The 115343-nt window shown below is 68.8% G+C and carries 84 protein-coding genes, 2 pseudogenes and 1 CRISPR repeat array; of the genes and pseudogenes, 43 read left to right on the top strand and 43 right to left on the bottom strand.

What is annotated here, in order from left to right; all coding sequences use genetic code 11:
* Positions 1-98 precede the first annotated feature (98 nt).
* Together ABEA67_RS13595 and ABEA67_RS13590 are read right to left on the bottom strand one after the other, a co-directional pair.
* Positions 99-407: a hypothetical protein gene (locus ABEA67_RS13595; RefSeq protein WP_345466075.1), complete on the bottom strand. Its 309-nt coding sequence runs from the start codon at positions 405-407 to the stop codon at positions 99-101.
* 74 nt (positions 408-481) lie between these two features.
* The gene (locus tag ABEA67_RS13590; RefSeq protein ID WP_345466072.1) at positions 482-997 is read right to left on the bottom strand and encodes a hypothetical protein; all 516 of its coding nucleotides are present in this window, start codon (positions 995-997) and stop codon (positions 482-484) included.
* 213 nt (positions 998-1210) lie between these two features.
* Between ABEA67_RS13590 and ABEA67_RS13585 the strand changes: the two genes are divergently transcribed.
* The gene (locus ABEA67_RS13585) at positions 1211-2161 is read left to right on the top strand and encodes a tyrosine-type recombinase/integrase (protein WP_345466071.1); all 951 of its coding nucleotides are present in this window, start codon (positions 1211-1213) and stop codon (positions 2159-2161) included.
* Between the two features lie 43 nt (positions 2162-2204).
* Here the strand turns inward: ABEA67_RS13585 and ABEA67_RS13580 are convergent, their stop codons facing one another.
* The 9 genes from ABEA67_RS13580 to ABEA67_RS13540 all read right to left on the bottom strand — a co-directional run bounded on the left by ABEA67_RS13580 (position 2205) and on the right by ABEA67_RS13540 (position 11686).
* On the bottom strand, positions 2205-3092 hold the full coding sequence (locus ABEA67_RS13580) for a 3-hydroxyacyl-CoA dehydrogenase (protein ID WP_345466067.1): 888 nt from the start codon (positions 3090-3092) through the stop codon (positions 2205-2207).
* A 405-nt stretch (positions 3093-3497) separates the two neighbouring features.
* Positions 3498-4289, bottom strand: a complete 792-nt coding sequence (locus ABEA67_RS13575; RefSeq protein ID WP_345466064.1) for an ABC transporter ATP-binding protein — start codon at positions 4287-4289, stop codon at positions 3498-3500.
* A gap of 66 nt (positions 4290-4355) precedes the next feature.
* Positions 4356-5372, bottom strand: coding sequence for a FecCD family ABC transporter permease (locus ABEA67_RS13570; protein ID WP_345466062.1), 1017 nt, complete (start codon positions 5370-5372; stop codon positions 4356-4358).
* A gap of 45 nt (positions 5373-5417) precedes the next feature.
* Positions 5418-6341, bottom strand: a complete 924-nt coding sequence (locus ABEA67_RS13565) for an ABC transporter substrate-binding protein (RefSeq protein ID WP_345466060.1) — start codon at positions 6339-6341, stop codon at positions 5418-5420.
* 37 nt (positions 6342-6378) lie between these two features.
* Entirely contained in the window at positions 6379-7356 is a 978-nt protein-coding gene (locus tag ABEA67_RS13560) for a FecCD family ABC transporter permease (protein WP_345466058.1), read from the bottom strand.
* The gene (locus ABEA67_RS13555; RefSeq protein ID WP_345466055.1) at positions 7353-8294 is read right to left on the bottom strand and encodes a sucrase ferredoxin; all 942 of its coding nucleotides are present in this window, start codon (positions 8292-8294) and stop codon (positions 7353-7355) included. Before ABEA67_RS13555 ends, ABEA67_RS13560 begins: the two co-directional genes overlap by 4 nt.
* Positions 8291-9184: an ABC transporter substrate-binding protein gene (locus ABEA67_RS13550; protein WP_345466052.1), complete on the bottom strand. Its 894-nt coding sequence runs from the start codon at positions 9182-9184 to the stop codon at positions 8291-8293. Before ABEA67_RS13550 ends, ABEA67_RS13555 begins: the two co-directional genes overlap by 4 nt.
* A gap of 41 nt (positions 9185-9225) precedes the next feature.
* Entirely contained in the window at positions 9226-10173 is a 948-nt protein-coding gene (locus ABEA67_RS13545) for an ABC transporter substrate-binding protein (RefSeq protein WP_345466050.1), read from the bottom strand.
* A 217-nt stretch (positions 10174-10390) separates the two neighbouring features.
* On the bottom strand, positions 10391-11686 hold the full coding sequence (locus ABEA67_RS13540) for an MFS transporter (protein WP_345466048.1): 1296 nt from the start codon (positions 11684-11686) through the stop codon (positions 10391-10393).
* Between the two features lie 73 nt (positions 11687-11759).
* Here ABEA67_RS13540 and ABEA67_RS13535 point away from each other — a divergent pair, with 73 nt between their 5' ends.
* A complete protein-coding gene (locus ABEA67_RS13535) occupies positions 11760-12386 on the top strand; it encodes a winged helix-turn-helix domain-containing protein (protein ID WP_345466046.1) in 627 nt (208 codons plus the stop codon).
* Between the two features lie 71 nt (positions 12387-12457).
* On the opposite strand, the gene ABEA67_RS13530 is transcribed toward ABEA67_RS13535, so the two are convergent.
* Positions 12458-13084: a CGNR zinc finger domain-containing protein gene (locus tag ABEA67_RS13530; protein WP_345466043.1), complete on the bottom strand. Its 627-nt coding sequence runs from the start codon at positions 13082-13084 to the stop codon at positions 12458-12460.
* A 111-nt stretch (positions 13085-13195) separates the two neighbouring features.
* Between ABEA67_RS13530 and ABEA67_RS13525 the strand changes: the two genes are divergently transcribed.
* Both ABEA67_RS13525 and ABEA67_RS13520 read left to right on the top strand, forming a co-directional pair.
* Positions 13196-13639 (top strand): DinB family protein, encoded by a 444-nt coding sequence (locus ABEA67_RS13525; protein WP_345466040.1) that lies wholly within the window; start codon positions 13196-13198, stop codon positions 13637-13639.
* Positions 13543-14904: pseudogene (locus ABEA67_RS13520) on the top strand (MFS transporter). Before ABEA67_RS13525 ends, ABEA67_RS13520 begins: the two are co-directional and overlap by 97 nt.
* A gap of 276 nt (positions 14905-15180) precedes the next feature.
* Here ABEA67_RS13520 and ABEA67_RS13515 read toward each other — a convergent pair.
* The 3 genes from ABEA67_RS13515 to ABEA67_RS13505 form a co-directional block, all read right to left on the bottom strand.
* Positions 15181-23451: a GAF domain-containing protein gene (locus tag ABEA67_RS13515; protein ID WP_345466037.1), complete on the bottom strand. Its 8271-nt coding sequence runs from the start codon at positions 23449-23451 to the stop codon at positions 15181-15183.
* A gap of 336 nt (positions 23452-23787) precedes the next feature.
* A complete protein-coding gene (locus ABEA67_RS13510) occupies positions 23788-26427 on the bottom strand; it encodes an EAL domain-containing protein (RefSeq protein ID WP_345466035.1) in 2640 nt (879 codons plus the stop codon).
* 307 nt (positions 26428-26734) lie between these two features.
* A complete protein-coding gene (locus ABEA67_RS13505) occupies positions 26735-30055 on the bottom strand; it encodes an EAL domain-containing protein (protein WP_345466033.1) in 3321 nt (1106 codons plus the stop codon).
* Positions 30056-30422: 367 nt separating this feature from the next.
* A CRISPR array of direct repeats spans positions 30423-30746; the repeat unit is 37 nt; unit sequence GTTTCAATCCACAGCCCACCCGAAGGCAGGCTGAAAC.
* A 311-nt stretch (positions 30747-31057) separates the two neighbouring features.
* On the opposite strand from ABEA67_RS13505, the gene ABEA67_RS13500 reads away from it, so the two are divergent.
* The 10 genes and pseudogenes from ABEA67_RS13500 (at position 31058) to cas2 (ending at position 41749) form a co-directional block, all read left to right on the top strand.
* Positions 31058-31183, top strand: a complete 126-nt coding sequence (locus ABEA67_RS13500; protein ID WP_345466031.1) for a hypothetical protein — start codon at positions 31058-31060, stop codon at positions 31181-31183.
* Between the two features lie 16 nt (positions 31184-31199).
* Entirely contained in the window at positions 31200-32774 is a 1575-nt protein-coding gene (locus tag ABEA67_RS13495) for a hypothetical protein (RefSeq protein ID WP_345466029.1), read from the top strand.
* Between the two features lie 104 nt (positions 32775-32878).
* Complete coding sequence (locus ABEA67_RS13490) at positions 32879-36199, top strand: CRISPR-associated endonuclease Cas3'' (RefSeq protein WP_345466026.1); 3321 nt, start codon at positions 32879-32881, stop codon at positions 36197-36199.
* Between the two features lie 36 nt (positions 36200-36235).
* Positions 36236-36970, top strand: coding sequence for a type I-C CRISPR-associated protein Cas5c (gene cas5c, locus ABEA67_RS13485; RefSeq protein WP_345466024.1), 735 nt, complete (start codon positions 36236-36238; stop codon positions 36968-36970).
* Complete coding sequence (gene cas8c / locus ABEA67_RS13480; RefSeq protein WP_345466021.1) at positions 36967-38838, top strand: type I-C CRISPR-associated protein Cas8c/Csd1; 1872 nt, start codon at positions 36967-36969, stop codon at positions 38836-38838. The genes cas5c and cas8c overlap by 4 nt, the downstream gene beginning before the upstream one ends.
* Positions 38835-39740: pseudogene (cas7c, locus tag ABEA67_RS13475) on the top strand (type I-C CRISPR-associated protein Cas7/Csd2). The gene cas8c and the pseudogene cas7c overlap by 4 nt, the downstream one beginning before the upstream one ends.
* A 54-nt stretch (positions 39741-39794) precedes the next feature.
* Positions 39795-40412 carry a CRISPR-associated protein Cas4 gene (cas4, locus tag ABEA67_RS13470; RefSeq protein WP_345466019.1) on the top strand — a complete coding sequence of 206 codons (618 nt, stop codon included), beginning with the start codon at positions 39795-39797 and terminating at the stop codon, positions 40410-40412.
* Positions 40413-40428: 16 nt separating this feature from the next.
* Complete coding sequence (gene cas1, locus ABEA67_RS13465; RefSeq protein WP_345466017.1) at positions 40429-41220, top strand: CRISPR-associated endonuclease Cas1; 792 nt, start codon at positions 40429-40431, stop codon at positions 41218-41220.
* Between the two features lie 18 nt (positions 41221-41238).
* The gene (locus tag ABEA67_RS13460; protein ID WP_345466015.1) at positions 41239-41448 is read left to right on the top strand and encodes a hypothetical protein; all 210 of its coding nucleotides are present in this window, start codon (positions 41239-41241) and stop codon (positions 41446-41448) included.
* A 7-nt stretch (positions 41449-41455) separates the two neighbouring features.
* A complete protein-coding gene (gene cas2, locus ABEA67_RS13455; RefSeq protein ID WP_345466012.1) occupies positions 41456-41749 on the top strand; it encodes a CRISPR-associated endonuclease Cas2 in 294 nt (97 codons plus the stop codon).
* A gap of 655 nt (positions 41750-42404) precedes the next feature.
* On the opposite strand, the gene ABEA67_RS13450 is transcribed toward cas2, so the two are convergent.
* The 3 genes from ABEA67_RS13450 to ABEA67_RS13440 all read right to left on the bottom strand — a co-directional run bounded on the left by ABEA67_RS13450 (position 42405) and on the right by ABEA67_RS13440 (position 45002).
* Complete coding sequence (locus ABEA67_RS13450; RefSeq protein WP_345466009.1) at positions 42405-43976, bottom strand: HD domain-containing phosphohydrolase; 1572 nt, start codon at positions 43974-43976, stop codon at positions 42405-42407.
* Positions 43977-44106: 130 nt separating this feature from the next.
* Positions 44107-44562: an RES family NAD+ phosphorylase gene (locus ABEA67_RS13445; RefSeq protein WP_345466007.1), complete on the bottom strand. Its 456-nt coding sequence runs from the start codon at positions 44560-44562 to the stop codon at positions 44107-44109.
* A complete protein-coding gene (locus ABEA67_RS13440) occupies positions 44559-45002 on the bottom strand; it encodes an antitoxin Xre/MbcA/ParS toxin-binding domain-containing protein (protein ID WP_345466005.1) in 444 nt (147 codons plus the stop codon). The genes ABEA67_RS13445 and ABEA67_RS13440 overlap by 4 nt, the downstream gene beginning before the upstream one ends.
* A 292-nt stretch (positions 45003-45294) precedes the next feature.
* On the opposite strand from ABEA67_RS13440, the gene ABEA67_RS13435 reads away from it, so the two are divergent.
* From ABEA67_RS13435 to ABEA67_RS13425, 3 genes are read left to right on the top strand one after another with little or no spacing between them, the layout of a single operon-like run.
* Positions 45295-45819, top strand: coding sequence for a (2Fe-2S)-binding protein (locus ABEA67_RS13435; protein ID WP_345466003.1), 525 nt, complete (start codon positions 45295-45297; stop codon positions 45817-45819).
* Positions 45806-46786 carry an FAD binding domain-containing protein gene (locus tag ABEA67_RS13430; RefSeq protein WP_345466001.1) on the top strand — a complete coding sequence of 327 codons (981 nt, stop codon included), beginning with the start codon at positions 45806-45808 and terminating at the stop codon, positions 46784-46786. Before ABEA67_RS13435 ends, ABEA67_RS13430 begins: the two co-directional genes overlap by 14 nt.
* Positions 46783-49089, top strand: coding sequence for a xanthine dehydrogenase family protein molybdopterin-binding subunit (locus ABEA67_RS13425; protein WP_345465998.1), 2307 nt, complete (start codon positions 46783-46785; stop codon positions 49087-49089). Before ABEA67_RS13430 ends, ABEA67_RS13425 begins: the two co-directional genes overlap by 4 nt.
* 194 nt (positions 49090-49283) lie before the next feature.
* Here ABEA67_RS13425 and ABEA67_RS13420 read toward each other — a convergent pair whose 3' ends face one another.
* The 7 genes from ABEA67_RS13420 to ABEA67_RS13390 all read right to left on the bottom strand — a co-directional run bounded on the left by ABEA67_RS13420 (position 49284) and on the right by ABEA67_RS13390 (position 57899).
* Entirely contained in the window at positions 49284-51503 is a 2220-nt protein-coding gene (locus tag ABEA67_RS13420) for a HelD family protein (RefSeq protein ID WP_425557200.1), read from the bottom strand.
* 292 nt (positions 51504-51795) lie between these two features.
* Positions 51796-52587, bottom strand: a complete 792-nt coding sequence (locus tag ABEA67_RS13415) for a sulfite exporter TauE/SafE family protein (RefSeq protein ID WP_345465993.1) — start codon at positions 52585-52587, stop codon at positions 51796-51798.
* Positions 52584-53972, bottom strand: coding sequence for an MBL fold metallo-hydrolase (locus tag ABEA67_RS13410; RefSeq protein WP_345465990.1), 1389 nt, complete (start codon positions 53970-53972; stop codon positions 52584-52586). Before ABEA67_RS13410 ends, ABEA67_RS13415 begins: the two co-directional genes overlap by 4 nt.
* Positions 53973-54143: 171 nt before the next feature.
* Positions 54144-55031, bottom strand: coding sequence for a LysR family transcriptional regulator (locus ABEA67_RS13405; protein ID WP_345465988.1), 888 nt, complete (start codon positions 55029-55031; stop codon positions 54144-54146).
* A 55-nt stretch (positions 55032-55086) separates the two neighbouring features.
* Complete coding sequence (locus ABEA67_RS13400; protein ID WP_345465986.1) at positions 55087-55617, bottom strand: hypothetical protein; 531 nt, start codon at positions 55615-55617, stop codon at positions 55087-55089.
* 26 nt (positions 55618-55643) lie between these two features.
* Entirely contained in the window at positions 55644-56726 is a 1083-nt protein-coding gene (locus ABEA67_RS13395; RefSeq protein WP_345465984.1) for a peptidoglycan recognition protein family protein, read from the bottom strand.
* Positions 56727-56891: 165 nt separating this feature from the next.
* Positions 56892-57899: a peptidoglycan-binding domain-containing protein gene (locus tag ABEA67_RS13390; protein ID WP_345465982.1), complete on the bottom strand. Its 1008-nt coding sequence runs from the start codon at positions 57897-57899 to the stop codon at positions 56892-56894.
* Positions 57900-58120: 221 nt separating this feature from the next.
* Between ABEA67_RS13390 and ABEA67_RS13385 the strand changes: the two genes are divergently transcribed.
* The 3 genes from ABEA67_RS13385 (at position 58121) to ABEA67_RS13375 (ending at position 65433) form a co-directional block, all read left to right on the top strand.
* The gene (locus ABEA67_RS13385) at positions 58121-60496 is read left to right on the top strand and encodes a putative bifunctional diguanylate cyclase/phosphodiesterase (protein WP_345465980.1); all 2376 of its coding nucleotides are present in this window, start codon (positions 58121-58123) and stop codon (positions 60494-60496) included.
* Positions 60497-60624: 128 nt separating this feature from the next.
* Positions 60625-63363 (top strand): GAF domain-containing protein, encoded by a 2739-nt coding sequence (locus tag ABEA67_RS13380; protein ID WP_345465978.1) that lies wholly within the window; start codon positions 60625-60627, stop codon positions 63361-63363.
* Between the two features lie 165 nt (positions 63364-63528).
* Positions 63529-65433, top strand: coding sequence for a WD40 repeat domain-containing protein (locus ABEA67_RS13375; RefSeq protein WP_345465975.1), 1905 nt, complete (start codon positions 63529-63531; stop codon positions 65431-65433).
* A gap of 501 nt (positions 65434-65934) precedes the next feature.
* Here ABEA67_RS13375 and ABEA67_RS13370 read toward each other — a convergent pair.
* The gene (locus ABEA67_RS13370) at positions 65935-67668 is read right to left on the bottom strand and encodes a bifunctional metallophosphatase/5'-nucleotidase (protein WP_345465973.1); all 1734 of its coding nucleotides are present in this window, start codon (positions 67666-67668) and stop codon (positions 65935-65937) included.
* Positions 67669-67870: 202 nt separating this feature from the next.
* Between ABEA67_RS13370 and ABEA67_RS13365 the strand changes: the two genes are divergently transcribed.
* The 6 genes from ABEA67_RS13365 (at position 67871) to ABEA67_RS13340 (ending at position 74320) form a co-directional block, all read left to right on the top strand.
* Positions 67871-68665 (top strand): ParA family protein, encoded by a 795-nt coding sequence (locus tag ABEA67_RS13365; protein ID WP_345465971.1) that lies wholly within the window; start codon positions 67871-67873, stop codon positions 68663-68665.
* Positions 68655-69620, top strand: a complete 966-nt coding sequence (locus ABEA67_RS13360; protein WP_345465969.1) for a ParB/RepB/Spo0J family partition protein — start codon at positions 68655-68657, stop codon at positions 69618-69620. Before ABEA67_RS13365 ends, ABEA67_RS13360 begins: the two co-directional genes overlap by 11 nt.
* A 101-nt stretch (positions 69621-69721) precedes the next feature.
* Positions 69722-71128, top strand: a complete 1407-nt coding sequence (locus ABEA67_RS13355) for an argininosuccinate lyase (protein WP_345465966.1) — start codon at positions 69722-69724, stop codon at positions 71126-71128.
* 162 nt (positions 71129-71290) lie between these two features.
* Positions 71291-72544, top strand: coding sequence for an extracellular solute-binding protein (locus ABEA67_RS13350; RefSeq protein WP_345465964.1), 1254 nt, complete (start codon positions 71291-71293; stop codon positions 72542-72544).
* Positions 72528-73472, top strand: coding sequence for a carbohydrate ABC transporter permease (locus tag ABEA67_RS13345; RefSeq protein ID WP_345465962.1), 945 nt, complete (start codon positions 72528-72530; stop codon positions 73470-73472). The genes ABEA67_RS13350 and ABEA67_RS13345 overlap by 17 nt, the downstream gene beginning before the upstream one ends.
* Positions 73469-74320 carry a carbohydrate ABC transporter permease gene (locus ABEA67_RS13340; protein WP_345465959.1) on the top strand — a complete coding sequence of 284 codons (852 nt, stop codon included), beginning with the start codon at positions 73469-73471 and terminating at the stop codon, positions 74318-74320. The genes ABEA67_RS13345 and ABEA67_RS13340 overlap by 4 nt, the downstream gene beginning before the upstream one ends.
* A 202-nt stretch (positions 74321-74522) precedes the next feature.
* Here ABEA67_RS13340 and ABEA67_RS13335 read toward each other — a convergent pair whose 3' ends face one another.
* Both ABEA67_RS13335 and ABEA67_RS13330 read right to left on the bottom strand, forming a co-directional pair.
* Positions 74523-74729: a hypothetical protein gene (locus tag ABEA67_RS13335; RefSeq protein WP_345465956.1), complete on the bottom strand. Its 207-nt coding sequence runs from the start codon at positions 74727-74729 to the stop codon at positions 74523-74525.
* Positions 74689-75903 carry a replication initiator protein A gene (locus tag ABEA67_RS13330; RefSeq protein ID WP_345465954.1) on the bottom strand — a complete coding sequence of 405 codons (1215 nt, stop codon included), beginning with the start codon at positions 75901-75903 and terminating at the stop codon, positions 74689-74691. Before ABEA67_RS13330 ends, ABEA67_RS13335 begins: the two co-directional genes overlap by 41 nt.
* Positions 75904-76447: 544 nt before the next feature.
* Between ABEA67_RS13330 and cax the strand changes: the two genes are divergently transcribed.
* Positions 76448-77620, top strand: a complete 1173-nt coding sequence (gene cax, locus ABEA67_RS13325) for a calcium/proton exchanger (RefSeq protein WP_345465951.1) — start codon at positions 76448-76450, stop codon at positions 77618-77620.
* Between the two features lie 82 nt (positions 77621-77702).
* On the opposite strand, the gene ABEA67_RS13320 is transcribed toward cax, so the two are convergent.
* The gene (locus ABEA67_RS13320; RefSeq protein WP_345465948.1) at positions 77703-78302 is read right to left on the bottom strand and encodes a TetR/AcrR family transcriptional regulator; all 600 of its coding nucleotides are present in this window, start codon (positions 78300-78302) and stop codon (positions 77703-77705) included.
* A gap of 148 nt (positions 78303-78450) precedes the next feature.
* Between ABEA67_RS13320 and ABEA67_RS13315 the strand changes: the two genes are divergently transcribed.
* Positions 78451-81564 (top strand): YhgE/Pip family protein, encoded by a 3114-nt coding sequence (locus tag ABEA67_RS13315; protein ID WP_345465945.1) that lies wholly within the window; start codon positions 78451-78453, stop codon positions 81562-81564.
* Positions 81565-81710: 146 nt separating this feature from the next.
* Here ABEA67_RS13315 and ABEA67_RS13310 read toward each other — a convergent pair whose 3' ends face one another.
* Positions 81711-82835, bottom strand: coding sequence for an aldose epimerase family protein (locus ABEA67_RS13310; protein ID WP_345465942.1), 1125 nt, complete (start codon positions 82833-82835; stop codon positions 81711-81713).
* Positions 82836-82907: 72 nt separating this feature from the next.
* On the bottom strand, positions 82908-83663 hold the full coding sequence (locus ABEA67_RS13305) for an LOG family protein (protein WP_345465940.1): 756 nt from the start codon (positions 83661-83663) through the stop codon (positions 82908-82910).
* A gap of 201 nt (positions 83664-83864) precedes the next feature.
* Between ABEA67_RS13305 and nagA the strand changes: the two genes are divergently transcribed.
* Genes nagA through ABEA67_RS13280 form a run of 5 tightly spaced genes read left to right on the top strand, consistent with a single transcriptional unit; the run spans position 83865 to position 90230 of the window.
* Positions 83865-85019: an N-acetylglucosamine-6-phosphate deacetylase gene (gene nagA / locus ABEA67_RS13300; RefSeq protein WP_345465938.1), complete on the top strand. Its 1155-nt coding sequence runs from the start codon at positions 83865-83867 to the stop codon at positions 85017-85019.
* The gene (locus ABEA67_RS13295; protein WP_345465936.1) at positions 85016-86638 is read left to right on the top strand and encodes an alpha-amylase family protein; all 1623 of its coding nucleotides are present in this window, start codon (positions 85016-85018) and stop codon (positions 86636-86638) included. Before nagA ends, ABEA67_RS13295 begins: the two co-directional genes overlap by 4 nt.
* 44 nt (positions 86639-86682) lie before the next feature.
* A complete protein-coding gene (locus tag ABEA67_RS13290) occupies positions 86683-87159 on the top strand; it encodes a universal stress protein (RefSeq protein WP_345465934.1) in 477 nt (158 codons plus the stop codon).
* 55 nt (positions 87160-87214) lie between these two features.
* Positions 87215-88270 (top strand): branched-chain amino acid aminotransferase, encoded by a 1056-nt coding sequence (locus ABEA67_RS13285; protein ID WP_345466078.1) that lies wholly within the window; start codon positions 87215-87217, stop codon positions 88268-88270.
* Positions 88271-88319: 49 nt separating this feature from the next.
* Entirely contained in the window at positions 88320-90230 is a 1911-nt protein-coding gene (locus tag ABEA67_RS13280) for an FUSC family protein (protein ID WP_345465932.1), read from the top strand.
* 56 nt (positions 90231-90286) lie between these two features.
* On the opposite strand, the gene ABEA67_RS13275 is transcribed toward ABEA67_RS13280, so the two are convergent.
* Together ABEA67_RS13275 and ABEA67_RS13270 are read right to left on the bottom strand one after the other, a co-directional pair.
* Positions 90287-90580 carry a hypothetical protein gene (locus ABEA67_RS13275; RefSeq protein WP_345465930.1) on the bottom strand — a complete coding sequence of 98 codons (294 nt, stop codon included), beginning with the start codon at positions 90578-90580 and terminating at the stop codon, positions 90287-90289.
* Complete coding sequence (locus tag ABEA67_RS13270; RefSeq protein ID WP_345465928.1) at positions 90565-91815, bottom strand: glycosyltransferase family 9 protein; 1251 nt, start codon at positions 91813-91815, stop codon at positions 90565-90567. Before ABEA67_RS13270 ends, ABEA67_RS13275 begins: the two co-directional genes overlap by 16 nt.
* A 386-nt stretch (positions 91816-92201) precedes the next feature.
* Between ABEA67_RS13270 and ABEA67_RS13265 the strand changes: the two genes are divergently transcribed.
* Both ABEA67_RS13265 and ABEA67_RS13260 read left to right on the top strand, forming a co-directional pair.
* Entirely contained in the window at positions 92202-93341 is a 1140-nt protein-coding gene (locus ABEA67_RS13265) for a DUF5009 domain-containing protein (RefSeq protein WP_345465925.1), read from the top strand.
* 23 nt (positions 93342-93364) lie between these two features.
* Entirely contained in the window at positions 93365-94450 is a 1086-nt protein-coding gene (locus ABEA67_RS13260) for a hypothetical protein (protein WP_345465923.1), read from the top strand.
* Positions 94451-94877: 427 nt separating this feature from the next.
* Here ABEA67_RS13260 and ABEA67_RS13255 read toward each other — a convergent pair whose 3' ends face one another.
* The 5 genes from ABEA67_RS13255 to fdhF form a co-directional block, all read right to left on the bottom strand.
* On the bottom strand, positions 94878-95042 hold the full coding sequence (locus tag ABEA67_RS13255; RefSeq protein ID WP_345465921.1) for an MFS transporter small subunit: 165 nt from the start codon (positions 95040-95042) through the stop codon (positions 94878-94880).
* A 3-nt stretch (positions 95043-95045) separates the two neighbouring features.
* Positions 95046-96446, bottom strand: coding sequence for an L-lactate MFS transporter (locus ABEA67_RS13250; protein ID WP_345465919.1), 1401 nt, complete (start codon positions 96444-96446; stop codon positions 95046-95048).
* 183 nt (positions 96447-96629) lie between these two features.
* Positions 96630-97466, bottom strand: coding sequence for a formate dehydrogenase accessory sulfurtransferase FdhD (gene fdhD / locus ABEA67_RS13245; RefSeq protein ID WP_345465917.1), 837 nt, complete (start codon positions 97464-97466; stop codon positions 96630-96632).
* Between the two features lie 3 nt (positions 97467-97469).
* The gene (locus tag ABEA67_RS13240) at positions 97470-97970 is read right to left on the bottom strand and encodes a helical membrane plugin domain-containing protein (RefSeq protein ID WP_345465915.1); all 501 of its coding nucleotides are present in this window, start codon (positions 97968-97970) and stop codon (positions 97470-97472) included.
* Complete coding sequence (gene fdhF / locus ABEA67_RS13235; RefSeq protein WP_345465913.1) at positions 97970-100969, bottom strand: formate dehydrogenase subunit alpha; 3000 nt, start codon at positions 100967-100969, stop codon at positions 97970-97972. The genes ABEA67_RS13240 and fdhF overlap by 1 nt, the downstream gene beginning before the upstream one ends.
* Before the next feature lie 200 nt (positions 100970-101169).
* On the opposite strand from fdhF, the gene ABEA67_RS13230 reads away from it, so the two are divergent.
* On the top strand, positions 101170-101496 hold the full coding sequence (locus ABEA67_RS13230) for a hypothetical protein (protein ID WP_345465911.1): 327 nt from the start codon (positions 101170-101172) through the stop codon (positions 101494-101496).
* Positions 101497-101976: 480 nt separating this feature from the next.
* Here the strand turns inward: ABEA67_RS13230 and ABEA67_RS13225 are convergent, their stop codons facing one another.
* The 3 genes from ABEA67_RS13225 to ABEA67_RS13215 all read right to left on the bottom strand — a co-directional run bounded on the left by ABEA67_RS13225 (position 101977) and on the right by ABEA67_RS13215 (position 103446).
* Complete coding sequence (locus tag ABEA67_RS13225) at positions 101977-102216, bottom strand: hypothetical protein (RefSeq protein ID WP_345465909.1); 240 nt, start codon at positions 102214-102216, stop codon at positions 101977-101979.
* Positions 102217-102258: 42 nt separating this feature from the next.
* On the bottom strand, positions 102259-102774 hold the full coding sequence (locus ABEA67_RS13220) for a HEAT repeat domain-containing protein (RefSeq protein ID WP_345465907.1): 516 nt from the start codon (positions 102772-102774) through the stop codon (positions 102259-102261).
* 144 nt (positions 102775-102918) lie between these two features.
* Complete coding sequence (locus ABEA67_RS13215; RefSeq protein ID WP_345465905.1) at positions 102919-103446, bottom strand: hypothetical protein; 528 nt, start codon at positions 103444-103446, stop codon at positions 102919-102921.
* A gap of 296 nt (positions 103447-103742) precedes the next feature.
* On the opposite strand from ABEA67_RS13215, the gene ABEA67_RS13210 reads away from it, so the two are divergent.
* Both ABEA67_RS13210 and ABEA67_RS13205 read left to right on the top strand, forming a co-directional pair.
* Positions 103743-104255, top strand: coding sequence for a hypothetical protein (locus tag ABEA67_RS13210; protein ID WP_345465902.1), 513 nt, complete (start codon positions 103743-103745; stop codon positions 104253-104255).
* A 40-nt stretch (positions 104256-104295) separates the two neighbouring features.
* Positions 104296-105012, top strand: coding sequence for a hypothetical protein (locus tag ABEA67_RS13205; protein WP_345465900.1), 717 nt, complete (start codon positions 104296-104298; stop codon positions 105010-105012).
* 205 nt (positions 105013-105217) lie between these two features.
* Here the strand turns inward: ABEA67_RS13205 and ABEA67_RS13200 are convergent, their stop codons facing one another.
* Together ABEA67_RS13200 and ABEA67_RS13195 are read right to left on the bottom strand one after the other, a co-directional pair.
* Positions 105218-105835 carry a TetR/AcrR family transcriptional regulator gene (locus tag ABEA67_RS13200; RefSeq protein ID WP_345465898.1) on the bottom strand — a complete coding sequence of 206 codons (618 nt, stop codon included), beginning with the start codon at positions 105833-105835 and terminating at the stop codon, positions 105218-105220.
* A gap of 100 nt (positions 105836-105935) precedes the next feature.
* Entirely contained in the window at positions 105936-107129 is a 1194-nt protein-coding gene (locus ABEA67_RS13195; protein ID WP_345465896.1) for an acyl-CoA dehydrogenase family protein, read from the bottom strand.
* A gap of 137 nt (positions 107130-107266) precedes the next feature.
* Between ABEA67_RS13195 and ABEA67_RS13190 the strand changes: the two genes are divergently transcribed.
* From ABEA67_RS13190 to ABEA67_RS13170, 5 genes are all read left to right on the top strand, one after another.
* On the top strand, positions 107267-108124 hold the full coding sequence (locus ABEA67_RS13190; protein ID WP_345465893.1) for a CoA transferase: 858 nt from the start codon (positions 107267-107269) through the stop codon (positions 108122-108124).
* Between the two features lie 16 nt (positions 108125-108140).
* The gene (locus ABEA67_RS13185; RefSeq protein WP_345465890.1) at positions 108141-109370 is read left to right on the top strand and encodes an acetyl-CoA C-acetyltransferase; all 1230 of its coding nucleotides are present in this window, start codon (positions 108141-108143) and stop codon (positions 109368-109370) included.
* Complete coding sequence (locus ABEA67_RS13180; RefSeq protein WP_345465888.1) at positions 109367-111511, top strand: 3-hydroxyacyl-CoA dehydrogenase NAD-binding domain-containing protein; 2145 nt, start codon at positions 109367-109369, stop codon at positions 111509-111511. The genes ABEA67_RS13185 and ABEA67_RS13180 overlap by 4 nt, the downstream gene beginning before the upstream one ends.
* Before the next feature lie 99 nt (positions 111512-111610).
* On the top strand, positions 111611-113275 hold the full coding sequence (locus tag ABEA67_RS13175; protein ID WP_345465886.1) for a long-chain-fatty-acid--CoA ligase: 1665 nt from the start codon (positions 111611-111613) through the stop codon (positions 113273-113275).
* Between the two features lie 481 nt (positions 113276-113756).
* Positions 113757-114944 carry a 4-hydroxybenzoate 3-monooxygenase gene (locus tag ABEA67_RS13170; RefSeq protein WP_345465883.1) on the top strand — a complete coding sequence of 396 codons (1188 nt, stop codon included), beginning with the start codon at positions 113757-113759 and terminating at the stop codon, positions 114942-114944.
* Positions 114945-115343: the final 399 nt, after the last annotated feature.

The following is a 115343-nucleotide window of genomic DNA, read 5'->3' as shown; positions in this document are numbered from 1 at the left end:
ACAGGCGCATCTCCTTGTAAAGCTGGTCTGTCTCGGCGGCCATGTGTAGCACTGAGTTCACGTTCAGTTGCGCCACCGTCTGGGGAGCTGGCTAGAAGTTAGTCATCTCTCTCCGCCTGGAAGGCCTCGCAGGTCCCGTAGAGGGCTATCTCAACGCTCGACGGGCTAGCCGCCATTCCCTCTAGCGCCGCTCGTGGCAGACCCTCAAATAGCGGAACGAGCACAAAGGTGTTGGCTGCGGCTATTGGCTCGGGCAGGTCACTGCCGTGTCTGACCAGGTGGACCCAGGTGGACCTGGCAGCCGAGACCGTTCGGTTATCTGTCTGCCACATGTTGTCTGTCCTGATTGCTCTTCCGAGAATATATATAACCCAGTCTCCAACACCAGCGAGAGATTGCTTGCTCATTCCTATCCCTCAAATGAGGAAGCAACTCATCCAGGCCTCCCTGCATTGACCTTCTCCGAAGTTAGCAGGCCCTATTAGGGCAGAGGCTCAATTTCCGACAGGGAGCTGGAGGTGGACTCGATACGCTGTTGCCGCAGCTTCCCAAGCTCCTGCGCGTTGAGAGCATGATCGGCCATGACGATGGTCTGGCAGAGCAGCAGCAGCGAAGCACTGACACTACTGTTCAGCACCCAGACTCTTGTTGGGCGGAGGCTGATGCCCTGGCGTCCATCGGTCAGGATCAGGACTTCCGGGCCAACCAGCAGGCCCGCGCTGGCAGGATGTGCCCAGGCTCTGGCGCGGCTGTCCATGAGTTCGGCACGCCATTCGTTAGTGCTCCGGTCGGGGCTTTTTGCTTCAGCTGATGCCGGGGCGTGCTGTATTAGGCTCGTGATGACCTGTTGGATAAGCTGACCCTCTTCCCGGCTGATCCCAGTGAATTGCGCGACAAGACTTTCACGCGGGATGGTGCCTGCTTGCCAGGCCGCGATGGCCGTTAGCAGGGCGGTTTCCTGGGGGTTTTCGTTGTCGGTCTCGGGAGAGCGGCGCATGTTGTATCTCTATCACACTGTTTCTGGCGGTTCGGGTTTTGGGGTTGAGCGGAAAGGGGCTTGGTTGTTGCCTATCTTCTCTTGTATATATTCAAAGAAGCCATTTCACACTAATCTCTCTTAGTTTCAAAAGATGGTCAGAGAGGCTAGACTTTCTTCCAAGATGACGCGTTCAGCCTGCCTCTTTCCCCAGCTGGTTTCTGGGAGTTACCCATGACGCTGGTTCAGGTGCAGGACACGCTGGCCCTGGCAAACCTGACCGACCAGGCGCTGCGGGTGCGGGCGGTAGAGGCCGCGAGTACCTACGACACGGACATGCTGGTTCTCGTCATGCAGGCGTACATGACCACGGCCAGTCGCAAGGGCGCGCGAACAAGCCGCAAGACGCTGGAGGCCTACGCGCTCGCTGTGCGGGACTTTGTACCCTGGGCACACGAGCAGGGGGTTCAGCTCCTGCGGCCGGGGCGGCGCGACGGCGGGCGGTATGTGGCGCAGCTTCAGCGGCGGCCCTCGCAGGGACGCGGGAAGAGTGGGCACCTGGCGGCAGCCACGGTCGCCCAGTATGTGGCGGGGGCACGGGCACTCTACCGCGCGCTGCGCTGGGCGGGCGCAACGGAAGCCCAGCCTTTCGAGGACGCCCCTGTCCCGCCCGACCCCACCCCCGGCATCATCAAGAATCCGCCGTACCTGCGCGAGGTTGATGAGGTGCTGCCCCACTGCGAGCCGCGGCTGGCGGCCCTGCTGCTGCTGTGTGCCCATGCGGGCTTGCGCGTCAGCGAGGCGCTCGGCGTGAAGGCCACCGACCTTCAGGGCACGCGCCTGACCGTTCACGGCAAGGGGGGGAAACTTCGCCGGGTGCCGCTGGGCAAGCGGGTTCGCACAGCGCTGGTAGGCCTCCCCCCGGTGCGGCCGGACGGGTCGCTGTTCGACTGGAACTACGCGCAGGCGACGTACCGGATGTCCAGGGCCTTTCGGGCCGCGGGGCATGGGGACGCCTGGCGCGGCTTCCACGCCGCCAGAAAACACTCGGGCACCCGGCTCTACCGCGCCACCCGTGATTTCACCCGTGTCGGGCTGTTCCTGGGCCACTCGTCGGTGGACACTACCCGCCGCTACGTCGCGGTGGAAGACGACGACGTACAGAACGAGGTGGAGGACTTCTGAGCACCGGGACGGGCAGCTTCGGGGAGGCGTGGCCTGCGGGCCGTTACTTCAGGAACTCCTCCCGGAGGTAGGCCGGGTCCGGGTACGTGTAAAAGCCCTCACCGGCAGCCACGCCCAGCTTGCCCTGGTCGATGTAGTGCTTGAGGTACTGCGCCACGGCCGCGCGCCCCGGGTCGCCCTGTGAGGCCGCCAGGTTGATGTTGTACGGCGTGGTCAGGCCGATCACGTCCAGGATGGCGAAGGGACCCCGTGGCGCGCCGGTCGCCACCATCCAGGTCTTGTCCACTGTCTGCGGGTCGGCGACCCCCTTCACGACCAGTTCCAGGGCCGCCCCCAGCAGCGGCACCAGCAGGGTGTTCAGGATGTACCCGGCCTGCTCCTTATGCAGTGGCAACGCGACCATGCCAATATCCCTGGCGAACTGCACGACGGTGTCGAACACCGCGTCGTCCGTCCTGGGCGTGCGCATGATCTCGGCCGTGTTGTTGACCCAGATCTGGTTGGCGAAGTGCAGGGCCAGAAACTTCCCGGGCCGCCCGGTGGCCTCCATCAGCTCACTGGGCAGCAGGGTCGAGGTGTTGGTGGCGAAGATGGTGTCCGGGTCGGCGACCTGCCCCAGCTTCCGGTAGAAGTCGCGCTTGATGTCCAGCACTTCCGGGATGGCCTCGATCACCAGCTCCGCGCCGCGTACCGCCTCGGCCAAGTCGGTGAAGAACGCCAGGCGTGCCAGCGCAGCCTGGGTCTGCTCCGGCGTGGCTTGCAGGTCCTGCTGATACCGCCCCTGCAAGCCCTGCACGGTTGCCCTGGCCCGGGCGATGGCCTCGTCGTCGATGTCGTATACGCGCACATCGAAGCCGTGAAAGGCGGTCTGAAAGGCAATCTGCGAACCCAGCACGCCGCTGCCGCATACCGTGACGGTTTTGATGTTCATCTTTCATGCTCCTTCCTGCCCAGCAGAAGCCGCGAGTCGGCGGGGACATCCGGTGCAGCACTCCGAGCGTACCTCATTCCGCCTGCCGCCCCCTGACCGAGACTGGGGTCATGCTGGACAACGGCTGGTCCCTGAGGGATGCCCTGGTCCTCAGCCAGCAGCGTCCTGGCGACCCGTCCCGCAAACCTCACCCATCCGCGACAGTCGCCAAGGATGGAGGCTCGCCAGCAGCACGGGGGCATCCTGTCCCAGCACAGGCCAGAATCGCCCAGGACCGGGAAGGGCCATTGTCTTGTGTGTAGCAGCGTGTGCGTGTTCCTCTTTCCAGCAGGGGTCAGGACGGCTGGTGCCCTGCCCGGCCGGCGTGAGAGAGGTGCCGGACATTCGGCACACTTCCCGCCTGCTTCAGCGTGTCAACGCATAGGGAATGACGTGGGGCTTCCCGGTGTCCGGGTCGGTCAGGATGTGCGCCTTGAGGCTGAACACGTCACGCAGCAGTTCCGGGGTGAGGACCACGCCCGCCTCGCCCTGCGCGTACACCTCGCCGCCCTTCATGGTGATGATCTCGTCGCTGTACCGCACGGCCTGGTTGAGGTCGTGCAGCACCATCACCACGGTCTTGCCCTGTTCCCGGTTCAGGCGCTGGGCCAGGTGCAGCACCTCCAGCTGGTGTGACAGGTCCAGGTAGGTGGTGGGTTCGTCGAGCAGCAGGATGTCGGTCTGCTGCGCGAGACTCATGGCGATCCAGGCCCGCTGCCGTTGCCCACCGCTAAGGGCTTCGAGCGGGCGGCCCGCGAAAATTCGCATCCCCGTCTGGTCGAGTGCCCAGTTCACAGCCTCGCGGTCTTCCTCCCGCCGCACCGGAAAGCGCCCCTGATGCGGGTGACGCCCGAACCACACCAGGTCCTCGACGCTCAGCCCCTCCGGCGCGGTCGGCCCCTGCGGCAAGATCGCCAGCCGCCGCGCCACGTCCTTGCTGGGCAGGGCGTGGAGGGCCTGTCCATAGAGGTGAATCTGGCCGCTGCCCACCGGGAGCAGCCGGGCCAGCGCCCGCAGCAGGGTGCTTTTGCCGCAGCCGTTCGGCCCGATGATGGACGTGACCTTGCCGCCCGCCACGCGCAAATCCAGTTCGGGAATGATGATGCTGGAGCCGTAGCCCAGGCGGAGTTTGTCGGTGGTGAGGGGAAAATCAGTCATGGGGATGGCCTTTCGGACGGCGCATGGGCCGGGGGTGATGTTCCGCGCCCCCGGCACCCCGGCCGCTCACCGTGTCCTCCGCAGCAGATAGAGGAAATACGGCGCTCCGACCAGCGTGGTGAAGATTCCGGCGGGCACCTCGGTGGGCGGGAGCAGCGCGCGCCCCAGCGTATCCGCCGCGAGGACGAGAAACGCGCCGAGCAGCATGGCGAGGGGCAGCAGCCGGGCGTGCCTGGCTCCCACCAGCAGGCGGGCCAGGTGCGGGGCGAGCAGACCCACGAAGCCGAGAATTCCCGCGCCCGTGACGGCCGCACCGGCCAGCGCCACCGCGACCGCCAGACAGAACAGGCGGGCCGCGCCCACCCGCGCGCCGAGAGAGGTCGCCAGGTCCTCCCCCAGGCTCAGCACGTCCAGCGTGCGCGAGCAGAGCAGGGCGGCGGGCAGCAGGACCAGCGCCCAGGGCAGCACCCGTGCCGCCCGCACGGCGTCCGCGCCGTACACGGTGCCCGTCAGGAAGCTGAGGGCCGCGCCCAGGCCATCGGGCGCACGCACCAGCACGAGCTGCTGAACCGCCCCCAGGGCCGCCGCCACCGCCACGCCCACCAGCGCCAGGCGCACCGGATGCAGCGCCTGTATGGCTTTTCCGCTCCACTCGCGCGACAGCAGCAGCACCAGCGCGAAGCCCGCCCAGGCCCCGGCCAGGGCGGCCCAGGGCAGGCCACCGGGAGGCGCGGACGGCCACGCCAGCAGGAAGAGGGTGGCGGCCAGCCCGGCCCCCGCCCCCACACCGATGATGTCGGGCGAGGCCAGCGGGTTGCGGATCACGCCCTGCATCATCGCGCCGGACGCGGCGAACATCGCTCCCGTCAGCAGTGCCACCACGATGCGCGGCGCACGCAACTCCAGCACCAGTTGCCGGGTCAACTCGTCCCCCCGGCCCAGCAACACCTGCACCACGTCCCCCGCCGGGGTCTTCACCGCACCCAGGCCCAGCGCCAGGATGCCCAGCACCAGGGTCGCGGCCAGCAGCAGCCCCCCGAGCAGCAGGGCGCGGCGGTCCGTGTATCTGGGTGCGTGGATCATGGGGAACCTCCGGGGGTCCGCCTGCAGCCTCCTGCCATCCGCGACCTAGTTCCCGAACTCTGCACCGGGCGCGGCGTCCTGAAGCAGGCGGCTCTGAATGGTTTCCGCCACCATCAGGCGCAGGGCCAGCGGGCCGCGCCCACGGGTCCAGTTGTCGCGGTTGAACTGGTAGACCCGCCCGCGCTGCACCGCCGCTATCTTCTGCCACAGCGGATTTTTCTTCCAGGCGTCGGTGATGGGTGTTTCGTCCGGCGCGGTGAACAGCACCAGCGTCTGCGGGTTCAGGGCCACCAGGCCCTCCAGCGAGACTTCGTACTGGGTCTGGCCGTCCTTGACCGGCAACTGATTCTTCCGGCCCAGGTCCTCCAGGTAGCTGCCCACGAAGCTCCCACTGGTATGCACGGTGAGCGACTTGGGCGTGACGACCGCCGCCACGAAGGGGGGCGCGCCCTTTTTCGCAAACGCCCTCGCTTTCCTGATCAGGGCCTGCTGTTCGGCCAGCAGGCGTCTGGCGGCCGTCTCGCGTCCCACCAGTTGCCCGATGGCGAGGGTCTGGGCATTCAGGTCGTCCAGGCTGCCCCGGCGGCTCTGAAACGCGGCGGTGGGCGCGAGTTTCGCCAGTTGCGGGTACGTGTCCTGGTGCACGAAGGCGTCGGCCAGGATCAGGTCGGGGCGGCCCGCCGCCAGCAGTTCCAGGCTGGGCTGGGCGCGGCTGCCGGTCGCGGGAATGCCCTTCACGCGCGGGGCCAGGTAGGGGGGCACACCCCGGTCCCCCCCCTGCGTACCCAGGGCCGCCCCCACGGGCTTCACCCCCAGGGCGACCAGGGTGTCCAGAAACGAGTATTCCAGCGCCACCACCCGTTTGGCGGGCGTTTTCAGGTCCAGGGTGCCCCGCTCGTGCCTCACGGTGAGGGCAGCGGCGGTCGAAAGCAGCGTCAGGGCCGACAGGATCAGGGTTTTCTTGGGCATGGGTTCTCCAGGGCAGGGGTGATAAGGGGCGGGGCCGTCAGCGCCGGCCTATTCGCCGTGCCAGCAGCACGAAGAAAGGTGCCCCGGCAGCGGCCACGAGAATGCCGACGGGCGTTTCGGCGGGTTTGTCGCTCAGGCGGGCGGCGATGTCGGCGGCGATCAGGAAGGCCGCGCCGAGCAGGGCGCACAGGGGCAGGCTGAGGCGGTGGTCCGGTCCCATCAGGGCGCGGGCGGCGTGGGGAATGATCAGGCCGACGAAGCCGACCGGGCCGACGACGCTGACGGAAGCTGCCGCCAGCAGCACGCCCAGCCCCGTGACGAGGGCCGAGTCCCGTTCGGTGCGCGCGCCCAGCCCCCGCGCCACGTCCTCCCCCAGCGCCAGCACGTTCAGTTTCGGCGTGAGCAGCAGCGCGGCCAGCAGGCCCGCCAGCAGCCAGGGGGCGACCTGCCCGGCCTGTTCCCAGGTGCGGCCCGCCACGCTGCCCGAGAGGGCGAACAGGGCACCCTGGGCGCGTTCCTCCCACAGCAGTTGCAGGCTGCGGCTGGCCGCCCTCACCAGACTCGCCACCGCCACCCCCGCCAGCGCCAGGCGCAGAGGCGTGATGCCCACGCTCCGGGCAACGCTGTAGGCCGCCAGCGCCGCGAGCGTGCCCCCCAGGAAGGCCGCCGGAACGAACCACCCCGCGGGCGCGGTCGGAAAGAACACCACCAGCACCAGAATGGCGAACGCGCCGCCCGCCTCCACGCCCAGGATGCCGGGGTCGGCCAGCGGGTTGCGCGTCACCGCCTGAAGCAGCAGCCCCGACGTGCCCAGGCCCGCGCCGGCCAGGGCCGCGACCAGCGTGCGCGGCAGCCGCAGCGTGTGAACCACCAGGCTCTGGGTCGATTCGTTCGGGTGAAACAGCAGCCCCACCACCTCCCTCAGCGGAATGTCGCTCGCGCCGAGCGCCAGGGAGGCCAGGAATGCGGCGACGAGGGCTGCGAGACCGAGAGGCAGGAAAACCAGACGGTTCAAAGGAACGTCACCCGGTACTGCGCCACGTCCAGCCGCTCCGCCTGGTGGCTGGACCCCGGCACGGCGAGCCGGCCCGCTTCCTCCACGCGGGCGCGGACCTCGCCCCGCTGCCCCTGCCAGGCATAGGCGAGGGTGACCTGCGGCCCGTCCACGGTGGCGGTGCGTTCGGCCTCCAGCCAGGCCCAGCCGTGCTGCACCAGGAGTTCCCGGTCGAGCACCTGCGCCAGCGGCGGCAGGCCCGCGAAGCCGCGCAGGTGCCGCTTCACCTCCGCCGGCTGCACCTCACGGCGGGCGACGCGCAGCGCCAGTTCGGGGGTCAGGTGTGCCCACAGCAGGCCGCTGGGGAACTCCACCGCCGTCGCCGCGAACCGGTGTCCGCCGAAATGGCCGGTCCGCCACGCCCGGAGGCCCGCCTCGTGCAAGGTGCGGTGCACCGGAATCCCGTACTTGCCGCAGGCCGCGTCCACGGTGCCGTGGGTGCAGACGTGCAGGTCGGGGCCGGAGGGGGCCGGGCATTCCTCCCAGTCGCGCAGGCGGTGCGGTTCCAGCAGGGTGTCGGTCAGGGCACGCGCCCATTCGCCCTGCGGCAGGGGGGACCGGTAATCCCGCCGGAGGTAGCCCCCCGCGCCCCGCGTGTAGTGGCGCACGCGCAGCGGCCCGCCTGCCTGCTCCGGCGCGCTCATCAGCAGGCCGAAGCCCGCGCCATTCGCCTCCACCTTGCCGCGCAGCCGCTCGAACACCCGGCGTTGCTCCGGCGACCACTCCTCAAAGCGGCGGAGCTGCTCCCAGACCCGCACGTCCAGTTCCAGCACCGTGACTTCCTCCCAGTGCGGGGCCGTACCGATGGGGTCCTCGCCCAGTTGCCGTGAAAGGTCGGAGCAGAAGGGCAGGCGGCCGGACCTGCTGGCGGGACTGGGCCTGCTGGCGGGAAGGGTCATTTCAGGTACTTCTCCAGGTCGTCCAGCACCCGGTTCGCCGCCAGAATCCCCGTGCCGGTCATCCAGAAATCGTCATCGACCGCAAAGGCGCGGCCCGCCTTCACGGCCGCCAGGTTCTTCCACAGCGGGCTTCCCATCATCTCGCTCTGGGTCGTGGCTTTCGGGTCGCCCCAGGTGGTGTAGAAGAGGTGGGAGGCGTCCATCTGCGGGATGGCCTCCTGGCTGACCATCGCCGCGAAATCGTTCACCCGCTGGCTGGCCGGGCGGCTCAGCCCCGCCTCGTCCAGAACCGTGCCGATGAAGCTCGCGCGGTGCATGATGCGCGTCTGCCCCGGCAGGAACCGCACCACGCTGATGCTGGCCCTGGGGAACTTCTGCCCCACCGTCCTGGCGCGCACCCGGAAGCGGTTCAGCAGCGTCTGGGCCTGGGCCTTCTTGCCCAGCGCGTCGCCCCACAGCAGCAGGTTTTCCCGCCAGGTCGCGCCCACCGACTCGGACAGCACCGTGGGCGCGATGCGGGAAAGCTGCGCGTAGATCTCGCCGTGGCGCACCTTGCTGGACAGAATCAGGTCGGGCTTCAGCGCCAGGATGCGCTCCAGGCTGGGCTGGGTGATGACACCGACGTTCTGGATGCCGCCCGTGCGGCCATTCAGGTAGGAGACGAAGTCGTCGCTGTCCGCGAATTTGGACACCGCGCCGACGGGCTTGACCCCCAGGGCCAGAGCCGTATCCAGCGGGCCGATGTCCAGCACCACCACCCGCTTGGGCGTCCCGGGCACGCAGGTCACGCCCGCCGCGTGGGTGATTTCCCGCCCTGGACACGCCGCCGCAGCCGCAGAGGCCAGGGCGAGCAGGGCCGTCAGCGCGAGCCGGGGCACGGGGCGGCTCATACGAAATTGCGTCGATTCCCTGGAATCAGAGCCATCCCGTCTCACTTGACCTTCTCCAGAATCAGCCGGGTCAGGTCATTACTGTTGCGAACGCTGACGAGCGGGCCGCTGTACGGGCTGAAGGCTTCGGGCACGTACAGCACGCTCTGGTCTTTCAGGCGCTGGCCCACCGGGGTTTTCAGGAAGGCGTCCGCACCGTTGTACTTCCCGCCGGGCGGAAACAGCACCACCAGCGTCTTCTTGTCCAGCCCCAGCAGCGCCTCGTCACTGATGGCCGAGCCGACACCCAGGGTGGTTTCCTTCGGCTTCAGGCCGTCCTTGAAGCCCAGCGCCCGCAGGTCGGGAATCAGGCGGACATCGGTGTAGAGCCAGTTGCTTCCCCCGGCGAAGGGGGCGACCACGACCACCTTCGGGTACTTCCTGAACACGCCTGCGGCCAGCAGCTTGCGGGCATTGGCCCGGTTCACGTCGGCCACCTGCTTGATGACCCGCTCGGCCTGCGCCTGACGGCCAAAGACGCGGGCTAGGTCCCGCAGGCCCCTTTGCCAGAAGCCCGCCGCGCCCTCCTGATACCCGGCGGTCGGCGCGATTTTGCTGAGCTTGTCGTAATTCTGGTTGCCCTGCCAGGTCAGGCGCACGATCAGGTCGGGCCTCAGGGCCGTGAGGGTTTCGAGGTTCGGGGCCTGCCAGTCCCCGATATACGCCGGATTGTTCAGCCTGACCCGCCCGTAGAAGCCGCTCTTGAGGACTTCGGGTTTGATCCTGCCGCCGACAAGGTCACCCGGAGAGAAATAGGTGCTCCCCAGGCCCACGACACGCTCCGACAGACCCAGCGCGGCCAGCCAGCCCAGGGCCTCCTCATCCATCACGACGATGCGTTGCGGGTCTTTTTTGACGGTCGCCGTGCCCTCGTCGTGCTTGAGGGGAACGGTCTGGGCCGCGGCGCTGGACAGCAGCAGGGCGGAAAGCAGAGCCAGGGGGAGCTTCATGGGGAAGATAGTGAAGTAATCCGACTAGATAAGTCAAGTTTTGCGGGAGTGACCCCTGAGGAGTGCGGCCGTCTCCCCTCCCCCGGCTCCCTGTCCCGCAAAGGCTCCTGGAAGCGGAATCGGGGAGTTGGCCGACCTGCAAACAGGACCTGAGTCACGGGTCATCCACTGGTCCTCACCCCTACCGCCTGTCCTTCACAGCCGGGCAGAGGCTCCCTCAGCCTGACGACGTGGTGCTTCGAGCACCGTCAACCTGAGCCGCAGGAGCCTGCGCACATTGTGCGGGGTGTCCGTGGGCTGACTGAGGCACGGCCCCGTCTCCGTCCCGCTGTGTCCGCAGCCCCCAGCACCACGCGAGCCACCCCAGACCCTGCGCCAGCGCCGCGAACCCCAACCAGACGGCCAGGGGCAGGCGGTCCAACAGCGGTGCAACCAGCAACAGGCTCAGCGGCATGCCGACACTCGACACCATACCCAGCACGCTGAAGACCCGCCCCAGGTAGGCCTGCGGGACCTGTTGCTGGATCAGCGTCTGGAACGGGACGTTGACCAACCCGAACCCAAAGCCCAGCAGCGCGGCCCCCGGCAACAACGCCTCCGTTCGCGGGCACTGCCACAAGGCGGCGTAGGTGCCCGCCGTCAGCAGCAGTCCAGCGCTGATCAGGTGACCGGGTGCGGCGCGCTCACCGAGCCTGACGAGCAGCAGTCCAGCAGCCAGGAGTCCCAGGCTTTCCAGGGCGAGGAACGTTCCGTACCCGGTGGCCGACGCGCCCAGGGTGTCGAACAGTTTGGGCAGGATGGCCGTGACCGGGGCCAGACTGGCGTTGAGCAGCAGGGCAATCACCGGGGCCAGCACCAGGAGGCGTGAACGCCCCATCACCTGGAGGCCCGCGCGCAGGTCGGCCCACAGGCTGGGTCTCACGCTGGGCGCGGCTGGCCGACCAGGCAAGCTGACCCAGCCCAGCAGCACGGCCATCACCAGGAAACTCAGGCCATCGGCCAGGATGGCCATCGGGGGCGACCAGGTGCTCACGATCCAGCCGCCCGCCAGCGTGCCCAGCAGCCAGGCCCCCCGGCCCACACTGCCCAGCAGTCCATTGGCGCGGGCCAACTGGGTCGGGGCCACCAGCGCGGGCACCGCCGCACTTGCCGCCGGCCCGGCAAAGAGGCCAGCCAGGCCGGTCAGGACGGCCGCCGTATTGACCAGCCAGAGGGGCACCTCGCCCCAGACCAGAGCCAGGCTGCCGACCGTCAGTTGCAGCAGGCCGCGCGCCACATCCGCCCCGATGAGGGGCCGCTTCAGGGACCAGCGGTCCACCAGCGCCCCGGCGAGAGGCATCAGGAGACTGGGGAGCAAGGTACACGCCAGGGTCAGGGCCATCTGCCGGGCGGACCCGGTCTGATGCAGCACCAGAAAGCTCAGGGCGATGCCGGCGAGAGCGCTGCCGAACTGCGACTGGGCTGTGCCGAGAAGCCAGAGGACGAAACTGCGGTTCCAGAGCGTGGGGGACATGCTGCCAGTGTTGAAAGGAAGCTCCCTGAAAAAACAGGCCCAAGTTCGGGTTGAGTCCCCCTAGACTCTGGACGTGACTGCCCACCACGTCGCCACATCCCAGCAGGCGGCGTTGCTGCTGCATCCCGAGTTCCGGCCCCTGTTGCAGTACCTGATGCAAGACGCCCGCAGCGCCACGGAGGTGGCCCACCGGCTCCAGCTCCCCTTGCCCCGCGCCTCGTACCTGCTGCTCAAATTGCAGCGGGCCGGGGTGGCGGTTGTGGAACGGGTGGACCCCCGTGCTGGACGGCCAATCCAACGCTACCGGGTCGCCCCCCGGTGGTTTATTCCTTATGACGTGACGGCGGCCGAGACGCTGGACGCCTTCTGGTGGGGACAGATCAGGCCGCGCATGGCGCAGATCGCGACGCTGGCCGCCCGGCAGGCACAGGACTATGCCCCGGTGTGGGGCCTCTGGCTGTCGCAAGGCGAAACCGACAGCAACCTGGAGATTGGCGACGAGGCAGGTCCGGCCCGGGACGTGTTCGCCGGGGACGAGCCGCTGATGCTGACGATCGCCGGCCTGCGGTTGAACGAGGCGCAAGCGCGACTCTTGAAGAGGCAGTTGCTCAACCTGCTGGAGGAAGCGGCGCGGTGGGAGACACCGAACGCACCGGAGTACACCTTGAGCCTGCTGCTGGTGCGTGGCGGCGTGGAATAAGAGCCTATCCGGAAAGTAGGCGGGTTGGGGCAACCGGAGCGAGTTTGCGCCAGCTTACGTGCGCCGGGCTTTTACGGTTGTTCCCGTGAACGGTCTGCTGTCGCGCGATGGCGCTGGGCTTTGGCCCGGTTTCCACAGTCCTTCATGCTGCACCAGCGGCGACGCCCGGCTTTGCTGACATCCAAAAAGAGCCAGCCACATCCCCGATCATCGGCACACTCCCCTACCCTGTGGCGCAGGTCGGAGGTCAAGAGGTCGGCAGCATCAAGCGCTACGGGCCACCAGACGCGGCTCAGGTCGGGTACGTCATCCCAGACCCAGCGGAAGTCCCCCCCGCCACTCTGGAGGTGCTGGTGCCGGGCGGCCTCCAGTCTGGCCTGGGTCAGGGCTTCCAGGTCGGTCGCGGTTGGCTGATGGTCATGACCCACAGCACTGAACACCCGGTAGATGGCCTCGCGCAGTTCACGCGCCCGCGTAAGGGCTACCTCTGCCTGATCGGGGTGGACTTCCGCAGACTCAGCCAACTGTCGGCGGGTCTGGGCGTCCAGCAGTTGAGCATCTTCTCCCCACTTCAGCAGGTCAGCCACGGTCTTCAGGCGTTCCTCGGGGTGCCCGCTGGCATGCCAGTCCACCGTGTTGGCGAAATCCAGGCACAGCCGCTCCGCCAGGAACGCGAACGTTGTGGTGGACGCCTTCATGCAGGCAGTTTAACGTGGTAACCCCTTCAGACTGGATTAGTGGTTGCTTTGCCCGGAAATGTTGTACCCTCTGAAAACAGTTTCAAGGGTTACTACCTCAGGAGGTTCCGTATGTCCGAGCAAGAAAATGCCGTCACACACGTTCTCGCCAGGCAGATGCACACCGTCTATCTCGAAGAAGACTGGTTCAAGGGCCTGCTCCTGCGCGTCGAGGGTGTCCCTGCTGAACACGCCTCCCGGCCTAACCCCGGCGGGACTTCGAGTGCAGCGGGCCAGATCGGCCACGTCCTGTACTGGCTGAGACTGGCAAGGCGTGGCCTGGCCGGGGAGGCGATGGACGGCGACCAGGACGCCTCCTTCACGCACATGCAGGTCAACGACGAAGAATGGGATGCCCTGAAAGCTGAACTGGAATCCGAGATGTCGAGCTTCCAGCAGGACATTGGGCGCATGGACGGGTGGAACCAGAAGAAGCTGAACATCGTCCTGAACCAGCTCACGCATGCGGCCTACCACGCCGGTTCCGTCGTCCAGATTCTCAAGGCCACCGCGTGACCACTGAACAGCCGGTCAGTCGAGGGTTATGGGTTGACACGAACTTCCTGAAGCTCTGGGGCAGCGAGACGGTTTCGCTTTTCGGCTCGGCCATCACCACGCTGGCCCTGCCGCTGATGGCCGTCCAGCTCCTGAACGCAACTCCTGCCCAGATGGGGTATCTCGGGGCGGCGCAATTCCTCCCGTTCCTGTTGCTCTCGCTGCCCCTGGGCGTGTGGGTGGATCGCCGCCGCCGCCGACCACTGCTCGTGCTGGCAAATCTGGGGCGCGCCCTCCTACTGGCCCTGATTCCACTGGGGGCGATGCTCGGCTGGCTGCGAATGGAATTCATCTAGCCCATCGCCTTCTGCGTAGGGACGCTCGATGCCCTGTTTCACCTGGCCTACTCGTCCTACCTGCCCGGTCTGGTCGGACAGCACCATCTGGTCGAGGGTAACAGCAAGTTGCAGGCGAGCGCCTCGATGGCCGAAATCGCTGGACCTGGGCTGGCGGGTGTGCTGGTGGGGTGGTTCGGCGCTCCCGTGGCTGTCGCCGTGGACGCCGCCTCTTACCTGCTGAGCGCCCTGGGAATCGGCAGCATCCGGCATGCCGAAACCCGGCCAGCACACGGCAGGCAGAAGGTCAATCTCATCAGGGAGGTCAAGGAGGGTCTGCAACTCATCTTTCGCCATCCGATGCTCCGGATTATGGCGGTGGAGGCCGCCAATTTTAATGGCGCTGCGCAGGCGCTCTCCACCCTGCTGGTGCTCTACGCCACCCGCGAACTGCACTTGAGCGCAGACAGGATCGGGTTGGTTTACGGCGCGGCGGGCGTGGGGGCCTTGATCGGCTCCATGCTGGCGGGGCCACTGGCCCGCCGCATCGGTTTTGGGCGGGCACTGGTGAGCACGGCGGCCCTGGCCTGCATCCCCCCGCTGCTGGTGCCTGCGGCCCAGAGTGCTCCGGGTCTCACGCTGCCTTTGCTCATGACGGCCTTTTTCCTGGAAGGCATGGGCGTGGCCGCTTCCTCCATTCACTTCCTCAGCCTGCGCCAGGCGCTCTCTCCCGCCAACCTGCTCGGCCGAATGGCCGCCAGTTACCGAACGCTCACCTACGGCATCCTGCCACTCGGTGCCCTCTTTTTCGGCTTCCTGGGAGAGAAGGTGGGGGTGCGAACCGCCTTGTGGATTGGCACGGGGCTGATGTCCGTAGCCTGGCTCTGGGTACGTTTCTCACCCGTCTGGCACTTGGAAAAGTTGCCGCAGTCACCCGTAACAGACACTTGACGGGGGCGGCCCCTCGCCTTTCTTGCCGCGAGCAACGTAGGCGGACTTGCTCATGGTCCATCGCCGCCATCCCGTCCTTTTTACTCCTCGCTCCGCTGCGCAGTCGTCGTGAACGGACGCCCCTGGGGACGCCACTCCTCAGCTTTGCAAGTCCTGATTCCCTGGAATCAAATCTCGTATCAGTCCCGCGGTCGGTGCGCCCCCTGCACCTGCCACCGCCGCGCCCCAGGCCCGTGAAAAGAGTCATCTCACGCTGCCTCCAGCCGCAAGCACCGTTCACGTCGGGATCAGGCGAGCGGGCAGCTGTATCACGAACCGGGCCACCTCCCCCTGCGTGTTCACGTCCAGCGTGCCGCCGTGGCGTTGCGCCACCCGCCGCGCCGTGGACAGGCCGTTCCCGTCCAAGGTGGTCGCCCCTGGGTCCAGGGGGGCGACGGCCACGGTGACGCACACCCCATCCGCCGATGGCTCTGCGCCGACCTCGACCCGTGCCTCGCTGGTGCCCGGCACGAGCCTCAGGGCGTGATGCACGAGTTCCGTGAATGCCTGGCGGAGCAGCAAGGGGTCGCCCTCCACGACGGGCAGCTCCCCCACGGTCCACTTCACCCGGCGCGCGCCGAGGGCCGGGGCGAGGTCGCTGCGGATCTGCATCACGAGCGGCGTGAGGGGCACCCGGGACGGTTTCAGGTCGCGGTGTTCGAGGTGCGCGAGCGCCCTGAAGCTCTCGGCCAGCGCCTCCGCCCGCTGCGCTTCCGCCTGAATCAACCCCAGGTAGCGCCGCATCTGGTCGTCGAGTCCACCCTCGGCGCGGCGTTCGAGCAACTGGAGAAAGCCGCGCAATCTCCGCAGCGGTTCGTTGAGTTCGCGGGACGACGCGGCGGCGAGGGCACGCAGTTCGCTGTTCAGGTCGGTGAGACGGCGGGTGCGTTCCTCCACCCGCTCTTCGAGAGTGGCATTCAGGGCGCGCAGGGCGTTCTCGGCGCGGGCGCGTTCGAGGGCGGACCAGGTCCGGTTGGCGACCTCCCGGACGAGCGTGGTGGCGTCTTCGGGCCACTCCCTCGGCTCCGTGTCGCCGACCATCAGGGTCGCGACGAGGTGCCCCTCCTTGAGCAGCGGCGTCCCCAGCATCGAGCAGAAGCCGACGGCCCCGTAGCGCTCGCGGATGCGTGGGGTCAGCCGCTCGTAGCTCGCGCAGTCGCTGACGCAGACCTCCTGCCCCGACCTGAGGAAGTCCAGAAACTCGGGAACGTCCGAGACATCGTGACGCCCGGCCAGCGAGGGCAGCCCCTCGCGGGTGGCGTCCCGCAGCACCTCGCCAACTGTGGCGTGTTCGTCCCACTCGGCGTAGAAACACCAGCCGGCGGAGAAGTACTCACGGAGGGACTCTGTCGCCGCCGCCTGAATCTCTGCTGGCTTGCCGAGCGAGCGGAGCGCATCGCTCAAGCCCAGGAGAAATTCCTGCCGCCGCTCGTACTGTTTGCGCCTGGTGATGTCCTGGAAGATCACAGCCACACGCCTGCTGCCGCGCACCGCCGGTTCCTCAATGCGGAACACGTAGAAGTTGTACCAACGGCCGAGTGGTGCGGCGTACTGCTCCAGGCGCTCACTGCGTCCGGTCCGGGCCACCCGGTCGTAGATTTCCAGCCAATACGACTCGAAGCCGGGCACCACTTCGCTGAGGCACCGATGGGTGTAGTCAGGAACGCCGGTCATCCCCGAAGCCGCCGGATTGCCTTCGAGATACAGAGCGTCGACGGGCTGTCCCGACTCGTCGTACATCACTTCGGCGAGCACGAAGCCCTCATCGATCGACTCGAACAGCGTGCGGTACTTCGCCTCGCTCTCGCGCAGCGCCGCCTCGGCGCGGGCGCGCTCGACCGCCGCCCAGGTGCGCTCGGCGACTTCGCCGAGCAGATCCACTGCCTCCTGCGGCCAGTGGCGCGGCGCGGTATCGCCCATGATCAGGGTGGACAAGGGCCCGCGTTCCTTGGCCAGCGCCACCCCCAGCAGGGAACGCACGCCGAAGCGGGTGTAGCGCTCCCTGATCCGCGGGCTGAGCCGTTCGTAGCTGGCGAGGTCCGGCGCGTTGAACAACTGCCCGCTGCGGCGGAAGGCGATGAACTCCGGGACGTCGGACACGTCGTGGCGACCAACGAGCGAGGGCAGGCCGGCGCGGGCGGCGTCCGCGAGGATGGTGGCCACCGTACCGGCCTCGTCGTACTCAGTGTAGTAGCACCAGCCGGCATCAAAGCGCTCCCGAAGCAGCCGCGTGGCGGCAGCCTGGATCGCGGCGGGCTCCGCCAGGGGCCTCAGGGTATCGCTGAGCTTCAGCAGGAACGCCTGCCGCTCCTCGCTCGCCCGCAGCGCCAACTCTGCACGCTTCTGCTCGGTGATGTCACCGTACAGCACGGCGAAGTGGTCGCCTCCCCGCGGGTACGCGTTGACGCGCAGCCAGCGGTCCACGTGAGGAAAGTGCCGCTCCGTGTGCATGGACTCGCCCTCGGCGACGAGGCGCGCGTAGGTGTCGATCAGCCCGCGGTCGAGGTTCGGTAAGGCCTCGGTCGCGCGTCGGCCCCTGAGCGCCTCGGGCGTGAGGCCGCTGTGCCGCACGAGCGCCGAGTTCAGCTCGAGGTAGCGGTAGTCCACCACGTGGCCGTCGGCGTCGCGCACAAGCTCGCACAGCGCGAATCCCTCGTCCATCGTCTCGAAGAGGGTGCGGTATTTCTCCTCGCTCTCGCGCAGCGCCACCTCAGCACGCTCGCGCTCGACAGCTTCGGTGTGGCGCGAGAGGATGATGGCGGCGGCCTGCGTGATGGCTTCGGCGACGGCGAATTCCTGCGCCGAAGCCTCATGGACTCCGGCGAAGTACATCGCGAAGCTGCCGACGGCTTTGCCTTCGGCGGTCAGGATCGGGTAGGAACTGGCCGAGCGAAAGTGGTGCGCCGACGCAAGACCGAGATACGGCTGCCACCGTGGGTCCTCGAGAATGTCCGGCGTGAGCGCAGGGTGCCCGCTGGCGATGGCGTATCCGCTGCAGAACGACGCGTCCCCGACGGGGAAACCGTCCAGCGGCCCCGTGTACGTTTGGGGCATGTCGCCCGCACCGTCGATCGCGTGCAGGCTAGTACCATCCGGGTAGGCGAGATAGAAGGCGGTCCGCACGTCGCCTCCCAGCTGCTCTTTGACGATCCGGGTCAGCGTGTTCAGTGAGCGTGCGAGCGGCTCACCGTTCATTGCCGACTGAAACGCCTCGTTCTGGATGTGGGTGCGCCGTTCGCTGGTGCGTAAGGCTTCTTCCGCGCGGGCGCGCTCCACCGCCGCCCACGTCCGCTCGGCGACCTCCTCGACCAGTGCCACCTCGCCCGGCGTCCACTCGTGCGGCTCGGGGAAATGCAGGAAGAAGAGGGCCGCGAGCCGCCCGCCCTTGATCAGCGGGACGCCGACGGCGGCGCGGACCATGATGGCGGCGTAGACCGTCCGCTCCGCCTCGCTCAACTTCGGGTCGCGTGGCGCGTCGGTCACGCAGACGGTGCGGCCGGTGCGAAGCTCGGCGAAGAACCGGGCACCGAAGCCCTCGAATGGGTAGCGGCCGGCGAAGCTCGGCACGCCGTCGGTGTAGTCGCGGTGGACGGTGAAGTGCACGTTGTCGGCCTCGATCTCGGCGTACGCCGCGCGGCCGGCCCCGAAGTGATGCCCGAGCACGCGGGCGGCCTCGCTCTGAATTTCGATAGGGTCGGAGAGCGGGCGCAGCGCGTCGGAGAGCCTCAGCAGGAAGGTCTGCCGCTCCTCGCTCGCCCGCAGCACATCTTCAGCGTGCTTGCGCTCGGTGACATCCTCGTAAAGGACGGTCAGACGGTCCCCTCCACGCGGATAGGTGAACACCTCGAACCAGCGCCCGTAGGAGGCGACCTCCTGTTCGAGCCGCTCCGGCACGCCGCTCCTGGCGACCCGGTCAAAGGCCGCGTGCCAGCTCGGCTCCAGGCCCGGCATCACCTCGCTCGCCCGGTGCCCCCGCGCCTGGGCGACGGGAATGCCGAAGAGCCGCTCGAAGGCGGGGTTCAGCTCCAGGTAGAGCTGATCGACGGCCCGGCCGTCCGCGTCCCGGATGAGTTCCAGCTCGCAGTAGCCCTGGCCCATGGTTTCAAAGAGGGTGCGGTATTTCGCCTCGCTCTCCCTCAGCGCATCCTCGGCACGGGCGCGCTCGACCGCCGCCCAGGTGCGTTCCGAAACTTCGCGCAGCAGAGCAAGTTCGTGACCTGTCCAATCGTGGCGACGGTTGTCCTGAGCGACGAGGTAGGCGACGAAGCGCGCCTCCTTCATCACGGGGACCGCACAGGAGGCCGTGATGTCGAGCTGACTCCAATTTTCGCGTTCGGCCCCCGAGATGCGGGGATCGCTCGTGGCATCGGCGACGATGGCCGGGCGGCCAGCGGTTAATTCCCTGGTCATGAAGGGGCCGAAATCGTCCATCCGGTAGCGTCCGGCGGCGACCGAGGGCATCCCCCGCCTCGGCCAGTCACGCTCGACGATAACCACGATGTCCGGCTCGTAACGGATTTCGCAGTAGGCGACCCGGCCGATATCCAGGTGCTCGGCGGTCATCCGGCTGGCCGTCTCCTGGATGGCGACCGGGTCGGCCAGCGGGCGCAGCGCGTCGGAAAGCTCCAGCAGGAACGCCTGCCGCTCCTCGCTCGCCCGCAGGGCTTCTTCTGCCTGCGAGCGCTCCAGCAGGTCCGCGAGCTGGCGCACCAGGACGTCAAAGAGGTTGAAGTCCAGGTCATGCAGGCGGCGCGGTGAGCGCCAGTGCGTCGAGATCAGGCCGATGGGCCGACCCGAGCGCGACACCAGCGGCGTGGACTGGACGGCCCGCAGGCCGGAGCGGCGGAACTCCTCCAGGTCCCGCGTGCCCGCCAGCTCGGCGCTCGCCTCCACGTCCTCCACGAGCACGCGCCCGGCCAGGCGGAACGACGGGACGCGGGGGCTGGCGGGACTCGCGTCGACGTGCTGCCAGTACTCCTGCGACTGCGGGTGGATGTTCCGGGCCGCGAGGACGACCATCCGCTCGCCGCCCGGCTCCAGCAACTGGATGCTGGCCGCGTCCGCTCCCAGGAGCCGCATGGCCGCCGCCAGGACCTGCCCATGCAGCGCCTGGGGTTGCTGCTCCGAGAGGAGGCTGGTGCTGAGCCGCTGAAGCACCCTGGCCCCCGCCAGTTCCGCCGCGAGCCGCGCCTCGCTGGCCGAGAGCGCCGCCGTGCGTTCCTGCACGCGCCGCTCCAGTTCCTCGTTCAGCGCCTGCAACTCGCGCTCGGCCTCCTTGCGCGCGGAAACGTCGAGGAACGCGCAGATCGCGCCCGCCACCTCGCCCTCGGGGCCGCGCAGGGGCCGGATGTTCAGCAGCAACTCCAGGCGCGCGCCGTCCGCCCGCTCAAGGGTCAACTCCACGTCGCTGAGCGGCTCCCCGCTCCTGAGCACGCGGGTCACGGGTGAGTCGTCCGCTCGCACCGGGTCGCCCGTGGCGTCCAGCACGCGCGGCCCCCCGCAGAGCGCCCAGGTCGTGTCGTCTGGGTCCGGCTCGTGCCCCCACAGCTCGGCGGCCCGGCGGTTGTGGTAGCCCAAGCGCCCCTCGCGGTCGCAGGCGTACACCCCCACCGGCACCAGGGCCAGCAGCTCGCGCACCTCCTGCTCGCCCTGACGCCGCACGTGACTCAACTCCAGTTGCGCCCCTACTCGCGCCACCAGTTCACGCGACGAGAACGGCTTGGTGAGGTAGTCGTCGGCCCCGGCGAGGATGCCTTCAATCGCCGCTTCCTCGTTCACGCGCGCGGTCAGCAGAATGAGGGGGACGGTGCCCAGCTCGCGGTCGGCCCGCCACGCGCGCAGCAGAGAGAAGCCGTCCAGTCCCGGCATGAGCACGTCGGCGAGCATCAGGTCGGGCGGGTCCTGACGCGCCAGGGCCAGGGCCTCGTCGCCGCTCGCGGCCAGGGTCACCCGCCAGCGCTCCCCCAGCGTCCGTGCCAGATACTCGCGCATATCCGCGTCGTCATCCACCACCAGGACGTGGGCACCCGGTTGGTGCACGGGCAAGGCTTCGCCCGCCGGACCGACCATGCTCTCCAGCACGCCCTGCGGCGGCTTTGCGGGCGCGTCGATCCAGCGGCCTGCCTCCTGCGCCAGTTGCGCCGCGAGCGGGTGCCCGGCGCGCACCGGCTCACCCTCGCTGGCGGGCCGCAGACCCACATCGGTCACATTCAGCCAGAGGGTGAAGGTCGTGCCGCGGCCGGGTTCGCTGCTCACCCTTACGCGCCCGCGGTGCAGCCGCACGAGTTCGTCGACCATCGCCAGCCCGATTCCGGCACCCTCTTCCGTGCGCGCCCGGGTGCCGCGCACCCGGTGGAAGCGCCGGAAGACGTGGGGCTGCTCGTCCGGCGAGATGCCCACACCCGTGTCGCTGACGTCCAGTTGAACGTGTTGCGGCAGCTCGCGCAGCCGCAGCGTGACCGTCCCCTCGAAGGTGAACTTGAGGGCATTGGAGAGCAGGTTGGAGACGATGCGCTCCCACATGGCCGGGTCCACCGGCACTGCCCTCGGCAGCGGCGGGCAGTCCACCTCGAAGTGCAGTCCGGCCCGCTCGATGGCCGGGCGGAACAGGCGGGCGATCTCCAGCGTCAGGGCGGCGAGGTCGGTGGGCACAAGCCCGGGGCGCAGCCGCCCGGCCTCGATCCGGGAGAAGTCCAGCAGGGTGTCCACCAGGCTGAGCAGGCGACGCGCGTTGCGCGAGGCCATGTCCAGTTCTTCCCGCAGCGGCCCGGCTGCCGTCTCCGGCAAGGTCAGCGCATCCTCCAGCGGGGCGAGGATCATGGTGAGCGGCGTGCGGAACTCGTGGCTCACGTTCGAGAAGAATTCGGTTCTGGCGCGGTCCAGCTCCGCCAGTTGCGCCAGCCGCTCGCGCTCCTGCTCGCGCAGCCGTGCCTGCGCCAGGTTGCTCCCGGCCTGCTGCGCGAACAGCTCGATGAAGTCGCGGTAGGCATCGTCGAACGGGAGGCGGGCACTCAGGCCCGCCACCAGCACGTGGCGCACGTCCCCCTCACCCGAACGCAGCGGCACCACCAGCGCCCCACCCACCGCCTCGTCCCGGGTTCCCGTGCGGAGGTCGCCCGGTCCGGCACCGTGAGGGGCCGCGTACACGGTGGACCGTTGCCGTACCGCCTGACCGAGCGGCCAGGGCGCGTTCGCGCTCAGCAGGTCCACGCGGCGCGGGGCCGGGGCCGCTGGGGCGTCCACTCCGGCGTGGGCGCAGCGGGTGGCCCACAGCCCCTCGGCGTCCACCTCATAGAGCAGCGCGAACGGAAGGTCGCCTGGAATCTCGGCGCTCACCCCCTCGACCCTCGCGTAGGCGGCGGCCAGATCGTGTGCGCCTGCCGCCGCCGTGAGGGCACGCAGCGCCGCCATCCGCCGGGCCGAGAGCACCTGCGCCGTGGTCTCGCTGACGACGGTGATGACCCCCCGCACGGCACCGCGGTCGTCCCGCAAAGGACTCATGGAACTGGTGAAGTACGCCTCCTCGACAAAGCCGTGCCGGTTCAGTTCAAAGGGCTGGTTCTCGGCGTAGGTGGCCTCGCCGATCTCCAGCACCGTCCGGTACGTCGCCACCTGGGAAGCCCACAGGCCGTTCCAGCTCACCCAGGCGGGGAGGCCCATCGCCCTGGGGTGGAGATGGCCGAGCACGGAGACCCAGGCGTCGTTGTAGAGCTGCACGAACTCCTCGCCCCAGAAGATGCAGGTGGGAAAGCGCGAGTGCAGCACGCTGGCGAGCACGACTTTCAGGCTCTCCGACCACCCCATCACGGGGCCGAGCGGCGTGGCCTCCCAGTCCACCCCGCGCAGGGCCTCGCGGGCTGGCCCGCTCCCGGCGAAAAGCGCGCCGCGTATCTCCGCCTCATTGCGGGGCTGGGGAAAGCGGCCCCCCGCCAGCAGGTCGGCGGCGGTGCGGCCGATGTTCTGGAGCGGCAACACGAGGTCTGCCGCCCCGGCTTCAATCGCGGCGCGCGGCATGTCGGCGTGGGCCGCCGTGTCCGGACTCTGCACCAGCACGGCACCACCGGCATCCCGAACGGCCCGTGCGCCCGCCGCGCCGTCGTGCGCCATGCCGGTCAGGACCACCGAGAGCACGCGCGCACCGAAGCTGTCGGCCAGCGACGCCAGCAGCCGGTCCAGCGGGCGTTCTTCCAGCAGCAGGCCCCGCAGCGGCGTGAGGGCGCAACTGCGGTCGGGCAGCACCTCCAGGATGGTGTGCGGCGGACTCACATAGATGCGACCCGGTTCAAGCACCGTGCCGCTTTCGACCCACTGCACGGGCAACCGGCTGCGGCGGCTCAGAATCTCCACAAGCGCACTCGTTACTTTCAGGTGCTGCCCGACGAGCACGGCCGCGGGCAGCCCCGCCGGCAAATCGGCCAGCACCGCCGACACCGCTTCCACCCCTCCAGCCGAGGTGACCAGGGCCAGCACGTCGAAGGGCAGGGTGGTCGAATGGGGGTGGGAAGGCATAACTGTGCCTTAAGTTAAGCGCGTAAGCCGCGGCAGTTTCAAATCAAAGCCGCAGTTGGAGCGAACGCCTACCCCTGGAGGCGGCGTGAACCTTCCCTGCCGTTGGTGCCACGCTCGCCAGGTTAGCCCCGAGGAGGCATTCGCACTGGTCCAGACCGCCCAGGAAATTGCCCCCACCCACCACGAGCGCTGAAACGGCTCGGGTTATCAGCGCGGGTAGGCTGGCAGGTCGCTCCCCGGAGCGTGGACGCCCTGATTCGCCTGCGGGCAGAGGAGGAACGCCGGGCCTGGGAGCCTCCTCCTGTCCACAGGCTCCGCCGGTGTTCGCAGGGCAGGTCAGGACAGGGAGCCAGGCTCTTGCAGCAGCTGCCTGGCCCCCTCGGGAGCCAGCGGCCGGCCGAACAGGTACCCCTGGCCGAGCTGGCAGGCCATCTCCTGAAGGTGGTGCAGCTGCTGTTCCTCCTCGATGCCTTCCGCCACCACATGCAGTTCCAGATGCCGGCCCAGGTTCACGATGGTCCGCAGGACCTCCGGCTCCTGTGTCACCATCGACATGAACGACCGGTCGATCTTCAGGCCGTCCAGGGGCAGCCGTTGCAGGTAGCTGAGGCTGGAATACCCGGTGCCGAAGTCGTCCACCACCACCCCAATCCCCAGGGCCTGAAGCTGTTTCAGGGTGTCCAGGCTCGCGCTCGACCCACTGACCAGCAGGCGTTCGGTGATCTCCAGCCGGAGGTGCCGGGCCGGGAACCCGGTTTCCCCGAGGACATGCTGAACCTGCCCCACCACGTCCGGCTGCTCGAAATGCCGGGCGGAGAGGTTGACGTTCAGGGTCAGCGGCGTTCCCAGCTCGTTCATCCAGGTGCCCACCTGCTGGCAGGCCTCGCGCAGCACCCACAGGTCGATCTCACAGATGAGGCCACTTTCCTCGGCCAGGGGAATGAACTCCCCCGGCGAGATCAGGCCGTGCCGGGGATGCTGCCAGCGCACCAGGGCCTCGAAGCCCAGCACGGACCGGTCGGCCAGCGCCACGATAGGCTGGTAGTGCACCAGCAGTTCCCCGTACTCCACGGCCTTGCGCAGATCGCGTTGCAGGTTCATCAACGCGATCTGGCGCTCCCGCATGGCCGGCTCGAAGATGGCGTAGCCGCCGCGGCGTTCTGATTTCGCGCGGTACATGGCGATATCGGCGTCCCGCAGGGCATCCTCGGCGCTGGTGTACGTCTGCTCGCACAGCGTCACGCCGATGCTGACCGTGCTGCGCAGTTCCTGGCCCGCCACGATGAAGGGGGCCGTGAACTGTTGCAGGAGGGCCTCCACCCGCCGCTCGACGTCCTGCCTGGAGGACACGTCCTCCAGCAGGATCACGAATTCGTCCCCGCCCAGGCGGGCGACGGTGTTCGCCGGGGCCGTCGCCCCGCGCAGACGGGCCGCGATGCCCAGCAGCAGTTCGTCCCCGGCGGCGTGGCCCAGGCTGTCGTTGACGAGCTTGAAGCGGTCGAAGTCCAGGAACAGCACCGCGAAGTTGTTGGCGTGCCGGTTGAGCTTGCGCTGGATGGCGTGCTCCAGGCGGTCCATGTACAGGGCGCGGTTGGGAAGCCCGGTCAGGGCGTCGTGAAAGGCGTCGTGCTGCAACTGCTGGTTGAGCTGCTGGAGGGTGTGCGTGCGCTCGCGGACCCGGGCTTCGAGCTGGGCGTTGGTCTCGCGCAGGGCCTGTTCCATCTGCTTCTGCTGGGTGATGTCCCGGCTGATACCCACGATGCCGCGCACCTGCCCCTGCTCCACGAAGGGAAACTTGGTGGTGAGCAACATGCGCGGCGCGCCGCCGAACACCAGGGGGTACTCGTAGGACACGCTCTGGCCCGTACTCATCACCTGCTGGTCGAGCCGGGTGAGCCGGACACGCTCGGCCTCGTCCACGAACGCCCCGTCCGTGCGGCCCACGATGGCCTCCACCGTGCTGTTCATCATCTCGGCGGCGGCGGGATTGACCAGCAGGTAGCGGCCCGTGTGGTCCTTGATGTAGATCGCGTCCTGGGTGTGTTCGATGATGTGGCGCAGCTTCGCCTCACTCTTGGCCAGCGCCTGCTCCGCCCGTTGCTGGGCGCTGACGTCGTAGGTCACGCCGAACAGCTGGGTGGGCTGGCCGGCGTCGTCCCGCTGCACGTGCGCGCGGGTCTGCGTCGTGAACTCGCGGCCGTCGGGCATCACCAGGCGGGCAGGCAGCTCGTAGTCCTGCCCCTGCTGGAGGATGCGCTGCATCTGGCCCTGGGCCACGGAGCGGTCCTCCGCATGAATGATGGACATCAGTTGCTGCTGCGTCGTGGGCGCAAACGTCGGGGGAATGCCCAGCGCCTCGAAATTGGCCTTGACTTCCACCGCACCCGACTGGAGGTCATTGATCCAGACCACGGTGCGGGTCTTGGACAGGATCAGGTCCAGTTGGCGCTGCTCGTCTTCCAGCAGGTGCTGTACGGTCAGCAGGGCCTGCTCGGCCAGACGTTGCGTGCAGGCGTCCGTCACCACGGCCGCGAGATCCATTAGCAGGAGCCGCTCGGGGGCCGTGAGATCCGCCCGGGGTGGCCGGTCCATCAGGCCCAGGCTGCCCAGGGGCCGTCCCTCCGGGGTCCACAGGGGCACGCCGGCATAGAAGCGGAACTCCGGCAGGGGCCACCCCTCACAGCGCGGATCGCGGGCGGTGTCCGGCACGACCACGATCTCACCCGGCTCGCCCACCTGGAGGGCGTGGGCGCAGAAGGCCCCTTCCGGGCCAGTGGCCGGGTGCCCGTACCAGGACCGGAAGAGCTGCTGCTGGTCCGCGGCGGAGTGGATCAGGGCGACCGGGACACCGAACGTGTGGGCGGCCAGGCGCGTCAGGCGCTCCAGCGGCTCCTCGGGAGGGGTATGCAGGCGCTCGTAGCGTGACAGGGCGGCCAAGCGTGCCTGGACACGGGAAGGCAATGTGGCTGGGGACATGGGCAACTCCAACGGCGTGCGCGCTGGCATGAGCAGGAGCGGGAACGCCACCCCTCCTCTCCACCGGTTTCACACTCTGGCCCGGGGCGTCTTACATCTTCCTGACGTCGCCGGCGGCTCTCCCGGCCAGTCAACAGCAGCCGGGACAGTACCGCCCCTGACCGGGCAGCGGGCCGGGGAGTCATACGGGATTGCTTTGATTCCAGAACATCTGGAAAACCACCAGATGTTCTTCCATCTCCGCAACCCCGTACTTTTTGCTTCTCGCTTCGCTCGGTTGATTCCAAGGAATCAACGCAATCTGGTATCAGGGGACCGGGGGCGGCGTTCCGTGGGGGGGAATCACCTCGGCGGGCTGGGGCCGGGCAAAGTAGTACCCCTGGACGTGGGTGCAGCCGACGCCCTGCAGGACGTCGAGTTCCCGCTGCTCCTCGACCCCCTCCGCCACCACGGTGATGCCCAGGCGCTGGCCGAGCAGCATGACCGCCGAGAGCAGGGCCTGGCGGCGCGGCTCCTGATGCACCTGCCGGACGAACGCCCGATCGACTTTCAGGATGTCGATGGGCAGCCGCCCCAGGATCGCGAGGCTGGAAAAGCCCGTCCCGAAATCGTCCAGGGCCACACAGACGCCGAGTTCGCGCAGGGCGTGCAGTTGTGCCGTCACGAAGTCGGCCTCCTGCACCACCACCGCCTCGGTGAGTTCCAGGGTTAGCTGCCGGGCGTTCGCGCCGGTCTCCTGCAGAAGCTGGGCCACGTGGGCGGGAAACTCCGGGCGCATCAACTGCGTGGCGCTGACGTTCACGCTGACCGTGACGGGCCGGCCCCACTGCGCCGTCCACGCGACGCTCTGCCGCAGGGCGCGGCGCAGGATCACGGTGCCCAGGTCGCTGATCAGCCCGGCTTCCTCGGCCACCCGGATGAACTCCGCCGGGCTGACCCAGCCCAGGTCCGGGTCCTGCCAGCGTGCCAGCGCCTCGAAAGAACTCCACTCCTGCCGGACGAGATTCACGATGGGCTGGTAATACACGTCCAGGCGGCCCTCCTGCAGGGCGCTGCGCAACTGCCGCTCGATCAGCACCCGGCGCAGTTGAGTCAGCCCCAGGCTCGGCGTATAGGCGCACCAGTGGCCCGGCCCGTTCCGCTTGGCCTCATGCAGGGCGAGATCGGCGTGCTGGTAGAGTTCGGTGCTGGTCTGCCCGTCCTGCGGACTCACGCACAGGCCGATGCAGACGCTGACGTGGAATTCGATCTCGTTGATCGACACCGGCTGGCCGAGGAGGGCCACGAGTTCCTGGGCGACCCGGGCGGCCTCCGCAGCCCCGACGCCGGGCAGGAGCAGGCCATACTCGTCGCCTGCCAGCCGCGTGACCAGCACGTGCTCTTCCAGATGCCAGGTCAGCCGCTGCGCGATCACCCGCAGGAGCGCGTCGCCCATGTGATGGCCGTAGGTGTCGTTCACCAGCTTGAACTGGTCCACGTCGATCAGCAGCACGGCCTGCTGCGACCCCTGGGTCAGCCGCTCCAGCGCCTGGTTGAACGTCCGGCGGTTGGGCAGGCCCGTCAGCTCGTCCTGGTGCGCCTGGGCCTCCAGTTGCTTGCGCAGGGTGTAGGCCTCGGTGATGTCCGTGAACGACACCACGGCCCCGCGCAGCCCCCCGTCTTCCAGCAGGGGGGTGGCTGTCACGGAAAACCAGATGGTCTGCCCCTCGCACCCGGCCAGTTGGAGAACCTCGTTCTTGACGGCCTGGCCCGTGTTCAGCGCGCGCGCCGACGGGGAAGTTCCGGGGGCCAGGGGGCGGCCCAGTTCGTCCAGCAGGTGCCCCTTCAGGTCGAACGTCTCCAGCGGCTGCTCCGGGTCCAGCTCCAGCAGGCGGCGGGCCGTTTGATTGGCCGAGACGATCTGGCCCTGCATGTCGAACAGCATCACCCCTTCTTCCAGGGCCGTGAGGATGGCCTGGGCCTGCGCCTCGCTGCGTTCCAGGGCGTACAGCAACTGGGCGCGTTGCAGCGCCTGGGCCAGGTGGGGCTGCAACCACAGCAGGTGTTCCAGCGCGTCCTCCGTGGGCCGCTGCCCCTGGGCGAAACCCAGCGCCAGCAGGCCGGTGAGTTCCTGCTGGTGGCGCAGCGGGACCATCAGGATGTCGCCCTGTCCCTCCAGCAGGTTCCCGGCCAGGAGGTGGGGCAGGCGGCCTTCCCGGAGGGCGTCGTGCAGCCAGAAGGGGCCGCCCTGCGCCACCCTGGTTCCCAGGCCGGTGTCCGGGTTGAGCACGAACTGCCGCAGGTGCCCGAGCAGTTCCGGGGCCACCTCCTGGCCGGCCAGCACCCGCAGCGTGCCGCTGCCCTGGAGATGGCCGGCGAGCAGCGCGCGGGACGTGCCCATCAGGCGCGTGACCGTCTCCAGGGCGACGCGGTACACCGACCGGGCATCCCCCGCACGGCTGAGCGCCACCAGGATCTCCCCGGTCTCGGCCTCCCAGCGCTGGCGCTGGCGTTCCTCGGTCACGTCGCGCATGGTGCCGGTCCACGTCTGCACCACGCCCCGTTCGTCCGCAACGGGCACGGCGTGGGCCACCACCTCGCGGTAGACCCCGCTGGCCGTCATCAGCCGCGCCCCCATCACGAACGGTTGGGCGGCGGTCATGCCCGTCAGGATGTCCGCCTGCACACGCTCCCGGTCCTCGGGGTGCACCGCGTTCAGATAACCCAGGCCCTGGTAGGCCTCGTAGGTCTGGCCGGTAAACGCCTCCCAGGACGGCATCGGTTGCCGGGACTGGAAATCGCTCTCCGTTTCCCAGAGGATGGCGTGGGTCGTTTCGAGCAGCATGCGGTACCGGCCCTCGCTGCGCCGGGCCTGCTCATAGAGCTGGGCACGCTCGATGGCACTCGCGCAGTGGGCGGCGAGCCAGGTGAGCCGGCCGCGCGTGGCCGTGTCCAGGGTGTCCGTCTGCCGCAGGCTGAGCAGCAGAACACCCAGGATCCGGCCACTGGCAATCAAGGGCACCCCCACCAGCGCCCGGGTCCGGTCGTCCAGCCCCAGCTCCGGGTACTGGGCCTGGCAGGCCGCTCTGGGCCACACCCTCAGCTCGCCCGTCCGGAAGGTGTCCGTGAGTGGCAGGTGGGCGCTGACCGGCACCTCGCGGTAGGGGCGAACGAGTTCCTCGTCGAAGTCGACCGTGTACCGGACATCGAGCATCTCGCGCGCGGGGTCGTGCAGGGCCACCAGCACCCCGTGCGCTTCCTGGTGCAGGTGCTCCAGCACCGTGGCAATCACCTGCTCAAGCTGACTGGCCGCGTTCAGCGTGTCCGTCAACTGGAGCAGGTGGAGCGCGTCTTGCTGGGTGCGCCGGAGGTCCGTGACCTCCTGACAGAACACCTCGGCCCCCTCCGCCGTCGGGTAAGCCCTGACGCTCAACTGACGGTCAAGGGTGGGGCAGGCGGCCTCAAAGGCCACAGGCCCGCCGCCCCACATCACCGGCTCCAGCCGTTCGAGAAAGCGAACGGCTTCCGGCAGCAGGTCGTGGACCCGTATTCCCAGGGGCGATTGTGCGGAAGGAAAGAGACGTCTGGCCGCACCGTTGATGTAGGTGAGCTGCCAGTTCCGGTCAAAGGCGACATAACCGTCTGTCATGGCCTCGAGAAGGTGAGGTTCTCTGTTGCGCATCCTGACCTCGGTTAAGTTGAAGCTTCGGAATGCTGGCACGCCCACCGACGCCGCGCCGTGAAGTTCCTCACGAGTGTTGGCGATGATAAAGCCCGTCGCAAAACTCGTGTGCGAATGGGGCTGACGCACGGGGTCAGGCAGGCATCAAAGGCCTGGTGCGGCTGGGTTGACGAAGGGCCTGGTAGAGGGTTTCGCGTAACACACCCAGTTCCCGTGCCAGGGCCGCTTTCTTCTCCCCCGCCTGAAGCCGAGGGTGGCATACACTGCCGGCAATGGGAGGACGAAGGCAGGCTGAAACCAAACTGACCAGTGGCCTGCAAACCCCAGGACTCCCGTTTCAATCCACAGCCCACCCGAAGGCAGGCTGAAACGACACACTGCGCGGGCAGGCTCGTGACCTTGAAGTTTCAATCCACAGCCCACCCGAAGGCAGGCTGAAACCACGGCCAAGGTCTCGCCCTGCTTGATGACGCTGTCGTTTCAATCCACAGCCCACCCGAAGGCAGGCTGAAACCAAAACCGTCGAGCGGACCTTCACCCGCCTGCGGGTTTCAATCCACAGCCCACCCGAAGGCAGGCTGAAACCCTCGACATGCTCAGCTACCTGGCCGACACCATCCAGTTTCAATCCACAGCCCACCCGAAGGCAGGCTGAAACAGTTCAGCGCCTGATGCCGTTCAGGACGCCGTTCCGCTTCCAGTTTGCGCGAACGGCCTGACGGCTGTCCAGGCCCAGCGGCGTCTTGCGCCTGCCCTCTTCATAAAACAGCGTGCCTCGCGGCCTCTTCCGGCGGCGCGAACCCCCCGGCTTCTGGCCGCCGCATGGGGTTCGCGCCGCTGCCACGTGCCGCCCAGATTGCCCGACAGCCAGTGTCGGGCACGGGCTGCACCCTTCCAGCGTGACGCCGAAAGCGGCGTTCACACCGTCCCACAGCGGAAAAACCGCTGCTGGGCAGGAAGGGGTTTGCCATGAAAAAACTGCTGCTGGTTCTGGTGTTGGTCTGGGGGGCAGGAACGCTCGCGTCGGCGCTTCCAGGGGTGCCTGGGGGGGCCGCCGTGCCCCTCGAAGACCCCATCCGTCCGATTGGTGGGTAGTGCGTAGACTGGGCGGGTGACGTTCCCGGAGTTGCTCGCCCACATCGGGACGCTGCTGGCCGCGCAGGAATGGCAGGCAGCGTCCCTGCACGTGCGCCGCGCGGCGCAGGAGGTGACTTCCCGTGCGGGTGGAAAGCAACTGCGCGAGGTGGTTCTCTCCCACCTGCCGCCCCAGCAACGGGGTGCAGGAGAGTGGCCCCACGCCCTGGCCTGGACGGCCTACCGCAGCGGCGACCTGACCCTGCTGGGCGAGGTGCTGGACGCACTCCCTGGCGGTTTTCCCGCCTTCGAGGCGTTCCGGGCCTCCCTGAAACCCGACTGGGCGGTTACGCGGGACTGGGCGGCTCAGGCACGGCTGGACGGAGCCGACCGAGCGGTGGCCGCGCGTTTCCACGCCTGTGCCCTGGCCGCCCTGGACGACCCGGCCTGGCCTGCCGCATTCGAGGAGGCGCGGCAGGCTTCGGGACGGCGTGACCGGGGGCTGCTGCACCTGGAACTGGCCTGCCACCTCATCAACGTGAAGCAGGAGGCGGCTGCGCGGGACGCCCTGGCGCGGGCGGTACCCGACTTGCGGGGGGACCCCTGGGCACAGACGCTGGTGCAGGCGAACCTGGGCATTTCCTGCCTGCGGCTGGGGGACCTGGGGGCGGCCGAGCGTGCCCTGCGGGAGGCAGTGCGCTGGGGCGAGCATCCCGAGGGACGGGCGTCACTCTCGGCGGCGTGGCAGGGGCTGGGGGGGCTGTACCTGCAACAGGGGCAGCTCGCGCGGGCCGCCCATGCGTACAGTGAGGCGCACCGCAAGGCCGAGTTCTGGGGGGACCGCCGCATGGCCCTGCGCGCGCAGGCCAATGTCCACCGCCTGCGGGGCGAACTCGACGAGGCGTTGAGCCTGCTGCACGACGCCCTCGCCTACGAGGAGGCACTGGAGGGGCAGCCGCATCCGCTGTACGCGGATCTGGCAGCCCTGCGCCTCCTGGCAGGCGACCCGGCGGGCGCGCGGGCCTGCCTCGCACAGGTGCGGGCCGAGACGATCAAGGACACCTGGCGCGCCCAAGTGGTGCGGGCCGAACTGCGGCGGCGGGCCGGGGAAGGCGATGTGCTGGCCGAACTCCAGGACCTGGACCTCAACCATACCTGGACGCGGCAGGAAGCCTGGGCCTTTCCCGAACTGTTCGCGCCGCTGGGTCTGCCAGGCCAGCCCCCCCCCTGGACCGCGACCGTGACGACCGACGGCCCGGTGCGCCTGAGCATGAATGGCGTGGACGTGCCGCTCCCGCCCACCCGCCCGGAAGCGTCGCTGCTGGCGTTCCTCCTGTTGCATGGGGGGCAGGCCTCGGTGGAGCGTGTGCTGGAGGGCGTCACGCTGCCCGGCACGACGCCCCGGCGACAGCGGCAGGCCCTCAGCAAGGTGGTGGCCGCCCTGCGCGAAGTGCTGGCGTGGCCGGGGGCCGTGCAGTCGGGGGGCAGCCTGCTAACCCTCTCGAAGGAAGTCGAATGGACACTCGTCACCCCACCCCCCGGACGGACCGACACCTTCTGTGAGGGTCTGCTGGACGAGTGGGTGGTGCAGTGGCGCAATGACTCCATCTGACTCAGGTTTCCTGTATATCTTTCTCGGTAAATTGCCTGAGTAACAGATAGGCGACACCCCCGGCACACGCTACGGTCATGCCCGTCCCCGGTGCGCCTGAATCCTTGACCAAATGTGAGCGTCTGTTTCGCCTGGCGGCCCTGCTGCGGGAGGGGCCGCGCAGTGTGCGGGACATCGCCCGGAACTTCTACCCCACGGCGTCCGTCGGTGGGCCAGGCTGGAGCGGCATCGAGCGCGCGGTGCAGCGCGACCTGAATGACCTCGCCCGCCTCGAACCCGACTTCGAGGCCTTGTCCGGCAGGCCGCCGCGCTACCGCATCCACACCCAGCGCAGTTCGCTGCATCCGGTGGAACTGCTGGCGCTGCACGCCGCGGCCCGGCTCACCTACCACCGGGCGTCGGGTCAGGCGCTGTACCACCGGCAGGCCCTCCAGCAGTTGACGAAGTGGCTTCCCGAGCATCTTCAGCCCGTGGTGAACCGCAGCCTGAAGGACGTGGGGCACCGCCGCAGCCGCGAGGACATGAACCTCGAAAAGGTCTCGCAGGCCTGGATGGACGCCTCCCCGCTGCGTTTCGAGTACCAGAAGCCCGGCGGCAGCGGGCAGTGGCGCACCAACATCATCGAGACGTACCTGATAGAGGCGCATCCCCAGAACCTCGACCTGTACGTGGTCGGCCTGGAAACCAGCTTTCACCGCGACGTGCGGACTTTCAAGCTCTCGCGGATGCGGGGCCTGCAATCCATTCCCGGCGAGCGCTACCGCATTCCCGACAGCTTCGACCCCACCGCCTTTTTCCGCTCCGCCTGGGGCGTGGTGGGTGCGCAGGGCAACAAAACGGTGAGAATCGAGCTGCGTTTCCGTGCCGATGCCGCCTACCGCATTCTGGAAGGTGGGTACGCCCATCTGGATACCCCCAGCCGCCAACCCGACGGCAGCGTGCTGGCCTCGGTGCAGGCTCCCCTTGACGGCAGCGGCCTCCCGCGCGAGGTCATGCCCTGGATTCTGAGTTGGGGGCCGCGTGTAGACGTGCTGGGGCCGCCGGACATTCGTACCCACTGGCTGGCCGAACTGCGGGAGGCGTGCGGGCAATCGGCGGGAGAGGAGAACATGACCAGAAACCGTTATATGGGCCACAGCCCCAGCCGGGAAAACTCCGAGTGGCAGACGCTCAGGGACCACGTGGAGGGGGTCACGCGCCGCCTGGAACATCACGTGCGGTATCTCACCCTGCCGGGGAATGTGCCGGAACTGCGGCCCTACGCGCGGCTTACCGGCTACCTGCACGACCTGGGCAAGTACCGCGGGGACTTCCAGAAGTACCGTCTGGGTTGGAATCCGCAGACCAGGCAACCGCAACAGTTCGGGGAAAAAGCGGTGCCTCACAGCGACGCGGGAGCGAAGGTCATGAGCGTTCGCATGGACGCCGACCGAGAAGCAGGCAACGAACTGCCCCTCGTCATCGCCAACCATCACGGGCGGCTGCGGGACGTGGACGCCCTGGAAACAAGGCTGGCCGAGACCGACCCGGACGAGGTGTTCGCCCTGCTGGAACTAGCGGGGGACGAGTTCCCGGAGCTGATAGACCTGTACAACGCCGATCTGCCCGCCCTGCCGCTGGCGGACACCGAACGCGCCTTCCTGATTCGCTTCCTGCTGGGCGCGCTGGTGGATGCCGACCGCCTGGACACCGAGGAACACGGCAGCCCCGGCAAGGCGAAGTTGCGTGAATGCCATGCCGCCGAACAGGACGAGATGGCGCTCCTCTTTTCCCGCCTCCAGGCCGAGCAGGACCGCAAAGCCGCCGAGGACGCCCGCCATCCGCAGCCCATCAACGCCCTGCGCCGCGAGATGTACGCGCAGGCCCTGGAACGGGCAGTGCTGCCCCCCGGCTTCTTCCGGCTCACCCTGCCGACCGGCGGCGGCAAGACCCTGACCTCGCTCGCGTTTGCGCTGGAACACGCGCGGGTGCATGGCCTGCGCCGGGTGGTCTATGCCGTCCCCTTCACCACCATCATCGACCAGACCGCGAAGGTGTTCCGCGGGGTGCTGGAACGGGAAGGCGAGTTCAAGGTGCTGGAACATCACAGCAACCTGGAAGTGAAGGAACGCGAGGAAGGGCAGGAACACCAGACCAGCGCCTCCGAACTGGCGACCGAGAACTGGGACGCGCCCGTCATCGTCACGACCACCGTGCGGCTGTTTCAGGAAACGCTGTTCGGCACGCGCACGGCGCAACTCCGGCGACTGCACAACCTGACCGGCAGCGTCATCGTGCTGGACGAGGCGCAGAGCCTCCCCGCGCACCTGCTGCGGCCCGTGCTGGACGCCCTGCAATTTCTGGTGCGGTACGGCGGGTGCAGCGTGGTGCTGTGTACCGCCACCCAGCCCGCGCTGGACGAATCGCTGGGCTTTCCCAGCCTGAAGGGCGTCCGCGACCTGGTGCCCGACGCCGCCCGCTACTTCGATGAACTCCGGCGCGTGAACTACGAGTTCCGGCTGACGGAGCCGACCCCGTGGCCCACCCTCGCCGCCGAGCTGAGCGAGCAGGAACAGGTGCTGTGTATCGTCAACACCCGCCAGCATGCGCGCGACCTCTACGGCCTGCTGGGAGAGGACGAGGCGAACTTTCACCTCAGCACGGGCATGTGCCCGGCACACCGTAAGCGCGAGCTGGCGCGGATTCGGGAGCGGCTGGCCGGGGGGCTGCCCTGCCGCGTCGTCTCCACCCAACTGATTGAGGCGGGCATCGACGTGGACTTCCCCCGCGTCTACCGTGCGCTGGGGCCGCTGGAGGCCATCGTGCAGGCGGCGGGCCGCTGCAACCGCGAGGGAAAGCTGGAGGCCGGGCAGGTTGTCGTCTTCCGCCCCGAAGACCACAAGATGCCCCGGGGGGATTACGAGGTGCGCGAGCGTCTAGCTGCCAGCCTTCTGAAAGGCGAGCCGAACCTGCACGACCCGGCCATCTTCGCGCCGTATTTCAGCAAGGTCTACAGCAACGTGAGCACCGCGCCGAAGGTCAAGATTCTAGGCGGGGAGAAGGACTTTTTTGCCGCCCACGCGGGGCTGTACTTCACGCAGGTGGCCGACGCCTTCCAGATGATTGAGGGGGACATGCTGCCCGTCATCATTCGCGGTTACGAGGGGGCGCGGGTGGACGCCCTGCTGGCGACCCTGCAAGGCAGCCACAGCAAGCGCGAGCGGCAGGACGCCTGGCGGGCTTTGCAGCAGTACACGGTCAACATCTACGCGCACCAGGCCGACCAGCTGAGGCATCTGCTGGCCGACGTGCCGGAGCTAAAGCAACGGGCGGATTGGCTCGGCGTGGAGCCGCCGAAGGTCAGGCAGTGGCCGCCCACCGCGAAGTACGACGACAAGCTGGGCATTGTCCCCGAGATGGCCGATGACCTGTTCACGACGCTGTAGCCCCCATCGCCCCACCCCCTTGCAAGGAGGAACCATGTGCTAGAGCTGAAAGTCTGGAGTGACTACGCCTGCTTCACCCGTCCCGAGAACAAAGCCGAGCGCGTCAGCTACGACGTGATGACCCCTTCGGCGGCGCGGGGCGTACTGGAAAGCATTTTTTGGAAGCCCGAGTTCCAGTGGCAGGTGCGCGAAATCGTGGTGCTGAAGGAGGTCAAACGCTATAGCATCCTGCGGAATGAGGTGAACACGCTGGCTTCCGAGCGGGCGGCGAGAGGCTGGGCGGCCAGCGGGGGCGGCTTCTTTGCCGAGGAGGACCGCGCCCAGCGGCACGCGCTGGTGCTGAAGGACGTGGCGTACCTCATCCGCGCCGAGATGGTGCTGCAACCGCACGCCAAAGACCCCTTGCAGAAGTACCGGGAAATGTTCCTGCGCCGCGCCGAGAAGGGACAGGCCTTTCACCAGCCCTACCTGGGCAACCGCGAATTCGGCGCGTTTTTCTCGCCCCCTGATGGCACCGAGCAGCCCGCCAACATCGTGCGGCAACTGGGCGGTGAGTACGCCGAGCGGGCGGGCCGGCTGGACCTGGGCCGGATGCTCTTCGATATGGAGTTCCAGCAGGCCCAAAAAGGCCGCCTGAAATACCGCCAGCACGGCACGGAAGGCGCGTGGTGGGTGGAGGGCAACGCCACGCCACGCTTCTTCGACGCGGCGCTGACGGACGGCGGCATCCTGCGCGTGCCCGTGCATCTGTACGGGGAGGTGAAGGGATGAGCCTGCTCTCGCAACTGCGCGACTACGAGCTGAGGATGCGGCAGGAGGGCAAAAAGCCTGTCCCGGCCGGCGAGCAGGCGGGCGAGGGCGAGATGCCCTTTATGTACGCCCTGCAAAACGTGCGCTGGGAAGTGCGCCTGAATGCCGACGGGACAGTGAGGGACGTGCAGCCCCGCACGAGCGGCAAGACCAAGGGCAAGGACTTGGGCAAGCCGCTGCCCGCGCCCAATCTGGTGCGGACAGTGGGCATCAAACCGCGCCTCCTGATGGACAACGCCGAGTACGTTCTGGGCTTTGCCAAGAAGGAAAACGACAAGAACACGGCCAAGCGCCATGACGCCTTCAAGGCCCTCGTTCAGGCTTGTGCCGAGGCCACCCGGCAGCCCAGCGTGCAGGCCGTCGCCCGCTTCCTGGGCAGTCACGACCCCGAACGCTTCCAGGCCGAGCATCTGGCCGACTTCCCCGATTTTGCCCCCGATACCAACGTGATGTTCACGGTGGACGGCGTGAACCCGCTGGAGTTGCGGGAGGTCCAGCAATTCTGGGCTGCGCAGTTCGCGCAGGGCGGCGAGGACTCGGGCGGCGAAGGCTTCCGCGCCGAGTGCCTGATTACGGGTGAAGTCGGCCCGGTGATGGACCGCGAACCCGTCAAAATCAAGGGCATTCAGGGCGGACAGACTTCCGGAATGAACTTCATTAGCGCCAACGCGCAGGCGTTCGAGTCCTATGGCCTGGAGGCTTCGCGGATTGCCCCCGTCAAGTTTGAGGCCGCCGAGCAGTATGCCAACGGCCTTAACCGCCTGCTGGCCGACCCGGACACCTCGCTCAAAATCGGTGGCGTCACCTACGCCTTCTGGACGGGCGAGGGGGCGGTCCCACTGGTTGGCCCGGCCCTCAAAGAGCCAGAGCAGGTGCTGAAGGGCCGTTTTACCTTTCAGGTCAAGCGCGAGAAGAAACAGCGCCCCGAAGAGGTGCGGCAGACGCTCTGGGGCATCTTTACAGGACAGCAGCCTGGCCTGAAACCCGGCGCGGCCTTTTTCGCGGTGGGGATGACGCCCAGCGGCAGCCGTATTGCTGTGAGGACGCACCTGACCAGCACGGTGCAGGACGCCGTGTTTCGCCTGGGCAACTATTTCGCCGCGCAGACGCTGGTGGCCGTCAACGAGAAGGACGAGGGCAGGCTGTACGACCTCCGTACCCTCGTCAGCAGCATGTACCGCGACATCAACAAGGAACACACCGCGCCGGATGTGGATGCCCTGGTGCAGTTCGCGCTGACGGGAAGACCGCTGCCGCAATCGTTCCTGGTGCGCCTCGCCGCCCGCAACCGCGCCGACGAGTACCGCGTGACCCGGCCCCGCGCCGTGCTGACCAAGATGGTGCTGCTCTCCCGCGACTGGAAGGAGTTGGACATGGATAAGGATTCACTCGACGCCCTCAACCCGAATCAACCCGAACCCGCCTACCACCTGGGCCGCCTGCTGGCCGTGCTGGACGACATTCAAAGCAGCGTGATGCGGGCAAACACCACGCTGGTGGACCGCTTCTACGGCTCCATGAGCACCACGCCCTATGCCGTGGTGGGCCGCCTGATTCAGGGGTCGCAGGCGCACCTGCAAAAGCTCCGCAAGGAAAAGCCGGGCGTCTACAGGCTCAAGCAGGACGAACTGGAAAACGTGATGACCCGCCTGCACGACATCCCCGCCAAGCCCCTGACCACCGCGCAGCAGGCGCTGTTCGCCCTGGGTTACTACCACCAGCGCGCCCACGTCAGCGAAGGCATCCGCGAGGGCAAGGCCGCCAGGGAAGCCAAGGCCGCCAGCGACCAGACCCCCGACACCGACCCCAGCGAAGGAGAAGACCAATGACCGACCCCGTGAAGCCCCACCTCGACGCCGCCAACCGCCACGACTTCGTTCTTCTGTTCGACGTGACCAACGGCAACCCCAACGGCGACCCGGACGCCGGAAACTTGCCCCGCGTGGACCCCGAGACAGGCCTGGGCATCGTGACCGACGTGGCCCTCAAGCGCAAGGTTCGCAACTACGTGGACGCGCTGAAGGGGGGCAAGGAGTCCTACAAGATTTACGTGCAACAGGGCGCGATTCTGAATGAACGAAATCTGCGAGCATACAAGGATTTAGGGGTTAAGCCAAAAGAGAATGTTGAAGCGCCGGGAGTCAGAAGATGAATGTGTGACAATTTTTACGATGTTCGCACTTTCGGCGCTGTCATGACGGGCAAAGAAGCAAATGCAGGCCAGGTGCGCGGCCCCGTCCAGTTGACTTTTGCCCGCAGCGTGGACCCGATTCTTGGTTTAGATGCAGCAATTACTCGTGTTGCTCTTACTAAGGCAGGTGAGAAGACCACGCAATCTGACGAGGGCGAGGGATTTTCTACGCATGGCACGATGGGCCGCAAAGCCTACATTCCCTACGGTCTCTACGTGGCACACGGGTTCTATGTGCCCGCCTTCGCCAAGGACACCGGCTTTAGCGATGAAGACCTGGACGTGCTGTGGCAGGCGCTGGTGAACATGTGGGACCTGGACCGCAGCGCCTCGCGCGGCCTGACCGCCTGCCGGGGCCTGTACGTGTTCAGTCACTCGTCACCGCTGGGGAATGCACCCGCGCACAAACTCCTTGACCTGGTGAAGCCGAAGCGCCGGGAGGACGTGACGGTTGCCCGTAGCTTCGAGGATTACGCGCCGGTAGAGGTGGACCCCGGCAGACTGCCGCAGGGCATCACGTTCACGCGACTGGACGAATAGATGCTCCTCCAGGCCGGGTTCCCATGCCCGGCCTGCCCGCTTCAGGAGGTCCGTATGGATGACCCCATTCCCCTCTCGGCACTGCAACATTTCGTGTTCTGCCCGCGCCAGTGCGCCCTGATTCACGTGGAGCAGGTCTGGGCGGAAAACAGCCAGACCGCACGCGGCAGCCAGCAGCATGAACGGGCGCACAGCGGTGGCAGCGAGGAGCGCGGCGGCACCCGGACGCTGCGGGCGCTGCCCCTGGTGTCCCGCCGACACGGCCTTGCGGGGGTGGCCGACGTGGTGGAGGTCCTGCCGGACGGCTCGCCCCGGCCCGTCGAGTACAAGTCCGGGCGGGCCAAGCCACGCCTGGCGGACGAGGTGCAGCTTTGCGCCCAGGCCCTCTGCCTGGAGGAGATGTTCGGTGTAGACATTCCGGAGGGCTTCATCTACCACGTCGCCAGCCGCAAAAGGCGCGAGGTGAGCTTTACGCCCGAACTCCGGCAGGCCGTGCTGGATGCCCGCGATGGCGTGCGCGAGCTGCTGCGTTCGCGTGTGCTGCCCCCGCCCGCCGCCGATGACCGCTGCCCGTTGTGCAGTCTCTTCGACGAGTGCGAGCCGTTCGCGCCGCGCGACTTTCCCGCCGGGTACGACCCCTTCTCCACCCGGCTGGACGAGCCGAGGGGGTAGCCATGAGGGAACAGCCGTGAGGCATCTGCTGTATATCCAGACGCAGGGCAGCTACCTGCACCTGGACACCGACAACATCCGCGTGGAGGTGGAGCGCGAGAAGAAGGCGATGATTCCGCTGCACCACGTGGAGGGCATCGTGGTGTTCGGGAACGTGCTGCTCAGCCCATACCTGATTCAGAAGCTGGGGCGGCAGCACAAGCCCGTAACCTGGCTGACCGAATGGGGCATGTTCACCGCCCGTACCGAGACCCCTGTCAGCGGCAACGTGCTGCTGCGGGTGGCCCAGCACGGCTGCGCGGGCGACCCAGCCCGGACGCTGGCCGTCGCCCGGTATGTCGCGGCGGGCAAGCTCCAGAACCAGAAGACGACCCTGCTGCGCGCGGCGCGGGAGGCCGCAGAGGATGACGCCCTCCTGCTCCGCCAGGCCGCGCGGGACATCAACGGGCAGATTGGCTGCCTGCCCCTGGCCGCCACGGTGGACGAGGTGCGCGGCATCGAGGGCACGGCTGCCCGTGCCTACTGGGACGCCTTTTCGCTGATGCTGCGGCAGAACCGCGACTTCTTCTGGCTGCGTGAGCGCACCCGCCGCCCCGCGCGGGACCCCATCAACGCGGCCCTCAACTTCGTCTACACAGTCCTCGCCAACGACTGCGCCAGCGCCTGCCAGGGCGTCGGCCTCAACCCACAGGTGGGCTTTCTGCACGCCCTGCGCCCCGGACGTGCCAGCCTCGCCCTCGACCTGATGGAGGAGTTCCGCGCCGCCGTGGCGGACCGGGCCATCCTCACCCTCATCAACCGCCAGTAGCTCACGCCGCGCGACTTCGTGCTGCACGAGGGCAACACCGTCACCATCAAGGAAGATGCCCGAAAGACCATCCTGGCCCACCTTCAGGAACGCAAGAAGGAGGAGGTCACGCACCCCCTTACCGCCCGCAAGACGCCCATTGGCCTGATTCCGCATGTCCAGGCCCGCCTCCTGGCCCAGCATCTGCGCGGCGACCGCCCCCACTACCCGCCCTACCTGCACCGCTGAGGCGCGCATGATTGACCTGCTCATCACCTACGACGTCTCGACTTTGACGGAAGCGGGCCGCAAACGCCTGCGCCGCGTCGCCAGAATCTGCGTGGCCCACGGGCAACGGGTTCAGAACAGCGTCTTCGAGGTCAGCGTCACCGAGGTTCAACTGCTCGCCCTGCGCGAGCGGCTCCTCCAGGCCATGGACGTGACCGAGGATAGCGTTTGCATCTACCGCCTGCGCCAGCCTCGCGAGAAGTTCGTGGAGTCGTACGGCCTGGACCGGTACACGGACTTCAGCGAGCCGCTGATTCTGTAACCCGCGCGAACGTACTGCGACGCCCGCAAGCGGGCAGGTTCGCCACCCCTCGAAAGGCCGTCTGACACAGCAGACAGGCCCCCGCCTCAGCAAACCCGTTGAGAGATCCAGGGTTGGAGATTGAAACAGGTGGACGGCGTGACGTACAGGCGCGAGCATTCCGTTTCAGCCTGCCTTCGGGTGGGCTGTGGATTGAAACAGCACCGCCGTCTCGTAGGGGATGCTCCCGATGCGTTTCAGCCTGCCTTCGGGTGGGCTGTGGATTGAAACCTGAACAACGGCATCGCAGGCACGACCCAGACCTGGTTTCAGCCCGCCTTCGGGTGGGCGCTTTTATTGCGGGAGCAGCAAGGTACCTACAGAGCAGACGCCGAGGGGATGTGCCAGAGAAGTGCCATAGCCCCATCCTGCGCGAGCTGGAGGCCATTGCGGTCCAGCTCCCTGGCAACCGGAGGGCTGCCTGAACGCCTTGCGGGACCTCTTCCACCTCTTCCGCTCTCCCAAGTCCCACCTCGCTCCGATGCTCGAGGCGAGGTCTCCCCAGAGCAGCCACCCACTGGAGAAAGGGACCTCACAGGTGTTCAGGTGCCAGAACCCAGCGAACATACGTCAGGCCCGGAAATCCTCGTCCCCCGGCAGCGTTCCCCTGCGTGTCCTAGCCGTCCTGGTCATCCCAGGCAGTGCGGATCGGCTCGTCCACCTCCAGAAACGCGCGGACAACCTGCGGGTCAAACTGCCGCCCCGCCTGGGCCGCGATTTCCGCCCGCGCCTCTTCCGGCGTCCACGCCGCCTTGTAGGGCCGCTCACTGGTCAGCGCGTCGTACACGTCGCACACCGTGAAGATGCGGGCCGCCAGCGGAATCTCCTCCCCCGCCAGACGCGACGGATACCCCGTGCCGTCCCAACGCTCGTGGTGAGACCGGATCACGTCCAGCGCCCTGGGCGAGAGCTGCGGGATGTGGGCGGCGATGGAGGCACCGGCGGCGGCGTGTCCCTGCATGATGTGCCACTCGTCCGGCTCAAGCCGACCGGGTTTGAGCAGGATGCGGTCGGGAATCGAGAGTTTGCCGATGTCGTGGAGATAGGCCCCCTGACGGAGTTCGTCGAGGGCCAGCGGGTCCAGCCCGAGGGCGCGGCCCAACCGGACGCTGGCATCCACGACGCGCTGGGTATGACCGTAGGATTCGAGGTCACGCGCTTCGAGGGCGACGCCGAGACCGAGCAGGCCGCCTTCGAGGGTGCGCCGCAGGGCCTGGGTCTTTTCACGCAGTTCCAGCGCGTGGGCGAGGCGCAACGCGGCGAGTTCGAGGACATGCTGCGCCCGCACCGGCAAGGCCTTGTGCCCCGTGAGCTGCCCCATCCACAGCAGGCCCAGAGGCTGGCCGCTGATCTCGACCGGCGCGACCATGGCGCTCTGGACCTTCATCAGGGTCCAGATGCCGGTGGCCTCCGGGTCGTTGGGCGCGTCCACGCTGATCACCGTGCGGTGCTCCCGGAGGGCGCGCTCCGCCAGGCCACTGATATGAATCGGGAGTTCTGTGGCCCCCTGGGGCAACGGCACGGCCGGGTCATGGTCCAGGGCGCACGCCGTGATGTCATGGCCCTCGATCGTGTAGTGGGCGGCGGCCTCGAAGTGCAGCAACTCGCGCGCCAGGGGCAGCCCCTGGCGAATGATGGCCTCGGGGTCATCCATCTGGGCCAGTTGCAGCGCGAACTCGAACAGCCCACGTTCCTCGCCCAGCGTCTGGGCCGAAACCTCACCCTCACCCTTGTCCAGGTAGACCTCGTGATCCACCTCGTTCAGGGCATGCTTGAACGCCTCGGGGCTGTGCAGGGTCGCCAGACCGAAGACGAACGCGGGCTGCCCGGCAAAGGCCGACGGCAGCCTGCTCTGAAGGCGGCCCAGGATCTGGTCGACGACGTGGAACTCGCTTCCGGGCACGAAGGCGAGGAACTCGTCACCGCTCCAGCGCGCCAGCAGGCTACCCGGTGGCAGTGCGGCGCTCAGGGCCTGGGCCACCTCGCGCAGGAGCTGGTCGCCCGCCTTCCAGCCCTGCTGTGCGTTGAGCAGTTTGAGACGGTTGACAGCGACGAGGGCGAGGGTCCCCGAACGCCGGGAGCGGCCCAGGGCCTGCTCGAAGCCCTCACGGCGAGGCAGGCGCGTCAGGCGATCGTGCCGCTCCTGCCGGTGCCGGACGCGCACCGCGAGCAGGGCGGCTCCAGTCACACTCCAGGCCAGCAGACGGGTCCAACCGGGGGAGGCCGCACGCCACCCTTGAAAAAGGGAAATGCTGAAAGTGTAGGCCGTGAAGAGGAGCGGGCAGGCCGGACCTCCCCCCAGGGTTAAGAAGCTTGAGTTACCGCTCTACCAGGGCCGCGATGCGTTCGTCGTAGGTATAGGGGCCGAGCGGGAGGGGCTGCAAGGCCAGGAAATCGGGATGCTGCTGGTTGAGCAGCACGTTGAAGCTGTGAGGGGCCGCCGCACTGGGCACCAGCAGGGCGAGGCTGCGCCCGGACTGCACCCAGGCGTCTCCAAAGGGCCGCGTCTGGGCGTGGTCGTGGACATCCAGGGTCTCGGGGGCGCGCTCTATGGCCGTCTCCGGGATGGCGACGGCATACAACTGGTAGCCGCGCACGCTGCGAAACGGCCCGACGTAATTCAGCATCTCCAGCCCGGCGAGCGCGGGATGCTCGGCCAGATAGGTGATGCGGACCCCCTGGGAATTCCAGCGCCCGGTCGCGCCCTGCGTGATCAGGGGACGGCCGCCGGATTGGTGCAGGGCACGCTCATGCACGATGCGGTAGGCATTCAAGCGAAGTTGCCGTCGAGCAGGGCCTGAATCAGATCGTCGAGCTGGGCCTGGCCGTGACGGGTCCGGAGCTTGTCGATGGGCCGCGCGCCTCCCAACACCGGGTTGGGGTGCAGGAACCAGTCGTCGGCCTGGTCGCCCAGCAGGTCCTGCATGATCTGGAAGCGGTCGGAGAGCATGTACAGCCGGTCCAGCACGTCCCCCGTCGGCGGGGCGGCCTTGATGACCGTGCCCCGGCTGACGCCGAGCAGCCGGGCACTCTCGTCCTGATTCAGGCCCAGCAGTTGCTTGAGCTGGCGCGTGATCACCTGCATGGTGTAGGCCCCGCTGGGAACGGGAGCCTCCCCGCTCAGGACCGGGGCAATCTGCCCTTCCGGCAGGGACACGTTCGTCAGTGCGGCAAAGAAAGAATGGTCAGGCGCGGCACGGCTTAGGCCGGTCATGCTTCACCTCCTCAGGTACTGTACAACTTTGCACAACGCGTCGTCCAATTTTGTAACAAGCGGCACTTCGTCTGTTGGAGGTTCGTCCTCTCCCCTCTTCCCCGAAATGGCGTTGATTCCCCGGAATCAGCAGCAGATTACGAGGATGTGAAGGCTGGCCTGGACCGCGGCCTCCTGGCGAACCCTACGCTGGACCCCGGCATCTTCGGGGTGGGGCGCAAGGCAGGGGGAAGCCGGCAGGAACGCTGGGCGGCTTGCCCGCCTTCCCTTCTCACCGCGAGCAGGAGGAAGCATGACGACGATGGGGAATGCGGCCAGCGGGCCGGAGTTGAGCGTCTCGCTGTACGTGAACGGCGAGGCGCGCGAGGTGCAGGTGCCGTCCCAGGCCACGCTGCTGGACGTGCTGCGCGAGCGGCTGGGGCTGACTGGCAGCAAGAAGGGCTGCAACCACGGGCAGTGCGGGGCCTGCACCGTCTTTGTCGACGGCGAGGCAGTGCTGTCGTGCCTGACGCTGACCGCCACGCTGGAGGGGCGCTCGGTGACCACCATCGAGGGGCTGGCGGACGGTGACGCCCTGCACCCGGTGCAGCAGGCCTTTATCGAACACGACGCCTTCCAGTGCGGCTACTGCACGCCTGGGCAGATCATGTCGGCCGTCGCCTGCTTGGAAACCGGGCACAGCCGCGACGAGGCGGACCTCAAGGACTTCATGAGCGGCAACATCTGCCGCTGCGCCGCGTACCCGCAGATCGTGAAAGCGATTCAGAGCGTGGCGGCCCAGGGCGCAGCCGGGGAAGGTGAACGTGCGGCCCTTTGACTACCGCCGGGCGGGCGACGAGGCCCAGGCCCTGGCGCTGGGCGGCCGCTACCTGGCGGGCGGCACCACCCTGATCGACCTGATGCGGCTGGACGTGGAGCGCCCGGAGCGCGTCACGGACATCACCCGGCTGCCTCTGCGTGAGGTCGAGGACGTGGGGGGCGGGCTGCGGATCGGCGCGCTCGCCAGCAATACCGCCGTGGCCGAGCATCCGCTGGTGCGGCAGCGGTATCCGCTGCTGGCGGAGGCCATCCGCGCCGGGGCCTCGCAGCAGATTCGCAACATGGCGTCCATGTCCGGCAATGTCATGCAGCGCACCCGTTGTCCCTACTTCCGCGATCTGGCCTTCCCGAGCTGCAACAAGCGCGACCCCGGCAGCGGCTGCGGGGCCATCAAGGGCGAAAACCGCAAGCAGGCGATTCTGGGCACCTCGGAGTGCTGCATCGCCACCCACGCCTCCGACGCGGCGGTGCCGCTGGCCGCGCTGGACTGCACCCTCACCCTGCACGGCCCGCAGGGCGAGCGCGAGGTGGCGCTGACCGACTTCCTGCTGAAGCCGGGCACCCACCCCGACGTCGAACATGACCTCCGGGAAGGCGAGCTAATCGTGGCCCTGAACCTGCCCGCCCTGCCCTGGGCAGTCAACAGCACCTATCTCAAGGTGCGCGAGCGGGAGTCGTACTCCTTCGCGCTGGCCTCGGCGGCGGTCGCGGTGGACCTCGACGGCGACAACGTGCGCGACGTGCGGATTGCCCTGGGCGGTGTCGGCACGGTGCCCTGGCGCGCCTGGGAGGCAGAGGAGGCCCTCAGAGGCCAGCCCGCGACCCGGCAGGCCTTCGAGCAGGCGGCCCGGATCGCCCTGAAGGATGCGCGGCCCCTGGCGCAGAACGCCTACAAGGTGGGGCTGGCACGGAACGTCATCGTGCGTGCCCTAGAGCAGGTCACGAGGAACGAGGAGAAAGCATGACCGGCACCAAACCTGCCCCCCTGAAGGTTCCCGGCGGAGCCATCGGACGGCGCATGAACCGGGTGGACGGCCCCGACAAGGTAACGGGCCACGCCACCTACGCCGCCGAGTTCGAGCTGCCCAACGTCGCCCACGCCGTGCTGGTCACGTCCTCCATCGCCAGCGGTCGGGTGCGGCGCATCGGCACGCAGGCGGCCTGCGCGGTGCCGGGCGTGCTGGCGGTCCTCACCTACGAGTCGGAGGGCGTGCAGCTCCGTCCGGTGGAGCAGCCCTACCCAGGGAGCACCTCGGGCACGGCCCTGCTGCCCCTCCAGACCGACAGAATCGAGCAGCGCGGGCAGGTCGTGGCCGTCGTGGTGGCCGACTCGCTGGAGGTGGCGCAGCACGCGGCCCTGCTGGTCGAGGTGGAATACGATGAGGAACCGTTCGTCGGCACGCTGCAAGGCAGCCTGCACAGCGGGCGGGCGGACCTCCAGAAGCCGGTGGAGGACGAGGCATATGAGCGCGGGGATGCCGAACAGGCGTACCAGGCCGCAGAGGTACAGCTCGACCTCACCTACACCACGCCGCAGGAAAACCACAACCCGCTGGAACTGCACGCCACCCTCGCCCTGTGGGAAAGCGAGACGCACCTCACGGTGTACGAGCCGAGCCAGTGGATTCTGGCCCCGCAGCACACGCTGGCGCATCACTTCGGGCTGGAGCCGGAGCAGGTGCGGGTGGTGTCGCCCTATATCGGCGGGGGCTTCGGCAGCAAGGCGGCGACGTGGTCGCACCTGCCGCTGGCGGCCCTGGCAGCCAAACTGGTGAAGCGCCCGGTCAAGCTGTCGCGCACGCGGGCGCAGGAGTTCGCGGGCGTGGGCTACCGGCCCGCCACCGTCCAGCAATATAAACTGGGCGCAACAAAGGACGGCAAGATCACCTCCATCTCCCTGCACGCCGACACCCAGGCGGGGATGAACGGCGACTTCGTCGAGTCGGTCAGCCACGTCACCGAGATGCTGTACGACGTGCCGAACATGCAGGTGTCGCAGACGCTGCGGCGCACCCACGCGGGCGAGGGCATCATGATGCGCGCCCCCGGTGAGGCGAGCGGGTCCTTCGGGCTGGAGAGCCTGGTGGACGAGCTGGCGTACGCGGTCGGCCTCGACCCGCTGGAACTGCGGCGGCGCAACTACGCCGAGACGGACCCCAAAAGCGGCCACCCCTACAGCAGCAAGCATCTGCGCGAGTGTTACGAGCAGGCCGCCGAGAAGTTCGGCTGGGAGAAACGCAACCCGGAACCGGGCAGCATGCGCGACGGCGAGACGCGGCTGGGCTGGGGCATGGCGACCGTCACCTACCCGGTCTACGCCAGCCCCGCCACCGCCCGCGCCCGCATTTTTGAGGACGGCCGCGCCGAGATCGAGGCGGGGTCGCACGACATCGGCACCGGCACCTACACCATCCTGACCCAGATCGCCTCCGACGGCTTCGGCGTGGCCCCCAACTGCGTCAAGGTGCTGCTGGGCGACACCAACTACCCCAAGAACGCCTACTCGGGCGGCTCGCGCACGGCGTCCAGCGTAGGTGACGTGGTGATGGCGGCCTCGCTGGCCGCGCGGCAGGAACTCGCGCTGCTCGCCACCGGGGATGAACAGTCGCCACTGCACGGCCTGAACCCGCATGACCTGACCGCGCGGGGAGGCCGCCTCTTCGTGCAGGAGGACCCCTCGCGCGGTGAGACGTTCCAGGACATCCTGGCCCGCGCGGGCCGCAACCGTATCGAGGTCTACCGCGAGGTGCTGCCCATCGGCGGCAAACGCGAGCAACTGGACGGGATGATGGACGCCCAGAACGCCTCGGTGGGGGCGGACGCCGCGGGGTACGCCCGGCACTCCTTCGGCGCGGTGTTCGTGGAGGTGCGCCTGGACCCCGACTTCATGACGCCGCGGGTGTCGCGGGTGGTGGGGGCCTTCGACTTCGGGCGGGTGCTGAACCGCAAGACGGCCGAGAGCCAGCTCAGCGGGGGCATCATCTGGGGCATCGGCATGGCCCTGCATGAACAGACCGACGTGGACCCGGCCACCGGCCTGGTCCTGAACGACGACCTCGCGGAGTATCTGGTGCCCATCAACGCCGATGTCGGGGAGCTCGAGGTGCTGATGCTCGACGTGCCCGACACCCGCGCCAGCGCCCTGGGCGCGCGTGGCGTGGGCGAGCTGGGCATCGTCGGCACAGCCGCCGCCATCGCCAACGCGGTCTATCACGCGACCGGGAAGCGCGTGCGCGACCTGCCGATCACCATCGACAAGCTGCTGTAGAGCATTTGTCGTAAAGATGGCCCCGTTTTTTGACCCTCTCCCCTTGCGGGAGAGGGCCTTGCGCAGCAGGGGGAGATGGGGCAGGCAAGCCATCTTGATGTCAGCGAATCAACTTAATCCCGGAGCACTCGATTCTGGAATCCGTCCTCCTTCCCTCTCCTTCCCGTCGGGTTTCGCCGTGATGGCCTAACTGCTCACCCGGAATCCCTCTCAGCCGTCAGCAGCGGGTGCAGTTCCCGTTCCGCGACCAGCGCGAGCAGGTGCAGGCCGCGCGAGGCGGCGACGTACAGGAGCCGGGACTCGAATTCCGTCTGTGGGTCGTAGTTCGCGGCGTCCGCGCCCGCCACGATGCAGCCGTCGAACTCCAGCCCCTTGGCGAGGTTCACCGGGAGAATCACCACGCCCCCGGTGTACCGGGCCTGCTCCGAGAGAATGGGCTGCGCGTCCACGTCGTGCCGCTGCAACTCGGGCACCAGCCGTTCGGCGTCCGTTACCCGGCGGGTCACGATAGCGATGTTGCGGTGGCCCTGGGCCTGCATGGTCTTCACGGCCTGCGCGGTCAGTTCGGCCAGGCTGCCCCCGGTCAGGCGCAGGACCTCTCCCCCATCGCGGTCCACGCCCACCACACCGCCCGCGCGGTTGTAGGTCGCCGCAATCTGTGCCCCCAGGGCCGTGATCTGGCGGGTGCTGCGGTAGGTCCGCCCCAGGGTCATCAACCGGGTGCGGCTCTCCCCACCCAGGGCCGCCTGCACGTCCCCCCAGTTGTTCGGCCCCTTGTAGCCGTGCAGCCCCTGGTTCAGGTCGCCCAGGGCGGTGAGGTGGCCGGGGCGGGCCGCGCGGGCCAGCAGGACGTACAGCAGCGGGCTGTAGTCCTGGGCCTCGTCGAGCGCGATGTGGTCATAGGGTTCCAGCGCCCGGCCCACCCGGCGGCCCACGCCGTCCAGCAGGGCGGCCACGGCCAGCATCAGGGGCAGCTCGGTCACGTCGGCGTGCGAGCGGCGGGGCTTCGGAATGGCCGTCAGGGGGTCACTCAGCAGGAGGCGCACGGCGCGCTCGTCGAGCACCCCCTGGGCGGCCCGGCGCAGCGTCGCCTCGTCGGTGATGATGCGCCGCCCCTCACTTACCGGCAGGATGTTCCCCACCACCCGGCCGACGAACCGGGTCAACTCGGCGGCCAGGGTCCGGCGCAGCGCCGCCTCCCCGTCCTCGCCGGGCGGGTTGGCGCGGGCCACCAGCTCGTCCTCCAGGGCTGCGCGCAGGGCCGCGCGGTAGCCCTCCAGGGGGGCGCGGTCCAGCACCTCGTCCAGCAGGCGGCGCAGCGTGGCCTGGTCCAGCGTCAGGGTGCGCGCCTCGTGCCCCACCTGCACGGTCGTCTGGAAGGTCAGGGAACCCAGGTTGGCCCGCAGCCGGTCGGCCAGATGGTTGCGCACCACCTGGAACATCCGCCGGTCCCCCAGCGCCTTGGCCCTGCGCCACGCCGCCTTACGCCGCTCGTTGTCCCGGTCGGTGAGGAGCAGCGTCAGGGTGCGGTCCACGACCTCCATCTTCTCGACGCCGAGAAACCCGGTGGCCCAGGCCTCCGGCGTGGTGACGGTGACTCCTCCGAGGTTCAGGCCGGGCAGGACGCGGGCCGCGTAGCTCGCCAGCACCCGGTTCGGCATCAGGACCAGCATGGACTCCGGCGCGGCGCGGTGTTCCCTGCGGTCCGGGTGCATCAGCCAGGCCAGGCGGTGAAAGCCGATGGTGGTCTTGCCCGACCCCGCCGCGCCCTGAATCAGCGTGTGGACTCCTGCCGGGGCGCGCATGGCCCCGTTCTGCTCGGGTTGCAGCGTCTCCACGACGTCGCGCATGGCGGCGGTCGAGGCTTCCGAGAGGCGGGCCAGCAGCACCTGCTCGCGGCCCCCGGTATCCCCCCCGGCCTCATCGTCGTACAGGTCGGTCAGCCGGTGCAGTTTCTTCGCCTGCACGTCGAGCTGACGGCGGCGGCGCACGGTGCCCGTCAGGCCCTTTCTCGCCTCCCAGGCCAGCACATCGGAATAAAAGAGGCTGCCCACGTCCGACTCCCAGGAGACGACGGTGTGGGGGCCTTTCAGGTCCCGGAAGGCATGCTTGCCCACGTACAGCAGTTGTTCGCGCCCCGCGATACGGACCCTCAGGCTGCCGAAGTAGGGGGCCGGCACGTGGACGGAGAGCATGGCGGCCAGCTCCTCGGCGGTGTCGGCCAGGGTCAGGCTCGTTTCCAGGTCGGCCCCGACATTCCGGTCGCGGTCCTCCCAGGCCTCGATCTGCCGCAAAAAGGCCTGGATGGTGCCCGCGAGGTGTTGCTCCTCGGCGGGGAAGTCGGGGTGAACGGGCGGGGGGGCGGTAAGGGGCAAGCGAGACCTCCTGGGACGAACGGGGTGAGAACACGGCATAAGGGCGGCGCGCAGTGGCGTTGCCGCTCAGGACATGCGGCAATGTAACCGAGCGCCGCCCCGGGGTGGGCGGGAGAACAGGACAGGTGACATGAGCATTTGACGTAAAGATGGCGTCATTTTTTGACCCTCTCCCGCAAGGGGAGAGGGCCTTGCGAAGCAAGGGGAGAGGGGTTCTTTTCCGTCAAATGCTCATGAGTGCGGGCGGCGGTCCGCCTCCGGTGCAGGCCGGGGCTGCCCTGCCGAACCACAACCCGCCTGACGGTGGGAGTGGGGGGTGAGGGCGGGGCGGTCAGGGACGCAGCGAGGTGACCTGCACCGTGGGGGTCCGGGTCTGCGCGAAGGCTCCGGGTGCGCTGGTGCACAGAATGTACGTGCCCAGCACCACCAGGAATCCCGCGAAGGACCGCCGCAGGGCGTTCTGGGAGAGCTGCCGGGAGAGGCGGCTGCCCGCGAGGCTGCCCAGCACACCGATACCGCCGAGCAGGGCGATCAGGTCCCAGTGTAGGCCCCCGGGCGCGGCCCGCACGTGCAGGGCAAAGCCCAGGGCCGCGTTGAGCGCGATGAGGACCAGGCTGGTGCCCACCGCCCGCGCCATGGGCAGCCCCAGCAGCAGGACCAGGGCGGGCAGGATCAGAAAGCCGCCCCCCACACCCACCACGCCCGTGAGAACACCCACGCCCAGACCGGCGAGCAGCACCTGCCACCCGGGGCGGGGCGGCGCATGGCCTGCGGGAGCCGGCCGAAACATGCGCGTAGCGGCAATGAGCATCACGGCAGCGAAGATCAGGAGCTGCACCGCGGCGGGCAGGGCGTGGCCCAGGGCCGTCCCCAGCGAGGTGCCCAGCAGGCCGGGTAACCCGAACAGCAGCACCGCGCGCCCGTCGATGCGGCGCTGCTGGACGCAGGACAGCGCGCTGACCAGGGCGATCAGCCCGACGATGGCGAGGCTCTCGGTGATCGCCCGTTTGGGGTCCTCGCCCACGAGGTACACCAGCACGGGCACCGTGAGGATGCTGCCGCCGGAGCCGAGCAGCCCCAGGCTCAGCCCGATGGCGACCGCGCCGAGCCACGCGAGGATCACGGGCGGACCGTCGCCGCCCGCCGGGCGTAGGCGGCGTACCCGCCGTCCAGATCGATAATGTTGTCAAAGCCCTCGGCGCGCAGGACACTCACCGCGGCCGCGCTGCGCGCCCCACCCTGGCAGTGGACCACGACTGGCCGATCCCGGGGAATACGGCCCAGGTTCTGAAGCAGACGGCCCGCGTGGAGCTGCGTGGCCCCCTCGATGTGCCCGGCCTCGTACTCGCGGCGGGCGCGCACGTCGAGCACGAAGGCCTGGCGGAGGTCGCCCAGTTCCGCGAGGGGCGTCGCGGCCTGCGGTTCGAGCTTCAGTCCGCCAAAGTCCCCGACGTACCCGGCGACCCGGTCGATGCCGGTCATCCACAGCCGGCGGCGGAGGTCCTCGGCCTGCTCGGGGCTGCGGGCAAACAGCACATAGGTCTTATCCGGGTCGAGCAGCCAGCCGGCCCACGTCTCGAAGGTCCGGCCCGCCGGCAGGTGGAGGCTGCCGGGCACAGCGCCTGCCTGGAACACCTCTCGGGGCCGCGTGTCGAGCAGCCGCACCCCGTGGTGCAGGGCGTTTTTCAGCTCGTGGTGGGAGAGGGGCGCGAGGGCCTGCACGTCGCCCAGCAGGGCCGGCCCGACCCGGTTCTCCCGCTTCATGCGGCCGTAGTACAGCGGCGCGTCCGGCTGGCCCTCCAGCAGTTCGCGGGTAAAGGCTTCCACATCATCATCTCGGGCGGCATCCGCCCACCAGGCAAAGCGGCGTTCGTAGCCGACGGTGGTGCTCTCCACCGCCCCCAGCGCCTTGCCGCAGGCGCTGCCCGAGCCGTGGCCGGGCCAGACCTGGACGTAGTCGGGCAGGGTGAGGAACTTTGCCCGCAGGCTGGTGAACAGCTGCCGCGCCCCGCCGAAGCGGGTGTCCTGCCCGCCCGCCGCCTCGTCGAGCAGGTCGGGGCGGCCGAGGTCGCCCACGAAGACGAAGTCGCCGGTCAGGAAGAGGACGGGCTGCTCCGCCCGCGCCCCATCGGTCACCAGAAAGCTGAGATGCTCGGGGGTATGCCCCGGCGTGTGGACAGCCCTGACCGTGACGTTGCCGAGGCGGATGTCCTGCCCGTCGCGCAGCCCCACGTGGGGAAAAGCGTACTGCCAGTCGGGGCCTCCCTCGGCGCTGAGGTACAGCGTCGCCCCGGTGCGCCCGGCGAGTTCGCGGCTGCCGCTGAGGTAGTCGGCGTGGATGTGCGTTTCCGTCACCGCGACGATCCGCAGCCCCTCCTGGTCGGCCAGGTCGAGATACCGCTGCACGTCACGCACGGGATCGACGGCGAGCGCCGTGCCGTTCTGCTGGCAGCCGATCAGGTAGGACGCCTGGGCGAGGTCGGGGTCGTAGATGCGCTTGAAGTACATGTTCCCTCCAGGGCCGTGGGGCCTTTTTGCGGCCGCCGGCCTTCTTGCTGGAAGGAACCTACCCCCCGCCCCGGTCCCCTTCAAGGGCTGTCATCGGGGTATCGGAAAGTACTATCTATGACATAACCGGAAGTGATATTCCGGCCGCCACTGCTCATCCGCCATGCGGGGTCAGAGTGCGTCAAGGACAGCCGTCACTGCCTGGGGCAGCAGCGCGCGTGGGGCGGAGACCACGTGATACCCGAGGGTGACGTCCGGGGCCTCCAGGCCGAGGCTAACCAGCAGCCCGTGTTCCACCTCAGGCCCCACCATGCTCCTGGGCAGAATCGCCACGCCCAGACCCGTATGCAGCGCGGCCTTGACCGCCAGGAACCCGCCGAGTTCCAGTTGCCCCCGTGGGGTGACGCCGGCCGTTTCCAGCAGCCGCGCCGCCCGCTTGCGGACACTCGACTCCGGCATGGGCAGCAGCAGCGTCTCGTTTCTCAGCGCAGTGGGGGCCACGTAGCCCTCGCGGGCCAGAGGGTGTTCCGGCCACACGATCAGGCGCAGATCCTCACTGGAGAACCGCCGCGCCTCCAGGCCCTCGGGCAGGGTCTGGCTGGCATCGACCGTCAGCGCGGCGTCCAATTCTCCCCGCGCCACGAGGCCGATCAGGTGGGGGGTGTGGCCCGAGTGCAGGCCAATGCTAGGCAGGTCGGTGCTGGGCTGCTCCCCCCGGAAGTGCCCGACGAGGCGGACTCCATGCCCCGACAGGGTCCAGGAGGTGCCCAGGCGGACGTGTGCCCGGGTGCGGCCGCGGTGGGGGCCGGCCAGCTCCGTGACACGCCGCATGCTGCGCGCGATCGCCTGCGCGTGGGGCAGGAGTTCGCGCCCCTCCGGCGTCAGCGTGATGCCCCGTGAGCGCCGGGTGTACAGCGGCGCGCCGATCAGCCCGGCCAGGGCACGCAGCTGCCCACTCACGGCGGGCTGGCTGAGGTTCAGGTACTCGGCGGCCTTGCTGACGCTGCCGAACTCGGCCACGGCATTGAAGGTGATGAGGTAGTCCGGATTGACCCGCACCCCCTGAGGCTACAGGGACCTAAGCAGCCCCGTACCACACCGCCGCCTGCCCTGTTCAGTAGTACAGGATGTCCCAGTGGTTGGATTCCTTGGCATAGATATTGCCCGCCGCGCTCCGGTACTGCGGCGCACCGTCACCACGCAAGCCGATGTACGTGAAGTTGCGGGTGATGTAGCCACTGATGCAGGTGGTGATGCTGGTGTCCACCTTGTACCCGTTGTAGTGGCTGTAGGTGCCGCTGGCGTGCCCGACCTCGGTGCCCCCGGTGATGTTCACGGCGCAGCCCGAGGCCTGCTTCAGGGTGATGATCCCGTCGATCGTGCCCGAATTGATCTGTTCCAGCGAGGTGCAGGACGAGTTGCTGCGCGTGCTGCAATTGCCGCTGGACACCACCGGAATGCCCGCAGCGGTGACGCGGCTCCGGGCCACCGCGTCACTGAGCTTGGTGCCGCTGAGGCTCGTGATCGGCGCGTCCGCGCTGTCCGTGGGCGCGGGTTCAGGCAGGGTGGCGGTGGGCGAGCCGCAGGACGACAGGGCCAGCAACGTGAGGGCGGCCAGCGGGATCGTGGACAGCAGTCGGTTCATGATTGTTCCTCCAGCAGGGCCGGACCTCATTCGACGAGGGCCAGCCAGGTGTTCGGCCCCACCACGCCGTCCGCGGTGAGGGCCTGGGCGGTCTGAAAACTCTTCACGGCGCTTTCGGTCGCGGGGCCGAAGGCACCATCGACGGTGACGGCGTAGCCCCGGGTGGCGAGCTGGCTTTGCACGCCCCGCACCGCGTCCCCGCTGTCACCCGGTCGCACGGTCAGGATCAGCCGCTCCCAGGTGGCCGAACCGACGACCGTATCCGGCGTGAGGCCCGCCGAGGTCTGAAAGGCGCTGACGGCCGTGCCCGTGCCGCTGCCATAGGCCCCGTCCACCGCCACGTTCTGGCCGCGGGCACGCAGCAGGAACTGCACGCTCCGGACACGCTCGCCGCTCTGGCCGCTGCGGGTGGTGGGCCAGACACGCACACTCACGCCCAGCCGCGCGGCCACATCGCGGCGCAGTTGCGGCAGCCGGGCGTACAGCAGATCGCCGGGGCAACTGGTGTTCACGAAGTCGCGGTGGCCGTACAGTTCCGTCGCCGGGATGCCGTACTGCTGGCAGAGCCACGCGCACAGCCGCACCAGCGCGTCGTACTGCCCGGTCGGGGGCGCGGCGCTCATGTAGGTCCCCTCGTTCTCGATGCCGACCGACACGTCGTTGAAGCCCTCGCAATGGGCACCCCGCACATGCTGGGTGCCGCCGCGCGCGGCGTCCAGGCTGCGGTGCCGGCCTTCCATGACGTACCCACCGCGGCTGATCGTGAAATGCTGGCCGGAATCGCTCCAGCCCCGGTCGAAGTGGCTCTGCTGGATGGAGCGCGCGAGCGTGTACGCCTGCGCCTGCGAGAAGTCGCTGACGTTGGCGCTGGCCGTGTGGTGCACGATCACGCGCGTGGGGCGGGCGGGCAGCAGGGTGATCGCTTCCCTGGGGGCCTGCGCCTTCCAGTCGGTGGTGGTGGACATAGCGGGAGAGGACACGGCGAGCGCGCCCAGCCCGTTGGCGGGAGGGCCAGCCTCGAACACCGTAACCTTGTTCAGGCCACAGCTGGCGAGCACCAGGCTGCCGCCGAGCAAGGTTCCCCACCGCAACACCTGACGGCGATTCATGGACGTGTTCAACTCGTCTCCCTGTCGTACGGGATGAGGCGCGGCTGTACGAGAAAGTGCCGCAGGGGCGTCCATCTCCGCCGTGCCGTCTGTCTTGCTTCTCGCTCTGCTGGGCGGCTTTGCCCGCCCGCCTGGCTGATGCCTGCGAGGGGGCGCAACCGAGTCTCAGTTCCAGGCGCAGTGGACATGGTTGCTGTGCCCGCCCGTCGGGTCGTTGTAGGCGTTGAAGGTCTGGCTGGGGTCGGACCCGGCCGCGATGCAGGCGTTGCGCGCGGCCGTGTGCGCGCTGTTCGGGGACGAGAGGCTCACGCCGTTCCAGATGCCGATATCAAAGGCCAGGCCCGCGTAGTGGTCGGAGGTGCTGGAATGGACCCCACCCGCGATGGACGTGATGTAGAACGAGTTCCCCGCGCCCGCCAGCGACAGCATGCCCTGAAGCATCGAGCGCTTGAGGGCGACGGTGAGGCCGCAGTTCGCGTCGCTCGCGCAGCCGCGCCGGGCCGGACGACCGTTCGCGGTGTCAACGATGTTCTGGCGCGGGCTGCCCCCGGAGGTGCTGCTGCTCGTCCCCAGCGTGATCCGGCTGCTGCCGAGAATCTGTGACGCGAGGTTGGCCGTGGTGCCGGTGCCGCCGGTGCTGCTTCCCGTCACGAGCGCGTGCCAGGTGTTCAGGCCCACCACGCCGTCCACGCCCAGGCCGTGCCTGCCCTGGAAATCCCGGACCGCCGTGTTGGTCCCGCTCCCGAACACGCCGTCCACCGTCACGCTCCCGTACCCGTAACCACTGCGCAACTGGTCCTGCACGGCCCGCACGGCGTTGTTGCTGTCGCCCTGGCGCACCGTGACGATCAGCGCCTCCCAGGTGTTGCCACCCACCACCCCGTCCACCACCAGGCCCCTGGCCCGCTGGAAATTGCGGACCGCCGTGTCGGTGCCGCTGCCGAACACACCGTCAGCGGCCAGCGTCTGCCCGGCCTGACGCAACAGGTATTGCAGCGTCACCACGTCGCGGCCCGAGTCGCCCTGCCTCAGCGCCTGCCAGCTCAGGACCGACTGCGCGCTGAGCTGCCCCGTCGCCGCGACCACACTGTCCAGCGCAGCGGGGTTCCCGTTCTGGGTACCGCACGCGGCCAGGACCAGGGTCAGACCGACCAGCCCCCAGTTTCTTTGCATACGCCTCCCTTCCCACAGGTTCCCCTGTGGCCTGCATTGAGCTGTCGAGACTGGGATCAAGCTAATGGAGCATGTGTGATGAAGCGGGGCGGCGCTGGGTGCAGCCGCCGGAACGTGGCAGGCCGCCGGGCCAGGGTAAGGGCCTTGTCAGCCTCCAGAGCCTAGGCTGCTCTCCAGCTCCCCCTCACTCCACGACTCCATGACGAGGGATACCTGCGCGCGTGAATGTCCTCCCCTACTTTCGGCAGCCCCTGTTTGCCACCCTGCTGGTCCTCGCCGGCCTGCATCTCCTGTGGACCCTGACGGGGGCGCACCCCCAGACGCTGCGGGTGTACCTCGGCAACCTGATCTTTTTTCCCATCTACGCCCTGAGCGCCCTGCTCGCCTGGCAGGCGGCCCGGCAGCACCGGGGGCCGTTCCGGCGCGCGTGGTTGTGGCTGGGGCTTGGCATCTTTGCCTGGGGGGCGGGGCAGATCATCTACACCTGGCTCTCCTTCACGGGGAACCGCAGTCTCTTTCCATCACTGGCGGACGTCGGTTACCTCGCGCTGGTGCCCTGCTTCTTCATCGGCCTCCTGCACTTTCCCCGCCCCCACTTCGGGCGGGTGCAGAGCGTGAGTTTCCTCCTCGACATCAGCATTGTCGTGCTGGCGCTGGGGGATCTGCTGTGGAACCTGAACATCCGCCAGAAGGTGCAGACGTATGCCGGGCAGCCCTTTCCCCTGGGAGTGGCGCTCGCCTACCCCCTGACCGACCTGCTGCTGTGCACGCTGCTGCTGATGCTGCTGCTGTGGCGGCCGCCGCAGCTTTCCCGGTTGCAGACGAGGTGGCTGATGGCCGGCCTCCTCCTGTTCCTGCTCGTGAACCTCCTGTATGCCTACCAGACGGGCCAGGGGCTGTATGTGCTGGGCCGCCCGCTGGACACGCTGTGGAGCTGGGGGGCCGTGTGTTTCGGGGCCGCCGCCACTGCCGCGCGGCCCGACCTCATCCGGGCGCGGCCGCGGCCCATCACCGAGATGGCCTACCCCGAGATGAGGCGGCTGCTGCTTCCCAACGCCGCCATCATCACGACATACGCCCTGTTCTTTCTCGTCCACAGCCTGCACCTGGGCGCGGACGGCGACCTGGATCCCATCGTGGGCCTCGTCACGTCGCTCGTGCTGGTGCGGCAGGTGCTGGGGCTGGTGGACAACCAGGCGCTGCACCGCCGTCTCGCCCACCAGGCGTCGCGTGACCCCCTGACGGGCCTGCTGAACCGCGGCGCGCTGGACGTGGCGCTGCGTCACGCCCTGACCACCGCGCGGGCGAGCCACCTGACCGCGGTCCTCTTCATCGACCTCGACCGCATGAAGCTGATCAACGACTCCGCCGGCCACGCGGCCGGCGATCAGGTGTTGCAAGAGGCCGCCGACCGCCTCCAGCGGGGGGTGGGGTTCCGGGGTCAGGTGGCGCGGGCGGGGGGGGACGAGTTCGTGGTGATCCTCCCGGATCTGCCGGACGCGGCCGCGGCGGGCAGCGTGGCCGCCGCGCTCCTGACGGCCATCGCGGAGCCGATGCTGGCCGGGGGACAGGAACAGCACCTCACGGCCAGCATCGGCGTGGCCCTGGCCCCCCTGGACACCGCCGATCCGGTGGTCGCCCTGAAGTGTGCGGATATGGCGATGTACCAGGCCAAGAAACAGGGCAAGAACACCTGGCGGTTTTACGACGAGCGGTGCCACCAGACGGCCACCGAGGAGTTGCAGCTCGACGCGCAGCTGCGGGTTGCCCTCACGCGCGGCGAATTCGAGGTGCATTACCAGCCGCTGGTGCGCCTGGGGGACGAGCGGGTCCTGGGCTTCGAGGCCCTGCTGCGCTGGCTGTCCCCGGTCCTGGGGCCGGTCCCGCCCCTCAAGTTCATTCCCGTCGCCGAGGAACACGGCCTGATCCACGACCTGGGGGCCTGGGTGCTTCAGGAGGCCCTGGGGCAGGTGAAACGCTGGCGGGACGGGGCTTTTCCAGAGCTGCACGTGTCGGTCAATGTGTCGGCCCACCAGTTTGCCCGCGAGGACTTCGTGGGGGCCATCCGGGAGGCCCTGCGCGCCCACGCGCTACCTGGCAACGCGCTGATGCTGGAACTGACCGAGAGCGCCCTGATCACGGACCTGCACGGTTCGGTCGCCAAGCTGCGCGAGTTGCATGGGCTGGGCGTGCGGTTTGCCCTCGACGATTTCGGGACCGGGTACTCCAGCCTGAGCTACCTCCAGCAGTTGCCCGTGCAGGTGCTCAAGATCGACCGATCCTTCGTGCGCGACATGGACAGCACGGGCGTTCCGCTGCTGCAAGCCCTGATCACCATGGCCCACGCGCTGGACCTGACCGTGATCGCCGAGGGCGTGGAGACACCAGGACAACTGGATGTCCTGCGCGGTCTGCACTGCGACCTGGGGCAGGGCTATCTGTTCGGCCACCCCCAACCGGCAGACGTGGCCGGGGCGGCGCTGGAGCAGGAATCCTCCGGGACACCCCTCGCCCGTCTGGGCCAGCCGGCCTCTCCCCTCCCCTCTGTCACCGACCTCCACGACGCCCGCGAGGGAGAGCGGGACAGACAAACCTGACCTCTCAGCCGGGGAACTTCCGCTGGCACATCAGGCGTCCCCAGCGCGGTGTGTCCTCGGACAGCAGCTCGGCCTGCACGTCCAGGCCCCCGCTCTGGCCGGCGGGCGACACACGCTATCCTCGCGTCATGCCCGAACAGCGCCCAGTGGACGCGCCTTCACCCGTCGGCGTTCCCCTGAGTGAATGCCTGCAAGATCTCAGCGAGGCGCTCGCTGCCGCCCGCACGCCGCAGGAGGTGCTCGGCAGCGTGCTCCGGTCTGCCCTCGCCGCGCTCGGTGCCGCCCTCGGGACGGCCTTCCTGACGGGCGGGGCCGGCGACAGCCTGGAACTCGCCGCCCAGCAGGGCCGCAGGGGGGCTGCCCGGGACCTGCCCTCCCACTTGTTCGCCCGGGACGCCCTGGCCCGGCACGAGGCCCTCTTCTTCGAGGACGCGGAGGCCCTGCTGGGCGCGCCTCCCGAACCCGGCCGGCGTGCGGGGAACTCCCTGCCCGCCGCGAGTGCCGTGCTGCCCATGTTCCTCGGCGGGCAGGCGCTGGGTGTTCTGGTGCTCGACTTTGAGGAACCGCGCGGCTTCTCCGCCGACGAGCGGCGGCTCCTGCGCACCCTCGCCGCACAGTGCGCCGTGGCCCTGGGGCATACCCGGCTGCTGGCGACGCTCGCGGCCGAACGCCAGCAGCGGCAGCAGACCGAGCTGGAGCTGCGCACGAGCGAGGCCCGGTTTCGCCGCATGGTAGAAGCGGGACCGGTCGGCATCGCCGCGGGTGCCCTGGATGGCCGTCTGATCCTGGTCAACGATACCTACCTGAAGCTGCTGGGCTACACGCGCGCCGAGTACGAGGCGGGCGAGATCGACTGGGCCGCCCTCACGCCGCCCGAGTACCACCGGGCCGACGAGCTGGCCTTTGCCCAGGCCTTCGAGCAGGGCGCGTCCGATCCCTACGAAAAGGAGATGCTCACGCGGACCGGCGAGCGTGTGCCGCTGAACCTGATCCTGATCCGGTACGAGGAGCGCGACCAGCAGTATGTCGTGGGGTATCTCCAGGACCTGCGCCCGTTCAAGGCCGCCGAGCGCGCGCTGCGGGAACACGGGGCCGAGCTGGAGCGCCAGGTGGCGGCCCGCACCGAGGAACTGAACGCCCGCACCCGGGTGCTCGAAGCGTTCGAGACGCTGTCGCACGAGCTGACGCTGGAGCCGGACCCCGCCCTGCTGGTCGGGCGCGCGCAGGACATCGTCCTGTCCCTCCTGCCCGAGGGTGTGGCGACGTACTACGAACCCGAGGGCGCAGTCTGGCGGCTCAGGACCCAGACGGGCAGCCTGCGCGACAAGGAGCTGCAACGGGTCCTGGACGCGGGCCTGCCCTACGAGGCGGCCGGAAACCTGCGGGTGCCGTTCGAGACGCGCGAACCCTACTATCAGGAGGTCTACGACATCCACACCGACCGTCAGCCCGACACGACCCGGCACGTCAGTTCCAGCGCCACCCTGCCGGTCGTGGTCGGGGGCGCGGTGCGGGGCGTTTTCGGCCTGGGGCTGTTCGGTGCGCCGCGCCGCTGGTCGGCGGTGGACCGCGCCCTGCTCGAAACGGTGGCCCGCAGTCTGGGCCTCGCGCTGGAACGGGCCGAGGCGGCGCGGCACCTCCGGGAGCAGAACGCGGAACTCGCCGCACGCACCCGCGCCCTGGAGGGCTTCGCGGAGCTGACGCGCGACCTCAGCACCCAGGCCGAGCCGCACATGCTGGTGCGCCGGGCGCAGGAGGTCATGCTGTCCCTGCTGCCCGAGGGCTACGCGGCGTACTACGAACCCACGGGCGGGCAGTGGACCCTCAGGAGCCAGGTGGGCGACCGGCGGGACCCTGCCTTCCAGGCCCATGTGGAAGCCGGCCTCCCGCTGGAAACCGCCAGCCTGTGGACCCCCTGGCAGACGCGGGAACCGTACTACCTCGAAGAGTATGACCAGCACACCGACCACTTCGAGACCTATCAGGTCCGGCGCGGGGCGCTCGCGGCGTTTCCCGTGTGCGTGAACGGCAGCCCCTACGGAATCTTCGGCGTGGCGCTCTTTCATGAGCGGCACTGGAGCGAGGCGGACCGGGCCGTGATCGAGACGACCGTGCGCAGCCTGGGCCTCGCGCTGGAGGGCGCGCAGGGCGTGACGCAACTGGCCGAGGAGCGCCGCAAGCTGGCCGCCGCCAACGAGGAACTCGAAGCCTTCGCCTACAGCGTCTCGCACGACCTGCGCACGCCCGTGCGGCACATCAGGAGCTTCAACGACCTGCTGCGCCAGGCCCTGGGGGACTCGCTCGACGAGAAGCCCGCCCGCTACCTGAGGATCGTGGAGGAGGCCACCGGGCGGATGAACACCCTGATCGACGCGATGCTCGACCTGTCGCGCACCTCCCGGCTGCCGCTCCAGATGGGGCTGGTGGACCTCGGGGACCTGGTCGGCAGCGTCCGCGCCGAGCTGGAGGCGGACGCGCCCGACCGGCAGGTCGAATGGGAGGTCATGCCCCTGCCGCTGGTGACGGGCGACGCACACACCCTGCGGCAGGTGCTGGTCAACCTGCTTGCCAACGCCCTGAAGTACACCCGCACGCGGGAGGTCGCCCGCATCGAGGTCTGGGCGGAGGAGCAGCCGCACGAGTGGGTCGTCTCGGTGCGGGACAACGGGGTGGGTTTCGACCCGCGCTACGGGGACAAGCTCTTCGGGGTGTTTCAGCGCCTGCACCGCCACGACGAGTTCGAGGGGACGGGGGTGGGGCTGGCGAACGTGCGGCGCATCGTCACCCGGCACGGCGGCAAGGTGTTCGCGCAGGGGGTGCCCAGTGAAGGCGCGACCTTCGGCTTTACCCTCCCCAGACTGCACTGAACGGGCTGTGCGGCACAGCAGAAGAGACATCCCCACCGGACCCGGCCTCGCCTCAGCCCGCACCGCATCGCGCCTGACGGCGGCAGGGCCGCGCCTGCCACCCCCCAAGTGGCATCGCCCTGCCCCCTCATGCCCCGTCAGCTTCCGTCCCGCAGGCTAAGGGCCATGCGCCTGCTGCTGACCTCGCTTCTGCTGGCCCTTCCGGTCGCCTCTGCCGCCGGCCTCACGGGCACCCTCACCGTTCAGGGCCACGCGGCAGGCAGCTTCGGCCACCTCTCGCTGCCGGAGTGGGGACCCGCCGGGGGCGCGGCGTGGACGCCGGACAGCCGCGAGGTCTACACGCTGGACACCACCGGGGAACTGCGGCGCTGGCAGGTGGCCACCGGGAAACCGCTGGGCCGCCAGGTCCTCCCGGTGCCGGGGGAGGTGGGGGACGCCCCCGCCCTGAGGCTGCTGGGCATGAGCGGCGAGTTCCTGGAGCTGGAGGTGCGGGGGTGGCGCAAGGACCGGCCCGTGCGGCTGCGCTCCATCCTCAATCCCCGCAGCGGGAAGACCTTTCCCAACGACCCCTGCCCCACCTCGCGGCTGTCCTTGCAGGTCTGCACCCCGGCGGGCCAGATCAGGGCGCGGGTGGAGGGTCAGGACCTCGTGCGGGTGGAGGCGGGCAGGGCCACCCGCCTGCCCCTGCCCGCCGGGATGAAGCCGGTGGCCCTGGCCCTGAATGACAACGGGGAGCGGCTGGCCCTGCTGGCGATCACACCGGAAGACACGTATGGCCTGCACGGGACCGCAGCCCTGTTCGTGTGGCAGGGCGAGCAGAGGCGGCGCATTTCGCTGGGGCAGACGCTGCTGGAAGGCACCTCCCCCACGCTGGCCTGGGTGGGGAACGCCTCGGCGGGGTACGGCCTGCTGCTGGCCGTCAACGCCTACAACGGGCAGACGGGCGGGCTGCGGGACGGGCAACTGCTGGCCCTCTACCACGAGGACGGACGGCAGGTGTGGGGCCTCTCGCCCCAGGTGGGTCTGCGGGGCGCGTGGCCTTCCCCGGACGGGCAGGCCTTCGTGACCCTCCGCCGGGGAAGCGTGCCCGAGGTGCGCCGCCTCACCGACGGGGGCTTTCTGCGCGGGCTGGGCGAGGCGGTGACGGCCTCGGTGCCCCTGCGCGGGGGGCGGGCGCTGGTGGCGCTGGCGCGGGGCGGCGGGGCCGGGCGGGTGGCGGTGCTGAGTGGGCGGGGACTTCAGACCGTCTCCCCCATCGCCGCAGCGACCCTCGCGGCCTGGGGGGAGCAACGCTTCGCCTCCGCGCAGGACAATCTGGTTCGCGTGCATGACTTCGGGGGCCGGGTGCTGGGGCAGTGGAACGCCAGCGGGAACGTCCGGCAGCTCGCTTTCAGCCCCGACGGGGCCGTGGTGTCCGCCCAGGTCTGGAACCCGCGAAACGGGCAGGAGCAGGCGTGGTCGGTGAAAGGCCAGCCTCTGAGGTTGCCCGCCGATGCCGCCTTTCCCGTCTCGCGCGTCCTCCTGCGGGAGGCCAGTGGCCGGGACAGCGTGAACGATTTCTACCGCGAGCGCCTCATTGCCACCAGCCCCGCTGGGAAGGTGCTGTGGCAGACAGGCTGGCGGTCGGGCGGCTTTTACCCGCAGGTGTCGGCGGACGGGCGCTGGGTGGCCCTGTCCAGTCAGGCCCAGGACTCTCACCGCGACCCGGTGGATATGGAGTTCTGGCGGCTGAACACGGCCACGGGGAAGGCGGGGCCAGTGCTGCGCCTGAAGCCGACCACGACCGACCCCAACTCCGGCCGCGGCATCTCGGCGCTCAGCGCGGACGGTCGCCTGGCCCTGCTGCGCGAGGGAAGCGGGGACGCCTGCGGCTGGGCGCTGTACGGGTACACGCTGGCGGACCTGCAAACTGGAAAGCGGCTGCCCACCCCGGACGCCCTCGCCCAGGGCTTCAACCGACAGGGGGGCTGTGGCCGCGACCTGCCCTCGCCCGACGCGGCCTTTGCCCCGGATGACCGCCTGCTGGTGCGCGACGGCAACACGCTGACATGGTGGCAGGTGCGCCCCTGAGCCGATGAGGGCCGTCCTCCCTTTGTCGGATGAACCGGTCAGCTTCGCCCCGCAGCCTGCGCCCATGCCCCGACGCCTGCTGCTGCTGGCGACGCTCACAACACCGCGACAGACAAGCTCCTGCAAGAGCGGGGCGTGCAGGTCTGGCGGATTCGGCAGGGGAAGTGTGGCGAGAGGCAGGCGGGCCGGGCGGCTGGACGTCGGCCTCTCGCGTTGGCCCGGCAGGGCATAGCCCCAGAGTCATACCCGCTTGACTCCCCAGCGGGAGGAGTGCCCGCTTGCAGACGGGCCGCGCTGCCTGCAAGCGGGGGGAGTGGATAGCACCTCCCGCTCTTCTTCGTCTGCCTATGGCTTGGGCTGCCGCGCCTCTCTCCTATTTCCAGACAGGCCGGGTTGGTGGCGTGGGAGCGGAGGTCGTTCAGCCACGCAAGAACCTGTTTCTCCCTCCAGAGCCAGCAAAAAGGCACCCCCGCTTGACCGGGAGTGCCAGGGCAGACGGGCTTACTTGATGATGGTGATGCGGCCCTGCACGGTCCCGTTCAGGCTGGCACCGTTCGCCTTCAGGTAATTCACCAGCGCGTCCACATCCACCAGGCCGGGAAGCTGCACGACATTCGTGCCCTGCTTGAAGACCGTGAAGTTGTCGCCACCGGTCGACAGGAAGGAGTTCATGGCGACGCGGTAGGTGGTGTTCTCCCCGAGCGGCTGGCCGTTCAGCTTCAGGTTCGACACCCGCGCACCCTCGGGGGCCGTCAGGTTCAGGGTGTAAGAGAAGCCCGCGGAAACCTGAAGGAGCTTGGCGTTGGTTCCCGCGTTGTTTCCGGTGGTCTGCTGTTCCAGCAGAGCCTTGATCTGCGACCCGGTCAGGTCCATCACGACCATGGTGTTGCCGAAAGGCTGCACATCGAACACGTCCCCGAAGTTCACGGCGTTCCCCGGCTTGAGTTTGGTGGCGTCAGGGAGGTCCTTGCGAATCCCGCCGGGGTTCATAAAGGCGATCTGCGCGCCCTGGGCCTGGGTCGCCGCCAGTTGCGCGTCGGCGATCACGTCGCCCAGCGCTGATTCGCTGGCGCGGTCGGCCGCGCGCTTGATCTGGCTGACGCCCAGATTGGTGACGAACTGGTTTTTCACCTCATCCGTCTTGGCCCTGGCGGCCGTCACGATGGCCGTCATGCTGCTGTCGAGCGTCCCGGCAGCCTTGCGGGCGGTGTAGTTGACGACCACGTTCCGGGCCTTGACCTCCTGAACGGTGTGGTTGGCCTTGTCCACCACCAGATCGAGGCGCTGGAGCAGGTGCCCCGAGACTTCCCCCTCGATCACGATGCGGGGCTTGCCGTTGGGGTCGGGAACCACGCAGTTGTAGCCCTGATGGGTATGACCGCTGATGATGGCACTCACTGCCGGATCGATCTTCTGAGCAATCGGGATGATGTCTCCTGTCAGGTCCTGACAGCCCACGGTGTCGAACTTGGCAGTGGACCCCTCCTTGATGACGCCGCCCTGGTGAATCAGCACGATGATGGCGTCCACGTTCTGCGACTTCAGGACAGGAACGTATTTGTTGATCGAGGTCGCCTCGTCCAGGAAGGACAGGCCCGCCACGCCCGCCGGGGAAACGATGGTCGGGGTTTCCTTGAGAACCGCGCCGATAAAGCCAATCCTGGCCCCGCCGATGTTCTCGATGTAATAGGGCTGGAAGGGATTGCTGCCCCCCGCGGTGTAGACCACGTTGGCCCCAAGCCACTTGAAGCTCGCGCCGGGATAGTTCGCCTCGAATTTGCAGGCCTTGTCGGGCGCGTTGGAATCGCAGCCGCCATTTTGCATTCGCAGCAGTTCCTTCACGCCCTGATCGAACTCATGATTGCCCAGGGCGCTGGCCTTCATGCCCAGTTTCGAGAGGGCGATGACGCTGGGTTCGTCGCGCAGCAGGCTCGACGTGGCTGGGCTGGCCCCGATCAGGTCACCCCCACCCACGAAGATGGTATTGGGATTCTGCTTGCGGGCCTCGGCCAGTTCGCCGCCAATGGCCTTGATGCCCCCCGCCGTCAGCCCCGTCGTTCCCGTGCCGTCCTCCTTGGGCACCTGCACCCCCGCGAAGCTGCTGGGTTCCAGTCCCCCGTGGAAGTCGTTGACGGCCAGTACCGTCACATTCACCGGCTCCGCCGCCCGAGGGCCGGTGGTGCTGCAAGCGGTCAGTCCGAGCGCCAGAGTCACAACCATCAAGCTGTTCTTCATAGACCAGTACTATACGTTCTCAAGGTCGGAGGAAGAACAGTGCGCACACGGAATTCCCGCCAGCAGAGGTGCGCAGACCATCAGCAGGGCTGCTGTTCCTCCTCCGCACCGGGGAAGCGCGGGACCTATCTAGAATCCCGTGATTCTACGGGGCGTAGCAGACAGGTTAGAATCACGTGATTCTAAGTTGCCAGGAGAACCCATGACGCTGATTACCACGATTCATAGCTATGCCGGCGGAGTGGGCAAGAGTGCCACCGCCCGCGACCTCAGCGCCGCGCTGTCGCTGCTCGGCCAGCGGGTGCTGCTGATCGACGCCGACCATCAGGCCGATCTCAGCGTCAGTCTGGGAGTGGACATCGACGAGCAGTTCGAGAATGCCGACGACTCGTTCGCCTGGACCATCGGCCCGGCGGTGCTGGGCACGGGCAGCCTTCCACCACCGCAGCCCACCTTCGGCTTCGACCTGATTCCCAGCAGCATCACCCTCTACAACCTGGAAAAGGAACTCAAGGCGGACGTCAGCATGGTCGTGGGGCTGCGCTATGCCCTCGACGAGGTGCGGGCCGGTGGGCAGTACGACTTTGTCCTGATCGACACCAACCCGACCCTGGGCGATATGGCGACGCTGGCCCTGCTCGCGGCGGACCGGGTCCTGCTGCCCATTCCGCCCAACCGCAAGGGTCTGCGCGCCGGCACGTTCATTCGTTCGCGGGTCGAGAAGGGGCATTACCAGCGCCTCAATCCGGGGTTGCAGGTGCTGCCGCCGATCATTACGCAGGCCCCGAATACGGTCCTGGCCCGGCGGTACATGGCCGAGATCGAGCAGCAGTTCGGCGGCACCCTGGGCATCATCAAGCACCGGCCGGGCCTCTATCCGGCCGCGATGGAACGGGGCGTCCCCGTGTCCCAGCTCGATCAGGGGGAGGGCCGGGCCGAGGTGCTGGGCGTGGCCGAGCGGTTCTTGCAGGCCGTGGGAGGCGCACGTGGCGCGTGAGGATCTGCTGGGAGGCGGCCTGAATCAGGTGGCAGCGCAGGGGACACTGCGCCAGCTGCGGCGCGAGCAACTGGTGCCGGCCCCGTGGCAGCCGCGCCGCAGCTTCGACCGCGCGGGGCTGCTGGCCCTGGCCCGGAGTGTCCGCGCTGAGGGCGTGCGGCAGAATCTGGTGGTCCGGCCCCATCCCACCCAGGGCGGCCACTACGAGATCATCGCCGGGGAGCGCCGCTGGCGGGCCTCCGACCCCGACGTGGGGGCGGCCCTGGCCCTGACGCCGGAGGAAGTCGGCACGCTGGAGGGGGAAGCACCCCGCACCCTTCCCTGCCTGATCGTGAATCTGGATGACCCGGAGGCGCGGCGGCTGAGTGCGGTCGAGAACCTGCAACGCGAGGACCTGGACCCGGTGGACGAGGCCAGCTACCGGCTGCTGCTGGTGCAGGAGGCCCTGGGCCTGGCGGCGGGCGAGCACGTCATGACCTCCAGTCTGGCCCAGGAGATCGGGCGGCGGCTGCACACGCTGCGGAATGCGCCGGAGCAGTTCCCGGAGGAGACGGCGGCGCTGCGGCGGCTGTTCCAGCAGCTCGGAACCCTGACCTGGGAATCGTATGCCACCAACCACCTGCCCCTGCTGCAACTGCCGGACGACCTGCTGACGGCGGTCCGCGAGGGCCGGGTCGCGGGCCGCAGCGCCCTGCTGATTCACCGCCAGACCGACGAGGAACTGCGGGCGGAGTTGCTGGAAAAGGCCCTCGCCGGGGCCTCCTTCAAGGAACTGACCGGACTGGTCGACACGCATCAGGGCAAGGCCTGGCGCACCCTTGCGGCGGACGTGCGCGGGCGGCTGGGTGTCCGGCAGCTCGACCGGCTGGACGCCTCACGCCGCAAACGTGTGGTCGGGCTGCTGCGGCAGTTGCAGCAGGAACTGGACGGGGGGGCACCCGACCGCGAGGCGTGAGGCGGAGTCCAGGGGAGAGGCGGACACGCGAGGGCAAAAAGGAGTGAACATGCGGCCACGACACCAGCGGAGCAGGCCCCAACGGAAAGGCAGGTGTCCAGATGTGGCATGACACCTATCTCAGGACCGTTCTCCAGCCCGACTACGCCTATGCTCTCGCCCATCTGCTGCCGCACCTGTTCGACGCCCTGACCGCCCACGCGCTGATGCTGGAGGCTCAGCAGGTTCCCCATGCCGGCGAGGCCGCGGCCCTGTTGCGAACCCTCAGGCGCAGGCCCTTTCCGCCCCACGACCCCCAGGTCGAGGACGTGTTCTTCGCCCTGGACCGCCGCCTCGCCGGGGAGAACGGGCAGGCCGCGGGTGCCCTGCGAACGGCCCTGTCCCGCAACGACCTGGATATGGCTCTCTACCGCCTCAGCGCCCGTGAGGAGCTGCTGGAGGCCGCGCGACACCTGCTGCGGCTGCGCCGAACCCTGCTGGACCTGGCGGCCCGCGAGGTGAACGCGGTCATCGTCGCGTACACGCACCACCAGCCCGCCCAGCCCACCACCCTGGCCCATTACCTGGGCGCGCTGGAAAACGTCCTGTCGCGCGACACGGGGCGGATGTTCGGCGCGCTCGCCCACGTCAACCTCAGCCCGCTGGGGGCGGTGGCGCTGGCGGGCACCAGCTTTCCCATCGACCGGGAGCTGACGGCGCGGCTCCTAGCCTTCGACCGGCCGGTCGAGAACACCTACGACGCCGTGAGCACCAGCGACTGGCAGGTGGAACTCGCCGGGGTGGTCACGGTGGCGGCCACGACCCTCTCGCGCGCGGTGCATGACCTGCTGCTGTGGGCCTCGCGCGGGCTGCTGACGCTGGAAGACGGCCTGGTGCAGGGCAGCAGCGTGATGCCCCAGAAGCGCAACCCGGTCGCGCTGGAACACGCCCGCACCAGGTTCAGCAGGGCCATCGGCATGACGCAGACCATCGTGTTCAGCGCCCACAACGTGCCCTTTGGGGACATCAACGATCCGGGGACCGACATGCAGCCGCCCCTGCACCAGATGTGGCAGGAATTCCGCGAGGGCCTGGAACTGCTGACCGCAGCACTGACGAACCCGCAGGTCAACCGGGCGGCCTGGCGGCGGGAGGCCGGAGCCGGGGAAGCTGCCCTGACCGAACTCGCCGACGTACTGGCCCGGCAGGGTGGGGGCGGGTTCCGGGAGGCCCATGCCACCGCGAAGGCGTTGCTGGCCCGCTTGCAGGCCGCGGGGCGCACGCTCGGCTCGGCCACGCCGGAGGACCTGGCGGCCCTGGGCGTCACGCTTCCGGCGGGCGACCTTGCCGCCGCCCTCGACCCCGCCGCCTTTATCGCCCGCCGCACGACCTACGGCGGCCCGGCCCCCACCGTGATGGGGAAGGCCCTCACGGCGGCGCGGGAGCGGCTGGAGCAGGACACGCGGCGGCACGGAGCCGTCACCGGGCGCTTTGCCGCCGCCCGGACGTTCCTGGCGGGCGAAGAATAAACCGCGGATGGAGGGCCAGCGTGCCCGCTCAGGCGTTACCCTGGGGCTGAACAACAGCATGGAGCGGGGGCAAGCACGGGGGAGGGTATCCACCCCAGCAGGCTTTCCCGGCCCCACCTGACCCCGGCAAGTCGCCTCTTTCCCCCCTGCAAGGAGTCCCGCATGCGCAAGTTCCTGACGCTGGCCCTGACCCTCAGCGCCGCCCTCACGGCCACCGCGACCGCCGCCCCCGTCACCCTCACCTACTGGCAGTACGACTACGCCAGCAAGGTGGACACCATGAACAAACTGATCGCCAAGTTCGAGGCCCAGAACCCGGACATCAAGATCAGGCAGGAAACCTTCCCCTACGACGCCTACAATCAGAAGGTGGCGTCAAGCGTGCCGGCGGGGCAGGGACCGGACGTGGTGAACCTCTTCTATGGCTGGCTGCCGCAGTACGTGGACAGCGGGTACCTTCAGCCGCTGCCCAAGGCGGACTTCCCGGTCAAGCAGATTGAGAACAGCTTCGTGCCGATGGTCCAGACCAGCAAGATTGGCGGGCAGTATTACGCCCTGCCCACCTCCGTGCGTACACTGGCACTCTTCTACAACAAGGACCTGCTCAAGGCGGCCGGGGTGCTGACGCCGCCGCGCACCTGGGAGGACTTCATCGCCGCCGCGCAGAAGGTCGTGAAGGGCGCGCCGCCCCGCTTCACCACGCTGGGCTTCGGCATCCAGCCCGACGGCCAGGACTACCACGTGGTCCGCGAGGTGCTGGTGCGGCAGTTCGGCGGCTCCCCCTACAGCAAGGACGGCAAGCAGGTCACGTACGACAGCGACGCGGGCGTAAAGGCGATGAACTTCTACACCGACCTCTACACCAAATACAAACTCGGCACGCCCAACTTCTTCCCCGGCAACAACAGCTACCGCGACGCCTTTATCGCCGGGAAGGTGGGCATGATCATCGACGGGTCCTTTGCCGTGGGCACCATCCAGAAAGGCGCAAAGTTTGGCTGGGGCGTGGTGCCGCTGCCCGTATTCAAGGGGAACGGCGTGCGCAGCAACTTCGGCTCGTACTGGGTCAACGGCATCACCAGGAATGCGAAGGGCGAGAAGCTGGCCGCCGCCGTCAAGTTCCTGAAGTTCCTGACCAGCGAGGACACCCAGCGCACCTGGCTCCAGGCGGTGGGGGAGATCCCCGCCAGCAAGAAGCTCGCCAATGACCCCGGCCTGCGGCGTGATCCGGTGTACGGCCCCTTCGTGTACGCCCTGCCGTTCGCGCACTCCACCCTCTTCGTGGACGAGGCCGGGCAGCGCAAGGCCTGGGTGGACGCCATCAACTCGGTGATCCTCCAGGGCGGCTCGCCCGCCAACGCCGTGAAGAGGGCGGCGGCCGACGAGCAGAAGATCCTGAATGGCTACTACAAGTGACCTGCGGGGGAGACGGGCACCCGCCCGGTCCTCCTCCCGGCCCAGCTCACTGCGGCGGCACCAGATTCGCACCGCGTACACCTTCCTGCTGGTGCCGCTGCTGTTCTTTCTGGTGGTGCGCTTTATCCCGACCCTGACGGCGCTGCGCCTGAGCCTCTTCGACTGGAACATCCTCAAGGAGCAGCAGCCCTTCGTGGGGGTGGAGAACTACCGCGCGCTTCTGGGCGACGAGAAGTTCGGGCAGGCGCTGAAAAATACGGCGCTGTACACCCTGATCGGCGTGCCCGCCCAGCTTGCCCTGGGGCTGGGCATCGCGCTGCTGCTGGGGCGGATTCGTGCCCTCCAGGGGCTGTACCGCGCCCTGTACTTCGCGCCGTATGTCACGCCCATCGTGGCGGCGGCGTGGGTGTGGCAGTGGGTGTTCAGCCCGCAGTTCGGGCCGGTGAACACCTTTCTGATGTGGCTGCACCTCCCGCCGCAGGCCTTCCTGACCTCGCCGGGTCAGGCGCTGCCCACGACCGCCGCGCTGGTGGTTTGGCAGAACCTGGGCTTTCAGGTCGTGCTGTTCCTCGCGGGCCTGGCCGCCATTCCCCGCGTGTACTACGAGGCGGCGGAGATTGACGGGGCCAGCCCGACACAGGCCTTCTGGAAGATCACCTGGCCGCTGCTGAACCCCACCCTGGTCTTCAGCGTGGTGACCGGCACCATCGCCTACCTGCAACTGTTCACGCAGGTGGTGAACCTCAACTTCACCGACCAGGGCGGGCCGCTGGGCAGCACCATGACGGTCGCGCTGTACATCTACCAGCTCGCCTTCGGGCGCTACCAGATGGGCTACGCCTCGGCCATCACGGTGGTGCTGTTCGTGATCATCCTGCTGATCACGCTGCTGCAACTGCGCTTCCTGACCCGGAGGTACGACGTTTGACGGCCGCCGCCCCCCCGCGCAGGCGGACCGATACTCGCACGGTCCTCGCCTATCTGGTGCTCACGCTGGGCGTGGTGCTCACGCTCTTTCCCTTCGCCTGGATGCTGCTCACCAGCCTCAAGAGCTTTCAGGAACTGTTCAACCTGAGTTTCCTCCCGGCGGACCCCACGCTGGACAACTACCGGCAGGTGCTGACCGAGACGAAGTTCGTGCAATGGTTCGGCAACAGCCTGCTGGTGGCGGGGGTCACGACCGTCAGTGTGCTGTTCTTCGACTCGCTGGTGGGCTACACCCTCGCCAAGTTCGACTTTCCCGGCAAGAACCTGGTCTTTATCCTGATTCTCTCCACGCTGATGATCCCCACCGAGATGCTGGTGATTCCCTGGTTCGTGGGCGTCAGCGACCTTCAGCTCACGCGGTCGGTGCCGGGGGCCTACCTCGCCATCATGTTTCCCGGCCTGATGAGCGCTTTCGGCGTGTTCCTGATGCGGCAGTTCTTCGAGAGCGTGCCGGGCGACCTGCTGGAAGCGGCACGCATCGACGGGATGCACGAGTTCGGCATCTTCTGGCGCATCGCGCTGCCGCTGGTGCGCCCGGCCCTCGCCAGCCTCGCCATCTTCACGTTCCTGGGCAACTGGAACGCCTTCCTGTGGCCGCTGATCGTGATTCAGCAGCCGCAGTTCCGCACGCTGCCGGTGGGCACGGCCCTCTTCAACGGCGAGGCGGGGACGCAGTGGGGCCTGATCATGGCGGCGAGCAGCCTGGCGGTGATTCCGGTGCTGCTGGTGTTCGCCTTCTTCCAGCGCCAGATCATCGAGGGCATCGTGCTGACGGGCATGAAGGGCTAAAGCTGGATTATACGGGATTGCTCTGATTCCCGGACCTCTGAGAAAGCGCCAGATGTTCCTGCCCGCCCTGAAAGCGTGTCCAGCGGCGGCTCTGGACACTGGGCGGTTCCATCGCCGCAACCCCGTCCTTTTTGCTCCTCGCTCTCCTGCGGAGCTGTGCCAGTCCGCTCGGTTGATTCCAAAGAATCAACGCAATTTGGTCTTACTCGGGCAGCAGGGGCGGCAACTCGTTCAGAATCTCGGCGGCCAGTTGATCGAGCTGGCCGTCCATCTTGGCCCGCAGCGCCCGCCGGCCCAGCTCGCCCGCCTCGGGCTGCCCCACGATCAGCCCCAGACGCAACCGGGCATACTCGCCCACGCTCAGGCGGTCACGCAGCAGGAACTGCACGGTCTTCAGGGTCGCGTCCACCTGCTCTTCCAGGGTTCCGGCAGCCTCGCGCCGTTCCAGCGTCTGGGCAGGCGGCGCGGAGGCCGCGTCCGGCGGGCGTGGGCACGCGCGGCTCCGTCTCGCCGGGCATGTCCGGATATTTGCCCTCCTGGTCGCGGATGACATCGACCAGCAGGGCCGAGCTGCTCCTGACCCGGTAGCCGTTCGCCACCAGCCGCCGGAACTTCTCCAGGCGCGCCGTGACGTGTTCTTCCCCGTACTCGGCCAGCAGCCGCCGCGCGACCGCGAGAGACACCCGGTAGTCCAGCAGCTCACCGATCAGGGGCGTGACGGGCACCGGCTGCACCTCCTGCCCGCCCACACCCGCGAAGGTGTAGGTGATCAGTTGCTTTTGCCCGCGGCCCTCGTACTCCACGCTGGCGAGGTAGCCGCGCTCCAGCAGTTCCTCGTGGGCACCCTTGAGGGTCGCGCGAATCTTGTTGCTGCGCAGGTCGACAATCTTGCAGGCCTCGGCCCAGCTGATCAGGTTGACCGTGTACGACGGCAGGGGCAGGCGCGGGTCTTCGGGGGGGTAGCGGCGGGCGTCCAGCAGCCGGTACAGCGCGCGGGTGAGGGGCCGGTCCAGGCTGGTCAGGAACTCCAGGTCCAGCGGCTTGGTGTACTGGGCACGAATCGAGCGCACGATGGACTCGGCGAGCCTGATTTTCAGCACGCTGCTGCGGCTCAAGCCCAGTTCATCGTCCGGGCTGGTGAATTCCAGCGCCTCGATGTAGTTGAAGGTGACGGTCGTCCAGCTCCGGCGGCGGTGGTCCCGCCACGACTCGGAGGCGCTGTAGGTGGCTGTGCGCAGCTGGTAGAGGGTCTGGCGCAGGTTCTGGTAGTACCGCCCCGAATCGTCCAGGCCCGCCCGCTTGAGAATCTGGTAGGCCGTCGTGAGGAGCACACCGTCCTCCGGGCAACCTGTCTCCACATACAGGTCCACCAGGGCCGTGGCGATATCGCCGTCCAGGCCATGCGGCACCCCACCGTACTTGGGCACCGCGTCGCAACTCAGCCGCGCAGGCCGCCCATCGACCTCAAAATCCACACTCCAGGAGGTATAGCTTTCCGGGATCCGCTCCTGAATACTGATCAGGCCAAGACGCCCGACATTCGCCTCGTCGATCCGCCGGATCTCCTGGGGAGGCGTGGGCAATTTTTTTGGCTGACGTGTGCGCGGAGCCAAGGCCAGGTTTCCTCCCGTCGGTGACGTTCCATGATACCTGCCCCGTCAGCAGAATGCGATATCGGACATCTCAGGCGATCCGGCGCAGGGGGTATCGGACATCTCAGGCGGTTTTTCGACGCCTCCCGATAGAAGCAGGCGAAAAACTCCCTCTGGGACAGTCTTTTTTCCTGCTCCCGCTCTTCAAAACTCACTATCGGACATCTCAGGCGGTTCGGGGGGTCGGCTATCGGACATCTCAGGCGATTTGACCCCAAAACTACCGGACAACTCAGGCGATTAGGGGGGCAAACTACCGGACATCTCAGGCGAAAAACGCGAAAAACGCCGTGTTTGTCGACCCTCGCTGCGCCCCCTTGATGATGATCATCAAGATCTTTTTTCTTTTAAAGATCAAAGAAAAGATCATCATCAAGGCAGGGCGAAAATCCGGAAGCCTTATCTCCAACCCCTCTGCTGTCTAGGCAACTGGCCCGGATGAGCCAGGCTGGTCATCTCCCTCTAGACTCACGGCATGATCATGAACCTGCTGCTGGTCTTTATTCCGATCAGCCTGCTGCTGGAGTATGTGTTCCACGCCCCACCGCTGTGGGTGTTCGCCACGGCGACCATCGCCATCATTCCGCTGGCCGACTGGCTGCGAAAGGCCACCGAGCAGGTCGCCGCGCGGGCCGGACAGACCATCGGGGGCCTGCTGAACGTGACCTTCGGCAACCTGGCCGAGCTGATCATCGCCATCTTCGTGCTGCTGGGGGGGAATACCACGGTCGTGAAGGCGCAGATCACCGGCAGCATCCTGGGCAATGCCCTGCTGGGCCTGGGCCTGGCCATCCTGATCGGCAGTTTCGGCCGCGACCGGCAGAAATTCAGTTCGCAGACCGCCGGACAGCTCAATTCGATGCTGTTCCTGGTGGTCATCGCCCTGCTGATTCCCGCGCTGTTCGACTACACCGAGCGGCTGCCCGCCTTCCTGGCCGGCAGCGAGCAGCTCAGAAGCAATCTGGACGAGTACCTCAGCCTGGGGGTCGCGGTGGTCCTGATCGTGGTGTACCTGCTGAACCTGGTGTACACCCTAGTCACCCACAAGGACGTGTTCGCGCTGGAGGAAGAACCCCACGAGGGCCGGCTGTGGCCGGTCTGGCAGGCGGCGGCCGTGCTGGTGGGCGGCACCGCCCTGATCGCCCTGGAGTCCGAGATGCTCTCGGGTGCCCTGGAGGCCACCAGCACCACGCTGGGCCTCAGCCCGTTCTTTCTGGGCATCATCGTGCTGGCCGTGGTGGGCAACTTCGCGGAGTACATCGCGGGAAGCTACTTCGCGCGGCGGGGCAAGATCGGGCTGGCAATCAACATCGCGGTGGGCGCGACCATTCAGGTGGCCCTGTTCACCGCCCCGCTGCTGGTGCTGATCTCGTACCTGATTGGCCGCCCGATGAACCTGGTGTTTTCCAGCCCGCTGGAGCTGGTCGCCATTGTGGCGGTGGCCCTGACCGTCACGACCGTCACCAAGGACGGCGAGGCCACCTGGTTCGAGGGGGTGCTGCTGCTGGCGGTGTATCTGCTGCTGGCCCTGGCGTTCTACTTCGTTACACCCACGGCGGCCGTGGAGCCTGCGGCGCTGCGCCTGCCCGCGCTGCCCCACGGACTGATTCCTGGCGGGACAATGTTGGGTGGGCTTCAGGTAGCCTGAGCCGCCCGACCCCTGGCCCCTCCGGCCCCGGCAGCCTTCAACGGAAGCTGCGGGCCGGAGGGGCCTCCGCTTTCTGCCGGGGTCAGGTGTCCCCGCTGCCCTCCAGCCAGGGGCGCACGCCGCTGCGAACGAAGGTATCCAGACTCTCGACAAGCTGTTCCGTGTCCACGCTGGGGTCGGTCGTGGCGCGGAAGGCCAGGCCGTCGAGCAGGGTGGTGACGATCAGCAGCAGGGCCGGATACCGGCGGATGTGCAGACCCGGATGGAGCTGGAGGCGAGCGCCCAGCTCGTTCAGGAAGGCGTGCCGCCTGGCCCGGAAGCTGGGGCCGCCCCCGCTGTGCAGCAGCGCCAGCGTGTCCCGTTCACCGAGCAGGAAGCGGAAGATGGCTACCAGGGGCGAGGGGCAGCCGGCGGGAGGCGACAGCGGGTCCAGGCTCCCGAGCAGGGGTTCCAGACGCTCCAGCAGGGCGCGGAGGCGCTCGGCGAGCAGGGCTTCGAGCACGGCCTCGGTGGAGGCGAAGTAGCTGTAGACCGTGGGGCGGGAGATGCCCAGCGCGCTGGCGATGTCGCCCATCGTGACCGCCTCGTAGCCACGCTCGACAAAAAGCCGCGCGCTCATGTCGAGAATCTGCTGCCGCCGGTCGGTGGAGGGGAGACGTTTGCGATGTTCGAGAACAGGCACGCCCCAGTGTATCCCCTTGCTGACATTTTGTCACTTGACAGCCTGTCAAGGCTGGGGCATGCTAACCGAAGTTGACAGGGTGTCAGACCAGGAGGCCTGACCCTGTTCCGCATTTCCGGCTTCCCGCTCTCCGTGCAAAGGACCTTCCGTGACCGAACCGACCCTCCCTGCTCCTCTGCCCACCCGCCGCCGCGGCTTTCTCGCGGATTACCGGACGCTCACGCCCAGCGAGCGGAAAATCTGGCGCGCCCCGCTGATGTGGGCGGCGGCCTTCCTGATCCTGTTCATTCCGGTGCTGTACGTGAGCATCTACCTCGCCAGCGTGTGGGACCCCTACGGCAACCTGAACCAGTTGCCGGTCGCCTTCGTGAACGCCGACGCGGGAACGACCTACCGCGGCAAGAGCTACAACCTGGGCCGCGACCTCAGCCAGGATCTGCGCGACGACCCGCCCGTCAAGCTGGTGCCGTACCCCAGCGAGGCCGCCGCGCAGGCCGCCGTGCGGCGCGGTGACGCCTACTTTGCCCTGACCATTCCGCGCGACTTCAGCCAGAAGGCCATCGCGGGCAGCAGCAGCGAACACGGCCAGCTCCACCTCTACAGCGCCCAGGGCACCAGCTACTTCGCCAGCCGGGTGGGCAGCACGGTCGCGGGCAACATCGCCGGCCGCCTCAACGAGAAGCTGGGCAGCAACCGCTGGGAAGTCGTGCAAAGCTCGCTGGCCGACGTGCAGCGGGGCTTCCGGGACATCCGGGAGGCCACCGGCAAGCTGCGCGACGGGGCCGCGAGGCTGGAAGACGGCAGCGGAACCCTGGAGCAGGGCGCGACCCAGCTCGCTTCCGGAACGGCCAGGGCCTCTCGCGGCGCACAGCAGCTTCAGGAAGGGGCCAGCAAGCTCTCGGGTGGGGTAACAGGTCTCACGGGGGGCGTGACACAGCTTAGTGGCGGTCTGAGGAAGCTGGAGGCGGCGGCCCCCGGTCAGGCCCAGCTTCAGCCGCTGGTGAACGGGGCGGCGCAGGTCGCCCAGGGCAGCACGCGGCTCGCGGGTGGGCTGAAACAGCTTCAGGGCGGCGCGGGGCAGCTCAGCAGCGGGGCGGCCAGCCTGGGCACGGGCGCGGCGCAGGTGAACACGGGAACGCGGCAGCTCGCCGGGCAGCTTCCGCAGCTCGCCACCGGGCTGGGGCAACTGCGGACGGGGGCGCAGCAGCTCAGCGCCGGGGCGGCGGAGGTCGGGAAGGGCGGAACGCAGCTTCAGGCGGGGGCCAAGCAGCTCGCCACCCAACTGCCGGCTCTCCAGCAGGGCCTGGGACAGCTCCAGACGGGCGCGGGGCAGCTCGCGGCAGGAGCGGCGGACGCCAACGCCGGTGCCCAGCGGCTGAAGGCCGGGGCCGGGCAGCTCGGGGGCCAGTTGCCGCAGCTCAGCAACGGCCTGGGGCAACTCGCGGGGGGGGCGGATCGGCTGAGCGCGGGGGCCGCCGACCTGGGCCAGGGCGTCACGCAGGTGGGCACGGGTGCCCAGGCCCTGGCAAAGCAACTGCCGCAGCTTCAGCAGGGCGTGACCCAGGCGCAGACCGGGGCCGGCAGCGTGAATGCCGGGGCGCAGCGGCTGGCGCAGGGGGCGGGGCAGCTCGCGGCCAGCGTCGAGAAGAACCCGCTGGCCCCCGCCGAACTCCGGCAGGGCACCCAGGAACTGGCCGCCGGGGCGGCGCAGCTTCAGACGGGAACGCAGAGCCTCTCGCAGGGCCTCACACAGCTTCAGGCGGGCAGCGCGGCGGCCAGCCAGGGCGCGGGGCAGCTGGCCGCCGGGACCGGAAAACTCGCGGCTGGGGCCACCCATCTCCAGAGCGGGGCCGCCACCCTTGCCCAGAATGCCCGCAAGGCGCAGCAGGGCGCGCAGGGGGCGGTGACGGGAGCGGAGCAACTGGCGACCGGGGCCGCGCAGCTCGCGGCCGGCACGCAGAAGCTCCAGGCGGGCGCGCAGCAACTCGCCGGCCGGCTGGGTGAGGCCGCCAGCGGCAGCACCGCCGCCGTGAAGGGCGCGGGGCAGCTCGCCGCCGGAGCCGGACAACTGGCGACCGGCGCGCAGAGGCTCCAGAGCGGGGCCGCTACCCTGGCGCAGAAGACAGGGGAGGCGGCAGCCGGAGCGCAGAAGGCCACCGCTGGGACCGCTCAACTGGCGGCCGGCACCCAGAAGCTCCAGCAGGGCGCGGCGCAGCTCCGCACCGGCGCGGCCACCCTCGCGCAGCGGACCGGTGAGGCGGCGGCGGGCGCGCAGACGCTGGCGACCGGGGCGCAGAGCCTTCAGCAGGGCGTGCAGAAGGCCGTGCAGGGCAGCGTGCAGGTCAAGTCGGCGCTGGGGACCATCACGGGCAAGCTGCCCGCCCAGCAGGACCTCGACCGCCTCAGCAGCGGCGCGCGGACCCTCGCCACGAGCAGCGGCGACCTGGCCAAGGGCGTGGGGCAGCTTCAGACCGGGGCGCAGCAGCTCCAGGCGGGGGCGGGGGACCTGCACTCGGGCGCGGCGGGGCTGCGGGACGGCCTCGACCAGCTCTACCGCCGGGTGCCCGCCCGCACCGAGCAGCTCGGCGGCGACCCGGAAGGCCTCTCGGCCAGCGTGCAGGTGGCCGAGACGCATACCGCGAGCGTGCCCAACAACGGCTCGGCCTTTGCCCCGTACTTCGTCACGCTGGCGCTGTGGGTGGGCGGCACGCTGACCACCTTCATCTTTCCCTACCTGCTGCTGCCCGAGAGTGGGCGCGGCACCGGGCAACTGGCGCGCGTGCTGCGCAAGTTCACCGTGCCCGCCTTCTACGTGGTGGCGCAGGCCCTGATCGTGGTGCTGGGGCTGCACCTGCTGGGCGTGACGTACCTGCACCCCGGCCTGGTGGTCCTGACCGCCACGCTCGCCAGCCTGACCTTCATGATGCTGATTCTGGCCCTGAACCTGCTGCTGGGCGCGGCGGGCCGCCTGCTCGCGCTGGTGCTGCTGGTGGTGCAGCTCGCGGCGTCGGGCGGGTCCTTTCCGGTCGAGCTGTCCTCGGGATTCTTCCGCAGCATCCACGCCGTCATCCCCGCGACCGACGCGGTCAACGCCCTGCGCTCGGCCATGTTCGGCTCCTACGAGGGGCAGTACGGCGTGTTTATCGGGCGGATGGGGCTGGTCGCGCTGGTGAGCTTCGGGGTGGCGCTGCTGAGCCGCCGCCGCTGGCAGTTCACGCCCGACGAGAAGTTCCGCTCGCCCATCATCACCGACGTGGGCTGAAGTTCGGGGGCAGGGACGCAGGCGCGCCGGGACAGTGTTCCCAGCGCGCCTGCCTGCTGGGCGGACGGCTGGGGCAGGCCGCCGAGGCTGCGGAGTTCCGAGCGGAGGGACCAGCGTGCGGTCTGCGGCTCACCCCGCCCGCACGGTCAACGGGCAGAGAAGGCGTAAATGGTGCGCGACCGGAAGACCTGCGCGGGAAGCAGCACCGTGCCCGGAAAGCCCGGCTGGTGGGGCGAGTCCGGGAAGTGCTGGGTTTCGAGGCAGACGGCCCAGCGGTGGCCGTAGGGCTGCCCGCCCTTCCCGACAATGCTGCCGTCCAGAAAGTTGCCCGAATACACCTGAAGTCCGTGCTGGGTCGTGTGGACCTCCATCTGCCGCCCGGAGGTGGGATCGTGGAGGGTCGCGGCGTGCCGCAGATCGCCGCCTTCTCCCACGTCCCCCAGCACGAAGTTGTGGTCGTAGCCCCCGGCCGCCCGCAACTGCGGGTCCTGGTCGTCCACGCTGGTACCGATGCGCCGGGGCCGGCGGAAGTCGAAGGGCGTGCCGGGCACGGGCAGGAACTGGCCTGTGGGAATCAGCGTGGCGTCCACCGGGGTGATGGCGTCCGCATGGACGGTCAGCTCGTGGTCGAGGATGTCACGGCGGGCCTGCCCGCTCAGGTTCCAGTAGGTGTGGTTGGTGAGGTTGAGGACGGTGGGGGCGTCGGTCTGGGCGGCGTAGTCGATCCGCAAGGCCCCCTCGGGGAGAAGGGTGTACGTCACCTGGACGGTCAGGTTGCCCGGATAGCCTTCCTCGCCGTCACGGCTGAGATAGGTCAGGACCACGCCGGGGCCGTCCGCGCCCATTACGGCCCGGCTGTCCCAGAGACGCTGGTCGAAGCCCCCCGGCCCGCCGTGCAGGGCATTGGGGCCGTCGTTCCGCGCCAGGGTGTAGGTCTGGCCCCCCAGCGAGAAGCGGCCCCCGGCGATGCGGTTGGCATACCGGCCGATCAGGGCACCGAAGTACGGGGAGGTCTGCCGGTCGAAGTAGGGGGCGGCCCGGTCATGCCCCAGCACGAGGTCCTCCGGGGTGCCGTGGCGGTCAGGGGCCAGCAGGCGCACCAGCACGCCGCCATAGTTCATGACGTGCGCTTCCAGGCCGCCCGGCACACGGAGTTCGTAGAGGATGACTTCCTCGCCCGCGGGCGTTGTGCCCCAGGAGCGCGGCGTGACTGTTCCGGCGGCTCGGTCTGGCTGGAAGTGGTCTGGCTGATGGCTGTCTGGCTCGTGCATGGGTGAACTGTCCTCCTGCCAGGGTGGCCTGTGGGGTTGCCCGCAAAGGGGGGGTGAGGACCGGCGAGGGGCCTATCCCTCCGCGCCCTGCGGCAGCGCGGGCGAGTCGCCCCGTGCCTGTGCCCGGTCCTCGGGGCCAGGGCGCTTGAAGCTGTCGGGGACCTGGGGGTCGTGGTAGCGGCGCACGTCGCCCGGAATCGTGGTCACGTCGTCCACGACCTTGAACAGCTTCAGGTCGTCGGGGGCAATCGCGCCCTCCGCCACCAGGGTTTGCGTAAACCAGTCCACCAGCCCGCGCCAGTGGGCCTCGCCCACCAGGTAGATGGGCAGGGGGTGCATCTTCTGGGTCTGCACCAGCGTCAGGATTTCCGAGAGTTCGTCGAGGGTGCCGAAGCCGCCCGGAAACACCACGAAGGCCGAGGCGTACTTGGCGAGCATCACCTTGCGCGCGTGGAAATACTCGAAGTCCAGGCTGAGGGTCTGGTACGGGTTGGGGCGCTGCTCGTGCGGCAGGATGATGTTGAGGCCCACGCTGACGCCCCCGGCCTCGTAGGCCCCCTTGTTGGCCGCCTGCATGATGCCGGGGCCGCCGCCCGTCATCACCGCGAAGCCCGCCCGCGCGAGTTCGCCCCCGAGGTGCTCGGCCAGCCCGTAGTAGCGGTCCTTGATGGCGGTGCGGGCGCTGCCGAACACCGTCACGGCGGGCACCCGCAGGTGCGCGAGCCGGTCGAAGCCGGTGGCGAACTCCCCCAGGATGCGGAACATCCGCCAGGCGTCTTCGGCCATGCGGTCGAGTTCGTAGTGGGTGACGGGCTGCGGCTGGGTCATGGGCAGGCTCTCCTGGGAGGGAAGGGGAAGGGAGCGGGGCCGCCCCGGACGGGGGCCAGATGGGCTGCCAGAGGCACGGGAGCGCCAGTCTTGAAAGCGCCAGTCTAGAGCACCTGGGACGGGATGAACCCAGGCGGCGCGGCCACCGGACCCGGGCTGTCCCCATCCCTGCGCCGCCCGGATGAGGGACAATCACCCCTGATGCCGCCCTCTTCTCTTGCAGAAAGCGCCCGCCATACGCTGCGCGGGCAACTGGTGCTGCCAGGAGGTGTGGTGTCCGGCGAAGTCTCTTTCGGCCCCACGCTGGAGGCGGTCACGCCCCGGCCGGAAGCCCCGGCGGACGTGTTCATCCTCCCCGGCTTCGTGGACACCCATGTCCACGGCGGCGGCGGCGGCGACACGATGGATGGCCCGGCAGGCGTCCGCACCCTGGCCCGCCTGCACGCCCGGCACGGCACCACCACCCTGCTCCCCACCACCATCACCCACCCCTGGGACCGGGTGCTGGCGGCCCTGGCCGGGGTGCGCGAGGTGATGGACGCGGGCGGCGTGGCAGGCGGGGCCGACATCGCCGGTGCCCATCTGGAAGGCCCCTTCATCAGCCCCGGGCGGCTGGGCGCGCAGCCACCGAACACCGTGCTGCCCACCCCGGACCTGGTGGCCGAGGTGCTGGCGACGGGTGTGGTGCGGGCCGTGACCCTCGCACCGGAACTGCCGGGGGCCACCGGAGCGGCGCTGACCTTCGCCCAGGCAGGCGTGCGCGTCGGCATCGGGCACACGCGGGCCGACGCCGAGACGGTGACGGCGCTGCTGGGGGCGGTTCATGCAGTGGGCGGGCGAAGCTGCGCCACCCACCTCTTCAACGCGATGGGGGGCATCGAGGGCCGCGACCCCGGTCCCCCCGGCGCGCTGCTGGCCGACCCGCACGCCTATCAGGAAGTGATTCTGGACCTGATTCACGTCCACCCCACCAGCTTCCGGCTCGCCCACGCCGCTGCTCCGGGCCGGGTGGTCCTGGTGACCGACGCGATGCGCGCCGCCGGGCTGGGCGACGGTCCCAGCGAACTCGGCGGGCAGCCCGTGACCGTGCAGGACGGCCGGGCCACCCTGGAAAACGGCTCGCTGGCGGGCAGTGTCCTCACGCTGGACGTGGCCCTACGGAACGCGGTGCAGTCGGGCGTGCCCCTGCCCGAAGCCAGCCGGATGCTGAGTGCCGCCCCCGCCGCCTCCCTGGGCCTGACCGACCGGGGCCGCCTGGAAGCGGGCCTGCGCGCCGACCTCACCGTGCTGGACCGCGAACTGAACGTCTTGCAGGTGTACGTGGCCGGACTGCCTGTGCTGGAGGACCCTTCATGACTCCCCCCGACCCCCTGAGGCCGCAGGCAGCCCGCGAGGCCCCGCGCCTGCCCTGGTGGCGGGAGGCCGTCTTCTATCAGGTCAACGTCCGCACCTTTCAGGACAGCAACGGCGACGGCGTGGGCGATTTCCCCGGCCTCACGGCGCGGCTGCCCTACCTGGCCGGGCTGGGGGTGGACGCGCTGTGGCTCCAGCCCTTCTACCCCAGCCCCCGCCGCGACGACGGCTACGACGTGGCCGACTACCGGGACGTTCACCCCGAGTACGGGACGCTGGACGACCTGCGCGCCTTCCTGCAAGAGGCGCACCGCCTGGGCCTGCGCGTGGTGGCCGACCTGGTGCTGAACCACACCAGCGACCAACACCCCTGGTTTCAGGCCGCGCGGCAGGGGCCGGAGAATCCCTTCTTTCCCTGGTATGTCTGGAGCGAGACGGGGCAGGAGTACGCCGGGGCGCGGCGGCTGCTGGGCGGGGCCGAGACGAGCAACTGGGCCTGGGACGGGCAGGCCGGGAAGTATTACTGGCACCGCTTCTTTGCCCACCAGCCCGACCTCAACTACGACCACCCGCCCGTGCGGGAGACCATGCTGGACGTGGTGCGCTTCTGGCTGGACCTGGGCCTGGACGGCTTCCGGGTGGACGCGGTGCCCTTCCTGTACGAGCGCGAGGGCACTGGCTGCGAGAACCTGCCCCAGACGCACGCCTACATCGCCCGGCTGCGCACCCTGCTGGAGCGGGAGTACCCGGACCGCGTGCTGATTGCGGAGGCCAACCAGCGCCCGCAGAACCTCCTGGCCTACTTCGGCGGGCCGGGGGCAGAAGAGTTCCAGATGTGCTTCAACTTTCCGCTGGCGGCGCAGCTTTTCGTGGCGCTGGCCCGCGGCGACGCCCGCCCGCTGCGTGCGCTGCTGGAGCAGCTTCCCACGCCGCCCTGCGGGGGAGGCTGGGCCAACTTCCTGCGCAACCACGACGAGCTGAACCTGCGGATGGTGGACCCCGCGGACGTGCAGGTTCTCCACGCCCACTACGGCGCGGACCCGCGGGCGGCCCTGTACGGGGGCCTACGCCGCCGCCTGGCCCCCCTGCTGGGCCATGACCCCCGGCGGCTGGCCCTGGCCCAGATGCTGCTGCTGGCCCTGCCGGGAACCCCCTTTCTCTACTACGGCGACGAGATCGGCCTGGGCGACGACCTCTCGCTGCCCGACCGCTTCGGCCTGCGCACGCCGATGGCCTGGAGCGCGGCGGCCGGGGCGGGCTTCTCGCCGGCCGGAACGCTGACCCTGCCCCTGGCCCCCGGCTGGCCGCAGGTGAATGTCGAGCGGCAGGAGCAGGACCCGGCCAGCCTGCTGCATCGGGTGCGCGCCTTTTTGCACCTGCGCCGCCGTCATCCCGCCCTGCGGACGGGGGAGACGCGCTTCCTGGACACGGCGGCCCCTGGCCTCCTGGCCTTCGAGCGCACGGCCGGGGAAGAGCAGGTGCTGATGCTCGTCAACCTGGGGCACGTGGAATCGGCCTTCGAGTTGCCCGCCCCCCGGCTCGATCTGGACCGGGGTGGATGGCTTGAGGGCCATGTCACTGTTCCTGCGGGCGAGGTGCTGACCCTGGGGACGATGCCCTGAAGGGTCCGTGCCCTGAGGCGGCTGGCGGGCGTAGCATAGGCCCCATGTCGGTTCCCGCATCCCCAGTTCCGCTGTACCGCCGGATTCTCGTCGCCACGGGGGGCGCACCTCATTCCGAGCGGGCCGTCGAGCGGGCCGTGGCGCTCGCGCAGCACTTCGGCGCGGCGCTCGACATCGTGGCGGTGGTGCCCCTGGCGAGCAATGCGTTCGTCAACATGGCCTCGGGCCTGCCCGGCAGCGAGACGCTGGAGGCCCAGGCCGTGCAGGACGCCCGCCAGGTCCGGGAAGAACACCTGCGCCGCACCGGGGAGCAGGCACGGCAGCAGGGGCTGGAGGTGGGCGAGTACCTGATTCAGGCCGCCAAGCCCGCCGAGGCCATTCTGGAAGTCGCGCGCCTCACCGGGGCCGACCTGATCGTGCTGGGGCGGCGGCACACCACGGCCCTCAGCGCGGCCCTGGCCGGCAGCACGGGCGACGCGGTGAGCCACGCCGCCGGTATCGACGTGCTGATCGCCCGCTGAACCACTCACCAACCCCGCCTGCCCCGGCTCGGCCGGGCCGCAGGTTCACCCCCGCCTGGGCCACCGGGCGCACAAGGAGCAAACAGACATGAGCAGCAAGAACATCGACTGGCAGAACCTGGGCTTCAGCTACATCAAGACCGACCTGCGGTACCTCTCGCACTGGAAGGACGGGGCCTGGGACGACGGCGTGCTGACGGAGGACAACCGCGTCCACATCAGCGAGGGGTCCACCGCCCTGCACTACGGGCAGCAGTGTTTCGAGGGCCTCAAGGCCTACCGCCAGCGCGACGGGTCGGTGGCCCTCTTCCGCCCCGACCAGAACGCGCTGCGGATGCAGGCGAGCTGCGAGCGACTCTTGATGCCGCCCGTCCCGACCGAGAAGTTCATCGACGCCTGCGTGCAGGTGGTGCGGGCCAACCTCGACTACCTGCCGCCCTACGGCACCGGCGGCGCGCTCTACCTGCGCCCCTTCGTGGTCGGCGTGGGGGACAACCTGGGCGTGCGGACCGCGCCGGAGTTCCTCTTCTCAGTGTTCTGCGTGCCGGTGGGGGCCTACTTCAAGGGCGGCCTGACCCCCGCCAACTTCGTCGTCTCGGGCTACGACCGCGCCGCGCCGCACGGCACCGGGGCCGCCAAGGTGGGCGGAAACTACGCCGCCAGCCTGCTGCCCGGCTACCAGGCCAAGGAACGCGGCTTTGCCGACGCCATCTATCTCGACCCCGAGACGCACACCAAGATCGAGGAGGTCGGCGCGGCCAACTTCTTCGCCATCACGCGCGACGGGCGGTTCGTCACCCCGCGCTCGCCCTCGATTCTGCCCAGCATCACCAAGTACTCGCTGCTGCACCTCGCCCACGAGCGCCTGGGGCTGGAGGTCGAGGAGGGCGACGTCTACATCGACCGCCTGGACGAGTACGCCGAGGCCGGGGCCTGCGGCACGGCGGCCGTCATCACGCCCATCGGCGGCATCCAGCACGGCGACGACTTCCACGTCTTTTACAGCGAGACCGAAGTCGGCCCCGTGACCCGCCGCCTGTACGACGAACTGGTCGGCATCCAGTTCGGAGATGTCGAGGCCCCCGCGGGCTGGCTGGTCCGGGTGGAGTAACGCGGGCCGGGGCGGGAACCCGGCACCCTGGAGGCGGCATACTCGCCCCATGCGGCCCGCCCTGCTGCTTCAGCTCGCTTTCTCCTCCAGTGCCGGGAAATGGCGGCCCGGCACGGCCTTTCGCTGCACGCTGGGGGTGGCGTTGCCGCTGCTGCTGGCGCTGGCGACCGGGCACGCGGCCTGGGGCGTGCTGGCCTCGACCGGGGCGCTGAACGCGGGGCTGGCGTCCTTCAACGGCGTGACCCGCCGCCGCCTGCGCGTGATGCTGGGCACCAGCCTGACCATGAGCCTGGTGACGGTGCTGGCGCTGCTGGTCGGCACGCACACCGGCCTGACGGTCCTGGTCCTGATGCTGGTCGGCGCAGGCATGGTGCTGTCGGGGGCGCTGGGGGCCTCCGCGAACACCATCAGCATCCAGGCCATCACGACGCTGGTGGTGATTTCCGGCCTGGGGCTGCCCCCCGCGCTGGCGCTGCCGGGGGGGGCGCTGGTGCTGGCGGGCGGCTTGGTGCAGACACTGCTGCTGACGGTGGTGTGGCCGGCGGGCCGCCACCATCCCGAGCGCCGGGCCGTGCGGCGCGTCTACCGGCGGCTGGAGGACCTGCTGGGCGCGCTGCCCACCCCCGGCGACCTGCTGCCGGAGGCCGCGCCCTTTCAGGAGGCCTGGGACGTGCTGGACGAGGCCCGGCGCTTTCGCTGGCGGCCCGAACACGCCCGGCTGCGGCAGGCCCTGCGGCTGGCCGAGGGGCTGCGGGCCGCGCTGGTGGGCTACGCCCGCGCCGACCGCCAGGTGAGAGAACGGGGCCTGAGCGCGGAGGCGGGCCGCATGGTGCAGGCCCTCCTGAACGCCCTGCGGGAGGTCCAGGGGCAGGTGATGCAGGGCCAGGCCACGCTGCCCCCCGCCACTGCCGCCGGACTGCACGGGGCGCTGGCGGCTCTTACGGGCGAGGCCGCCCGCCCCCTGCACGACTGGGCCGCCCTGATGGTGCGCCTCCTGATCGACCTGGGCGGCGAGCCGGAGGCAGCCGCGCCCAGCCGTCCCCCGCCCACTTCCTGGCGGGACACCCTCGCGGCCCTGCGGCGCAGCGCCTCCCCGCAGGTCCCGCTGGGCCGCCACGCCCTGAAGTACGCGCTGGCCCTGGGCCTGACCGCCCTGGCCGTGCGGCTCGGGCATCTGCCCCACGGCTACTGGCTGACGCTGACGGTGGGCGTGGTCCTCAAGCCCGAGTACGTGACCACCCTGACGCGCGGCGTGGGCCGGCTGGGCGGAACGCTGCTGGGGGTGGCCGTGTCGGCCCTGCTGCTGTGGGCCTTTCACCCCGGCGAACGGGCGCTGCTGTTCGGGCTGGCGGCGGCCTGGCTGAGCTACGCCGGCTTTCTGGTGAGCTACGCGGTCTTCTCGGCGGCCATCACGGTCTATGTGGTGATGCTGCTGGTGGCCTCGGGAGTGGCAGAGGGGGCGGTTTCCGGCGAGCGGCTGCTGTATACCCTGCTGGGCGGCGCGGTCGCGCTGGCCGTGTCGCTGCTGTGGCCCGACTGGCAGGCCCGGTCCCTCCCCGGCCTGCTGACGCGGGCGGCCCAGGCCCAGCTCACCTACCTGGAGACGGTAGCGACCCTCTGGTCGGGCGGCGACCCGGAGGCGGCCAGCGCGGCGCGCGCCCAGGCCCGCGCCCTGCGGGTACAGGCGGGCAACCTGGTCCGGGCCGCCCACCTGGAACCGGCCCGCGCCCAGCGCCTGCCTCTCGCCCGCGCCGACGACGCCCTGATGCGCCTGAACGCGAGCGCCGCCCTCAGCCTCTCGCTGCACGCCGAGGCCCTGCAACTGCACCCCCCCCGGCCGGACCCGTCCGGCGTGTCCGCCCCGTCCGCCGCCCGTCTGGACCGCGCCCGGCAGGAACTGGACACCGCGCTGCAAGACGCCCGGCACCTGTGCGCGGAGCTAGCCGCTGGGGCCAGCTAGGCGGCGCGCAGTGGAGTGGACGCCTGAGACTTGCAGCAACGTAACGGAGCGCCGCTCTAACGGTCTTCCCCGACCGGCCCCTCCGGCGTGAACAGGAAGTTGTTCTGGATGGGGGCCTCGTCCTCCGGGTCGAGGTCCAGCGGCTGCCCGGCGTCGGGGCCGGTGCCCTCGATCCGCACGGCGTAGCTGGGGGCGAGGCCGTCCAGATGGTCCCCGCGCACCGTCCAGAAGATGTCGCCGCGCACCTGGTTATGGGCATAGCGTTTGGCGTCGAGCAGGTTGTCGAAGTCGCGCTGGAAGTGTTCCACGGCCGTGTTGTTCTGCACCTCGATGGTCAGGCGGTAGGGCATGGTCGCTCCTTTCGCCCCGCATCATTGTCCCCGGCGGGCGCGGGGGCATGTGCCGCGACCCTCCCCGACCTTTCGAGAACCGGTTCGCCCGGTCCCACCCGTAGGGGAGAGCCGCTCTCCGCGAGCAGGGCGCGCACCTCGGCCAGCACCTCGGCGGGCGTCACGTCGTCCACGAAGGAGTCGCGGTGGTCGCAGTTCCCCGTCATGCAGTTCGTGCCGCAGACCGGGCAGTCGAGCCGCCACGACAGCACCGGGCGGTGCCGGGTCCGGCTGAGTGCCCCGGAATTGATGGCGTTGCCGCACCAGTAGACGCCCACCGTGCGCGCGCCCACCGCCGCCCCCAGGTGCAGCGGGCCGGAGTCGTTGGACACCACCAGTTCGCAGCGCGACAGCAGGCCCGCCAGTCCGCCGATGCTGAGGCGGCCGCAGGTGTCGCTGACCTGCATGGCCGGCGTCCGCATCGCGGCCAGCACGTCCCACGCCAGGTGGGCCTCGTCCCCGGCCCCGGTCAGGATGACGTGGGCCCCCGCCTCTTGCAGCGCGTCCGCGACCACGGCGAAGTGGGCCGGACTCCAGCGGCGGCGGGGGTCGCCCGCGCCGGGGTGCAGCGCCGCCCAGGGTTGCTCGCCCTCCGGGACCACGCCGCGCAGCTCGGCCAGGTCGCTTTCCATCACGGCCATGCGGGGTTCGAGCGTGACGGCGGGTGCCCCGGCCAGCGCCACGACCTCCAGGGTCCGCATGATTTCCTGCTGCCAGTACACGTAGGGGACCGTGCGCTCCAGCGCGGGCGCGTCGGGCGTCCGCAGGCCCACCGTGTGCCGCGCGCCCAGCCGCAGCAGGAAGGGATTGGAGTTGCGCCCGCCGCCGTGCAGTTGCACCGCCAGGTCGAACTGTTCGTCCCGCATCCGCGCGAAGAAGGCGTCCAGTTCGGCCGGGTCCTCGTCCGCCTGACCGTCGCGGCCGACGTACACGCCCCGGCTGGGCGGCACCGCCACCACCCGGTCGAGCGGGCCGGGTCGCCCCTGGAGAAACCGCGCGTGCCAGGGCTGACCCAGCAGCACGATTTCCGCCGCCGGGTAGGCCGCCCGCAGCGCCTCCAGGGCGGGCAGCGAGAACATGTAGTCCCCCAGGGCATTGGCCCGCAGCACCGCGATCCGGCGCACGTCCCCGAAGGGGGCGGCGGGCAGCAGGCCGCCTGCCGATGGTCTCTCTGTCTGTGGCCCCCCGTCTCTCATGCGTTCTCCCCCGGTAATGGCTGGATTGTAGGGGGCACGGCGGCCGCCAGGTCAGCAGGCGGGGCAGAGCGAGGTTTAACCTTCGGGGCGGTGAGCCGGGATTTCCCGTTGTTCATCAGGGAACAGCGCCTGTCGGGCCAGACCGCCTCTTTACCTTGTCCTCTTTGCCTGGTCCGGCAATGCTTCCGGCAGGGCCAGGAATACCAGGCCCCGGTTCGCCGAGGAGGTTTCCCCACGAAACGGCAGACGTTCGCCGCTCTCGCAAGCGCCCATATCAGGCCTGACCGGATCAGCAGGCGGTGGTGGTGGCGCAGCAGGCCGGCCCGGTTCTCAGGGTCCATTCCTCCCTTTCATGGCGGTGTCATCCGCCGGGAGGAGCATCAAGCATGACGCTCCTCTCCACCCCGGCACCCGCCGCAGCCGCCGGGAACGCGGTGCCGGCCCAGGCGCGGGTGCGGCTGACGGCGCTGGATGCCTGGCGGGGCCTGACCGTGCTGCTGATGTGGCTGGTGAACAACGTGGCCCTGGGGAGCCTGACGCCGCCGCAGCTTCAGCACGCGCCCTTCGGCGGCATGACGCTGACGGACCTGGTGTTTCCCTGGTTCCTCTTCTGCGCGGGGGCCGCCCTGCCCTTCTCGCAGGCCGCGATGCAGAAAACGGGCGTGACGGGCTGGGCGCGGGTGCGGCGACTGGTGACGCGGGCCGCGCTGCTGTACCTGGTGGGGGCCTTCCTGACCAGCGCGACCGAACACCGCTTCACGCTGGGGCTGGGCGTGCTGCAACTCATTGCCCTGGCGACGCTGGGCGCGGCGCTCCTGAGCGGGCTGCGGGGGCGCTGGCAGGCCGGGGTGGCGCTGGCGCTGCTGGCCGGCTACGGGGCCTTTCTGGCCTACACGCCGCACCCGGCGGGCGTCGGCGTGGTAAGCGAGACGGCCAACCCGGTGCAGGCCGTGAACGAGGCCCTGTTGGCTCCCTGGGGGCTACGGGGGCTGGTATCGGTGATTCCCACCACCGCGCTGGTGCTGCTGGGCAGCCTCGCGGCGCGGCCCCTGCAACAGCGGTCCCCCCGCGCGCCCTGGTGGCTGCTGGCGCTGGGCGTGGCGCTCAGCGTGGTGGGCTACGGCTGGGCGGCCTCCGGGCACCTGCCCTTTGCCAAGGCGCTCTGGACGCCCCCCTACGTGCTGTACAGCGCGGGCCTCGCCACGCTGGGCATCCTGGGGATGTGGCTGCTCGCGGATGCGGGGAGAGTCCGGGCCGGGGCACGGCTGCTCACGCCGCTGACGGTCGTGGGGCGCAACGCGCTGGCGGCCTACGCCCTGCCCATCCTGTTCAAGGTCTGGGTACTGCTCGACTGGCGGGTGGGCTGGGCGGGCAAGCTGATGCCCATGCAAGCCGCGCTGCTGACCCAGGCCCGCACCCACCTGGGCCTGTGGTGGGGCGGCTGGGCCTACACCCTGGGCTACGTGTTCGCCGCCTGGCTGATCCTCGCCTGGATGGCCCGGCGGAACCTGATCTGGAAACTCTGAACTCCACCCTGCAAGAGGTCTTTATGCGTCCCCTCCCCCTGCTGCTCACCCTGACCCTCTCCACCTCCGCCCTCGCGGCCCCCACCCCCGCCACCCTGACCTACGGCGGCGAGAACTTCCGCGCGTTGGCCGCCGAGTCCTACCGGATGGCGGGACTGTCCGGCGACTTCGAAACCTGGCTCAATCAGGCGTACATCCGGGCGGGCGTGCCGCTGGGGAAGGGCGAAACCTCGCTCACCGCCGCTCTGGACGCCCGCAAGGCGGAACTGGCGGCGGCGAAGGGCACCCAGCGCGACCAGCTCGCCCGTGACACCGCGGCCTGGGCACACCGCTTCATCAAGAAGGCCGTGCCGAAATTCAGCCTGGAGCGCGGCTTCGAGTTCGCCAGCATGGCGAGGACCGGCGAGCGGCAATGCCTGCTGCAAAGCGTGGTGATTGCGGGCCTGCTTCAGCGCGCGGGCCTGAACGCGGGCCTGGAGATGGTCTGGAAAAGCCAGAGCGGCCAGGAGAGCAACCTGGGTCACGTCACCAGCGTCCTGCGCCTGCCCTCCGGTGCGGGCGACGTGCAGGTGGACGCCAGCGAGCCGGAACCCTTCGCCCGGCACCAGGGGGTCCTGACCTGGGCCGACGGCAGTTACCGCTTCCTCACGCCCACCTTTGCGGGGGACGGGCGCATGACGGCCTATAAACGCGCGGAGGACGGCGGACAGGTGAAGACGGTGGCCTTCCTCGACCTGCCCTACATCCGCTCGCAGTTCAACTACTACCGGGGCGAGCGGGCCGTGGGCGGCGTGCTGGGCACCGGGAAGGGCCGCTCCACCCCGGACGGGCTGAAGCTCAGCGAGAAGTTCCTGCAGGCCGCCCTGCAAGGCAACCCCAGCAATGCCCTCGCCGCGAGCGTGCTGGGCACGGTCCTGCGCAAGGAGGGCCGGGACGCCGAGGCGCGGACGCAGTACCTCACGGCGGGGAGGCTGTACGCCGCGCAGGGGCATACTCCCGTCAGCATGGAAGCCAACTTGAAGTGGGCGCGCGGGCAGTCGGCCAGTCTGCCGGGGAGGGGTGCATTCGGTCTCGCCGCGCTGGTTAAGCAGTGGAGCGGACAGTTTTAGTTTAGGCAGCCCTGACGCCGGGATTGAACGGCCTGGGCGGGTGTTTTTCCAGGGCGGCGCTCCGCTGCGTTGCCGCATGTTTCAGGCGTCCACTCCACTGCGCCACGACATGCCCGTTGACCCTGCCCTGCCGGTCCAGGTTCCACGACGCCACGAAGAAACCGTCCGTGGTGCTGTGCCCAAACTATGCGCGGCCAGACCCGTTCCCGTCGCCTCCCCCGTGAAGACAAGGGCTTGCCCGAAGCGACCAAAGTCTGGTGCTCCCTCGCCGACATCCGCCTCATGTTGCGCCACCTCGAACCCTCGCCCTGGGCCTTTTGAAACACGCGCTCAAACGTGCAAAACCGCAGTCCCCACCCGAGATGTCCCGCATCAGCAGGCAAGCCCCAGCGGGGAGGGCTGGGGCTTGCCTCTGCCGGGTTCCGGCTCAGTGACCCGGTCCGGCCCCTCCACTAAAGAGCGGCAGGGCCTTGAGGACCGTCTGCACCACACCCCACGCGAGCGGCACCCCCGCGATCAGCCAGAAGAGGACGAGGCGGGCGACCGGGACTTCCTGCGGCGGTTCGGCGTCCGTGACATGGGGCTGGGTCATGGTTCAGTCTCCTGACGGGCGCGTGGCACCCAGGGTGCTGTCCGTCGGCAGCGAGGCGTCTGTGGGTTGGATGTAGTAGCGCGGGTCGACCGGGCGCACCAGCAGATTGCAGAGAAAGCCCAGGATCAGCAGGCCGACCATGATGTGCATGGTCAGGTCGTAGGCGTCGGCGGTGGGGACACCGGCATTGATCTGCGACTGGCGCAGCCCGTTGACGAGGTAGGGGCCGACGATGGCCGCCGCCGACCAGGCCAGCAGCAGCCGCCCGTGAATCGCACCGACGTTGAGGGTGCCGAACAGATCGCGCAGGTAGGCGGGGACCGTGGCGAAACCGCCGCCGTACATGCTGATGATGATGGCCGCGCAAAGGATGAACAGCACCACGCTGCCCTGGTGCCCGGTGATGGGAATCAGGAAGTACAGCACCGCGCCCAGCGCGAAGAAGACGGCGTAGGTGGTCTTGCGCCCCAGGCGGTCCGACAGGGACGACCAGAGGAAGCGCCCACCCATGTTGAAGAGGCTGAGGAGGCCCACGAAGCCAGCGGCGGCGGCGGCCGTGACCGCCGGGTGGTTCGGCCCGCCCGGAAACATCTCCTGGATCATCACCGAAGCCTGACCCAGGATGCCGATTCCGGCGGTCACGTTCAGGAACAGCACCGCGAACAGCAGCCAGAACTGCGGCGTCCGCATGGCGGTATCGACCGTCACGTTGGCGTTGGTGATCATGCCGTGGCCGGGGACGTTGGCGTTGCTGGCCGTGTAGCCTGCGGGTGTCCAGCCGGGGCGCGGCACGCGGATGGTAAAGGCACCGAACAGCATAAAGACGAGGTAGATCAGCCCCAGCGTCACGAAGGTCGCGGTGATGCCGTTCGCGGGCACGCCTCCCCCGAAGCGGTTCATCAGCGTCACCGACAGCGGCGAGGCGATCAGGGCACCGCCGCCGAAGCCCATGATCGCCATGCCGGTCGCCACACCGGGCCGGTCTGGAAACCACTTGATCAGGGTCGAGACGGGGGAGATGTACCCCAGCCCCAGGCCGATCCCCCCCAGCAGGCCGTTGCCCAGGTACACCAGCCACAGTTGCTTGGTGGCGACCCCCAGCGCCGCCACCAGGAACCCGCCCGCAAAGAAACAGGCGGCGGTGAACATGGTGCGGCGGGGACCGACCCGCTCCACCCACTTGCCGAAGATGGCCGCCGAGGCCCCCAGCACCGCGATGGCAAGCTGAAAAATCACGCCCAGCGCCAGCAGGCTCCAGCCGCCGTACTCGGAAAGCGGCTTGTTGAACACGCTGTAGGCATAGATCTGGCCGATGGACAGGTGGACGGCCAGCGCGGCAGGCGGCACCAGCCAGCGGTTGAAGCCGGGCGGAGCGACGCTGTGCTCACGATCTAGAAAGGACATGCGGAACCTCCTGGGCTTGAGGGTGGGCAGAGAGGAGAACCCTGGCGAAAGGAGCCTGCGGGAAAACCTCCCGCAACGGGAGCCGGGCAACTCCAGGGATGGTCTTGGCCGTGGGAAGTGGGGAGGCGGCAGGCCAGGGGGGGTGAACCCGGTGGGGCGAGGTTCCTTCTTCCCGGGGGGTCATCAACGGACGTTCTCCAGCCGCAACCGTTCGGGGAAGCTGTACACGTTGAAGCGCTCCCCCCGCACGAAGCCCACCAGGGTGATCCCGAAGCTCTCCGCCACCTGGGCGGCGAGGCTGGTCGGGGCCGACACCGCGCACACCAGCGGGAGGCCCGCCAGCGCGGCTTTCTGCACGATCTCGAACCCCGCCCGGCTGCTGACCGCCAGCAGGTGATCCGATAAGGGCAGCAGGCCACGTCCCAGCGCCCACCCGATCAGCTTGTCCACCGCGTTGTGGCGGCCCACGTCCTCGCGCACCGCCAGGCACTCGCCCTGCGCCGTGAAGAGGCCCGCCGCATGCAGCCCGCCGGTGGCGGCGAAGAGGGGTTGCCTGGCCCGGAGCTGTTCCGGCAGCCCGCAGACCACCTCGGGGGCCAGGGGGGGCCGGGTCCAAACCGTGGGCCGGGCGCGCAGGGCCAGCCGCTCGATGCTGCCCGTACCGCACACCCCGCAGGCGCTGCTGGTAAAGGTGTGGCGTGAGAGGGTCCGCAGCGACTCGAACCCCGAACGCAATTCCACCCGTAAGACGTTGGGGGTGGTCAGGTCACCCTGACGCCACTCGGCCAGGCTCAACACGTCTGCGGCTTCGCGGATGGCCCCCTCGGCGTACAGAAACCCCAGGGCCAGGTCGCGGTCCGCGCCGGGGGTCCGCATGGTGACGGCGAAGGGCTGTTCCTCATCCCCCTGGACCAGCCGGAGTTCCAGCGGCTCCTCGACGGCCACGAGGTCGGTTTCGGGGAGGACGCCGCCGTTTGCGTACCGCAGGACGGCACAGGCGGCCGCTTCGTCGGGCGGCACAGGTCAGGTCTGGGGGACGTCGGGGGCGTTGCCGTGCGCCTCCCGCTCGCGCAGGCCTCGACCGAAGCCGCGCAGCACGCCGACCAGGGCACCCAGCGCCAGGCCCACGTCGGGGTCACGCACCAGCGCGAGCAGTTCGCCCAGGCCCGCGCGTTCGCCCTCGCGCACCCGGCGTGCGCCCTCCTGCAAGCCGTCCGAGAGCGCCCCCGTCACCGTTTCCAGCGCTTCCGGCTCGATGCGGCCCAGCACCTTGACCGCCTCCAGCGCGTTGCGGACGGCCCGCACGCTTCCCGGCTCGTTCAGGATGTCCAGGGCGTGGGAGGTCAGGCCCTCGCCGCCCTGCACGACGCGGACCAGGGTTTGCAGCACCTTGTGTTCATGCAGCACGCGCAGCAGTTCCAGCGCCTCCCCCATCGCGTCGGCGCTCTCGGCGGTGCTTTCGGCCAGCCGTTCCTCGGGGGTGGGGAGCAGCGTCCGCACGTCGAACTCCAGCGGTTTCGCCATCAGTCGTCTCCTCCCACGCTCTCGGAGGTGTCGTAGCGCGCGATGCGGGCACGGTTGGGATTGTCCCCTGGGAAACGGTAGTCCGCCCGCCGCCACTTGCGCTCGACCTCAACGCCAGGCTGGGGCGTGGGGTGCCAGTAGCGGGGGTTGACGCGCGGCAAGGGGTTTTCACCCTCCTCCGGCAGAATCTCCATCCGCACCGCCGTGTCCTTGTAGGCGGGCGTATGGGTGCTGGGGTCGGTGTGGCTGCCGGTCAGGCGGTTGACGGCCTGCCGCGCGTCGGGCGTGTTCATCGGCATGTAGACCTGCTTGCCCTCCACGCGGTCCGTGACCAGCACGCGCAGCCGCACCGCGCCGTGGCGCGACACCAGCCGCACGTAACGCCCGCTTTCCAGACTACGCTCGCGGGCCAGTTCCGGCGACACTTCTACGAAGGTCCCCGGCACCTTCTCGGTGATGCCCGGCGACTTGAAGGTCATGTTGCCCTCGTGGAAGTGTTCCAGCATCCGCCCATTGTTGAAGTGCAGGTCGTACTCGGCGTCCGGCACCTCCTGCGGTGGGATGAACTCGGCGGGGTAGAGCCGTGCCTTGCCGTCGGGGAAGGGGAAGCCCTCGGTGAAGAGGAGCGGCGTGTCGCTGCCGTCGGGCAGGACGGGCCATTGCAGGGACTTGAAGCCCTCCAGGCGCTCGTAGGTCACGCCCGCGTACAGGGGGGTCAGGCTGGCAATTTCTTCCATGATCTCGCTGGGATGCCCGTAGTTCCAGCCTGCGCCCAGCGCGTTCGCCACGAGCTGGATAATCTCCCAGTCGGGCTTGCTGTCGCCCAGCGGTTCCAGAGCGCGGTAGAGGCGCTGGATGCGCCGCTCGGTGTTGGTGAAGGTGCCGTCCTTTTCCAGGCTGGGGCTGGCGGGCAGCACCACATCCGCGAAGGAGGCCGTGTACGAGAAGAACGTGTCCTGCACGACGAAGAAGTCGAGCTTCTCGAAGGCCGCGTCCACGTAGTTGGCGTTGGAGTCCACGATGCCCATCTCCTCGCCCTTGAGGTACATGGCCTTGAGGGTGCCCTCGTAGATGGCATGGACCATGTCGTGGTTGTCCAGACCCTTGTTCGTCGGCAGCGGCACGCCCCACTTCGCCTCGAACTTCGCGCGCACCTGAGGGTCGTCCACCTTCTGATAGCCACCGACGAAGTTGGGCATCGCGCCCATGTCGGACGCGCCCTGCACGTTGTTGTGGCCGCGCAGCGGGTAGGAACCTGCGCCGGGCCGCATGTAGTTGCCGGTGACCAGCAGCAGGTTGGAGATGGCGGTGGAGGTCTCGCTGCCGCTGCACTGCTGCGTCACGCCCATCGCCCACATGATGCAGGTGCCGTCCGCCTGCACGATCTCATGGGCAATCTGTTTCAGAACGTCCTGGCGGACACCCGTGACTTGCTCGGCATAGGCGAGGGTGTAGGGCGCGATGCTGGCGCGGAACTCGTCCAGGCCGTTCACCCACTTCTCGATGAAGGCGTGGTCCTCCAGCCCCTCGTCGAGGATGTACTTCGCCACCGCCGTGACCCACACGAAATCCGTGCCGGGATTGGGCCGAATGAACAGGTCGGCCCGCTGTGCCATCTCCTGTTCGCGCAGGTCGGCCACGATCAGGCGCTGGCCCCGCAGCTTGTGCGCCCGCTTGACGCGGGTGGCGAGGACCGGGTGCGACTCGGCGGTGTTCGTGCCGATGCCGATGACCAGCCCGGCCTTTTCCAGGTCGGTGATGCTGCCGCTGTCGCCGCCATAACCGACGGTCCGCCACAGGCCCATGGTGGCCGGGGACTGGCAGTAGCGCGAGCAGTTGTCCATGTTGTTGGTGCCGACCACCCCCCGCGCCAGTTTCTGCATCAGATAGGCTTCCTCGTTGGTGCATTTGGAGGAGGCGATAAAGGCCAGGGCGTCGGGACCATGCTGCGCCCTGATCTCGCGGAAGCGGCGGGCAATCAGGGCGGTGGCCTCCTCCCAGCTCGCCTCGCGGAAGCCGCCCTCCTCGCGAATCAGCGGTGTGGTCAGGCGCTTCTCGCTGTTCACGTAGTCCCAGCCGAACTTGCCCTTGATGCAGGTGCTGACGCCGTTGGCCGGGCCGTGCGTCGGCTCGATTTTGAGGATGTGCCGCTCCTTGGTCCAGACCTCAAAGGAACAGCCCACGCCGCAGTACGTGCAGACGGTCTTGGTGCGCTGGATGCTCCCCTCGCGCATCGCCGCCTCGGTGTCGGAGATTTGCAGGATCGGGCCGTACCCGATGCTGGGTTCGGCGGCCTTGACCAGGTCCACCGCCGACTGGAACATCGGCAGCGGCAGGTCGGTCATCAGTCCCGCCTCGCCCAGCATCGTCTTTTCCATCAGGGCGTTGCAGGGGCAGACCGTCACGCAGTGGCCGCAACTCACGCAGCTCGACTCGTTGATGGGCCGCCCGCCGTCCCACAGCACGCGGGGGTGGGGGTCTTCCCAGTTGATGGAGAGCGTTTCGTTGACCTGGAGGTTCTGACAGGCTTCCACGCAGCGCCCGCACAGGATGCACTGGTCGGGGTCGTAGCGGTAGAAGGGGTTGGTCTCGTCCTTGGGATAGGGCTTGGGATGGTAGGGCGTGAGCTGGTGCTCGATCTTCAGCAGCGCGGTGGTGTTGTGGACCACGCAGTTGCCGTTGTTGTTGTCGCAGACCGTGCAGTACAGCAGGTGGTTGCCCAGCAGCTTGTCGAACGCCGTGACCCGGGACTCGCGGGCCGCCAGCGTCTCGGTCTGCACGCTCATGCCTGCCGTGACGGGGGTGCCGCAGGCGCGGACAATTTCCCCATTCACGGTCACCAGGCAGGTGTCGCAGGTCTGGATCGGCCCGAGCTGCGGGTGATAACAGACCTGCGGCAGCTCCAGCCCCGAGCGGTTCAGGACCTGAATCAACGGCTCGCCGGGGACGGCAGGCTGTGGGACGCCGTTCACCCGCACTTCAAACTCAGTCGGTGTCAAAATTCCCCCCAGGTTCCTGTAGATGTCGCGCTGATTTTTCGACTATAGGTCAGCCCTACGTCAACCGGGAGGTCCCTGCCCTCCGATTTGCACATCATTCATTTAACATTGTGCCATTAGAGGTCTGGGGAACATTCCCCTCACCGCCTCCAAGTCGAAAGTGGGCCAGGAGGGCGGTACCCGCCCCGTCTGGAGGTCATATGACAAGGGAAGACGAAAAGACCCCTGCCGGGCAGGGCCAGGGCACCGGTGGCGCGCTGAAATCACCTGAATCTCCCTCCCAGGGCGCTGTCGAGCAGCACGCGGACGAGGGAGACGGACCCTTTGGGGCGGATATGCAGAACATGCTGGGCGGCACCCGTTCCACCTCCGAGAACCATAACCCGGAGCCTGCTGCCGACGCTTACGGAACCGGAACGGACCCCCACACCGGCGGCAGCCTGACGCCGCTCGACAGCCGCAGCACCTTCGCGGAGCGGGGCACCGGGACAGACGAGGACTCCGCGGGGGCCGACAAGACCCACTGATGCCCCCTGGTCGCTGTCGGGCTGACTGAAATGGCGACCGCCCGTGCCGGTCAGGGCGCTCCGCCCGGCGGCGAGTAGTCTCCCCGCAGAGCCGACGCGATACGGTACTCCCTTCGCCGTCAGCCGCTTTGCCGTCCGCCCGCACGTAGGACAGCGCGGCATAGAAGGGCAGGGTGACTCAGGCCGCCGGACTACCTCCCACGCGTCCCAGCCGAGCTTCCCTCCGAGAAAGACACGTGGGACATGCCGGAGTCTCCGTGAAGCGGCTGGCTGGGCGGCGGTTGCCGGTTCACGAATACGGCGAGGAGGGCACGGGCCTCACCCGTCAGGAGCGGCGCATTCTCGCTGAGCAACTTTGTCCAGTGCCGCGCCTGGTGGAGGGGAGCACATGGTCGCGCTGGCGGGCAGGGGAACTGCTGCCGCGTGGAAGGCCACCAGTCACCGTGCCGTTTGCTCCAGCACCCGAGGGTCACCCCGCCATCAGTCCGATTCCGAGTCGGGGGTGGTGGGCGGAATCACGTTTCCAGCATCAAAGGTCGTGCCGGAGCCGTCGGCATCAAGCACATCGGCGGGGAGATCGCTGCCGAGCGGAAGCGGCACTCCGCCTTCCGTCGGCGTGTCTTCCTCGCCGCTGTCCGACTCGGTGTAATAGCCGGAGCGGTCACTCATGTCGTTGCCCATCTCGGGTTCGGTGGGGGTGTCGTGCCTGTCTTTGGTCATCTGCTTTTCCTTTTTTCCTTTGGTGGCTGAATCCTGCGCCCTTCAGGGGCTGGCGCGTTCCGTAATTTCCAGGATGGCCGACCGCGCTGCGCCCGCCACCGTGTCCTGGTGGTCGCCCCAGGCCTCGTCCTGCGTGTGGCCTTCCAGCACCGGCAGCGAGGACATGTCGCCTATCATGCCCAGGGTAAGGGCGCACCAGTAACGGACATTTGCGCTCGGGTCGGTGCCCAACTGCTGCTCGACGGCTGTTTTCAGGGCCGTGACGCCGAAGGTGCCGGAGAGGCGAGCGGCGGTGGCCCGCTGGGTGACGTCGTTGCTGCCCAGCATCCGCGTGAAGGGTTGCTCCAGCAACGCAGGCCGGGCGAAGCCCAGGGCGCGGATGGCCCCCGCGGGCACCTCCTCGTTCTCGTCCGCATCGATAATCTGCACCAGTTGTTCGGCGACTCCAGGCTCGTCGCGGGCCAATTCCGTGAGCCGCGCGATGTTCGCGTCGTCGTTCCCCACCAGGTACTGAGCGACAAGTTGCCGGTTGCTTTCTGGATTCTCTGGGACGGTCATGGGCTTTCCTCCTTTCTCCTCTGTGGAAACCGTGGGGGCAACGCGCAGTTGTTGCGGCCTGCTCTGCCCGCGTTACTTCCTGGCAAGTCCATCGAGGTTGCCCGGGGCTAATAGGAGACGCGGTGAGCCTGGGCGGGCCGCCCTTCAGCTTCCGCCCTGTTCATCATGCGCGACCGGCGCGTTCGCCATCAGTTGCAGGTGGTACAGCGAGATCACCAGAAACAGCACCGAGGCGCTGAACAGGAAAAAGTAGCCGAAGGCCACCGCCTGTCTGACCCGCAGCGCCAGCCGCGCGAAACTGTCCGGCGAGAAGAAGAGGGCGAGTACCCCCAGCGCCGCGACGACGAGGGCGGCCTGAATAAAGTTCTGGACGATGCGCTGCCACACCCGGTTTTTGTCGTCCTGAAGACGGCGGAAAAACGGCGTGGACTTGAGCGTGATGAGGATGGACAGCGCGGTGATGACCGCCCCGAACACCGCGAAGGCCACCCCCGGCACCGCCTCCAGGGATGTCCGCACGAAGCCCAACATCAGCGGGAAGCCCCCGAACAGCACCAGCAGCCCCGACACGGCCAGCGCGAGCAGGTACAGCAGCGCCGGACGGTCGGCCACCCAGGCGACCGCGCCGTGCGAGCCGCGCAGGAAGCGGTCGGTTTCGGGGGCCGAACTCACCGCCCACCCCCCGGCCGCACGCGCCGATGGCGGGCGAACCTCACGCAGAACGGCGAGTGGAAAACCGCCTGCAACAGAGACAGTGACGGCACGGCCCCCGGAGCGTCCCTGAACGTTCGCCTGACCACCCCTTTTCCGGGAAACCGGGCACTCATGCCTCGAATGTGGCGACGGCTGAAGCCCGACCGCCGGGCGGCCACGTCCTGAACGCAGGGAGAGGACATGGGAAGAGCTTAACCGGATGCTGAGCCTGGAGCGAAACGGAGCGCGGCTCCGGCAACCAGCACAATAAAGACGTGACTTCCTTTCCCCAGACCATCACCGTCATCCGGCACGGCGAGAAGCCCACCGGCGCGAAAGATTCCGCCAACGGCGTCAATGAGCGCGGCGAGGCGCGGTCCGATTCCCTGACGCCGCGGGGCTGGCAGCGGGCCGGGGCGCTGACGGCGCTGCTGGGCGCGGAACAGGTGCGCGCGCCGTTCACGCGGCCCACCGTTCTGTACACCTGCGGCTACCACGGCGACCCTGAGGGCCAGCACCACCGCCCGCGCGAGACGATCACGCCGCTCTCGCGCAAGCTAGGGCTGGACATTCACGCGCCGCTGCTGAAGACGGAGGGGGCGGCGCTGGCGACGGCGCGACGCCGGTCAGGACGTGCTGGTCTGCTGGGAACACCACAACATCCCGCCGATGGTGGCGGCCCTGGCGGAGGCGCTGGGCGTGAGCGAAATCCCCGCCGCCGGAAAGCAGTGGCCCGACGACGATTACTCCTCCGCGCTGATCTTCTTGCGGGCCGGAGACGGGGTTGAACTCCGGCAGGTGAGTCAGGGCGTGCTGGACGGCGACTGAATGACCGCGCCTGTTCCCACCTTCCTGCGCTCCATGACCACCGTGCACGCGCGGAACCTGCGGCTGGTCCAGACCGAGGCGTTCTGGCGCGAGTTGCTGCCCACGCTGACGTTCCTGCCGCACCGCACGGAAACGGGAGAGTTCACTGAGCGGATGCAGGCCGTCGTGGAACGCCTGAACCCGGAGTTGCGGGCGCGGGTGCTGTCGGGGCAACTCTTTCTGTTCGAGGACGTGGACCGCCCCAGCCCCAACGAGTGCCTGATCAGCATTCATCCGGAGGCGAACGAGGTCAGCCTCCGCATCTTCGGGCGCTACCTGACCGACATCCAGAGCACCAGCGAGTGGTTCCTGCGCCGCCTGCTGGACGTGCACGAGCAGTTCGTGATCACGCCGCACACCCGCTGCTTCGTGCTGCTGGACGTGCACGGCGAGCGCACCGACCTCACCACTGGCCGCGTCCTGCCCCTGCGGCACCGGCTGTGGCAGGGCTTTTACCGCGAGCACGTCTACTCGGTAAACATCACCTCGGTGGTGGTGGTGCTCACGCTGGGGGTGGTGCTGCTGCTCAACCCGGACGCGCCGCACTCGGCCCTCGGCAAGTTCTACGGGGTGTGCGAACGCATCCTGTCGGCGGCCATCATGAACGTGTTTCTGCTGATGGGGCAGTTCTACACCTACCGTCAGGGACGGCGGGTGGTGGAGTGGGAGAAGCCGTGAGCGCTCTGAGCGTCCGCTCGCCGACCCGGACAGGGGCCGGTGCGGCGACGTCAGGCCGCGGCTCAGCTCCTCCTACGGATTCCGTCTGTTCCGTTGACCCATCGGAACAGAGCCGATGGGTCAACTCCACGCCCGGAACCCGTTTTTCTCCCACTCGCTCTGCTCGGATGGAATCACTTCGTCAACGATTCCATCGGAGTCCGTCTCAGCTCTGGATGGCGCTGCCCAGCACCCGCCGCCACAGCTTCAGGTACGCCTCGAACAGTTCGGGGGGAGCACCCAGGGGGAAATCCTGCGCCATGCCGCGCATCAGCCACTGCGTCAGGAAGATCACGCGGCCCGGCGGAACAGTGGGGTCCTGGCTGTGGACATAGCGCACCGCCACGCGGCTCATCACGCGGTACATGCGCGTCCACAACCGCCGCACGATGGCCCCCAGTTCCGGTTCGCGGCGGCTGGCGTAGGTGAGTTCCGACAGCAGCACGCCCTCCTGCGCCGTGAAGATGTCGCGCCAGGCGGCGAGGGCAAAGGCTTCCAGGGGGTCGGGGGCGTTTTTGCTGCGCTCGAAGGCCAGGGCGAGCTTGCGGGAGACGCGGCGCACCACCTCCCCAGCGGCGGCCTCGATCAGGGCCGCCTTGGTGCTGAAGTGGTGCAGCGGGGCACCGCGCGACACCTCCGCCCGCTCCACGATCTTGCCGATGGTCAGCCCGACATACCCCTCGGTGACCAGGCAGTCCAGCGTCGCGCCGATCAGCTTCTCGCGCATGGCCTCGCTGCGTTCGGCCTGGGTGCGGCGTGGGGCGGGGGAGATCATCGGGGGCATTTCTATCATTCCAGTCGCCGCCCGTCCCTCAGACGAATTCCGCTTCACTCCGGACCATCCGGGACAACACCGCATGGTCCTCCACGGCGCGGAACCCTTATCACAGCGCGCGCGAGATCAGTTCCTTCATGATCTCGTTGGTGCCGCCGTAGATGCGGTGGGCGCGGTTGTCCACGAAGGCGCGCGCCACCGGGTACTCCCACATGTAGCCGTAGCCGCCGTGAAGCTGCACGCAGGCGTCCATCACGCGGCTGCACATCTCCGACACCCAGTATTTCGCGGCGGAGGCGGCCTGCGGGGTGAGTTTGCCGCCGAGCATCGCGCGGGTGCATTCGTCCACGTAGGTGCGGCCCAGGCTGATCTCGGTCTGGAGTTCGGCGAGCTTGTGCCGCGTCACCTGAAAGTCCATCACGGCCTGCCCGAACGCCTGACGCTCCTTGACATACTGGCGCGTCAGGTCGAACACGGCTTCTGCGGCGGCCTGCGCCTCGATGGCGATAATCAGGCGCTCCCAGGGCAGCTCCTGCATCAGCATCCTGAAGCCCTGGCCTTCCTGCCCCAGCAGGTTCTCCTTGGGCACCCGCACGTCGCTGAAGAACAGCTCGCAGGTGTCCTGGCCCTTCATGCCCATCTTCTTGAGTGGCTTGCCCTTGGAAAAGCCCTCCGAGTTCGTTTCGACGAGCAGCAGGCTGAGGTCGCGGCTGCCCTTGCCCGTGTTCCCGGTCCTGGCAACCACGATCACGAGGTCGGCCAGATACCCGTTGGTGATGAAGATCTTGGAGCCGCTCAGGAGGTAATGGTCGCCTTTGTCCTCCGCGCGGGTCTTGATGCCCTGGAGGTCCGACCCCGCGCCCGGCTCGGTCATGGCGATGGCCCCGACCCGCTCCCCCGTCGCCATCCCGGGCAGGTAGCGGCGCTTCTGCTCCTCGGTGCCGTAGTGGAGGATGTACGGGGCCACGATGTCCGAGTGCAGCATGAAGCCGGTGGCGCTGGCGAGGACCCGGCCCTGCTCCTCCATCAGCACGGTGGAAAAGAGGCGGTCGCCGCCCATGCCGCCGTACTCCTCGGGGATGGCGGTCAGCAGCAGCCCCAGTTCCCCCGCGCGGTTCCAGAGTTGCCGCGGAATGTGACCGTCACGCTCGAACTGCTCGGTGTAAGGCGCGACCTCCGTTTCAAAGAAGCGCCGGACGGTGCGCCGGAACGCCTCGTGTTCGGGCTGCATCAGGGTGCGCGGCAGCAGCGGTGGGGTGGCCTCGGGCGCGCTGAAGGGGGCGGGCTGGTCCTGAACGGTCATGGGTCTCCTTGCGGGGGTGCCGGGCGCAGGCGGGGTGGGACTAGCCAGGTGAACTTAAATGTTATACGTTCAACATGTTCAGGAAAACCCGACCCGCTGTCAAGCCGCTGCCCGACGTTCACTCCCCAGGAGTCCCTTTGACCCCAGCAGATTCCAGCACGGCCGCTTCCCACGCCTCCGGCCCGCTCTCCGGCTTCCGGGCCGTCAGCCTCGCCACCAACATCCCCGGTCCGGTCGCGGCAGGCCTGCTCGTCCGGGAGGGCCTGAGCGTCACCAAAGTCGAGCCGCCCACCGGGGACATGCTGCGGAGCGCTTCCGAGGCCCTCTACGATGAACTGCGGACGGGCATGACCGTGCAGACCCTCGACCTGCGCTTGCCTGAAGGGCAGCAGGCGCTGGGAACACTGCTGCAAGACGCCGACCTGCTGATCACCAGCCAGCGCCCCTCGGCCCTCGCCCGGCTGGGTGTGACGGCAGACGCCCTCGCGGCGCTCAATCCCCGGTTGTGCTGGGTGGAAATCGTGGGGGACGAGGACGCCCCCGAGGTGCCCGGCCACGACCTCACCTACCAGTTGCAGGTCGGCCTGGTGCGCCCCCCGCAGATGCCGACCACCCTGATTGCGGACCTCGCCGGGGCGCAGGAGGCCGCACGGGCGGCCCTCGCCCTGCTGCTGGGCCGCGAGCGGGGAAGGAGCGAACGTCACCGCCGCGTGGGGCTGAAGCAGGCGGCGGCCGGGATGGCCCTCCCCGTCCGCCACGGCCTGACCGCGCCGGGCGGGTGGCTGTCGGGCGCGCTGCCGCAGTACCGCCTCTATCCCCTGCGGGACGGCTGGGCTGGGGTGGCCGCGCTCGAACCCCACTTCGGGCGGCGGCTGGCCGGGACGCTGGGCGGGCAGGACCCGGACCGCTTCCTGCGGGGCCTGACGGTGGACGAGTGTAACCGCCTGGCCCACGAACACGACCTGCCTGTTCACGCCGTGAAATCTGCATCCTGAGAACGGAGGAGTTGCCATGCAAGAGGTCTACATCTACGACGCGATTCGCACCCCGCGGGGCCGTGGCCGGGCGAACGGCTCGCTGCACGAGGTCAAGCCCGTGAACCTGGTGGTAGGGCTGCTGGAGGAACTCCGGGCACGCCATGACCTCGACACCTCGCAGGTGGACGACGTGGTGCTGGGCTGCGTGACGCCGGTGCTGGAGCAGGGCTTCGACGTGGCGCGCATGGCGGTGCTGCTCTCCTCCTGGGACGAGGGCGTGCCGGGTGTGCAGCTCAACCGCTTCTGCTCGTCGGGGCTGGAGGCCGTGCAGCAGGCGGCGGGGCGCATCCGCAGCGGCTGGGAGAACCTGATCGTGGCGGGCGGCGTCGAGAGCATGAGCCGCGTGCCGATGGGGACGGATATGGGTGCCCCCTTCGACCCCGCCAGCGCCCTGGAGATGCACTTCGTGCCGCAGGGCATCAGCGCCGACCTGATCGCCACCCTGGAGGGCTTTACCCGTGAGGAGGTGGACGCCTACGCCGCCGAGAGCCAGAAGCGCGCCCACGCCGCCCAGCGGGCCGGGCACTTCTGCCGGAGCGTGGTGCCCGTGGGGGACATGAACGGTCTGACCATCCTCGCGCGGGACGAGTTCCTGCGGCCCGAGACGACCGCCGAGAGCCTCTCGCAGCTCAAGCCTTCCTTCGCGGACCAGGGCAAGCTCGGCTTCGACGCGGTGGCGCAGCTCAAGTACCCCGAGGTCGAGCACATCAACCACGTCCACACCGCCGGGAACTCCAGCGGCATCGTGGACGGCGCGGCGCTGGTGCTGCTCGGCTCGCGGGAGGCGGGGGAGCGGCAGGGCCTGACGCCCCGCGCCCGCATCGTCAGCGTGGGGCGCGTCGGCACCGAGCCGACCATCATGCTGACCGGCCCGGTCCCCGCCAGCCGCAAGGCGCTGGACGCGGCGGGCCTGACGCCCGAAGACATCGACCTTTTCGAGGTGAACGAAGCGTTCGCGGTGGTGCCCATGCAGTTCATGCGCGAGCTGAACGTGCCGCACGAGAAGGTCAACGTGAACGGCGGCTCCATCGCGCTGGGGCACCCGCTGGGCGCGACCGGGGCCGTCATCCTGGGCACGGTCCTCGACGAGCTGGAACGCCGGGGCGAGCGGTACGGCCTGTGCACCCTCTGCGTGGGCGGCGGCATGGGCAATGCGGTGATCGTCGAGCGGGTGGACGGCTTCGTGGAAGGAGCGGGCGCATGAGCAACCCCATCGAGTACGCGCGCGAGGGGAAACTCGTCACCCTCACGATGAACTGGCCGGGTGCCGTGAACCTGATGGACGCGGACTTCATCCCCAGCTTCCGCGAGACACTGGACCGGCTGGAGGGGGAAAAGGATGACATCGCGGGCGTGATCCTGCGCTCGGCCAAGCCCACCTTCTTCGCCGGGGCCGACCTCAAGATGTTCCTGGGCATGGACCGCAGCGACCCCCAGGCCCTCTTCGACCTGATCGAGGGCACCAAGGCCGAGCTGCGGCGCATCGAGAAGCTGGGCAAACCCGTCGTGGCCGTGATCGAGGGCAGCGCCCTGGGCGGCGGGTTCGAGGTGGCCCTCGCCTGCCACCACCGCGTCGTGGTGGACCACCCGAAGACGCAGCTCGGGATGCCGGAAGTCACCCTGGGCCTGCTGCCCGGCGGGGGCGGCGTGACCCGCATGGTCCGGCACCTGGGCGTGCAGGCGGCGCTGCCCTTCCTGCTGGAAGGCAAGCTGATGCGGCCCGCCGAACTCGCGGAGCTTGGCCTCGCGGAACTCGCGCCGGATGCCGAAGCCGCCACGCGGCAGGCCCTCGCCTGGATAGAGGCGAACCCCGTACCCGTCAAGCCCTGGGACCAGAAGGGATACAAGATTCCCGGCGGCAAGCCCTACACGCCCGCGCTGGCGCAACTCCAGATCGCCGCGCCCGCCATGCTGCTCGCCCGGACAAAGGGCACCCTGCCCGCCCCCGAAGCAGTGCTGAGCGCCGCCGTCGAGGGCGCACAGGTGGATTTCGACACCGCCAGCCGCATCGAGTCGCGCTACCTCACGCGGCTGGTGCTGCACCCGGTCAGCCGCAACATGATCGGCACCCTGTTTCTGGGCATGAACGAGATCAAGGCGGGTGCGGGCCGCCCGAAGGACGTGCCGAAGTTCCGGGTGCAGAAGCTCGGCATCCTCGGCGCGGGAATGATGGGTGCAGGCATCGCCTACGCCGCCGCGACGAAGGGCATCGACGTGGTGCTGCTCGACACCGAGCAATCCAAAGCCGAGAAGGGCAAGGCGTACAGCGAGGGGCTGCTCGACAAGGGCCTGAAGCGCGGCAAGGTCAGCGAGGAGCGCCGGGCCGAGACCCTGGGGCGCATCCAGCCGACGACCCGTTTTGAAGACCTGGAAGGCTGCGACCTGATCATCGAGGCGGTCTTCGAGGACCCCGACATCAAGGCCGACGTGACGCGGAAGGCCGAGCCGATGCTCCGCGAGGGCGGCCTGTACGCCTCGAACACCAGCACCATCCCTATCACCGACCTGGCGCAGGCCAGCCAGAACCCCGCCCGCTTCATCGGCCTGCACTTCTTCAGCCCGGTGGACCGGATGCAGCTCGTCGAGATTATCCGGGGCAGGGAGACCAGCGACGAGTCGGTGGCCCACGCCCTCGACTTCGCGGCGCAGATCGGCAAGGTGCCCATCGTGGTCAACGACTCGCGCGGTTTTTACACCAGCCGGGTCTTCGGGCAGTACGTGAACGAGGGGGCCGCGATGCTCGCCGAGGGCATCCCCGCCGCCGTGATCGAGAACGCCGCGCTGCAAGCCGGGATGCCGGTGGGGCCGCTCGCGGTGCTCGACGAGGTGACGCTGACCCTGCCGCTGCACGTGGAGGCCTCCGCGAAGAAGGCGGGCGCAGAACCCAAAGAACGCCACCCCGGCCTGGCCGTGCTGGAGCGCATGGTGGACCTGGGCCGCACCGGGCGCAGCGCCGGCAAGGGCTTCTACGACTACCCGGAGGGCCAGCCCAAGCGCCTCTGGAGCGGCCTGAAGGACCTCTCCCCCCAGCAGGGGCGCGGCGAGTACGACCTGCAGGAGCTGCGCGACCGCCTGCTGTACGCGCAGGCGGTGGACGCGGCGCATGTCGCGGAGACGGGGGTGCTGACCGAGGGCCGCGACCTGAACGTCGGCAGCATCCTGGGCCTGGGCTTCCCGGTCTGGACGGGCGGCGCGCACCAGTTCATCGAATTCGTGGGGCGCGAGCAGTTCGTTCAGCGGGCCAGGGAACTCGCCGCCCGGCACGGCTCCCGCTTCGAGCCGCCCGCCGGCCTCCTGAAGGGCACCGACCTCCAGGAGGGGCAGTACGCGGGGCTGGGCGAGTAGGGCTTCTCTCCCCCCGGGGCCGGGCGATAAGCTGGGCCTTGCCCCCTTTGACAACCCGGTCAACGTGCCCCGCCCCCTTTCCCCCGGAGGTTCCCGACCATGATGGACGTTCCGCTCACCACCCGGACGCTGATCGACCGTTGCCTGCACCTGCATCCGGAGCGGCCCGTCACGTCCCTGCTGATCGCCGGGAAGAACGAGGCCGGGCAGCCGGTTCCCGGGACGCACCGCTCCACCCTGGGGGAGGCCGCCGCGCGTGCGGGCCAGCTCGCCGGGGCGCTGAAAGACGCTGGCGTGGCCCAGGGCGACCGGGTGGCGACCCTGGCCGTCAACAGCTCCTCTCACCTCGAGGCGTACCTGGGAGTCTCCAGCATGGGCGCGGTGATCCACACCCTGAATATCCGCCTGCCGGTCGAGCAACTGGTCTGGATCATCAACGACGCGCAGGACCGGGTGTTGCTGCTCGACCCGATGTTCCTGCCGATGCTGCCCGCCTTCCAGGCGAACTGCCCCAGCATCGAGCGTTATGTGGTGTTCGGGCGGGATGGGGCGGCCCCTGAAGGCACCCAGGCGTACGAGGCCTTCATCGCCGGGCAGCCCGCAACCTTCGACTGGCCGGACCTCGACGAGAGATCGGGCGCGATGCTGTGCTACACCTCCGGCACCACCGGGAATCCCAAGGGGGTCCTGTACACCCACCGCTCGCTGATGCTGCACGCGCTCGCGGGCGGGCACAAGTCCGCCTTCGACATCGGCGAGGAGGACACCGTGCTGCCCATCGTGCCGATGTTCCACGCCAACGCCTGGGGCACGGTGCATTGTGCGGCCCTCTACGGGGCCGGGCTGGTCTTTACCGGCGTCTTCAACGACGGCCCCACGGTGGCGCGGATGCTTGAGCAGGAAAAGGTCACCATGTGCGCGGGGGTGGTCACGGTGATGCTGGCGCTGCTCGCCGAACTCGACCGGGCGGGGGAGGCGGGACAGCCCTATGATCTGTCGCACCTGAACCTGATCGGCTGCGGCGGCACGGCGGTGCCCGAGGCCTTGATCCGCGCCCTGCACTTCCGCCACGGCCTGCGGATGATGCAGGCGTGGGGCATGACCGAGACGAGTCCGCTGGCGACCACCAGCAACGCCCCGGTGGGGGTGGACCCGGCCAGCGACGAGGGCTTTACCCACCGCAGCAAGCAGGGCCGCGTGATGCCCTTTACCGAGGTTGACCTGATCGACGACGAGGGCGCGGACGTGCCCCACGACGGCCAGACGATGGGCCGCCTGCTGGTGCGCGGCCCCTGGGTCACGGGCGAGTACTACCGGCGGGGCGTCACCGGCGACTTCGTCACACGCCGGGGCAAGCGGTGGCTGGACACCGGCGACATCGCCACCCTCTCGCCCGGCGGCGAGGTGTGGGTGCAGGACCGCGCCAAGGACCTCGTGAAATCCGGCGGCGAGTGGATCAGCTCCGCCGAGATCGAGAATGCCCTGATGGCCCACCCCCACGTCGCGGCGGCGGTGGTGGTGGCCGTCCCGCACGAGAAGTGGACCGAGCGCCCCCTCGCGCTGGTGATTCCCCGGGGCGAGGCCCCCAAACCCGAAGACCTGCGCGCCCACTTGCAAGGGCGCGTGGCGAAATGGTGGATCCCCGACGATTTCGTGATGGTCGAGTCCCTTCCCATCGGCGCGACCGGGAAGTTCCTCAAACGCGAGATTCGTGACCAGTACAGGAACCACGCGTGGCCTGCCGCCGGGGCCGGGACGGGGTAGAACCTGCCAGGAAACCGGTGCTGAATCCCGGAGGTGTCCGGTTCAGTGGCAGTGCGGGCGTCCCCTGGTTCTCAGGCCACTGGCTGAGGCTGGGGGGCAACACCCTGAGAGGAGCGGCCATGAAGCGTTTGGCTGACCACCTCGGGCGCTAGGGCATGGGCGTGGCATTGGCCGGGCCGTCGCCTTGACCCGTGAGGGCGCGGTCGTCGTGAGACTCGGCACGCCGGGGCTGCGAGCATCCCGTCAGATGTGGAGAACGAGAGGGATTTGCGGACCAGCCGACCGGGGCGTGGGCGGAGCGGATGACTGCGAGTTGGGCACCCGCAGTGTGCGGTTCGCTTCCGATATACCAGGATGCGTGCCTTGCGCCCCGCGACCTGATCCTCCACAGTGAAGCTCACCCAGCCGGGAATCACCCCACTTTCTGCCCTGCACTTTCTACACTGCGCCCCCAGCCCAGCCACCGGGGGAAGGAGACACCATGCCCATTGCACCTGCCCGCACCCAAGTCGGCATCATCGGTGCCGGTCCCGCCGGCCTGTTCCTCGCCCACCTCCTGCACCGTCAGGGCATCGAGTGCGTCATTCTGGAATCGCGCTCTCACGAGGATGTTGAAAACACCATTCGCGCCGGGGTGCTGGAACAGTGGACGGTGGACCTGATGCTGTCGCTCGGCCTCGGGGAACGCATGCTGCGCGAGGGCCACTTCCACCGGGGCATCACCCTGCGCTTTGCGGGTGAAAGCCACCATCTGGACTTTGAGGACCTGACCGGCGGCAGGCGCGTCACCGTCTACCCGCAGCACGAGGTGCTCAAGGACCTCATCGCCGCCCGCCTCGCCAGTGGGGGAGAGATTCACTTCGGGGTGCGTGACGTGAAGCTCCACGACCTGAATTCAAAGCGCCCCCACATCACCTACACGGACGAGAATGGTCAGCAGCAGGAACTGCACTGCGACTTCATCGCGGGGTATGACGGCTCGCAGGGACCCTCACGCCAGTACGTCGAGGGCCGCACCGAGTACCAGCACCTGTACCCCTTCGGCTGGCTGGGGATTCTGGTGGAAGCGCCTCCCTCGCACCACGAGCTGATCTATGCCCGACACGAGCGCGGCTTTGCCCTGCTCAGCACCCGCTCGCCGGAGATCCAACGCCTGTACCTCCAGTGCGGGCCGACCGACAACGTGGCGGACTATTCGGACGAGCTGATCTGGTCGGAACTCCACCAGCGGCTGGAAACGGTGGACGGCTGGACGCTCACCGAAGGGCGAATCTTTCAGAAGGGCGTGATCGGCATGCGCTCTTTCGTGTGTGACCGTATGCAGCACGGACGGCTCTTCATCGGCGGGGACGCGGCGCATATCGTTCCGCCCACCGGGGCGAAGGGACTCAACCTGGCGGTGGCCGACGCCGTCTACCTGTCCCGTGGGCTGGAATGCTTCTACCGCACCGGGCAACAGACCTTGCTGGACCAGTACACCAACACCTGTCTGCGCCGGATCTGGAAAGCCGAGCGCTTCTCCTGGTACATGACGAACCTGCTGCACACCAATTCCACCGAAAGCCCCTTCGAGCAGCGCATCCGCCTGGCCGACCTCGACTACCTCGTGCACTCACAGGCCGCCGCCACCGCCCTCGCTGAGAACTACGTCGGGCTGCCGCTGGACTGATACTGATTCCGATTGAAGGGTGTTGAAAACACCCGGAAATCCGACCAAAGGGAGAAGGAACAAGAGCGGATTTCGGGAGATGGATGAACAGGCGGTGCCCTCCCGACTGTTCAGGAATTGGACGGAATCCGTATGAGAACCAGCAAGGGTGCGGGGGCGTCATGAGCCGCACCGCTGACATTGACCAACGGGGAAGCGGGCGCTTCCCCGTTCTTTGCTGCTCAGTTCAGCCTCCAGTCTCCTGCCTGAGCCGCTCCTTAAAGCTGGCCCCGGTGGTGGCGCGGACCTCCTCCAGGGTGGTGCCGGGCAGCAGTTCGGTGAGGGTGAGTTGGCCGTCCAGGAACTCGAAGACGGCTTTATCGGTGATGACCATGCTCACGTTGCCCCGTGCGGTCAGGG

Source organism: Deinococcus carri (assembly GCF_039545055.1).
Lineage (GTDB): Bacteria > Deinococcota > Deinococci > Deinococcales > Deinococcaceae > Deinococcus > Deinococcus carri.
This window is presented reverse-complemented; position numbering and strand designations above follow the sequence as displayed.

Coding starts and splice junctions, on each gene's coding strand:
- ABEA67_RS13595 (WP_345466075.1), bottom strand. CDS start 407: ATGAGCAAGCAATCTCTCGCTGGTGTTGGAGACTGGGTTATATATATT.
- ABEA67_RS13590 (WP_345466072.1), bottom strand. CDS start 997: ATGCGCCGCTCTCCCGAGACCGACAACGAAAACCCCCAGGAAACCGCC.
- ABEA67_RS13585 (WP_345466071.1), top strand. CDS start 1,211: ATGACGCTGGTTCAGGTGCAGGACACGCTGGCCCTGGCAAACCTGACC.
- ABEA67_RS13580 (WP_345466067.1), bottom strand. CDS start 3,092: ATGAACATCAAAACCGTCACGGTATGCGGCAGCGGCGTGCTGGGTTCG.
- ABEA67_RS13575 (WP_345466064.1), bottom strand. CDS start 4,289: ATGACTGATTTTCCCCTCACCACCGACAAACTCCGCCTGGGCTACGGC.
- ABEA67_RS13570 (WP_345466062.1), bottom strand. CDS start 5,372: ATGATCCACGCACCCAGATACACGGACCGCCGCGCCCTGCTGCTCGGG.
- ABEA67_RS13565 (WP_345466060.1), bottom strand. CDS start 6,341: ATGCCCAAGAAAACCCTGATCCTGTCGGCCCTGACGCTGCTTTCGACC.
- ABEA67_RS13555 (WP_345466055.1), bottom strand. CDS start 8,294: ATGACCCTTCCCGCCAGCAGGCCCAGTCCCGCCAGCAGGTCCGGCCGC.
- ABEA67_RS13550 (WP_345466052.1), bottom strand. CDS start 9,184: ATGAGCCGCCCCGTGCCCCGGCTCGCGCTGACGGCCCTGCTCGCCCTG.
- ABEA67_RS13545 (WP_345466050.1), bottom strand. CDS start 10,173: ATGAAGCTCCCCCTGGCTCTGCTTTCCGCCCTGCTGCTGTCCAGCGCC.
- ABEA67_RS13540 (WP_345466048.1), bottom strand. CDS start 11,686: ATGTCCCCCACGCTCTGGAACCGCAGTTTCGTCCTCTGGCTTCTCGGC.
- ABEA67_RS13530 (WP_345466043.1), bottom strand. CDS start 13,084: ATGAAGGCGTCCACCACAACGTTCGCGTTCCTGGCGGAGCGGCTGTGC.
- ABEA67_RS13525 (WP_345466040.1), top strand. CDS start 13,196: ATGTCCGAGCAAGAAAATGCCGTCACACACGTTCTCGCCAGGCAGATG.
- ABEA67_RS13515 (WP_345466037.1), bottom strand. CDS start 23,451: ATGCCTTCCCACCCCCATTCGACCACCCTGCCCTTCGACGTGCTGGCC.
- ABEA67_RS13510 (WP_345466035.1), bottom strand. CDS start 26,427: ATGTCCCCAGCCACATTGCCTTCCCGTGTCCAGGCACGCTTGGCCGCC.
- ABEA67_RS13505 (WP_345466033.1), bottom strand. CDS start 30,055: ATGACAGACGGTTATGTCGCCTTTGACCGGAACTGGCAGCTCACCTAC.
- ABEA67_RS13500 (WP_345466031.1), top strand. CDS start 31,058: ATGAAAAAACTGCTGCTGGTTCTGGTGTTGGTCTGGGGGGCAGGAACG.
- cas8c (WP_345466021.1), top strand. CDS start 36,967: ATGAGCCTGCTCTCGCAACTGCGCGACTACGAGCTGAGGATGCGGCAG.
- cas4 (WP_345466019.1), top strand. CDS start 39,795: ATGGATGACCCCATTCCCCTCTCGGCACTGCAACATTTCGTGTTCTGC.
- cas2 (WP_345466012.1), top strand. CDS start 41,456: ATGATTGACCTGCTCATCACCTACGACGTCTCGACTTTGACGGAAGCG.
- ABEA67_RS13440 (WP_345466005.1), bottom strand. CDS start 45,002: ATGACCGGCCTAAGCCGTGCCGCGCCTGACCATTCTTTCTTTGCCGCA.
- ABEA67_RS13435 (WP_345466003.1), top strand. CDS start 45,295: ATGACGACGATGGGGAATGCGGCCAGCGGGCCGGAGTTGAGCGTCTCG.
- ABEA67_RS13425 (WP_345465998.1), top strand. CDS start 46,783: ATGACCGGCACCAAACCTGCCCCCCTGAAGGTTCCCGGCGGAGCCATC.
- ABEA67_RS13420 (WP_425557200.1), bottom strand. CDS start 51,503: ATGCCGTGTTCTCACCCCGTTCGTCCCAGGAGGTCTCGCTTGCCCCTT.
- ABEA67_RS13410 (WP_345465990.1), bottom strand. CDS start 53,972: ATGTACTTCAAGCGCATCTACGACCCCGACCTCGCCCAGGCGTCCTAC.
- ABEA67_RS13400 (WP_345465986.1), bottom strand. CDS start 55,617: ATGAACCGACTGCTGTCCACGATCCCGCTGGCCGCCCTCACGTTGCTG.
- ABEA67_RS13395 (WP_345465984.1), bottom strand. CDS start 56,726: ATGAATCGCCGTCAGGTGTTGCGGTGGGGAACCTTGCTCGGCGGCAGC.
- ABEA67_RS13390 (WP_345465982.1), bottom strand. CDS start 57,899: ATGCAAAGAAACTGGGGGCTGGTCGGTCTGACCCTGGTCCTGGCCGCG.
- ABEA67_RS13380 (WP_345465978.1), top strand. CDS start 60,625: ATGCCCGAACAGCGCCCAGTGGACGCGCCTTCACCCGTCGGCGTTCCC.
- ABEA67_RS13375 (WP_345465975.1), top strand. CDS start 63,529: ATGCGCCTGCTGCTGACCTCGCTTCTGCTGGCCCTTCCGGTCGCCTCT.
- ABEA67_RS13370 (WP_345465973.1), bottom strand. CDS start 67,668: ATGAAGAACAGCTTGATGGTTGTGACTCTGGCGCTCGGACTGACCGCT.
- ABEA67_RS13365 (WP_345465971.1), top strand. CDS start 67,871: ATGACGCTGATTACCACGATTCATAGCTATGCCGGCGGAGTGGGCAAG.
- ABEA67_RS13355 (WP_345465966.1), top strand. CDS start 69,722: ATGTGGCATGACACCTATCTCAGGACCGTTCTCCAGCCCGACTACGCC.
- ABEA67_RS13350 (WP_345465964.1), top strand. CDS start 71,291: ATGCGCAAGTTCCTGACGCTGGCCCTGACCCTCAGCGCCGCCCTCACG.
- ABEA67_RS13345 (WP_345465962.1), top strand. CDS start 72,528: ATGGCTACTACAAGTGACCTGCGGGGGAGACGGGCACCCGCCCGGTCC.
- cax (WP_345465951.1), top strand. CDS start 76,448: ATGATCATGAACCTGCTGCTGGTCTTTATTCCGATCAGCCTGCTGCTG.
- ABEA67_RS13310 (WP_345465942.1), bottom strand. CDS start 82,835: ATGCACGAGCCAGACAGCCATCAGCCAGACCACTTCCAGCCAGACCGA.
- ABEA67_RS13305 (WP_345465940.1), bottom strand. CDS start 83,663: ATGACCCAGCCGCAGCCCGTCACCCACTACGAACTCGACCGCATGGCC.
- nagA (WP_345465938.1), top strand. CDS start 83,865: ATGCCGCCCTCTTCTCTTGCAGAAAGCGCCCGCCATACGCTGCGCGGG.
- ABEA67_RS13295 (WP_345465936.1), top strand. CDS start 85,016: ATGACTCCCCCCGACCCCCTGAGGCCGCAGGCAGCCCGCGAGGCCCCG.
- ABEA67_RS13290 (WP_345465934.1), top strand. CDS start 86,683: ATGTCGGTTCCCGCATCCCCAGTTCCGCTGTACCGCCGGATTCTCGTC.
- ABEA67_RS13280 (WP_345465932.1), top strand. CDS start 88,320: ATGCGGCCCGCCCTGCTGCTTCAGCTCGCTTTCTCCTCCAGTGCCGGG.
- ABEA67_RS13275 (WP_345465930.1), bottom strand. CDS start 90,580: ATGCCCTACCGCCTGACCATCGAGGTGCAGAACAACACGGCCGTGGAA.
- ABEA67_RS13270 (WP_345465928.1), bottom strand. CDS start 91,815: ATGAGAGACGGGGGGCCACAGACAGAGAGACCATCGGCAGGCGGCCTG.
- ABEA67_RS13265 (WP_345465925.1), top strand. CDS start 92,202: ATGACGCTCCTCTCCACCCCGGCACCCGCCGCAGCCGCCGGGAACGCG.
- ABEA67_RS13260 (WP_345465923.1), top strand. CDS start 93,365: ATGCGTCCCCTCCCCCTGCTGCTCACCCTGACCCTCTCCACCTCCGCC.
- ABEA67_RS13255 (WP_345465921.1), bottom strand. CDS start 95,042: ATGACCCAGCCCCATGTCACGGACGCCGAACCGCCGCAGGAAGTCCCG.
- ABEA67_RS13250 (WP_345465919.1), bottom strand. CDS start 96,446: ATGTCCTTTCTAGATCGTGAGCACAGCGTCGCTCCGCCCGGCTTCAAC.
- ABEA67_RS13240 (WP_345465915.1), bottom strand. CDS start 97,970: ATGGCGAAACCGCTGGAGTTCGACGTGCGGACGCTGCTCCCCACCCCC.
- ABEA67_RS13230 (WP_345465911.1), top strand. CDS start 101,170: ATGACAAGGGAAGACGAAAAGACCCCTGCCGGGCAGGGCCAGGGCACC.
- ABEA67_RS13225 (WP_345465909.1), bottom strand. CDS start 102,216: ATGACCAAAGACAGGCACGACACCCCCACCGAACCCGAGATGGGCAAC.
- ABEA67_RS13220 (WP_345465907.1), bottom strand. CDS start 102,774: ATGACCGTCCCAGAGAATCCAGAAAGCAACCGGCAACTTGTCGCTCAG.
- ABEA67_RS13205 (WP_345465900.1), top strand. CDS start 104,296: ATGACCGCGCCTGTTCCCACCTTCCTGCGCTCCATGACCACCGTGCAC.
- ABEA67_RS13200 (WP_345465898.1), bottom strand. CDS start 105,835: ATGCCCCCGATGATCTCCCCCGCCCCACGCCGCACCCAGGCCGAACGC.
- ABEA67_RS13195 (WP_345465896.1), bottom strand. CDS start 107,129: ATGACCGTTCAGGACCAGCCCGCCCCCTTCAGCGCGCCCGAGGCCACC.
- ABEA67_RS13185 (WP_345465890.1), top strand. CDS start 108,141: ATGCAAGAGGTCTACATCTACGACGCGATTCGCACCCCGCGGGGCCGT.
- ABEA67_RS13180 (WP_345465888.1), top strand. CDS start 109,367: ATGAGCAACCCCATCGAGTACGCGCGCGAGGGGAAACTCGTCACCCTC.
- ABEA67_RS13175 (WP_345465886.1), top strand. CDS start 111,611: ATGATGGACGTTCCGCTCACCACCCGGACGCTGATCGACCGTTGCCTG.
- ABEA67_RS13170 (WP_345465883.1), top strand. CDS start 113,757: ATGCCCATTGCACCTGCCCGCACCCAAGTCGGCATCATCGGTGCCGGT.